Genomic DNA, 112,510 nt, shown 5'->3' with positions numbered 1-112,510 from the left:
GCTCGCGCACCACGGGGATGTTCGAGGCGCTCGAGCCGGTCGCGCAGATCCGTCGGACCACCTGGAGCAGCAAGGAGCGCCAGCGCGTGGAGAAGGGCCTGGACGCGACCATCACCGGCACGGCGGAGACCGTGAGCCGCCGCCTCCAGCAGATCATCGAACGCACCGGGGCTCAGGAGATCCTCTCGAGCGCCTCGACCTATGACCGCGCAGCGCTCGCTGACTCCGACGTGCGCCTCGCCGAGCTGTTGCTGGATTGACGGAGAATAATTCACTCCGAATCCGACGAGGACTCCGGCTCTCGGCTCGATCGGCCTCTCCACGCTGCCTGACCGAGCAGCAGCGTCGGCGTGATCAACAGCGCCGAGATCGCAGTGTTCCGGGTCCGGACCCGTTCGCAGGCGCGATGCAGCCGTTCCTGGTCGCCCCCGCTCCACTCCGTCGGATCGCTGGCGTTGTGGGGCTCCCTGGGGAGGAGATAGGCATCCTCCACCGGCTCTAGGACGGCGAAGCAGGGTTGTCGGTCATACAGGTGGCTGTACGTCACGGTGGGACGCCACAGCAACAGCCACAGGATCGCGATCGCTCCCACGGCCGCCAGGACACCGAAATAGATCGCCTGCTTCCTCATCGTGAACCCTCGAATTCTTCAGAGTGGTCGAAACGCGGTCGATTCGTCACAGCCCCTTGCCGGGATTGAGGATCCCGGTGGGATCGAAGACGTCCTTGAGGCGGCGCTGGAGATCACGGGAGACGTCGGAGAGCTCGAGGTCGAGCCAGCCCTGTTTGGCGGTGCCGATGCCGTGCTCGCCGCTGATCGTCCCGCCCAGGGCGAGGGCGGCCCGCACCATGTCGTCCGCCGCAGCGAGGATCGGGGCCGGCAGCTCCGCGGCCGTGTCATGCTCCCCGCGCGGCAGCGACAGCGCCGGATGCAGGTTCCCGTCGCCCGCGTGGGCGACGGCAGAGGCGCGGATCCCATGGGCGCGACCGATCGCCTCGAGCTCGGCGTAGGCCTCGGCGAGGCGGGACTTGGGCACCGCCACGTCCTCCCCGAGGCGGAACCGGCCGGCGCCGGAACCACGGGCAGTGCGGCGCAGCTGCCACAGCTGCTCGGCCTCGGCCTCGTCGTCGATGGGGGACACCTCGGCTCCGGCGGCGGTGAGGGCGGCCACCAGATCCCGGGTCTGGTCCTCGATCCCGTAGCCGTCGAGCTCGATCAGCAGCACGGCCGTGGCGCCCTGGCTGATCCCGGCGCCGGTGCGCTCGTCGATGTCCTGCAGCGTCCCGGCGTCCATCAGCTCGGTCGCGGCCGGTCGCACCGGGCTCCGCGAGATCGCCCCGACCGCGGCGGCGGCCGCCGTGGTGGAGGGGAACCGTGCGAGCACGGTCCGGCGTGCGACCGGCACCGGATGGATGCGCAGGGTCGCGGCGACCACCACGGCCAAGGTCCCTTCCGAGCCGACCAGCAGCTGCGTGAGGTCCAACCCCGTCACGCCCTTGATCGAGCGGTGGCCGGTGCGCAGGAAGGTGCCGTCGGCCAGCACCACGTCCAGTGCCAGCACGGATTCCCGGGTCACGCCGTACTTGGCGCAGTGCAGACCGCCGGCATTGGTGGCGATGTTGCCGCCGATGCTGGAGAGCGTGGCACTGGCGGGATCGGGAGCGTAGAAGAAGCCGTGGGGCGCCAGCGCTGCCGAGAGGTCCGCGGTGACCACGCCCGGCTCGACCACGGCGACCTCGTCGATCGGATCGATCTCGCGGATCGCGGTCAGTCGTTCCAGGCCCAGGACGATGCAGCCCTCACCCGCGCTCGCTCCGCCGGAGAGTCCCGAGCCCGCTCCGCGGGGCACGACGGCGGTGCCGGTGGCGTGGGCCAGCCGCAAGGTCGCCTGCACGCCCTCGACGTCGTGGGGGAGGGCCAGGATGAAGCCGAGGCCCGGCACGCCGGGGACCGCATAGTCACCGCCGTACCTGGTCTCGGGGTCCTCGAACACGGCGTCCGCGCCCAGGTCGGTGCGCAGGAGTGCGGCGAGATCGTCGAGATCGGTGCCGGATGCCGGGGGACCGGTCATTCGAAGCTCCTCGTCAGGGCTGGAAGGTCGTCGCCCATGGTGGGCTCTTCCTGCCACGGTGGTGTGTGCTCCCCATGGTGGGACACCGTGCGCGGAGGCGCGAACGGTGCTCATCCCGCGCCCGGATCCAGGTCGGTGCCCGGGAAGCCGGGCCCTACCTCGTGCGCACCGCGAGCACGGTCTCCATCGCCTGAGCAGGGCGGGCGCATCCCGTGGACGGCAGGAGCGGGGCACCCGGTCATCACCGGGTGCCCCGCTCCTGCCCTTCGCCGGTATGGTCAGCGCAGCGGCTGAACGTCCCGGTGGGCGATGTGGTCCGGGCGCGGCGCGGAGGCCGCGAACGGTTCCTGGAGCTCGTTCTCGACGCTGTTGAACACCATGAAGATGTTCGAGCGCGGGAACGGAGTGATGTTGTTGCCGGAGCCGTGCATGATGTTCGAGTCGAACCACAGTGCGGAGCCGGCGGGACCGGTGAACTGGTCGATCCCGTGCCGGTGGGCCATGTCGGTGATGACCTCCTGGGAGGGCACGCCGACCGTCTGCTCCTTCAGCGAGGACTTGTGGTTGTCCTCCGGGGTCTCACCCAGGCTCGGCACGAAGGTGCGGTGGGAGCCGGGCATCACCATCAGCCCGCCGTTGTAGGGGAAGTTCGGCGTCAGCGCGATCGAGCAGCTGACGGCGCGGGGCAGCGGCATGCCGTCCTCGGCGTGCCAGGTCTCGAAATCCGAGTGCCAGTAGAACCCGCTGCCCTTGAACCCGGGCATGTAGTTGATCCGGGTCTGGTGCAGGTACACCTCGGAACCCAGCAGCTGACGCGCGCGATCCAGCACCCGCGGGTCGCGGGCGAGCTGGTCGATCAGGTCGCTGAGCTGCTGGACCGCGAAGATCGAGCGGACCTCGCCGGAGGCGCGCTCGGTGATCACCCGCTCGTCCTCGCGCAGCGACTCATCGCCGGTCAGCCGGTTCAGCTCCTGCCGATAGGTCATCACCTCATCGGGGGCGATGAAGTCCTGCAGGATGGTGAAACCCCGCTGCTCGTGCGCCGTCAGCTCCTCGGCGTCGAAGGGGCCGTCGTCCGGGGTTCCCCAGACGGTGGGGTGCTCACGGGCGTAGGGCTCCATCACCTCCGTGAGTCGGGTGCGGTAGTGATCGTCGGTCATGGTCGCCGTGGACATGGTTTCCTTTCCTCGATCGTGCTCGCATCGGCGGCATGCCCCACGCCGATGGCACGACCCGGGACATGCCGATGCCGGGCGGGAAGCCCGGCAGTGTCGGGAGGCTACATGGCAAGGCGCGAGTGTTCTACCTGGTCGTCGCTTCGCCGGCTCAGTTGATGGGGTGGAGATGCCGGCTCGCAGCGGGGGTGGGGACCCTGCGGCGGCATCTGCTGCGCCTGGTGCCGGACGGATGGACGCCTATGCAGTCCCGTGGCCGGTGCCGTCGCTGCCATGCTGCGGCGGGCGGGTCGGATCGTGCTCGTCGTCGTGGATCTGGACGTGGGCCGTGGGGATGTCCTCGTAGGAGGCCGGATCGGAGATCGGCTCGAGGTGGGTGAGCACGGTGAGGTCGGGCAAGCTCTCGCGCAGCTCGTCCTCGAGGCCCTCGATGTAGTCGTGCCCCACTTTGACGGTCCACTCGTCGGGCACCAGCACGTGGACGTTCATGTACTTCTGCTGGCCGGCCTCGCGGGTCTGGAGCCCGTGGAAGGTGACGTTCCCGTCGGTGCGGCGACGCAGGACGTCGGTGATGACGTCGTGGTCCTCCTCGGGCAGGGCCTTGTCCAGCAGCCCGGAGACCGATTCGTTGATCAGGCCGATGCCGGTGACGATGATGTTCACGCCCACGGCGAAGGCGATGATCGGATCCAGACGCTCCCAGCCGGTCAGCGCCACCAGACCGACCCCGATCAGCACGCCGGCGCTGGTGACCACGTCGGTCATGAGGTGCTTGCCGTCGGCCCGCAGGGTGATCGAGCGGTGCGCCTTCCCGGCGCGCAGCAGGACCAGGGCGACGCCGCCGTTGATCAGGGAGGCGAGCACCACGATGATCAGGCCGATGCCGAGGTTCTCCAGCGGGCGCGGGTTCACGAAGCGCTCGACGGCGGTGACCAGGATGACCGCAGCCGCCACGAAGATCATCACGCCCTCGACCGCGGCGGAGAAATACTCGGCCTTCGCCCGGCCGTAGAGATAGCGCTCGGTGGCGGGGCGGGCCGCGACCGTCAGCGCGATCAGGGCCACCACGGCCGCGACCAGGTTCACCGTGGATTCGGCGGCGTCGGAGAGCAGGCCGACGGAGTCCGTCAGCGCCCACGCCCCCGTCTTCAGCGCGATCGTGAGGATCGCGGCGATGATCGAGAGCCACGCGTACCGGCGCAGGTCGACCTTCGTGGGCTCGGCCGCAGCAGGGCTCTGCGGGGGTGGGGGCGTCATGCGGGGGAGTCCTTCGGCGGGGGGTCGGGGGCGAGCGTCCCGTCGGGCGCGATGTGCTCGAAGATCTGCTCGACCAGGGAGAGCACGTGCGGATCGTCGACGGTGTAGTAGCTGTGGCGGCCCTCGCGGCGGGCGGAGACGATGCCGGCCAGGCGCAGCTTGCTCAGATGCTGACTGGTGGTGGGCAGGCTCAGCCCGACCCGCGCAGCCAGGGTGCCGACGTCCAGGTGGCCCGAGCTCATGAGCTGGACGAGGTGGAGACGGGCGGGGCTGGCGAGCATCGCGAAGGTGTCGGCGGCCGCGGCGAGTTGCGGTTCGGTGGGTTCCGCGTGCTGGCGGTGGCTGGCCGCCTCGGCGGCCGGACCGGACGTCATCGGGGTGTGCACGTCGGCGAGTCTGCCGTGGATTGCATGGTTGCGCAAGGAACGAAGTGTCGGCTGTGATCCCGGTGATAGTTCCGGACATGCAGGAGGGGCGGCGCCGTCTCGGCACCGCCCCTCCTGGGTGGTCGATCCTCAGTCCACGTAGCGCGCGGGCTCATCCTCGACGGGCAGTCCCGCCGCCCGGTAGGCGCGGAAGCCGCCGGCCAGGTCCGTGGCGCGGTGGAATCCGAGATCACGCAGGTCGCGGGCGGCGAGCGAGGAGTAGTAGCCCTCGTTGCAGACCACGACGATCTGGTCGTCGTAGCCGGGCCCCTCGTCCATGCGGTCGGCGCTCTGGGGATCGAGTCGCCACTCGAGGACGAGTCGCTCGATCACCGTGGCACCGGGGATGTGCCCCTCGGGTTCGCGCGTGACCGCGGAGCGGATGTCGATCACGTGGACGCCCTGATCCAGGAGCGTCGGCAGCTCGACCGGCTCGACCTGCTCGTGGCCCTGGCGGGCGGCGGCGAGGATCTCGTCGATGCTGTGCCTGGTGGGGGCCTCGGCCCTGCGCCGTCCGGCGCTCGCCTCGGTCATCGGTTCCGACCGGAGGAGTAGGCCGCGAGGCCGGAGCCGCTCGAGCCGCCCTGGCGTCGTGCGCCGGAGCCCGCGGGAGCCGCCTGGCCGCCGCGGCGTCCGCCGCCCTCGCCGCCGCTGCGGCCCTGGCCGCCGGAACGACCACGTCCGCCGCCCTGACCGCGGCCGCCCTGGCCGCCGCGTCCCCCGCCGCGACCGCCCTGGCCACGGCCCTGACCGCCACGTCCGCCACCGGAGCGCTGGGATTCAGCGGCCGGGGCGGGGTCACGGGGCTCGTGCATCTCCGTGCGCTCGCCGGGGGCGAGCACGGTCAGCACGGGGCTGGTGGGGACCACGCTCGCGTGGAAGGTGGGCTTGATGCCCGCCTTGCGCATGAGGTCGTGGACATCGCGCTTCTGGTCCGGGGTCTGCACGGTGATCACGGTACCGCTCTCGCCGGCGCGGGCGGTGCGGCCGGAACGGTGCAGGTAGGCCTTGTGCTCGACGGGCGGGTCGGCGTGGACCACGACGGCCACCTCGTCGACGTGGATGCCGCGGGCGGCGATGTCGGTGCACACCAGCGTGGTGTTCGTCCCGGAGCCGAAGGCCTCGAGGTTCCGGGTGCGGGCGTTCTGCGAGAGGTTGCCGTGCAGGTCGACGGCGTCCACTCCGCGCGCGGCGAGCTTGCGGGCGAGGTTCTTCGCCCCGTACTTGGTGCGCGTGAACATGATCGTGCGGCCCGGCGCCGCGGCGAGGTCGCGCAGCACGTCGAACCGGGTGGCGGCGTCGACCTCGAGCACGTGGTGCTCCATGGTGCCGACGGGGCTCGTGGCAGGGTCCGCCGAGTGCGTCACGGGGGAGGACAGGAACTGCTTGACCAGCTTGTTCACACCGGCGTCGAGGGTGGCGGAGAACAGCATGCGCTGGCCCTGCTTCGGCGTCGCATCCAGGATGCGGCGCACCATGGGCAGGAAGCCCATGTCGGCCATGTGATCGGCCTCGTCGATCACGGTGATCTCGACGGCACTGAGGTCCACGTGGCCCTGTCCCATCAGGTCCAGCAGCCGGCCCGGGCAGGCGACGACCACGTCGACGCCGGCGGCGAGCGCCTTGACCTGGGGATTCTGGCCGACGCCGCCGAACACGACGGCGCTGCGCAGCCCGGCGGCCGCTTCCAGCGGCCGCAGCGACTCGGAGATCTGGGAGGCGAGCTCACGCGTGGGGGCGAGGATGAGCGAGCGGGGCCGGCGCGCGGCGCGGCGGCGGGGCTCGGCGATCAGGCGTGCGACCAGGGGCAGGCCGAAGGCGTAGGTCTTGCCCGAGCCCGTGCGGCCACGGCCGAGGATGTCGCGCCCGGACAGGGAGTCCGGCAGCGTCGCGGCCTGGATGGGGGTGGGCTGGGTGATGCCCTGGGGCGCGAGCGCGTCGACCAGGACGGAGGGCACGCCGAGGCGTGCGAAGTCAGGGGAGGTCACGGGAATCCGTTCTGAAGGTGCAGATCCCGCCCGGTGCGTTGCGCCAGGCGCTGCCATGGCAGCGACTCGAAGCCTGCGCTGTCACCACCATACGAGGTGGGACCTGTGCCGCGGCGGGATGACGGCACGCTCCGACAACACTAGACCCGCCGCTGTCCAGGGAGGACGATCACCGCACCGGATGTGACATACACCTGTTCCGGCATCGGCTGCGAACACGCCGGTATTGTCGCCAGAACAGTTCACGACGGGGAGACGGAGGAGTCCGCGAATGGCGCGCAGGGTGAGCATCAAGGACGTCGCCCAGCGCGCCGGGGTGTCGTGGAAGACGGTCTCCAACGTCGTCAACGACCGCCCCGTGGTCCGGACCGAGACCCGCGCGAAGGTCCTGGAGGCGATCGACGAGCTCGGCTACGTGCCCAACCACGTGGGCCGGGAGCTGCGCGGAGGCCCCACCCGGTCGATCGCGCTGGTCGTCCCCGAGCTGCAGAACCCCTACTTCGCCCGCCTGGCGGAGCGGGCCCAGGCCGCCGCCCGCGAGCGCGGCTACACCGTCAGCGTCGAGGTCTCCCTGCACAGCGCCGAGACCGAGCGCGCCCACGTGCACGGCCGCACCGCCCGCCCCGTCGACGCCGTCATCATCTCGCCCTCCGCCCTGGATCCGGCGGACCTGGCCGGGCGTGAGTCCGGGCCTCCTGTGGTGCTGCTGGGGGAGTCCTTGCCGGCCGCCCCGAACGTGGTGCACGTGGCGATCGACAACGCCGCCTCCGCGGCCGAGGTGGTGCGGCACCTCGCCCGCGGCCGACACCGGCGACTGCTGTTCCTCGGCGCCGAAGGCGCCGAGCGCTCCACCGGCGCGGACCGGCTCGCGGGGTTCCGGGCCGCCAGGGACAGTGCCGGGCTGCCCCGGGACCCCGAGCTCGTCCGCGCTGTCAGCTCATGGACCCGCGAGGCCGGGTACCGCGCGGTGCAGGAGGTCCTGGCCGAGACGATCGACGTCGATGCGGTCGTGGCCGGCAACGACCTGCTGGCCCTCGGCGCCCTGAGCGCCCTGGCCGATCGCGGCGTGGCAGTGCCGGCAGAGGTGGCGGTCGTGGGCTGGGACGACGTGCCCGAGGCCGCGTGGTCGCGGCCGTCGCTGACCACGGTGGCCCCGGATCTCGATGCCCTGATCGCGGCCGCGTTGGACGCAGCCCTGGCGGGCACGGCGCACGAGGACGGGGCCGAGACCGTGATCCCGCACCGCCTGATCGAGCGCGATTCGACGCGGCCGCCGGGCCACCACTGATTCCCACGTTGCAAGCGCGTCGCGGGTGCGCTTGACTGGGTCCTGAACGATCCGTGCCGGTGCCTCGAGAGCGCCGGTGACTCAGCGCCGAGCCCCGCCGATCCCAGGAGCTGTCCGTGAACGCCCAGAACCCCGACCTGCCGGAGCACCTCAGCTCCCTGTTCTCCCGCGCTGATCAACTCGCCGCGCAGCTCGATGCACCGCTGTCCGCCGCCACCGACGTCCCGAAGCCCGAGCACCCCCGGCCTCAGCTGCAACGCCCCGCCTGGCTGAACCTCAACGGCACCTGGCAGTTCGAGATCGACCAGGGCGACACCGGGCGCGAGCGCGGCCTCGTCGAGCGGGAGCTCGCGGGCACGATCACCGTGCCCTTCGCGCCGGAGACCGAGGCCTCCGGCGTCGGCAACCGAGATTTCCTCGAGGCCGTCTGGTACCGCCGTACCGTCACCATTCCCGCCGATTGGCAGGGTCTGCGCCCGATCGTGCGCTTCGAGGCCGTCGACCACGACGCCACCGTGTGGGCGAACGGCGTCGAGGTGGCCCGCCACCGCGGCGGCTTCACCCCCTTCGCCGCCGACCTCTCCGGCGTCCCGGGTGCCGAACCCGGCGCGGAGGTCGAGATCGTGGTGCGCGCCCGCGACCCGCACACGGGCCCCCAGGCGCGCGGCAAGCAGGACAGCAAGTTCCGTCCCACCCACGCCAATTACCACCGCACCACCGGCATCTGGCAGACGGTGTGGCTCGAGGGCGTCCCGGCCGACGAGATCCGCTCGCTGCGGATCCTGCCCTCGCTCGCAGGTCGCTGCTTCGCGATCGACGTGCCGCTGTCGCGCACCACGCCCGGCACGCGCCTCGAGGTCGTCGCCTCGGTGCCCGGCGGCGAGGAGGTCGCCCGGGCGGAGGTGCGCGCCGACCTCGATCTCGCCCCGCACCTGGAGCTGACGATCCCCGAGGACGCTGTGCGGATCTGGGGCCCCGGCGCTCCGGAGCTCTACGCCCTCACCGTGCGACTGCTGGATGCGGACGGCGGCGCACTGGACGAGGTCCGCTCCTACGCGGGCCTTCGCTCGACCTCGCTGCGCGACCATGAGTTCCGCATCAACGGCACGAAGGTCTTCCAGCGCCTGATCCTGGACCAGGGGTACTGGGAGGAATCCTTCATGACGGCGCCGGCGGACGAGGCGCTGACCACGGACATCCGCCTCTCCCTCGAGGCCGGCTTCAACGGAGCGCGCCTGCACCAGAAGGTCTTCGAGCAGCGGATGCTGTTCTGGACCGATCTGCACGGCTACCTCACCTGGGGCGAGTTCGGCGACTGGGGTGTCTCCGGCTACGGCCCGCTCGGCGACAATCAGCAGCCGCCCGCCAATTTCGTCGGGCAGTGGATCGAGGCCGTCCAGCGCGACCTGAACCATCCCTCGATCATCGGCTGGTGCCCGCTGAACGAGACCCACCAGGTCCTGCACGACCGCTTCACCCAGCTCGACGACGTCACCCAGGCGATGTACGACGCGACCAAGCTCGCCGACCCCACGCGGCCGGTGCTGGACGCCTCCGGCTATTCCCACCGCGTGCGCGGCGCCGACATCTACGACTCCCACTCCTACGAGCAGGACCCGGAACGGTTCCGCGTCGAACAGGCCGGCCTGGCCGACGGCAGGCCTCACGTCAACCGGCACGATCTCGGCCCCGACGAGATGCCCTTCGCCGACGGGGCCTTCTCGCTGCCGTACGCCGGCCAGCCCTACTTCGTCTCCGAGTACGGCGGCATCTGGTGGAACGAGCAGGAGGCCCGAGAGGCGGCCGAGGCCGAGAAGGCCGGGAACAATGCGGCCCAGTCCTGGGGCTACGGCGAGCGCATCCGCAGCGAGGAGGAGCTCTACGAGCGCTTCGAGGGACTGACCCGCGTGCTGCTCGAGGATCCGCTGATGTTCGCCTACTGCTACACGCAGATGACCGACGTGTTCCAGGAGAAGAACGGCATCGTCGACTTCGCCCGCGGTCGCAAGCTCGACCTGGCCCGGCTCCGCGCCATCCAGGAGGAGGTCGCAGCGTACGAGGCCACGGAGAACGGGCCGACGCAGGACGAGCCGGACACGTCGGCCGCGGCTCCGGACGGGGCGCGATCCCGCCGCGAGAAGCCCGGCCGGAGGTGGTGGGCCCCGGGCTCCCGGCAGTGATGAGCGCGTGCCGGCGCGAGGGCCGCTGAGGGGAAATGCCCGCGACAGGAGGCCTCGCACCGGCGCACGATGAGTCCATGGTCGATCAATCACGTCTGTGGGACGAGCATGCCGCCGCCGGGTACGACACCCCCGGCGAGGGCATGTTCGCCCCGGACGTGCTCGGGCCGACGGTCGAGATGCTGAGAGACCTCGCCGCGGGCGGGCGCGCCGTCGAGTTCGCCGTCGGCACCGGACGGGTCGCGATCCCGCTGCGCGAGTCGGGCGTCGAGGTCGTCGGGCTCGAGCTCTCGGAGGCGATGATCGCGCGGCTGCGCGAGAAGGCCGACGAGCAGACGATCCCCGTCGTAGCCGGCGACATGACGACAGCGAGCGCGGGGGAGGGCTTCTCTCTCGCCTATCTCGTGTTCAACACGATCTCGAATCTGCTCACCCAGGAGCAGCAGGTCCAGTGCTTCCGCAACGCCGCCCGGCACCTCGCGCCCGGCGGCTGCTTCGTGATCGAGCTCGGCGTGCCGGATCTGCGCTCACTGGCGCCGGGCAAGGACGGCACCCTCGAGGTCTACGAGGCCGGGTACCTGCTGGTCGACACCATCGACCCCCTGACCCAGCAGCTCGTCTCCCACCACGTCCGCTTCGATCCTGCGGTCGACGGCTCCCGCGAGGCCAGTATCGACCGCACCCCGCAGCGCTACATCTGGCCCAGCGAGCTGGATCTGATGGCGCAGCTGGCGGGCTTCTCCCTCGAGTCCCGGTGGGCCGGCTGGGACCGCTCCGAGTTCACCGGTGGCTCCCGTTCGCACGTCTCGGTGTACCGGCTGCCGGCGCGATGACGCCCTGCGGGACCGCTCGCGCGCCCAGCACTCGTAGACTGCGCCGGTGACCTCCCTCGATACTCTCGCCGCTCTGTCCTGGACGCCGCTCACCCTCGAGGACGCCCCCGCCCTGACCGCATTGCTGAACCGGATCGACGCGGCCGAGCAGCGTCAGGAGCCGGCGGAGGAGCCGACCATCCGCGACTGGCTCTCCATGCCCGGGCACGACCTCGGCGCGGACAGCTTCGCCGTGCGCGACGGGGAGCGACTGGTCGCCTTCGGACTGGTCGATGTCGCCTCCGGTCTCGATCGCGACGGCCGGGCCCGATGCGAGCTCAGCGGTGGTGTCGACCCCGAATACCGGCGCCGTGGGCTCGGCACGGCACTGCTCGAGCGCGGCGAGGAGCGTGCGGCCCAGGTGGCCGCCGACCGGCATTCGGGAGCCGACGCGATCGTCCGCGTCTCCGGAGGCCGCGACCCCGAACCGTCGGACGGTGACGGTGACGGTGACGGTGACGGTGACGGTGACGGTGCCGGCGCCGCGGTCGCGGGTGGCGCCGATGTCCGGCCCGTGCTGGACCGCCGCGGGTACCACCGTGCGCGCAGCTGGTTCTCGATGGGGCGCGGCCTGCCCGCCGCCGACATCGAGTCCCGTCAGCTCCCCGGCCTGGATCTGCTCGCGCCGGCGGAGGACCATCTCGAGCTCACCCGCCTCGCCCACGTGGCGGCCTTCGCCGATCACTGGGGCTCGGCCCCGGTCACCCCGGAGCGGTGGCGGGCGCTGTGTACGTCGCACACCGCCCGGCCGGCGCTGTCCACCATCGCGGTCGATGCCGAGGGGACCGTGCTCGGCTATGCCCTCGCCACGGAGGACCGCGCCGGAGTCCTGCACATCGCCCTGGTCGGCACCCGACCGGAGGCCCGTGGCCGGGGCATCGCGCGCGCCGTCATCGCCCGCAGCCTCGACGCCGCATCCCGCGCCGGCTGCACCACCGCCGAGCTCGAGGTCGACACGGAGAGCCTGACGGGCGCGACCCGTCTGTACGAGGCGCTCGGATTCACCCGCCGCCACGTCGAGACCACCTACGAGAAGCCGCTGCGCTGAGCCGTGCTGCTCAGCGGTGCCACTCGGTCAGGCGCTTGGCCAGCCGTTCCTCGCTGTCCTGCTCTGCCTGCTCGTTCGCCTCCGCGGTGCCGCCGTTGCGCAGCCCGCCCACGACCTCGCCGGCGGAGAACACGTGACCGGCGTCGGGGTAGACGTGCACCTCCGCCTCGGGCACCAGCTCACCGATCTCGTACGCGGCGGTGTCCGCAGGCCACATGCGGTCGTCCCCGCCGGCGAACACCAGCAGACCCCCGTCGACGGCTGAAGGGTCGAGGCGCGCGGCGTCCTCGTCCTCCGCGGGGGAGTTCTCGATGATGCTCTCGTCGGTGGAGCGATAGGTCACCGGGTAGTTGAACGCGGCGGCGGACAGCTGGTGGACCAGGTCACCGGCGCTCGCGGAGCGGAACGAGAGGAAGGGGACCTCCTCGCCGGCCAGCGTCCACGAGGAATGGGACTCGCGCCCGACCACGAGGCTCTGATTCACGTGCATGGTGGGAGCGAACAGGACCACGTTGTCGATCTGTTCGTAGTGCTCGGCGAGCAGCAGGGCGAGCTCGGCCCCCTTCGAGGTGCCGATCACGGTCAGCGGCCCGGGGGAGCGAGCAGTCTGCTCGATGCGATCCGTGGCCTCCTCGAAGAACTCGAGCGGCACGCGATCCAGTGCGGGCTGCTGGTTCTCCTGGCCGAAGAAGAACAGCGAGTACACCTCATAGCCCTGCTGGGCTATCCGCACCGCCTGCGCGTACGCCGGGCCGCCGTCCGAGCCGCCGAAGGTCACCACGACGCCCGCAGCCGCGGGACCGTCGGTCGGGAGCAGATGGAATCCGGCCAGGTAGTCGCCGGTGACGTGCTCGATGTCGAGCCCGTCCTGCTCGAGGTCATAGGTGGCGAGGTCCGTCGGATCCGGAGCGTCCCCGTCGTCGAACCTCCAGCCGTTGACGGCCCGCACCGCAAGGACCAGCAGGGCCAGGACGACCAGCGAGGCCACCGCGCGCACGAGGAATCGGCCGAGGCGCTTCATGCGCGGAACCGTCGTCCCGAGGGCACTGGAGGCATGCGACCAGCCTAGAGGTGATCTAAGTCTCATGGCAGCGGAAACGATCCGAACCTGCGGACGGCGAGGGCGGGCCCGGCGAGCGCGGGAGAATGTCCCCATGAGAGCAGTGCGCTACGACGCCTTCCAGCAGCGGCCACGACTTCTCGAGGTGCCCGATCCCGAGTGCCCGCCGCACGGGGCTGTCGTCACCGTGCACGCGACCGGCGTGTGCCGCAGCGACTGGCACGCCTGGCAGGGGCACGACGAGTCCGTCGGCCTCCCGCACATCCCGGGCCACGAGTTCGCCGGAGTCATCGAGCGGGTCGGTGTCGAGGTGACCGGATTCGCTCCCGGGGACCGGGTGACGGCACCGTTCATCCTCTCGTGCGGACGGTGCGAGCAGTGCCTCGCCGGGGCGCCGCAGGTGTGCCCGCACCAGCGTCAGCCCGGATTCGACCTGCCCGGCTCCTGGGCCGAGCAGGTGGTGGTGATCGAGGCCGACCACAACCTGGTGGCCCTGCCCGCGGAGATCGACATGGTGCTCGCCGCGGGGCTGGGATGCCGGGTGGGGACCGCCTACCACGCCGTCCGCGTCCAGGCCGCCGTGGCACCCGGGGAGACGGTCGCCGTGTACGGCTGCGGCGGCCTGGGCCTGGCGTGCGTGATGGTCGCCCGCGCCGCCGGGGCCGACGTGGTCGCCATCGACGTCTCCGAGGGCGCCCTCGCCCGCGCCGCCGAGCTCGGTGCCACCGCGATCCCTGCCGGGGACGACGTCGCCGAGCGCGTCCGGGACGTCACCGGCGGAGGGGCCCACGTCTCGCTGGATGCGCTCGGCTCCGCCGGCACGGCGCGGTCCGCGATCAGCTCGCTGCGGCCGCGTGGCCGTCATGTCCAGGTCGGGCTCCTGCTCGGGGAGGATGCTGATCCGTCCTTGCCGATGGGCCGGGTCATCGGCCAGGAGCTGGCGATCCTCGGCAGCCACGGACTCGCGGTCAGCGAGTACCGCGACCTGCTGGCCGACATCGCGGCGGGACGGCTCGACCTCGAGGGGACCGTCGGCCGGGTGCTGGCGATGGAGGATCTGCCCGAGGCGATGACGGCCATGGATGCCCCGCCGGTCACCTCCGGGATGACCGTCGCCCGGCTGGTCTGAGCGGACCGGCGAGGCACGGCGCACGTCACCGCCGCAGGCGCCCGGACCCGTCCCTGCGCTGTGGAACCATGGCGACCATGACGATCACCGCTGCTGCCGACGGCTCCGCCCTCGGGAATCCAGGCCCCGCCGGGTGGGCCTGGTACATCGACGAGAACACCTGGCGCGCCGGGGGCTGGCCCCACGGCACCAACAACATGGGTGAGCTCAAGGCTGTCCTGGACCTGCTGGAGTCGACCGCGGTGGATGCCGACCAGCACCTGCTGATCCTGTGCGACAGCCAGTACGTCATCAACTCGGTGACCAAGTGGATGCCGGGCTGGAAGCGCAAGGGCTGGCGCAAGAAGGACGGCAAGCCCGTGCTGAACGTCGAGCTGCTCCAGGACATCGACCGCGCCCTGGCAGGTCGCAGCGTGGAGTTCGAATGGGTCAAGGGCCACGCCGGTCACGCCCTGAACGAGGCCGCGGACCAGCGTGCCAACGCCGCCGCGACCGCCTTCTCCAAGCGCCAGGACCCGGTCATCGGCCCCGGTTACCGCGGGGAGGCCGTCTCCCCGGCGGCCGCCGCCCCGACGGCGCCCACACTGACCGCCGAGGCCGCCGCGGCCGACGACCTCTTCAGCCTGTTCGACGAGCACGGCGCAGAGCCGGCTCCTGCCGCTCCCGCGAACGCCGGAACCCGCGCCCCCGGGCCGACCGGTGCACCCGCGTCTGCCGGGCCCGAGCCCACCGGATTCGCCGCCGACGCGCCCGGCGCCACCGACTTCGAGCAGGTCACCGCGCGCGAGCAGGCCCTGCTCAGCGACACCCTGCGTGCCGCGACAGACGAGGCCGCCGAGTTGCTGCACCCCTCGTTCACCGAGATCGGCGCGAGCGGGCGGCACTATGACCGCGACGCGTTCCTCGCCCAGCTCGAGCCTCTGGACAGGGTGGAGGCCGACGCATTCGTCGCCGACGAGATCGCCCCCGGCGTGGTGCTGCTGCAGTACACGACCTCGTCGCCGGAGGGCGCGGTCGCGCGCAGCTCGCTGTGGGTCCGACAGCAGGACCGCTGGCTGCTGCGCCACCATCAGGGCACGCCCCTCGAGCGACCCTGATGACGCTGATCGCGGGCAGCGGCTCGGTCCCTCTGACCCGCCGCGCCGGCGGGCCCGACCTCGCCCGCGGCCTCGCCCTGCTCGGGATCGGCCTGGCCAACACCATCGGCTGGCTGCACGGCTCGCAGTGGACGGTGCTGCTGAAACAGGTCGATGCCACCGTGATCGACCGGATCGCCGACGTGCTGATCGGGCTGCTCGCCGACAACCGCGGCTTCCCCCTGTTCGCGATGCTGTTCGGCTACGGCATCGGGGTCCTGTACCGCCGCTCCCGCGAGCACGGTGAACCGTCCCGGCGCTTCCTGATGCGCATGCTGCGCCGCCACGTGGTGCTGCTGGCGATCGGCATGGCCCACGCTCTGCTGCTGTTCAGCGGCGACATCCTCGTCGCCTACGCGATGGTCGGCATGTTCTGCGTGCTGCTGGTGACCCGGCACCGCATCGCCCTGCCGATCGCGGCCGTCCTCGCGCTGCCGGCGCTCGGGGTGTGGGGATGGACGGACGGCACCATCGGCCTCTCCTCGGCCGACGGGTACGCCGCCGCCTCGGCGCCCGACTATCTCACCGGCCTGCGCCTGCGCGCTGACGCGGCGGTCTACGACATGATCACCGCTGTGCTGTCGGACATCGGACTGCTCTCCCCGATGGCCATCGGGGCCATCGCAGCGCGGATCCGCCTGCTCGAGCTGGTGACGCCGAACCGGGACCTGCTGGTCCCGATCGCCCGGTGGGGCCTCGGGATCGGACTGATCGGTGCCGTGCCGCTGGTGACCGTGCTGGTCGTCGATCCGGCGCACCGACTGCTCGAGGCGGAGCTCCCGCTCGGGATCCTCGGCGTCCTCCACCAGTACACGGGCGTGGTCGGGGCGGCCGGTGCGGCGGCCGCAGCGGCACTGGTCGCCGACCGCGTCACCCGCTCCGAGGGGATCGGCATGGGGCAGGCGCGGCAGCTGGGCCATCTCGCGGTGCGCGGGATCGAAGCGCTGGGGGCCGTGTCCCTGAGCGCCTACGTCGCCCAGTCAGTGGTGTTCATCGCCCTGTTCCCGCCGTACACGCTGGACCTGGGGGCCCGGCTCGGGACCGCGGGCGCCGCGGTGATCGTGGTGGCGGGCTGGCTGGGGATGATCGTGCTCGCCGTCGCTCTGCGGCGCCGGGGCCGACGGGGCCCGCTGGAGTGGGTGCTGCGCCGTCTGGCGGGCTCGACCACGCATCAAGGAGCTCGCGCATGACCGTCTTCGCCGATACCCCCAGGTGGCCCCGCCACGGCACACTGTGGGGCCACCTGATCTCCGACACGTCCCTCGAGGAGCTGCACGCGGTCGCCGCGCGGGCCGAGCTGCCCCCGCGCTCCTTCGACCTCGACCACTACGACTGGCCCGAAGCCGCCCGGCCGCGCCTGGAACGGGCGGGCATCAGCTTCGTCGACAACCGGCAGCTGACGCGGATCCTGCTGGCCTCCGGGCTGCGCATCCCCCTCGTGGACCGGCCCGCCGCCCGTGCTCGACGCAGCGCCGAGCACGCCGCCGCGCTGGGGCTGGAGCCGGTCCCGCGGGATCTCATCGTGGGGCCGATCGGTCATGTCGACCCGTTGCCGCCGGTCGAGGACGCAGGCGCCGGAGCCTACCGTCTGACGCGCGATGCCCCGTCGGCCCCGCCGCGCATCGAGGCGCACGACGCGACGGGACACGCCGCCGCGCACGAGATGCTCGAGCAGCTCGACGTGCTCGCGCGCCGGCGGGGGGACGCGGGGTTCGTCGGGCAGGTCCTGGCCGACGGAGCGTGACCCAGGGCCGGACGTCTTCGTCCGGCGCGGCGTCCGCCTCTATCGTTCGTCGTCCGGTCGCCGACCGGTCGACTCGTCGCTCTCCCCGTCGGCCCCGCCGGCGCTGCTCTCGCCGTCCTCGGGCTCGGTCAGGGCCCGGACCTGATCGGGCTGGGAGCGGTGCTCCGCGTCGATCTCGGCGGCCGGCAGCTCGACCCAGAAGGTGGAGCCGCCGCCCGGGGTCTCGTGCACGCCGATGGTGCCGCCGTGCTGCTGGACGATGGTCGCGGCGATCGACAGGCCCAGGCCCGCACCGCCGCCCTCCGTGGCCGAGCGGACGCGTGAGGGATCCGTGCGGTAGAAGCGCTCGAAGACCCGCTCGCGGTGGTCGGCGTCGATCCCGTGCCCGTGGTCGCGCACCTCGATCATCACCGTCCCGCGCTCGGTGTAGCCCACCGCGATCTCGACCGGGGTGCCCTTGGGCGTGTGCCGGTTCGCGTTGGCCACGAGGTTGAGGATGACCTGGCGCAGTGAGGCCTCGTCGCCGAGGACCCCGATGCACAGGTGCGGCTGGACGGAGACCGGCGTGCCGGACAGCGAGGTCACCATGACCTGCCGTGAGGGGTCCAGGGCGCGCAGATCCTGGGCGGCGTCGAACAGGGCGTCGGTCAGGTCGACGGGCTCCATCGGCAGGTCCGGGTTCTCGTCGAGGCGGGCCAGCCGCAGCAGGTTCTCCACCAGCGACCCCATCCGCCGGGCCTCGTCCTCGATGCGGCGCATCGCCGAGGCGACATCCTCGTCGCTGCGCAGGGCACCCATCCGGTACAGCTCGCCGAATCCGCGGATCGCAGCCAGCGGGGTGCGCAGCTCATGGGAGGCGTCCCCGACGAACCGGCGCATCTTGGCCTCGGAACGGGTGGCGTGCTCCTCGGAGGCCTTCTGTGCGGCGAAGGACTGCTCGATCCGCACCAGCATCTCGTTCAGCGAGACCGCCAGCGCGTGCACCTCCAGGCTGGTGCTCGTGACCGGGACGCGCCGGGAGAGATCGCCGCCGGCGATCTGAGAAGCGGTGGATTCCACGTCCTGGAGCGGTTCCAGCGAACGATGGGTCATGTAGCCGCCGAGCCCCATGCCGACCAGCACCACCAGCGTGCCCACCAGCACGATGATCAGCGCCATCTCGTGCATGGTGCGGTCCACGCCGTCCAGCGGCAGGGCGACGTACACGCTGCCCTTGTCCGGGCCGGTATTGAGCATCGCCACCGCGCGCCACCGGTTCTCGGCGGAGTCGACCACCGTGAACGGCCGGCCGCCGCGCTGGACGATCTGCTCATCGGTCAGGTCCGGGAACGGGATGTCGACGTCACGGTCCTCGTAGTCGATCACGACCTTCTTGACCTGGGTCCCGTTCTCGTCGCGGACCTCCACGGCGTACTGGACCGGGGTGTAGGGGCTGTTCTGGACGGAGACGTCGTTGCCGGCCAGCTCGTGCTCGGCCAGCTCGAGCATCTCGCCCATGCCGTTGTGGAGGTTGTTGTCGACCGACTGGATCAGGGTGCGGTTGAGCAGGAACAGCGAGAGGCTGCCGGTGAGCACGGTGCCGAGGACCAGCAGCAGGGAGATGAGCGCGACGATCCGCGTCCACAGGGACACGGGCCGGTCGGGGCGCGGACTCGGCAGGGCCAACCGTCAGGAACCTTCGGCGGCTCGCAGCACGTAGCCGATCCCGCGCTTGGTGTGGATCATCGGCTCGCCGATCACGTCGATCTTGCGACGCAGATACGAGATGTAGGACTCGACGATGCCCACCTCGCCGGACCAGTCGTAGTCCCACACGTGATCGAGGATCTGCGTCTTGGACACCACGCGGCCGGCGTTGAGCATCAGGTAGCGCAGGAGCTTGAACTCGGTGGGGGAGAGCTCGATGGTGACGTCACCGCGATAGACCTCGTGGGAGTCCTCGTCCAGGCGGAGGTCGCCGACGACCAGCGAGCTGTCGACCGTGGGGTCGGCCCCGCCGTGGGTGCGTCGCAGCACCGCGCGGATGCGCGCGACGACCTCCTCCAGGCTGAACGGCTTGGTGACGTAGTCGTCGCCGCCGACCGTGAGGCCCGCCACCTTGTCCTGGGTCTCGTCCTTGGCGGTGAGGAAGAGGATCGGGTACTGCTCTCCGCGGTCGCGCAGTCGGCGGGTGACGGTGAACCCGTCCATGTCCGGGAGCATCACGTCGAGGACGACGAGATCGGGCTGGTTGTCGGTCGCCTCGCGGATCGCCTCGTTGCCGGTCGCGGCGGTGAACACCTCGAAGCCGGCGAAGCGCAGCGACGTCGCGAGCAGGTCGCGGATATTGGGCTCGTCGTCGACGACGAGCAGTCGTGCCTCGAAATCCTGGTCTGCAGTCGTGGTCATGGCGATACGGTCCTCCCCGGAGTTGGGAGGTGGCTGGACGTCGGCTGGGCGACGTCAGCGGGTCGCACGATGGATCTTCTCCTGTGCCTTGCGCAGGCGGCGGATCGTCCAGCTCATCTGGATCATGCGCACCGATCCGACCAGTGCCATCACCAGCGCGCCGGCGATCGCCGCGAGCAGCATCGCGACGCCGAGCGGCAGGTCGAACTGGGCGTTGAAGTACTCGAAGGCCGCGGTCTCGCTGTTCTGGATGACGAAGATCAGCAGCAGCACCAGCACGATGGCGCCGAGGATCAGCGCGATCCACAGCCCGGCCGTCGTGCCACCACCGGAGGGCACCGTCTCGGCGGGCTCCTGGGACGGCTCCTCCGCGGCGCGCTTGCCGGTGCCGGTCTGCTGGGGAGCGGTGACCCCGGGCCGCGAGCCGGTGCCGTCGTCGCCGACGGGCTCGCCGGCTCGACGCACTGACGAGGGGGTGCCGGCCGGCTGGGACGCGCCGGGGCCGGTGGCAGGCACGCTCTCGCCCGCGGCGGGCCGCACCGGCTCGGAGCCGGCCTCAGGTGCACGGCTGACGGGACGATCCGGGTCCTGGGGTCCTGTGCTCATGGTCGCTCCTCGATATCGGGGCCGGGGGAAGTGCCCTCGGCGGCCTCGTCCTCAAGGCCGCCGCACACCCCACTCTATCGATCCTGGGAACTTCCGGAACATACGTCCTCCGTGTGCGCCGACGGGCCGGTCGGTCGGCCTGCCCTGCGCGAGCAGCCTGCCGCGCTCCGGCCTGCCCTGCGTGAGCAGCCCGCCGAGCTCCGGCCTGCTCGCTCAGCTGGCGTCGGCCGCCCGCTCCAGCTCGTCGGCGTCCACGATCGTGTACGCGTAGCCCTGCTCGGCCAGGAACCGCTGGCGGTGGGCGGCGTAGTCCTGATCCTGGGTGTCGCGCATGACCACGGTGTAGAAGTGCGCGGTGCGCCCGTCGGCCTTGGGGCGCAGCAGGCGTCCCAGGCGCTGAGCCTCCTCCTGGCGGGACCCGAAGGCGCCGCTGACCTGGACCGCGACGGAGGCCTCCGGCAGGTCGATGGAGAAGTTCGCGACCTTGGAGACCACCAGGCGCGTGACCTCCCCGGCGCGGAAGGCATCGAACAGCTCCTGGCGGCGCCTGACCGGCGTCTGCCCCGTGATGAGATCGGCGCCCAGCTGCTCCGCGAGCTCCTCGAGCTGGTCGATGTACTGGCCGATCACCAGCATCGGCTCACCCTCGTGGCGCTGCGCGATCTGCTGGACGACCGGGATCTTCGCCGGATGGGCGGCCCCCAGGCGGGGCCGGTCCTCGGCCTCGGCCATGGCGTAGGCCATCCGATCCTCCGAGGGCATCGCGACGCGCACCTCGGTGCAGTCGGCCGGGGCGATGTACCCCTGGGTCTCGATGTCCTTCCACGGGGCGTCGTACCGCTTGGGGCCGATCAGGGAGAACACCTCGCCCTCACGACCGTCCTCGCGCACCAGCGTCGCCGTCAGCCCGAGCCGCCGGCGAGCCTGCAGATCGGCGGTCATGCGGAAGACGGGAGCGGGCAGCAGATGGACCTCGTCGTAGACGATCAGTCCCCAGTCGCGGGCGCTCATGAGCTCGAGGTGGGGGTGGATGCCCTTCCGCTTCATCGTGAGCACCTGGTACGTCGCGATCGTCACCGGGCGGATCTCCTTCGAGGCACCGGAGTACTCTCCGATCTCGTCCTCGGTCAACGTGGTGCGCCGCAGCAGTTCGGACTTCCACTGCCGGGCGGAGACCGTGGAGGTCACCAGGATCAGCGTGGTGCGCTGCATCGCGGCCATGGCGCCGGCGCCCACCAGGGTCTTCCCGGCACCGCAGGGCAGGACGACCACACCGCTGCCGCCGTGGCGGAACCCGTCGACGGCCTCGGCCTGATACGGGCGCAGCTGCCAGTCGTCCTCGCGCAGCGCGATGGCGTGGGCCTCACCGTCGATGTAGCCGGCCTGGTCCTCCGCGGGCCAGCCGAGCTTGAGCAGCGCCTGCTTGAGGGCGCCGCGCTCCGAGGGGTGGACGATGACTGTGGCCTCGTCCAGGCGGGCACCGAGCATGCCCTGGACCCGCTTCGTCCGCGAGACCTCCTCGAGCACGGTCCGGTCGACCGCGTGCAGCACGAGGCCGTGCGTGGGATGGGACTGCAGCTGCAGCCGGCCGTAGCGGTCCATCGTGTCCGCCACGTCGATCAGCAGGGAGTGGGGGACCGGGTACCGGGAGTTGTCCACCAGCGCGGCGACGACCGATTCGGCGTCGTACCCGGCGGCGCGGGCGTTCCACAGGCCGAGGTCGGTGATGCGGTAGGTGTGGACGTGCTCCGGGGCCCGCTCGAGCTCGGCGAAGGCGGCGATCGAGGCCCGCGCGGCCGGCGCTTGCGGATGGGCGACCTCGAGCAGGAGTGACTTGTCGCTCTGGACGATCAGGGGGCCATCGCTCATCCCCTCAGGCTACGCCGCGACCGGCGACAGCTGGCCGGCCGGGTGAGGCGGGACTCGTCCGCCGCCCGGCCGCGGTGGGAGCGGTACGAGGCGTGCCCCGGTCTCAGGCCGCGGCCCGGACCGGCTCGCGCAGCTCATGCCCCTCGCGCGGGGTCCGGCAGCTCCCGGCCCTTGAGCCGTTCGTACATGCCCAGCTCGAACAGCAGCGAGAAGGGAAGCACGACGAGCAGGGGGATGATCAGGGAACCGGCGACGGAGGCGATCACGCTGAGGATCAGGTAGGTCACGATAGTGGTGGCGAGGTTGCTCCTGGCCAGCTGGAAGCTCTCCTTGACGGCCTCGACCGGGGAGGCGCCGCGAGCTGCGGCGGGCACGGCGAAGACGAGCACGACGGCCGCGACCAGGCCCGGGATGTAGAGCAGCAGGGTCCCGACGAGGGTGATCGCACCGACCAGCAGGGCGGTCAGGAGCACTCGACCGGAGCCGATGAGGGCCTGCCGGATCGTCGGCCGACCGCCTTCGAGGATCACCTCCGCGGCCCGGGCGGAGCCCGACTGCCACAGCAGGGCGAACGGGACGGCCAGCAGCGCGACGGCGAAGAAGCCTGCGTAGAACAGCAGGATCTCGCCCATCGGGACGGTCCCGGCCGGCTCCGTGACCTGCCATTGATGCATCCGCGAGATCATCACCGTTATCCCCGCGGCGATCCCGCCGAAGATCAGGACACCGATGATCACGGAGTAGATGAGTCCGACGACCAGATAGGAGACCGGGTTGCGCAGCAGCGCATTGCCGGCGAACTTCATCGCCGCCCCGAGGTCGGAGGCCAGGTCGGTGCCCGGCAGCGGCCCGCGCACTGCAGCCGGATGCCCGGCCTGGGCCGGCGTGCCGTGAGGCGCCGGCTGTCCGTACCGCCCCGGGGTGCCCTGCGGCGCGGCGCCTGAGCGCGACGACGGATCGGAGCCGGGATGCGGATCGGCCGGCTCGTGCGGCGAGGAGGGAACGGTCATCACGGGGTTCTCTTTCGCAGGGCTCTGGTGCCGCGCCGGACGGCCGGCAGTGACGCGCACGGTGGACGCGCAGCGCTCGGGGATGGCTCTACCGTACGGGGACCGGCGGGCGGCGGACCATCCACGACGGTCTCGGATCCGTGGGGTTATCCGTGGGGTTGACGGCGGCAAGGATCGGCACGCACCGGAGCAACCTGCCCCGCATCCCTAGAATGGACGACGATGGACCGGGACCCGCCCTCGGCCGACGTCGTCGGCCCAGCGGTCCGGCCCGGCTCGACTATCACTCGACATGAGGAGATCCCATGGCAAGCTTCGATCCGTCCCCCGCCGATGTCGCGGACATCGGCGTCACCGGAATGGCGGTGATGGGCTCGAACCTGGCCCGCAACTTCGCCCGCAACGGCTTCAAGGTCGCCATCCACAACCGCAGCGTGGGCAAGACCGAAGCGGTCATCGCCGAGCACGGCGGCGACGGCGAGTTCTACCCCTCCGAGTCCATGGAGGACTTCGTCGCCTCGCTGCAGAAGCCGCGCGTCGCGATCATCATGGTCAAGGCCGGCGGTCCCACCGACGCCGTGATCGATGAGCTCGCCTCCCTGATGGACGAGGGCGACATCATCGTCGACGCCGGCAACGCCCTGTTCACCGACACCCGCCGCCGCGAGGCCGCCCTGCGCGAGCGCGGCCTGCACTTCGTCGGCTCCGGCGTCTCCGGAGGCGAGGAGGGCGCTCTGAACGGCCCCTCGATCATGCCCGGCGGTACGAAGGAGTCCTACGACCGCCTCGGCCCGATGTTCGAGAAGATCTCCGCGCACGTCGACGGCGAGCCCTGCTGCACCTACATCGGGGCCGACGGCGCCGGCCATTTCGTGAAGATGGTGCACAACGGCATCGAGTACGCCGACATGCAGGTCATCTCGGAGGCCTACGACCTCATGTCCAAGGCCCTGGGCATGGGCGCCTCCGAGATCGGCGACCAGTTCGACGAGTGGAACAAGGGGGACCTCGAGTCCTTCCTCATCGAGATCACCGCCGAGGTGCTCCGCCACACCGACGCCACCACCGGCAAGCCGTTCGTCGACATCGTCCGTGACCAGGCCGCTCAGAAGGGCACCGGCGCCTGGACCGTCCAGACCGCACTGGACCTGGGCGTGCCGGTCACCGGCATCGCCGAGGCCACCTTCGCCCGCTCCGTCTCCGGCTCCGTCCCCCAGCGCGAGGCCGCCCGCGGTGTCCTGGCCGGCGAGACCCAGCAGCTCGAGATCGAGGATCGCGCCCAGTTCATCGACGACCTGCAGAAGGCCCTGTACGCCGCGAAGCTCGTCTCCTACTCGCAGGGCTTCGACGAGATCGCCAAGGGCGCCGACGAGTACGGCTGGGACATCACCCTCGGTGACATGGCCAAGATCTGGCGCGGCGGCTGCATCATCCGCGCCCGCTTCCTCAACCGCATCACCGAGGCGTACGAGCGCGATCCGAAGCTGGCTCTGCTGCTGGCCGACGACTACTTCGCCACCGAGATCGCCAAGTGCGTCCCGGCCTGGCGGCGGGTCGTGGCCTTCGCGGCCGCCAGCGGCTACCCGGTCCCGGTGTTCGCCTCCACCCTGTCCTACTACGACGCGGTGCGCGCCGATCGCCTGCCCGCAGCGCTGGTCCAGGCCCAGCGCGACTACTTCGGGGCGCACACCTACCAGCGTGACGACGGCGAGGGCACCTTCCACGTCGAGTGGTCCGAGGACCGCCGGGAGACGCGCCAGGACGGCTGATCGACCCGCTCGATCTCACGCCCCGCTCCGAAAGGCAGCGTTCGCGCGCCGCTGTGCAGGGCACGCGCCATCCAGAGCGCACAGAAAAGCCCCGGACCGCTGTGGTCCGGGGCTTTTCCCCTCGACGATCCCGATCACATCTGCGTGGAGGCACCCACGACGAGGAAGATGATGACGAAGTACGCGATGACCAAGAGGATGGCGAGAGCCCAGGCGATCGCGAAGGCGATCCAGGCCCACTTGGTGAACTTCCTCGCTGTCTCCGGCTCCTCGTCGGCCTTCAGGTAGCCCAGGAGGCCGAGAACGCCGGAGATGACGCCGCCGCAGACGAATCCGACGATGGTCGCGATGAGGGCGTTCTTCTTGATCTGCTCGACGTCGGGGCCGGAGATGGGTGCGGTCATGGGAGAGCTCCTTCTTCCTGATGATCGTGCGCCGGACGCTGTATGCGCGCGGTCCCCAGGTCAGGCGTTTTCGTCGTTCCGTTCCTGGCAGACGGAATGGTATCCGAATGCCTGCGGGCCCGCCCATGGGGACAACTCCCCATGGGCGGGCCCGCAGGCGAAGCGCCTGAGCGCTGTCAGTACGTGGTCGGGGTATTCGCGATCATCGCGCCGATGAAGACGAAGTAGGCGATGATGCCCAGGATCCACAGGACGACGCCGATCGCATAGGCGATCCAGCCCCACTTGTAGTACTTGTTCGCGGTCGCGAGGTCTTTGTCGGCGTTGACCAGGCCGAGGATGGCGAGGATCAGGGTGACGACGTTGCCGAGGCAGACGACGGAGAGCACCAGCTGCACGATCCACTTGGTCTTGCTCACAGGAGCCTGGCCGCCGCCTGCGGCGTAGGTGAAGTTCTGGTCGGTCATGAGGTGGTCCCTTCGTCATTCCTGCGGGGTGGGTTCTGTGCGCGCGGCACTGCATTCGCCACGGGCTCGCTCCGCTCGGAGGCCGAGAGGAATCATAACCAGAGTCAGCGCCATCTCCGCCAGCAGAGAACGCCCCACGACAGGACGGGCGTAAACAATTTTTCAATGACTTGTCGGTATCCTCCGGGCCGGGGGATCACCGGGAGGATCAGCCCAGGGTCACTCGATGCACGAGCACGGTGAATTCCTCTCCGCGCCCGGTCTCCCTCGCGCGAAGACGCCCTCCCTCGAGCGAGACCGGACGAGCCTGCTTGACCACGACGCCGCCGAGCCCGTCGACGATGCCCAGCGCGATCTCGCTGCCCTGGGCGATCGCATCCAGCAGGCGGTCGGTGACGGTCAGATCCGTCGCCCCGTCCTCCGCGGCGCGGATCCGGGCCACCGCCTCGGCGGGCGGCAGGCGGAGCTCGGGGCCGTCGACGGTCACCAGGTCGGGGTCGGGCGGCCCGCCGGCGAGCGAGTGGGCCAGCTCCGATCCGGCAGTGCGGCCGTCCGGGCCGACGGCCTGCGGGGAGAGCCCGGCCTGGCGGGCGACCTGGAGCGCGAATCCCGGATCGGAGAGCGTCACGGCGACGGTGGGTGCGAGCCGGCGCAGAGTCAGGGCGGATGCCTCGGGGGCGACCTGCAGCAGATCCAGCACGTCGGCCTCCGCGGTCAGCACGGTGCTCGCCCGGGCGACCTGGACCCTGCCGTGGCGACGCTGTTCGTCGCGCAGCAGGTAGTCCAGCCCCTGGGGGATGGGGGATCGGGAGGTCTCCTCGAGCAGCGACCGCAGTGCCTCCGCGTCCCGTCCCGCGGCCAGGGCGCGGCGGACGGACGTGGCGGAGAACCGCAGGGTGAGCGCGCCGCCCCGGGAGACGACGTCGGTCCAGTCCAGCAGCGGCAGCAGGCGTTCGGAGGGGCGGCCGGGCACGACGACGGTCAGATCGGCGTCCAGCAGCACCTCGTCGACCGGCGGCGGAGCGGCGTCGCGCAGGGCCCCGGCGAGCCGGGCGTCGGCCTCGGTGACGTCCTCGTCGAGCGCGGGGACGAGCGCCTGGCCGAGAACGCTCAGGGTGCCGCTGTCCAGGACTCCGAGCGCCTCGCCCTCGCTCAGCAGCGCGGCCGTCTCCTCCTCGATCACGTCGGTCGGGACCAGGGGGAATGCCCAGGACAGGGAGTCGACCAGTGAGTCCTTCGTCGCTGCGATCGTGGGGGAGGTGCGCAGGGTGCGCAACAGGCTGCCGCGGCGGGTGCGCACGCCGTCGCGTCGCGTGTGCTCCGACAGCAGCGGGCGCCCGGTCCCCGAGGCGTCCGGCGTGCCGACCACGGCCGCCAGGTGGTGGCCACGCGCCCATGCCAGCACCAGTTCGGCCCAGCGCTGCTCGGCGCTCTGGACGCGGTGGGTGTCCCAGTCGCGGGTGGGGTGCCATTCCTGGCCGTCGTGCCCGATCAGTCCAGCCTGCCAGGCGGATTGCAGCACGGTGGCGTAGGTGACGACGGGCACCCCTGCCCGGTCGGCGAGCCGGCGCAGATCGCGCTGGGGGATGCCGCCGCGCCGCAGCACCCCCGGGGGATCGTCGTCGAAGCTGCGCACCGTGCCCAGCAGGCGCAGGGCCTCGAATGCTCTCTCGACGGCCTGCGCCGCCCGGGAGCCGGGGATGCGTTCGGTGACCTCGGGGCCGTCCGGGGCCGGCCGGTGGGCGACGTAGGTGCGGCGCACCCTGCCCTCGCGCAGGGCCAGGTGGACCGAGCGGGGAATGTACCGGGAGCCGGACTCGTCGGCGACCACGATGCCCGCCTCCTGCAGGGCCGAGGCGAGGCGTCCCTCGCCCTGCACCTCGGCAGGACCCCAGGCCAGGGTCTCGAGGACCTCCGGCATGGTCGTCCGGGCGGCGGCCACCAGGCCGGCGGCCTCGTCGGCGGTGGGGTCCGACGGACGCCCCGGAGCGAGGCCGGCCGGTGTGCGCAGCCCGTCCCGCAGCGGCCGGATCAGATGCAGGTCGTCCTCGCCCCAGATCAGAGCGAGGGTTGTCAGTCGCTCGAGCCCGGGGGAGACGGTCGCCGGATCCGAGGAGACCGCATCGGCCACGGCCTGGGGGGAAGCTCCGTCCTCGAGCACCGCCAGCGCCTCGACCAGATGCAGCTCGGGGAGGGTGAGCGACTCCAGTGCGCGGCGCGCGGAGGTGGCCCCGGCGGCGCGGGCCGCGAGCGGGCCGATGCCGCCCGGCAAGGGCGAGGCGAGGTCCGGTCGAGCGACGAGCAGGGCCTCCAGGCGGTCGTCACCGAACCGGCGCAGGGCGTCCGCGAGGGACCGGATCACAGCGGTCATGATGGGCTCCAGCATAGGGTGAAGCCGTGACGCGGGCCGCCAGGGCGCCGCGGCACGCCCCCATAGCCCAATCGGCAGAGGCGGCCGACTTAAAATCGGCACAGTACGGGTTCGAGTCCCGTTGGGGGTACTGCTCGGGTCGCCTCGAGGAATGCTCCGTCAGAGATGACGCGTCACAATGGAGCACATGACCTCGCCCGCTTCCGCCTCCGACGATGAGTCCTCCTCCGCACCGACAGCTCGGGTCGCCGCCCGACTCGACGAGGTGCTCTCGCGCATCGACGGTGCGGCGGCGCGGGCCGGCCGCGACGGTCGGGAGATCACGCTGTTGCTGGCCACCAAGACGCGCACACCTGAGGAGATCGCCGCCGTGATCGATCTCCTGCGTGCTCGCGATCGGCGGATCGCCGTGGGGGAGAACCGCGCCCAGGAGATCGCCAAGCACGCCGACCCGCTGCTCGCGGACAACGGCGTGCCGCGCCACTTCATCGGCCGCCTGCAGACGAACAAGGCGCGCGACGTGGTCGCCTTCGCCGAGCTCATCCACAGCGTCGACCGGGTGGAGATCGCCGACGCCCTCGAACGCCGGGCCGCGATGGCCGGCCTCGCCCGGGACGTGCTGATCCAGGTCAACACCTCCGGCGAGGAATCCAAGGGTGGCTTCGCGCCCACCACCGAGGCCCTCGGCCCGATCATCCAGCGGCTCCGGGCGAGCGAGACCCTGCGGCCCGTCGGCCTCATGACCATCGGCGCCAACACCACTGATGAGCGCGCGGTGTGGGCTTCGCTCCGCGGTTTGCGGGAACTGCGCGATGACATCCGCCGGCAGCACGACCTCCCGGAGTTCGAGCAGCTCTCGATGGGGATGAGCGGCGACCTCGAGATCGCGGTGGACGAAGGCGCGACCATCGTCCGGGTCGGCTCCGCCGTGTTCGGCCCCCGCGCGCAATGACGTCGGTCGCCGAGCGCGATGTCTTCCACGCTCTCGCGACCGTGCCGTGTTCCGAGAGGTACCGGGGTCGTGGCACTTCTCGGAACGCGGCGGTGACTCGCCGGCACCGGCTCGGAGAGGCTTCCCCGTTCGCCGGGGCTCAGTCGGGGAGGACCAGGGCCTGCGGCAGCCCGTACTCGTGCTCGAGCACCTCGCAGGCCGCCCCGACCGCGATCAGGTCCGTGCCGCGCGTGGAGAGCATCACCTCGACGTGCAGCCACGGCTCAGCCTCGAGGCTCTCGGCCAGTGCGCGCCGGATCGCGTCCATCGACGTCGCGTGGTGCGCGTAGACGGTGCGCCCTCCCAGGACCACGCGATCCACGTCGGCCAGGCGCACCAGGTTCAGCACGACGGTGGCCAGCACGTCGGCGGCGCGGTCCTCGTCGTCCTCGGCGAGGGCGGCCTGGTACTCCGCCTGCGCGCACCCGCGGCGACCGCACGAGCAGAGCACCCCGCCCATCCGGACCACGGTGTGCCCGGCCTCGCCGGCGTGGGAATGGGCGCCGCGCACGATGGCGCCGTCCAGGCACAGGCTCGCCCCCAGCCCGTCCTCGACCAGCACCAGCGCGGCATGATCCAGCAGGCCCGGCTGCGACCACTTCTCGCCGACGAGCGCCGCGAGGGAGTCGTGATCCAGCAGCACCGGCATCCCGAGCTCCTCGAGCAGCAGCTGCCTGATCGGGGCGCCGCTCCACGCGTCGGGCTCGGAGGTCCCGCGGTAGACGCCCTCGGCCCAGTCCACCGGTCCGGGCATCCCGATGCCCACGCCCAGCAGGTCGCCGGGGCCGGTGTCGGCCAGCGCGCGGGTCTCGGCGGCGAGCGTCTCGATGAGCTCCGGCACGGGCTGCAGGCGGCCCGTCTCCAGCTCGCGCCGCTCCAGGATCTCGCCGGCGAGATCCACCACCACGCCATGGACCCGTGAGCGCGTCAGGTGCAGCCCGATCGCCCGTCGGGAGGAGGGGACGATGCTGTACAGGGTGGTCGGCTTGCCCGGCCCCGGGGTGATCGTGCCGACCTCGCCCATCAGCCCGCGGTCCGTCAGGCGGGACAGGATCTTCGAGACGGCCTGGGGAGTGACCTGCATGGCCTCGGCCAGCTCGCCCCGGGAGACGGGCTCGCCCCGTCGGGCGAGGGCGAGCACGGCGGCGTCGTGCGCGCCGGCGACGCGGTCCAAGGGGCTGGTCGGTCTCATTCCGCCCATCTTTGCACGCACGGTGTGACACGAGTCGTCGTCGGGCGGGTCGGTGCCGCCCCACCCTTGACGTAACGCAACAGCGTTGCCTTATTGTGGGTCTCGGGTCGATGGAGCCCTCACCGCACGCACGCTCTCGAAGACCGAGGACCACTCATGACCACCATCGACATCACCCGTTCCGCACCCCCGGGCATCACCCCCGCCCGTCGCCGCCTGGCGCTGTTCGCTCTCGCCCTGGGCGGGTTCGGCATCGGCTCCTCGGAGTTCGTGACCATGGGCCTGCTCCCGGGTATCGCCCACGGCCTGCTGCCCGAACAGATGGCAGGCGATCCCGAGTCGGGGATCGCCCAGGCCGGACTGGCCATCTCCGCCTACGCGCTCGGCGTCGTCGTCGGCGCTCCGGTGCTCGCCCTGCTCTCGGTGCGCTGGAGCCGTTCAGGCATGATCGTCGCCCTCGCCGGCGCCCTGGCAGTGGGCACCGTGCTCTCGGCGATCATGCCCACCTTCGAGCTGACCGTGTTCGCCCGGTTCCTCGCCGGCATCCCGCACGGCGCCTACTTCGGCGTCGCCTCCCTGCTCGCCGCCTCGCTGATGGGGCCGGGGAACCAGGGCAAGGGCGTGGCCCTGGCGCTGTCCGGTCTCACCGTCGCCAACCTCGCCGGCGTGCCCGTGCTGACCGCCGTGGGCCAGGTCGCCGGCTGGCGTGCCGTGTACCTGCTGATCACCCTGATCTTCGTGGCCACCGTCACCGCGCTGCGCCTGACGGTCCCGCGGGAGGAGAAGGTGGCGGGCCGGCGCATGGTCGACGAGGTCATGGCGCTGCGCCGCCTGCAGCTGTGGGTCATCATGGGCATCGCCGCCGTCGGGTTCGCCGGCGCCTTCGCGGTCTTCAGCTACGTCGCCGACATCACCACCAACGTCACCGGTGCCCCCGCGGCCGCCGTCCCCTGGGTGCTGGCAGCGGCCGGTCTGGGCATGACCGTCGGCAACCTCATCGGCGGTGCCACCACGGACCGTTCGCTGAACGGCACCCTGATGATCGGCTTCCCGCTGTACATCGCTTCGCTGGTCGGCCTGTTCCTGGTCGCCCACACGTCGCTGGCCGCGCTGCTGGTCGGGTTCTTCGTGGTCAACGTGACCAACGCGTCGCTGAACCCCGCGATGCAGACCTGGCTGATCCGGGTCGCCCGCCGCTCCGAGGTGCTCGGCGCGTCCCTGAACCACGCCGCGTTCAACGTCGCCAACGCTCTCGGTGCCTCCCTCGGTGGCGCCGTGATCGCAGCCGGGTTCGGCTACGAGGCCCCGATGGTGGTCTCGATCATCCTGTCGGTGCTCGGCTTCTCGCTGGTCGCCGCGACGCTGGTGGCCCTGCGGGTGCGTGCCCGCCGGACCCTGGAGATGCTGCGCCGCCACGAGCCGGCCACCACCGACTCGATCCCCGCGGTGCCGGTGCACGCCTGAGCGGTCCTGCCGGTCACCGCAGGCCGGCGCTGACCGTCGACGGGAGCTCAGTCGAGGTCGCCCTGCACAGAGTAGGGCGACCTCGACTCACGTCCCGGGTGTGGTCACGGGCTGGGCGGTGACATCCCGGGCGTGGTCACGGGCCGGGTGCTCTAGTCCCGTGTGTGGTCACCGGTATCCGTGCGGCGCGGTCGGTCACGACGAGGCCCGGGTTGTGACTCGGACGGGCGACGGCGGCGTCACACTCGGACATCTGGCTCCCGGAGCGGGGGTTGCCGGTGCCTAGAGTGGCCGGGTCCTTCGGGCGCTCTCCCGAGGGCCTGACCGTCCGCCCCGACATCGTCCGGCCGGATCGACGCTCCGCCCAGACCTCGTCGGGTCGGATCGATGCTCCGAGCCGACGTTCCCCGCCCCGACCTACGTGGAGGCCCCGTGCACATCCAGACCGCCGCCGTGCAGACCCTCAGGGACCATGAGCACGGAGCCGTCGTCCCTCCGGTGCACTACGCCTCCACCTTCGAGCTCGACCCCGGGGTCGAGGACGGTGCGTACGCCTACCAGCGCGGCTCCAACCCCACGCGGGCGCAGCTCGAGACGGTTCTGGCCACGCTCGAGGGGGCCGAGCACGGCTTCGCCTTCGCCTCCGGCATGGCTGCCACCGCCGCGTCCCTGTCCACCCTCGAGGTGGGCGACGAGGTGATCCTGCCGGCCAGCGTGTACGGCGGCACCTACCGCTTCGTCGACCTGGTGCTGCCCGGCCGGGGCGTCACCAGCCGCTTCGTGGACGACCTCGGAGAGCTCACCGACGCGGACTTCACCCCCGCCACCAAGGCGATCTTCATGGAGACCCCGGCCAACCCCACGCTGCGGATCACCGACCTGCGTCGCCTGGTCGACCTCGCCCATCGCCACGGCGCACTGGTGATCGTCGACAACACGTTCATGACCCCGGTCCTGCAGCGTCCCCTCGACCTGGGGGCCGACGTCGTGGTCCAGTCCGCCACCAAGTACCTCGCCGGCCACTCGGATCTGCTGGCCGGCACCATCACCACGAACGACGACAATCTCGCCGAGGCCTACGCGCTCGCGCAGAAGGCTCAGGGCGGAGTGCTGTCCCCGGGGGAGTCCTTCCGCCTGATCCAGGACCTCAAGACCCTGCCGCTGCGCCTTCAGCGGCAGCAGGACAACGCTCTCGCGATCGTCGAGGCCCTGCGCGCCCGGGATGACATCGCCCGGGTTCTCTACCCCGGCTCCCACAGCGAGGAGGAGGCCCGCATCCATGCCTCCCAGGCCAGCGGAACCGGGGCGGTCCTCTCCTTCGAGCTCGCCCCGGAGCTGGACCGGGTGGCCTTCCTGCGCGCGCTGCGCTATCCGGCGTACGCGGTGAGCCTCGGCGGCGTGGAGTCGCTCATCTGCCGCCCCGCGGTGATGACCCACGAAGCCATGACGCCGCAGGCACGCGCCAACGCCGGGATCTCCGACGAGCTGCTGCGGCTCTCCGTCGGCATCGAGGACGTCGCCGACCTGATCGAGGATCTGGACCAGGCGCTCGCCGCCGCCCGCTGAGCTCCGGCCCGCTGGGGCCGGGCCTGGGTCCGGGTCTCGCGGAGACCTGCTGGGGCTGGGTTCAGGTCTCGCGGAGAGCGGAGCGCGTGCACAGCGCAGTCACGGGAATCACGGATATCATGGTGGGGTCGGCACGCCAGGGCTCGTCCCTCGTGCTCCCCGACGTCGGCCCACCAGACCCATCCGTGAGGAGCCCCATGGCACGCCACAACATCGTGCTCGGCCGCGACCAGGCCGTGCACCAGGGACAGAACTACAGCGCCCCGCAGTTCGGTCAGCGCGCGCAGGGCGGCCCCGCCCAGGGGACCCAGTGGTCCTCCGGCTTCGATCAGCAGCAGGGCGCCGAGCCGCTCGAGGCGATGTACGCCCGCCCGTCGGCGACCGGTCACGACACCGGCCGCATGACCATGCGCGACGCGCTGAACGCGATCACGGCCACCCTCGGCACGATCGTCGTGATCGGCTTCGTCATCGCGATCACCCCGAAGTCGCTGCAGATCCTCGCGGGCGACGCCGGCCTCCAGCTCGGCCTGCTGATCGCCGGCGCGGCGACCATCATCGGTCTCATCGGCGGCCTGGTCACCGCGATGATCAACATCTTCAAGAAGCAGCCCTCCGTGCTCGCCGTGCTCGCCTACGCCGGCTTCGAGGGTCTGCTCCTCGGCGGCATCAGCGGCACCATGGAGGTGTCCTACCCGGGCATCGCCCTGCAGGCCGTCGTCGGCACGCTGGCCGTGGCCGGGACCGTGCTGGTGATGTTCCGGATGGGCATCCTGCGCACCTCGCCGGTGCTGAACAAGATCTTCATGGTCGCGATGGTCGCGTACCTGATCTTCGGCCTGGTCAACATCGGCTACCTGCTGATGACCGGCCAGAGCCTGCGCGACGGCGTGATGGGGCTGGTCATCGGCGGTCTCGCGGTGGTCATGGCCTCCTACTCGCTGGTGATGGACTTCGAGGACGTCCAGCGCGCCACGCAGGCCGGCGCCCCGCGCAAGTACGCCTGGCGCTGCGCCTTCGGTCTCGCCGTCACCCTGGTCTGGCTGTACATCGAGATCCTGCGCATCATCGCGATCCTCCGCAGCAACTGACCCGACCGCCCGGCCCGTCTCGGCCGGGTGATGACTCCGGGCGGCGACCGGTCGTCGCCCTATCCGCAGCGGCGGGCTCCCGTATCCTCGGGGCCCGCCGCTTCGCACGTCGGGGAGGAGCCCGTTCATGGCCCTGTGGCAGTGGCTGCTCGCCCACTGGCTGGTCGTCGCCACCTACCTGTTCATCGCGGCCGACGTCGCTCTGCGAGTGCTCGGGCTCATCCTGGTCCCGCGCAACCGCCGGCCGGGGTCCGCCTTGGCGTGGCTGCTGGCGATCATGGTGTTCCCGCTGGTCGGGTTCCCGCTCTATCTGCTGCTGGGCAAGGCGCAGCTGCCGCGGAAGCGCCGCGAGAAGCAGAAGGCCGTCAACCGCCTGATGCGCGTGCGCTCGCTGAACATCCCCGACACGGCCCTGGACGACGACGTCCCCAGCTGGCTGCGCTCCGCCGTCCGGCTCAACCGTGAGCTCGGGGCGTTCCCGCTGACCGGCAACAACTCCGCCGACCTGGAGATCGACTACGACACCTCGATAGCCCGCATGGCGGCCGACGTGCGCAGCGCCGAGCGCGAGGTGCACGTGCTCTTCTACACGATGGGTCTCGACCCGGCCACCGAGGACTTCTTCGCGGCCCTCGCCGAGGCCGCCGGTCGCGGCGTGACGGTGCGCGTGCTCTACGACCACTGGGGCTCGCTCAGCCACGGGCCGGTCTACCGGGCGATGCGCCGCCACCTCGACGCGCACGGCATCGAGCACTATCCGATGATGCCGATCAAGCCGTTCCGCGACGGTGCGTTCCAACGGCCGGACCTGCGCAACCACCGCAAGCTGCTGATCGTCGACGGGCAGGTCGGCTGGATGGGCAGCCAGAACCTCATCGCCGCCCACTACGACAAGCGCGCCAACATCCGCCGGGGCCTGCACTGGCAGGAGACCATGGTCCGGTTCCGGGGGCCGATCGTCTCGGGGATGAACCTGCTGTTCGCCACCGACTGGTACTACGAGTCCAGCGAGCAGCTGCCCGAGGCCGCCCTGGTCGCGGCTCCGGAGGACACCTCGGGCACCTACGAGTGCCAGCTGGTGCCCAGCGGCCCGGGATTCGTGCTCGAGAACAACCTGCTGCTGCTGAACCAACTGTTCTACTCGGCGACCCATCGCATCTGCGCCGTCAGCCCCTACTTCGTGCCCGACGAGTCGATGCTCTCGGCGCTGATCACCGCCGCACGCCGGGGAGTGGAGATCGAACTGTTCGTCTCCGAGATCGGGGACCAGTTCCTCGTCTTCCATGCCCAGCGCTCCTACTACACGGCGCTGCTGGAGGCCGGGGTGCGGATCCAGCTCTACCGGGCGCCGACGATCCTGCACGCCAAGCACGTGACCATCGACGACTCGGTGACCGTGATCGGGTCCTCGAACATGGACATCCGCTCGTTCATCCTCGACATGGAGAGCACGATCATGGTCGGCGGCACCGACTTCATGGAGAAGATGCACGAGGTCGAGGACGTCTACCGCTCCCGCAGCCGCGAGCTCACCCTGGAGGAGTGGCGCCGCCGGCCGATGCCCATGATGCTGCTGGACAACCTCTGCCGCCTGGCCTCGGCGGTCGTCTGAGGCCGGGTCTCAGCCGGACAGTCCGGTCAGGGACGAGAAGGCCTCCTCGGCGCCCTCCGCGTGCTCGGTGACGCCGACGGCGATCTCCGAGATGAAGGCGCTCGGTCCCTCGTCGGTATCGACCACGACGACCGTGATCCGGGTGGCGTCCGTTTTCTCGAGCGGGTCGTTCTGCCAGTTGACGGTCGCGGTGGTGCGGTATCCGGGCATTCCGGCGACGGTGACCGGCTCGGTGACCTCGTCGTCGAGGGTGCGGCCCGTCGCGTCCCCCCAGTCGGTCAGTCGGAACATGCAGTCGACGATGCGTTCGGAGGCGGCCTCGTCGCCGGGGTAGTCGACCCCCGGCTGCCACTCGACCTTCCCGACATGGAGCGTGGAGATCCAGGACTCCTCCACGGGGGCCGTGGCGACCTGGGTGTCATTGAGGAAGTAGGGGAAGAGGTTGTCCTGCCGGCCGGTGAAGGTCGACGGGGGGATGAACTCCAGCCCGCCGCCGCGCAGCTTCCCGGAGGGGTTCGAGGACGTCCGCTCGAAGGGCGGCTGCCAGCACAGCTCCTCCTCGACGGCCGTCGGCTCCTCCGTCTCCTCGCTCGTCTCCGGATCCGCGGGGGTCGAGGAGTTCGAGACCGAGGTGGGCGATGCGCCGCCCGACCCCCCGGAGGAGCGCACCACGAGGTACCCGACGGTGATGGCCACGATCAGCAGGAAGACCACGGCGAACGCGATGGCGCCGGTCAGGAGGGCAGTCCCGCGGCCGCCGCCCGGGCCGGGCGTCTGCGGGGTCGGGGTGTACTGCGGTCCGGTAGACACTGTCTGCTCCTTCTGGGCCGGGCTCGCACGCCGGCGTCACTCGACGACGTCGAGGCTGGCGATGATGTTCTCGAGGTCTTCGACATGTTCGGGCTGGTCGGCGGCGACGTCACTGGCCAGGGCGCTGGGACCGTTCGGGCCCTCCACGACGATCGAGGTGACCACGGAGGCGGACGAGCTCTCCAGCACGTCGGGATCCTCGAAGTGGTACGTGGCCTGCACGATCCATGCGGGCTGGCCGTCCACGGTCATGGTCTCGGAGCGGTAGTCCGTGATGTCGGGGTTCTCCCCGAAGTACTCCACGACACCGGAGGTGGTGGCGTAGCACTGGAAGATCGCGACGGCGGCGCCCTCCAGGCCGGGGTACCCGCCGTCGTCCTCCTCGGGCCAGGTGACGCGGCCGACGTTGACCACGCTGTACCAGGGCTGCTCGACCTCTCGCGCCTTGGCCCCGACCTCGCTCATGTAGGGCAGCGGCTGGCTGCCCCAGGGGAAGTCCCACCCGTCGGGCACGGTGTACTCGAGGTCGCCCCCGCGGACGGTGCCGGGATCCGGCGAGGGTGCCTGGGCCCCGCTGTCAGGGATCGAGCACTCCGTGGTGGGTTCCTGGGTGAAGATCGGCGGGGGAGGGGCGATGTCCGGGTCCTCGGGGTCGGGCACGTACTCGGACTGGGCTTCGGCGCTGCGCGTCTCGGGTCCGTCCGCGGTAGGGGCGTCGTCCTCCTCCAGGACCGAGCGGAACACGGTCTGGGACAGCACCAGCGCGACGATGGCCAGCAGCACCACGCCGGATCCCACCACCGACAGCACCACGGCCAGGGTGCGCTTGCGCGCGCGCTCGCTGGGCTCACCGAGGGTGGCCGGGCCCTGAGAGCTCTGATAGTCGGGCAGGGCGCTCGGGTCCTGGTCGGCGAAGTCGGGCAGCCCGGATGACGCGGGCTGCCGATCCTCCCCGCTGGGATCCTGAGTCATTGCCACCTCCCGGCCCTGTGGGGCCCCTGCCGCCCGCTCGGGGCTCTGTCCCCGGGTGATTCTCGCACGCACGGTCACAGCGCGCCGCACCAGGATAGGAACTCCAGAGACGGTTGGTACTCTCCGTCCACACGGCCACCGGAGGCGCCCGCTCCGGTCCGGGACCCCCGAGAGATGGAGACTGCATGCGCCCGCCCCTCGTCCTGACCATCGCCGGTTCCGACTCCGACGGCGCGTCGGGCATCCAGGCGGACCTGAAGACGTTCACCGCCCTGGGTGCCTACGGTGCGAGCGCGGTGAGCATGATCAGCGCCGTGAACACCCACGGGCTCCACGGCATCCACTACCTTCCGGGTGACGTCGTCCGCAGCCAGATCGACGCGGTCGCCGAGGACCTGTGGATCGACGCCACCAAGATCGGCGCCCTGGGCAGCGCCGCCGTGGTCGAGGCCGTCGCGGACGCTGTGCGCGCTCACCGCGACCGGCTGGGCCGGATCATCCTGGATCCGGTGATGGTCGGCAGCGACGGCGCCGCCCTGATCTCCGCCGAGGGTGCCCGCGCGCTGCGCGAGACCCTGGTCCCGCTGGTGGACGTGCTGATCCCGAACATGGCCGAGGCCGCTCAGCTGCTGGGCCGGCCGGTCGCGACCTCCATCGACGAGATGCGCGGGCAGGCGCTGGCGCTGCAGGCGCTGGGCCCCCGGATCGTCCTGATCACCGGTGGACGACTGGTCGATGATGATGCGGTCGACGTGCTGGTCCACCCCGGCGGCACCGACCTGCTGCGGGCCGAGCGGATCCCGGGGCGGAAGGTGCGCGGGGCCGGTTCCACCCTGTCGGCGGCGATCGCGGCGCAGCTCGCCCGCATCGAGGAGTTCGACCGGGCCGGTGAGCTGGGGGAGATCGGGGAGAAGGGGTCGGACGACGACATGGCCACGATCGTCGCCTCGGCGCGCGAGTTCCTCGCCAGCGCCATCGAGAACGCCGAGGAGTGGAAGGTCTCGCGGCGCACCCGCGGGGGCTACGGTCCGCTCAACCACCTCATCACGCTCGACAAGAGCTGACCGGCCCCGCCCCGTTCTCCCCGAGTCGCTCCGCGCCTCACTCCTCGAGCAGGCCCATGCTCTCCTTCAGCGCGAGCACGCGGCCGACGGACTCCCGCAACCTCTCCCGGTGCTCCTCGCTCTCGGCCGCCCACTGCTCGATGGCGTCGACCAGCTCACCGGTCAGGGACGCATCGGCCGTCAGCACCACGTCCCCGCCCGCCTCGAGCGGGCGCGTGGCGCGCTGGGCCACGGGCACGTCGGCGACGGCCTCCGCGGCCCCGATGTCGTCGGTGATCACGACGCCGTCGAAGCCGAGCTGGTCGCGCAGCAGATCCTGCACGGCGGCGCGGGAGAACATCGCCGGCACGTCGGGCTCCAGCCGCGGGTAGATCGCAGAGGACATCATCACCAGTCCCGCCCCGGCCTCGATCCCGGCGGCGAACGAGTCCAGGAACGGATCGTCGGCGCCGGTGACGTCGTCGACGATGCCCTCGGCGGAGAAGTCGGTGTTCTGCTCCACCCGACCCAGCCCCGGGAAGTGCTTGAGCGTCGCGGTGACCCCGCGGTCCGCCAGCGCCTCGGTCGCCGCGGCCACGCATCGGGCGACATGCTCCGGGTCGGTGCCGAAACCGCGATCCAGGCCGCCGACCGGCTCGTTGGCATCTCCCAGGTCGGGGTCGACCACGTCGGCCACCGGCGCGAGCGCGACCCCGATGCCATGGCCGGAGAGGTCCTCGCCGATGCTCGTGTACGCCTCCGTCACGGCGCCCGGTCCCTGCTCCCCGAGCTCCTCGGCCGACGGGGTCCGTCGGGCGGCGTCCCCGCGCAGCATCCTGACCTGCCCGCCCTCCTGGTCGACCGCGACCAGAGGTCCCAGGCCGCCTCGGGAACCGTCCCTGGCCTCGGCCACGATCTCGTCGACGGCGTCGCCGACCTCCCACACCTGGAGCAGGAGGATCCCGCCGGCATGGTGGTCGGAGAGCACCTCGGACGGGATCTGCTGGCCGGCGTGGATCCCGACCAGGACCAGCTGACCGGCCAGTTCGCGCGGGCCGAGCTCCTCGAGCAGCGCCTCCGCCCTCGTCGGCGGCTGCGTGCTCGGTTCGGTGCTGGGCTCCTGAGTCGGCGCCGCGGACTCCTCGGGCCGGGTGCCTTCGGGGTCGCTCGGCGCGGTGGCCTCGGGATCGGCCGAGGTCGGGTCCGTCCGGTTCGTGCAGGCGGCCAGTGCCGCCGTGGGGGCGAGAGCCAGAAGATGACGTCGGCGCATGCCAGAAGTGTTCCACGGCGGAGGCACCAGGGCCCGTGTGGCATGGCCTTCGCGGCGAAGTGACCTGCGTCGCCGCGTGCCCCGTAGGCTGGAACCCATGAGCGCGCCGACACCTTCCGCCCAGGACCACCCGCGGGCCGCCTCGATCGAGTCCGGCACCGGCACACCGCTGGCCACGTGGGTCCAGCGCATCGAGGACGCCGGAGGCCGCGACCTCGATCATGCCGCCATCGCCCGCCTGCTGCCGCAGCGCTGGGACATCACCGAATGGTGGGCACAGGGCGTGACCATCGCCTATGAGCAGCTGATCGGCCGCCGCGTCGTCGGCCAGAGCTGCGACGGGGACTTCGCCGCCTCCGCCTCCCGCACCGTCACCGGGGACCCGGACGCCGTGCGCGAGCTCTGGGACGACTTCATGACCCCGGTGCGCCGTGAGGAGCTCGGGCTCGAGGAGCCGACGCTGACCGACACCGCGACGTGGCGCTACTGGCGTGCCGCCGTCCAGGACGGCACCCGGGTCTCGGTGAACATCACCCGCAAGGACGGCGCGCCCGAGAACCCCCGCTGCACTCTGGGCCTGGAGCACAAGCGCCTCGAGACCGCCGAGGCACGCGACGCCTGGAAAGCCGTCTGGAAGTCCGTCCTCACCGAATTCGCCGCCTTCGAGAAGGAGACCCGATGACCGACGCCGCCGCCCAGCCGGCCCCGAGCCCGCAGCTGCCCGCTGCCGACGGCAGCTCGGACCCGCACCAGTGGCTGGAAGATGTCACCGGCGAGGAGGCGCTGGCCTGGGTCCGCGATCGCAATGCACGCGCCGAGGCCGAGCTCGAGGCCGTGCCCGATCCCCGCGAGCCCGGCGGCGCGCCGCTCGCGGAGACCCTCCACCAGGAGATCCGCGAGATCCTCGATGCGAAGGACAAGATCCCCGGCGTGGTCAAGCGCGGGCGGTACCTCTACAACTTCTGGACCGACGCGGAGCACGAACGCGGGCTGTGGCGGCGCACCACGCTGGAGTCCTACCGCACCGACGAGCCGGAGTGGGAGATCCTGCTGGACGTCGATGCGCTGAACGAGGCCGAGGGCGAGGACTGGGTGTGGCACGGCGCCAGCCTGCTGCGGCCCGCGGGCGCCGCCGACGGCGAGCCCTATCGTCACGCGCTGATCGACCTCTCCCACGGTGGGTCCGACGCCGACGTCACCCGCGAGTTCGACCTCGAGACCCTGCGCTTCGTCCCCGAATCCGAGGGCGGCTTCGTCCGGCCCGAGGCCAAGGGGAGCCTCAGCTGGATCGACGCGGACACCGTCTGGGTCTGCACGGACTTCGGTGAGGGCACCGTGACCAGCTCCGGATACGCCCGCCAGGCTCGGCTCTGGCGGCGCGGCACGCCCCTGGCCGAGGCCGAGCTCGTCCACGAGGTCGCCGAGAACGACATGGCGATCTTCGCCGCCCACGACTCCACGCCCGGCTGGGAGCGCGACTGGATCATCGAGGCCCACGCCTTCTACGACAACACCATCCATGTCGTCGACCGCAGTCAGTCCCCGCCCACCCTGGAGACGATCGAGGTGCCGCGGGACCTGGAGGCCAGCGCGCACCGGGACCTGGGAATCTTCACTCCCCGCAGCGACTGGGAGATCGGGGGCGGCACGTACCCCGCGGGCTCCCTCGTCGTCGGAGACTTCGAGAGCTTCCAGCGCGGCGAGCCCGAGCTGCACATGCTCTTCGAACCCACCGCGACCACGTCGCTGGCGGACATGACCATCACCCGCAGCACGGTGGTGCTCTCGGTCCTCGAGGATGTCATCCACCGTCTCGAGGTCCACACCCGCGACGAGCACGGCCAGTGGGTGCGCCGCGACCTCTACCCGGAGCTGAGCGGCTCCCTCGGGGTCTCCGCCGTCGACCCCGACGAGAACGATGAGATCTGGGTGAGCGTCACCGGCTTCATCGAACCCACCACCCTGCGCCTCGGCGACCTCTCCGAGGTGCCCGCCGGCGGTGAGCCCGGTGACCTCCAGCTGGTCAAGTCCACCCCCGCCCGCTTCGACGCCGACGGTCTCGAGGTCAGCCAGCACTTCGCCACCAGCGATGACGGCACCCGCGTGCCGTACTTCGAGATCTCCCGACCGGCGAGTGCGGAGGCCGCCGAGCCGGCGCCGACGCTGATGTTCGGCTACGGCGGGTTCGAGATCTCCCTGACGCCGTCCTACCTGGGAGCCATCGGCAAGGCGTGGCTCGAACGCGGCGGCACCTATGTGCTGGCCAACATCCGCGGCGGCGGGGAGTACGGGCCCACCTGGCACCAGGCAGCTCTGCGCGAGAACCGTCACCGCGCCTACGAGGACTTCGCCTCCGTGGCCCGGGACCTCCTCGAGCGCGGCGTGACCGATCGTGAGCACCTCGCCGTGCGCGGCGGCTCCAACGGCGGCCTGCTCACCGGGAACATGCTGGTCCAGTACCCCGACCTGTTCGGTGCCGTGATCATCCAGGTCCCGCTGCTGGACATGAAGCGGTACAACCAGCTGCTGGCCGGTTACTCCTGGATGGCCGAGTACGGCGACCCGGACACCGAGGACTGGGAGTTCCTGCGCACGTTCAGCCCGTACCATCTGCTGGCCGAGGAGCGCGCGGCGGACTACCCGCCCACGTTCCTGCTCACCTCCACCCGCGATGACCGGGTCCATCCGGGGCACGCCCGGAAGTTCACCGCCGCCCTGGAATCTCTCGGGGTCGACGTGCGCTCGTGGGAGAACACCGAGGGAGGCCACGGCGGTGCCGCCACCAACGAGCAGGCCGCACGCATGAATGCCCTGCTGTACACGTTCCTGTGGAAGACCATCGGCACCGACGACGGGGCGGCATCATGAGCCCCAGCCACCGCGGCGAGCCCGTGGAGCCGGCCGGGACCCCGTCGGCCCCGATGGCGCCGGAGCCCTCGGTTCCGGACGCGTCCGTCGGGCCCGTCACGGACGACCCCGACGGCTCCGCACCCGCCCCGCCGGACTCCGACGAGCTCGACGTCCTGGTCGACCGGCTCGCCGCCGAGCAGGCCCTCAGCGCGGACGAGGAGGCTCCCGCTGCGGTCGCCGAGGGCGAGCGACCGGAGCCGCCGCTGATCGCCGGGGAGGTCGAGACCTTGGCCGGGTTCCTCGATTTCCTGCGCGCGACGATCGTGTGGAAGGTGGAGGGCCTCAGCGACGAGCAGGCCTCGGCCCGTCTGGTCGGCTCGGACACCACCGTCACCGGGATGATCCGGCACCTGGCCGACACCGAGCGCTCGTGGTTCCGCGAGGTGCTCGGCGGTGTGCCCGCCGACGAGGCGGGATATGCGTGGTCCCGCGGCCACGACGCCGAGCAGGAGTGGTCGCTCGAGGACGGCGCCTCGCTGGAGGAGGCGCTGGCGGACTATCGTGCCGCCACGGAGGCCTCGCGCGCGCAGCTCGCCGGCCGCGAACCGGACGAGGAGCTGCGCGGGACGCGGGAGGCCCGCACGGTCCGCTGGGTGCTCGCCCACATGGTCGAGGAGACCGCGCGCCATGCCGGCCAGCTCGACATCCTGACCGAACTCCTGGACGGCCGTACCGGCGAGTGAAACTGCCCTTCGTGAAGACGGCCGACCTCTTCGAGCGCTCCGCGCAGGACGAGCTGCTGCAGATCCGCAACGACCTGATGACGGTCTACCGCGAGGTCTCCGCGGATGAGGATCGCCTGTTCCCGCTGCGCTTCGCCCGCACCACGCCGCGCCGGCTGCGGCGCGGGCGCACCGGGCAGGCGGTGCGGTCGCGGCTGCCGGAGAGCGGTCACTGGGATCCCTCAGTCGGCGTGGCCGAACCGCAGGTGCCCGTGCTGCTCATCCCCGACGGGCCCGCCCGCGCCTCCGTGCTGCCCTACGACGCGCTGCGCCGCAACCTCGCGGGCCACGGGCTGGACGTGCTCATGATGGAGCACCGGGGAGTGGGGCTCTCCCGCCTGGACGCGACGGGGGAGGACCTGCCGGCCCATGCCATGACGCTGCGGGAGGTGATCCGGGATCTGCTGGCGGTGCTGGACCGGGCCCGCGCGCAGCAGGTCGCCGTCTACGGCACCGGATACGGCGCCTATCTGGCGCAGGCACTGGCCGTGCTCCACCCCGAGCGGGTGCACTCGCTGGTGCTGGACTCGCCCCTGACCAGCGCCGAGGACGAAGCCGTCGCCCAGGCCGCGCTGCGGGACATGTACTGGAACGGCACCGAGCCGGCGACGTCGAGCACGGCGGCGGTCCTGCGGCGACTGGCCGAGGCCGAGACCGTCGACATCCACCGGGCCGGTCCCGTCGTCCTCGCCGTGCACGAGCACGGCGGGCCGTCGGCGGTGCGGGAGCTCGTCGACCTGCTCTCGGTGGGGCGTGGCCGGCTGACCTGGAACAGCGTGCGCCAGGTGCTCAACCAGGGATGGCTGCAGTCCACGCCCTACGTGATGGAGCACGATCTGACCTCGCGGATCTCGCACACCGAGCTGGGCCGCGGATCCCACGCCGACGGAGGTCCTCTGGACGCGCTGATCGTGGACGGGGAGCAGGCCCGAGCCGTGCCGCCGTTCCACGGTGAGGTGCTGGACCTGCATGCTCTGGCCCCCGCGATCACGGCACCCACGCTCGTGATCACGGGAACCCAGGACCTGGTGGCCCCGCCCCGCATCGCCCGGGAGCTGGCGGAGCGGATTCCCGGTGCCGAACTGCTGGAAGTGCGCGGCGCCGGCAACTCGATGCTCGATTCCCGCAGTCAGATCACGCAGATCGCCGCTCGCTGGAGCGCCTGCGGCACGGCGCATCGGCTGCCGGAGTGGGCGGACGAGCTCGCGGCGCTGCCGGCCACGCCGACGGACCAGGCGCTCTCCCGAGGCCTGCAGATCGCGCTGGCCGCCGAGCGGTACTCGCCGTGGCGCCTGCGCGTGGAGTCCGTCCGAGCAAAGCGGGAACAGGCCCACGTCGATCCTCGCGCACGCCGCACGCGCCACGTGAAGATCGACTGATCACCGGCGTTCCGTACCGCATTCCCCCGAATTGTGACCCTCGCGATCAGCAGTCGCCGTTTCTCCGGCGCGACATCAGGCATATCCTTTCCTCACGGAGAACAGCGGGCTCGGCGAATACAGCGACGCGGAAAGCTCCGTCGTGATCAGGAGGGGATCCATGCGAAAGCGAGCCAGGGGCATCCGCAGCGAGGTGCCGCTGCGTACCCGGCCGTGGGCAAGCATCCTCATGGCCACCGGGAGCGTCGCCGCGGTGGGCACGGCGGCAGGTTTCGGCATCGTGGGAATCGGCCCGCTGGCCGCACTCGCCGGCGATACCGAGCAGGTCACCGAGTCCCGCCAGAGCGAGTCCGCGCCGTCCGACGGGGGAGGCGACGTGCCCGTTCCCGCGAGCGTGCCCGCGCCTCCGGAGCCCTCCGCGACGACGACGGAGCCGGCGGAACCGAGCGAGACCCCCGAACCGACCGAGACCGCTGAACAGACCGAGGTCCCCGAGCCCACCGTCGAGGAGACCACCGAGGCGGAGGACGCGCCCACACCGGACCAGCCGGCGGAATCGCCCCGCGAGCAGACTCCGGGAAGCGGAAGCGGCGGCGGAAACGGCGGTGGAAGCGGTGGTGGAAGCGGCGGCGGTGGTGGAGCGCCGAGGCCAGCTCCGCACCCGGAGCCGGCCCCTGACCCCACGCCGAACCCGCCCCCGGCTCAGAGCCCGGATCCGGAGGAGGAGCAGGACCCGCCGAGCGAGGGCCAGGACCCGCCGACCGACGGTGAGGACCTGCCGGGTGACGGTGAGGACCCGCCCGGCGAGGGCGGGGACCAGCCGGACGGTGGCCAGAGTTCTCCGCCGGACGGCGAGGATCCGTCGGACGAGGTATCTACCCCGCCGCAGGACGGGGAGGGCCGGCCGGGCGGAACCGGCTCACCGGTGCCGACCCCCACCTCCACGTCGGCCTCGCCCTCGCGAACCACGGACGCGTAGGGCGCGGACGGCGAGGCACACCTGCCGACTCTCCGATCGCCGACCTACGGCCGGCAGACGACCGTGAAGCCCCCGTCCTCGTATGTCGTCTCGTACTCCGTGCCCCAGCGCTGCTGCGCCCACAGCGCGACGTCCTCGGGCGGGCGACCGTCCCAGGAGAAGGCGTACCGATCACTCAGCACGCAATCGGGAACGCGCTGATTGGGCCCGTGGGTCCACTGCACGTCATGATCCGGGACCGCGTGAGCCATCAGCGTGATGTCGACCGCGAGCACCGCGCCGTCGGGCACTGCCTCGAGCGCTTCGGCGGCCGGTGCGGCGCGCCAAGTGGGCTCCCACTTCTGGGGCCGGAAGATGTCCAGGACCGGCATCGCCCCGGCCAGCACCAGCGTCACCGCGGCCGAGGCGGCGACCGCCGTGATCCGTATACGGCGCACGGGGATCGGTGCATCCTCACGCAGCCAGGCCGTGGCCCGTCCCGTGCGCCTGTCCCCGAGCGCATCCAGCATCGCTGCCAGCGCGATCGGCATCAGGATCGCGTTGTAGTGCCAGTACCAATCCCAGTAGAACTCCACCGTCCCGGTGAACCGCCACGCCAGAGTCGGCAGCATCAGCGCGATCAGCGGGGAGCGAGCCCCGATCAGCCCCGCGGCCAGCAGCAGCATGAGCACCGTCAGCCATTTCATCGGCGGCCAGAACACCTCGAACGGAGAGCCGAGGTTATCGGTGTAGTCGTACTGCCCTGCCGGGTTCAGCAGCGGCAGGATCACGAACGTCGCCATGATGAACCAGCCGGCGCCCCAGCAGACGAGGCCGAGTCCTTCGGTGCGGTGCTCGCGGTGACGCAGGGCGATGATCCCGCCCAGCAGCGCGACGGTCAGCCCCAGATCCTCCTTGACGAAGACCAGCGGCGCGGCCCAGAGGATCGCACCCAGCATCCGTTCGCGCAGCAGTGCGGTCAGCGACAGGGCGAGCAGCGGCACCGCGACGGCGATCTCGTGGAACTGCACCGCGGCCGCCGACTGCAGGCCGAAGGAGAAGACGTACGCCGCGCCCGCGAGCGCACCGAGCGGCGCGCCGAGCCGATCAATGGCCAGGCGCGTCAGAGGGATGGCGGAGAGACCGAACAGCAGGGCCTGGGCCCACAGCAGCGCCTCCCCGGAGGGCCACGCCCACCACACCGGGGCCAGCAGCGCCAGGATCGGATGGAAGTGATCGCCGAGGAGATTCACGTCGTCGCCCTTGATGGGGACGATGGGCGCGCGCAGCTCGCCGTACGCGCGCGCGAGCTGGGTGAAGATCCCCAGATCCCAGGAGCGCGCCACGAGATGGTGGAACTGCTGCGAACCGAGCAGCCCGTAGGCGAGCGTCGCGAGCACGGCCAGCAGCGGCGGGACCAAGCGGCGCGTCCGCTGGTGACCGCGACCGGGGCGCGGCGTGCCCCGCTCCGGCCGGGAGGCGTGGGCGGCGAGGTTCACGGGGGCGAGGGTATACGGCCGGTCCGCGCTCCGCGGATTCCTGGCTGCCACGTCGCCGCCCGCGCGCCCGGAGCGGAGCTCGAGCGCAGGATTCGCTCGGACGGAGACTCTAGTATTCGGTCATGACCACGCTCTCCGGGGGCCGACTGCTCCGCATCTCCGCTGCGGCCGGGGCCGTCGGGGCTCTCGGCCTCATCGAGCATCGCCGCCTGGGGCCGTGGACCCACGCGGCCTATCGCCTCGGGTACGCGGCGACGACCGGCATGATCGTGGCCGATGCCGCCCGCCGGGACCAGCCCCTGTTGGACCCGGTCCGGGACGGCATCGTCACTGGTGGCGTCACCTTGGGGATGATGGGCGCGTTCGAACGGGTCGATGCGGCGATCATCGAGGGGATGCGGGGCGCGGGAGTCCGTCGGGCCCGTCCGCTGCTGGCGGCGCTCGGTGCGGTCGCCACGGTGGCGCTGTACGGGATGTCGAGCGTGGAGGGCCAGAGCCATCGCTGGGGCTCGATCGACGAGATCTTCGACGAGCCGGAACTGGCCGATCTTCCCGGCGAGGCCAGGGCACTCGCGGCGGCGCTGCTGGAGACCCCCGACGACGGGCCGATGCTTCCCGGTGCCCGGACGCTGCGCGACCAGCTCGCCACCGCTCGGAGTGTCGACCCGGGCTATCTCAGCAGCGACATGCAGATCGTGGTCGAGCAGCCCGAGCGGCTCGCCGTGCCCCGGAATCAGACCTGGCCGGTGACCGGGGAGTTCACGCGTGCCGGCATCCGCTTCCTGGTGCGGCTGCAGATCAGCGACGGCATGCTGAGCCTGCTCAGTGTCACCGTGCCGGACGGGGAGCGGCGCGTTCAGCAGGCGCTCGAGCACCTCGCCTCGCCCGGATTCGTCCTGCCCAGCCCCGACGAGCTCACGCTGCGCGTCGAATCCGACCGGCCGGACTGACCTCGCCGGCGACTGCCACGCCGGTCACGCCAGTGAGCAGGCGACGCCGTTGAACCCGTGATTGCAATAGGCACCGGGATTCTTCGCGAGGAACTGCTGATGCTCCGGCTCGGCCGTGTAGTACGTGCCGTCCCCGGCCTCCGCCAGCGGCTTCAGCTCAGTGGTGATGCTCCCGCGGCCGGCGCCGTGGAGCGCCTCCTGGTAGCGCTCCGCGGAGTCGCGCACGAGCTCGCCCTGGGCCTCGGACGTCCAGTACACGGCGCTGCGGTACTCGGTGCCGACGTCGTTGCCCTGGCGGTTCGCCGTGGTCGGGTCGTGCTGCTGCCAGAACTCCGTCAGCAGGGCGCGCAGGGTCTCGTCGCCCCCGGTGTAGATGACGCGGACCGCCTCGGCGTGACCGGTGCGAGCCGAGAAGACCTCCTCGTAGGTGGGGTGGGGCGTGTAGCCGCCGGCGTACCCCGCCGAGGTGGTGTGCACGCCCGGGATCTGCCACGCGATGCGCTCGATGCCCCAGAAGCAGCCGCCGGCCAGGATGATCTCCTCGCTGCCCGCCGGCCACGGGCGCGGGTCCGCGGGGGCATCGGGGCCGAGCATGTCGGTGCCCAGCACGAGATGCTCGCGCTCGAGCCGGTACGGATACGCATCGCGACCCGGGAGAGCATCCTCCGGCGCGACCATGTCCTTCTTGTGCGCATACAGGAGATCCATCATCTGCCACATGCCGTTCACGGTAGCCCTGCGCGGCCGCGCGCGGGAGAGGCCAGGGACGCTTCTCACGGGGAGGGCCGGGCGCGGAAGGATCACCGTGTGCGGGGCAGCACCGTCGCCAGCAGGGCGAGCACGGCCAGGACGCCGGCGACCAGCATCCACGGACCGAACTGGAGCCCGGAGAGCGCCAGCACCACGACTCCGCCCACGACGCTGACAGCGAGGACCGCCGCGAATCCGCGCCCGCCGAGAGACCAGGCCGAGCGCTCGAACACGCCATGCGCGGGCAGCGTGGCAGCCAGCGCGAACGCCGAGTGCGACACCAGCAGAGCGACCCCCACGCCGGCGGCGCGCACCAGCGTCAGCTCGTCCTGGCCCACGAGGGCGAGGATGATGACCAGGGGCGCCAGCAGGCCGATGTCACTGTCCGGATTGACCACCTGGACCAGCACCGACAGGCCGACGCCCAGCGTGACCAGCACCGTGCCGATATGCACGAACAGCCCTCCCGGGAGCGTGAGGACCACAGCGATCGCCATGGCGATCAGCCCGGTCGCCCGGAGGGCCCACTGGCTGCCGCTGACGGTCCACAGCCCCAGCAGCAGGGTGGCCACCGGATCCAGCATTCTGCCCAGGCGCATCATGACCTCCTCATCCGTGGCGCCGAGCGCGCGGCGGACAACGACAGCAGCACCGGCGCGAGCGAGGAGGGGCCCTCCCAGGCCGTCACCGGAACCCCGGCCTCGCGCAGCTCGCGCACCGTCTTCTGTCGCAGCATCCGCCGCAGGGCCCACGCCTCGGGCCAGAAGCGATCGGAGATCCTGCCGTCCGTGCGCATCGGCTTGCCCCGCAGCACCGAGACGTCCCCGATGCTGGGCGGGAGGGTGTCCACGACGATCACGTCGGCCCCGTGCGCGACGAGCGTGCCGATCTGCGTCACGGCATCGGGGCTCAGCAGCGGCGAGCAGACGACCGTGAGCGTTCCGGGGCGCACTGTGTGCAGGCGGCGCGAGGGACGGGTGCGGCCGTCGGCCCGTCCGGCGCGCGAGAGGGCGTCGGTCAGCACGCGCAGCTGGCGCGGCCCCGTCCCGGCACGGACCGGCCCGATGAGATGGCCGATGTCGAACACGGCGACGCGGTCACCGGTGGTGAGGTAGTGGCGCGCGATCGCCGAGGTGGCGCGCACGGTCATGTCCAGGCTGGTGGGCGCCTCCTCGCCGGCCCATGGGGCGGGCGGGATGTCGGCGATGGTGTCGGTGACGATGAGGACGTCGGTGTCCTGCTCGGTGAACGTGGCATTGGTATGCAGCTGCCCGGTGCGGCTGGTGACGCGCCAGTTGATCCGGTGCAGACGGTCCCCGGGCCGGAACGCCCGCACCTCGGCGAGGGCGGTGCCATCGCCGCGCCGGCGGGAGAGGTGCATGCCGCTGATCCCGATGGGCGTGGCGACCTCCGTCGGCGCGTCGAGCACCGTCGAGGACGGCACCACCTGCACCTCCAGCGGCGGCAGCTGCTGCTGGGCGCGGAAGGCGCCGAACGCATCGGTGGCCAGCACGTGTATCGGGCCCACGCGGACGCGTCCCCAGCGCTGCGCGCTGACCCGCAGGCGCAGGGATCCGTCGCCGGCCACGGAGCCGTGCCGTGGTCCGTACACGACGTGGGGCTGCATCGGGACGGTCGCCGCGGTGAGCACGCCGGGAGCGGTCGTCATCGACACCGCGGCGGTTCCGCCCTCCTCGAGCGAGCGACGGTTCGCCGACGCCTCGGGGGCTGCGACTCCGTGCTCCTCGCCCCGGGCGATGCGCCGCGCGAGGGCCACCAGCGCCCACGCCAGCAGCGGCAGCCCGGCGAGGATCAGCAGCGGCCGGCCGATCAGCACCGCCAGGCCCACCGCGGTGCAGCCGACCACGGCGGCCCGCACCAGGGCGGCCGTCGGCCGGGTGCGGACCAGCGGGAGCCGGGGTTCGTGGTTCTCCGCCGGCTGATCTCGCCGGACACCCCTGCGCCCCGTGCCGGTCCCGGCGCTCACGTCGGCCTGCCGACGGGGTCGACGGCCGCGGGGACCGGCACCTGGCCGAGCACGGCCTCGACCACGCCGGCACCGGTCGCGTTCTGCAGCCACAGCTCGGGCTTGACCGTCACGCGGTGATCCAGCGCGGGATGGGCGAGGGCCTTGATGTCCTCGGGCACCACGAAGGTCCGCCCGCGGATCACCGCGAGTGCGCGGGCGCAGGTGATCAGGGCGAGCGTGCCGCGGGGCGAGGCCCCGACCAGGGCATGCTGATGGGTGCGGGTGGCGGCGACCAGCTCGACCGCGTAGTGGCCCACCGAGTCCTCGACGTGGACGTTCTCGACCGCTGCCTGCACGCCCAGCAGCCCGGCGCCGTCGAGCACCTCGGCGACCGTCTGCTCCTCCCGCCGCCGGTCCAACCGGCGGGAGACGACGTCCCATTCCTGCTCAGCGGTCGGATATCCGAAGGACAGCCGCAGCAGAAACCGGTCCAGCTGCGCCTCCGGCAGCGGATAGGTGCCCTCGTGCTCGATCGGGTTGGCGGTGGCCAGCACGTGGAAGGGCTGTGGCAGGGGGCGGGTGGTGCCCTCGACGGAGACCTGGCGCTCCTGCATCGCCTCCAGCAGCGCCGACTGCGTCTTCGGGGGCGTGCGGTTGATCTCGTCGGCCAGCAGCAGGCCGGTGAACACCGGTCCGGGGCGGAACACGAACTCTCCGGTGCGCTGGTCGAACACCTCCGCGCCGGTGAGGTCGGCCGGCAGCAGGTCGGGGGTGAACTGGGCGCGGGTGAAGGGCAGCCCCAGTGCCTGGGCGAAGGAGCGTGCCGCGAGGGTCTTGCCGAGGCCGGGCAGGTCCTCGAGCAGCACGTGGCCACCGGCGAGGATGCCGGTCAGCACCAGTTCGAGGGATTCGCGCTTGCCGACCACCGCGGTGGCGACGGCGTCAAGCACGGCCTGGGCGGCGGCCGTGGCCTCGGAGGCGTTCATGGGGGTGGGGTCGGTCATCGGTCCCTCTCCTCGCCGTCGGCGAGCTCTCGGAGATAGCGGTGCAGGGCGCGCCGGTCGATGGGGCCGACGGGGTGGCTCTGCGGGTCGGGGTGGCGGGCGTCGGCGATCAGCCGGCGCAGGCCGGAGCTCAGCGGCGGGGCATCCGGGTCGCGGACGCGCTCGTCGGCGATGTCCCCGAGCACGCGGGCCAGGCCGCGGGAGGTCATGCGGCGATTCGGCTGGGCGCCGTGGATGAGGTCCTCGAGGCGGCGCACTCGCATGTCCTGGGCGTCGGGGAGGATGTAGCCGGTCTCGAGATCCAGCTCGGGGGTGTACAGCGGCTCCGCGCGGGCGATCCCGACGTGGAAGAGCCACCACAGGACGCCGGCGGCCAGGCCCAGGGCGATCGGGATCGGCACGGGGATGAGGAGCCCGGCCAGGGCGCAGAGCCCGAGGGCCGCGAACGTCCCCAGGAGGGCGACGGCGACCCGCCAGAGCAGCGGCAGCAGCGGACGGATCGCGGCGATCATGGCGATCGCCTCTCGGTCGGCGCGTCGAGATCGGCGGTGAGGCGGTCCAGGAGGGTCAGGGCCTCGTCGCGGTCGCTCTCGACCAGCGGTGTGGGGTCGAACAATGCCCGCCGGTACAGCTGGGAGAGGCGGTCCAGGGATGAGCGGTCCAGCTCCAGCGTGCCCAGCACTGCGACGACGAACTCGAGCGTGGTCTGGGAGGGACTGCGGCGCACGCCCGCCTCGGCGATCGCCCGTTCCAGCGCGAGCCAGGCGGCGATCACGGCATCGTGGGCGTCGACGACCGTGGACAGCTGGGCTCGCGCATCCTCGAATGCCGCCTGCGCCTGCGCGGCGGTCAGCTCGTCCTCGTCGGCGTCGGCGGCGACGGCCGGGGTGGGACGCGCCAGCTTCCGCATCCGCAGCAGCAGCCACACCGCCAGCGCGGCCACGAGAGCGCCGAGCACCCAGAGGGCGATCGCGATCCCGGTGGGGCTCCCGTCGGACTGCGGCGGCGCGGCCGGCTCGCTCAGGCTGGGCAGGTCGGGCTGCGAGGGCTCCCTCTCGCGCAGAGGCGGCTCGAACTCCGGCTGGGTGCGACCGACGAACGTGGGGCCGGAGCCGCGGTCCGCGGCAGCCCCGAGGGTCGCCAGACCCACCCCGCCCAGCGCGGCGACCAGCAGCAGGAGCGCCACGACCCGTCGGCTCACGGCAGCGGATCCGGTGACGGCGGGGACGGCGAGCCGTGCGGAGAGGCGATCACGATAGCCTGCTCACCGGCGATGCGGGTGAGGATCAGGGTCGCGGATTCGTTGCCGAAGCGGCGGGGGCGCAGCTTGCGGCGCAGCTCGTCGGGCTCCACGGCAGTGCCGCGCTTCTTGATCTCCAGGACGCCGAGATGGTGCTCGCGCAGGTAGGAGATGAGGCGTTTGAGGCCGAACGGCATCACGTCCCGCACCGAGTAGCCGCGGGCGAAGGGGGTGTCGATCCGGCGGTCACCGGTGAGGTAGGCGATGGTCGGATCCACGGTGTGGGCGTCCAGGTCGGCCGCGAGACGCCCGATGAGCCCGGCACGGATGACGGCGCCGTCGGGCTCGTAGAGATGATCGCCGAGCGGGCCGGAGCCCGGGTCCGCGGTGGCGTCGGGTCCGTGATCGAGCCGGTGCGCCCCGTCCCGGTCGATCAGCACGGCCGACGAGGTGACGCCGGGGCGCGCCAGCGGACCGAACCAGGCGGTGGCCTCGAGGACCTGGCCGTGGAAGGAGAGCCACTGCACCTCGGTCTCGGCTGGCAGGTCGTCGCGATCGATGCCGGGGCCGAGCTTCGCCCCCAGGGGTCCGAACTCGTCGCCGCGACCGAGCCGGCGGGCGAGGTCGATCACCGTCGACAGCGGCGGCTCGTACTCCTCGGGATCGTGCAGACGGCGGGTGCCTCCGCGGGCCGGGGCACGGCGGCCCGGGTCCAGCCAGATGGCCTCGGTGTCGGTCGGGTCGTGGCCCTCGGCGCGGCCGAGGTTCACGGTGGCGGTGGGAAAGGGGCGCAGGTTCATGGTGGCCACGGCGACCGCGAGCGGGTCGCGGTCCACGGCGCGGACCTCGAGGCCGAGACCGGCGAGGACCATCGCGTCGCCTCCGATGCCGCAGCCGAGATCGGCGACGGAGGAGATCCCGGCGCGCTGGAAGCGCTCGGCGTGCATGGCCGCGACCGGCAGTCGGGTGGCCTGTTCGAGGCCGTGCGGGGTGAACAGCATCGAGGAGGCGAACTCCCCGAACTTGTCGACCGCCTTGGCGCGCAGCCGCGCCTGGGTCATCACGGCCGAGACGAGCTCCGCGGAGTACCCGGCCTCGCGAAGGCGTGCGCCCTGGCGGAGGGCATCCTGCTCCCGGTACGGCGGCAGAGAGTTCAGCAGTGCCCATCCGGCGGGCTGGAGGACAGGCTCGAGCGCCTGGACCGCGGCGTCAGCGTCGTCGGGGGAGGGCGGAACCATGCCGACCAGGCTACCTGGTGGGCATGTGTCCCGGGTCACCGGGCCGGCGGTCGAGGATCCCTCGCCCTGCCGGGCACCCCGCGGAACAGCCTCAGGCCGACGTGTCGAGCACGAGCTTGCCGCGGGTGTGGCCGTCCTCGAGGAGGCGATGGGCCTCGGCGATCTCACTCAGCGGCAGCACCTGGGAGACCTCGAGCGGATAGTTGCCGGCGCGGATGCCCTGGACCAGGCGGTCCAGCCGGTCGCGGCCGGTCTTGATCTGCGGCACCCGTGCTTCCACACCCTTCTCGTGCGCGGGGGTGAGGTCGGCCAGGGTGGGCAGAGCGACCGCGAGCCCGCCCTCGGCCAGGTGGTCCAGGCTGGGCTCGAACGTCGAGTGGTAGTGCGTATCGAGGACGACGTCGACCCCGCGGCCGCCGGTCTCCTGACGGATCTGGGCCTCCCAGTCCTCGGCGTCGTAGGCGATGGGCGTCGCGCCCAGCTCGCGGATCCGCTCGGCGTTCGCCGCCCGTCCGGTGGCCCAGACCCGCTCGGCGCCGGCCTCCAGCACCATCGGTATCAGCAGCTGGCCGACGCCGCCGCTGCCACCGTGGACGAGCACCGTCTGGCCCGGCTGGATCTGCGCGGTGTCGTGGACGGAGGCGATGGCCGTCAGGCCGGCCAGAGCGAGGCCGGCCCAGCGGGGCAGGTCCTCGTCGGGGACCTCGTCCGGGATGGGGGCGAGCTCGTCGGCGCCGATCGCGATGACCTCGGCGGCCACTCCCCGGAGGTCGCCGGGTGCACGCATCCCGAACACGCGGGTGCCGGGGGAGAGGCCCCGGGACCCGAGTTCGGCATCATCGAGGCCCGAACCCGCGAGCATCACCGTGCCGGCCATCTCGCGACCGGTGCCCGCCGGCAGCTCCAGCTCCTTCGCCTTGCCGGAGGAGCCGTCGCGCAGCTTGTAGTCCAGCGGGTTCAGCCCCACGTAGGCCACGCGCACGAGCACCTCGTCGGGCCCGGGCTGGGGGCTCGGGGCGTCCGTGTGCAGGGTCAGGACCTCGGGGCCGCCGAAGCGGTCGAATCGGATCTCGCGCATGGATCCATCATGCACCCACGGGCGGGCCGGTGGCAGGATGCGGCGCCGGGCTGTGGACGGCCTCGGGGCCCCGAAGCCGGGGACCGTGGGATGATCGCGGGCGAGCACTGCCAGCAGGCCGCGATGCCGGCCCCGATCCGATCTCGGCCTGACTGCGTGTCCCGGCCCGGTCACGTCCCACCCGAGCGGGGGACCCCGAGCACGAGACGGAGCACCCCGAGGAGAACCATGTCCGCTGACCGCATCGACCCGTGGCGGTGGCGCGCCTCGCTGATCGAAGCAGCGGCCGGGCGCCTGCGGCCGGTGCGCACCGGTGAGCCGATCCCGCTTGCCGAATCCAGCGGGCGCCGACTCGCGGAACCGGTCCGGGCGCCGGAGGATCTCCCGGCGGTCGCCGAATCGGCGATGGACGGTTTCGCCGTGCACGCGAGCGATCTGGCCGACGGAGAGGCCGTCCAGCTGCCCGTGATCGCCGATCTGCCGGCCACCGCGACGCGGCCGGGGGCGGCGGAGCCCCACGTGCCGACCGGTACCGCCGCCCGGATCATGACCGGCGCGCCCATCCCGGCGGGAGCCGATTCCGTCGTCGAGATCGAACGGACCGACGCGGAACCCGCCGGCCAGGCTCCGACCACCGTTCGCATTGCTCCGCCGGACGAAATGCGCCCGGGTCGCCATGTGCGCGGACCGGGCGAGGAGGTCGCCCGCGATTGCGTGCTGGCCGAAGCCGGCGACGTCGTCGGCCCCGGTCTCGTCGGTCTCGCCGCGACTCTGGGCCTCGCGACCCTGACGGTGCAGCCGCGGTTGCGGGTGGGCGTGCTGGTCACCGGTGACGAGGTCGTCGACGGCCGGCACGGCGTGCCGGAACCCGGTGGGATCCGCGACTCCAACGGTCTGATGCTCGCCGCCGCGGTCGCTGAGCTCGGCCACACAGCGCGCACACTCCGCAGCGGTGACGCTCGAGCGCAGTTCCAGCGCGCGCTGGAGCGGGCCGCGGAGGATTCGGACCTGGTGATCACGACAGGTGGCATCGGCTACGGCGCCTATGACGTGGTCAAGGCGACGCTGGGACCGGGTGGTCGAGGCACCTCACACTTCGCCCACCTCGCCCTGCGCCCCGGCGGACCGCAGGGGTTCGGCACCGGTCCTGGAGGCGTGCCTGTGATCCACCTGCCCGGCACCCCGGTCGGAGCCCTCGTCGGATTCCACCTGTTCGCGCGGCCTCTGCTGGCCGGGGAGGCCGGCATCGCCCGAGCCCGTCTCGCCGCCGCAGCGGAGGGAGCACGGCCACGCACGTCAGGGAAGGGGTCGAACCGCGTGGCGCGGGCCGAGCCGACAGCCAGGACGTTGCATGCGTTGCCGGGACGCCTGAGCCAGAAGGACGGTGAGGCCTGGGTCGAACTCTTACCGGGGCGTCGACTGCTGCCCTTCGCGCGTGCCGACGCTCTGGTGCTGCTGGAGCTCGCCGCCGGAGCGGAGCTGCCGGAGGGCGACCACGTTCGTGTCATGCGCCTCGCGGCCGGCTCACCGGCCGCGTTCGCTTGACACCTCGAGCTGGCGGTCGCGCGCGTCAGCCTGTTGCCGGGACATCTCGCGGCGCGATCGACGGCGATCGACGAAGGTCCGTGTCCAGGAGGCGATCATGACCACGCCGGAGCCGAGCGCCAGTCCGAGTGTCAGGGCGGCCAGCCATGCGCTGTAGAGCCATCCGGCCACCGGGACGAGGGCGAGGGCGAGCAGCCCGATAGGCCACGGGCCGATGCTCTTCCTGCCGAGGAGGTCGGCCCCGGCGACGGCGGCGAGGACGCCCAGTGCCAGGGTGAGGAGGTGCAGGAAGGTCACGATTCGAGCATAACCGGCTGTCAATTGGTGCCTGGCGGCCCGGTTGAGGCACTTTTGCCGGGTCCCGGGGCGCTATCGTGTCCGGGGTGCGAACCGGGTGAGACCCGGAGCACATCGACAGGCCCAGGGTGGGGAACCCTCACCGAGCCACACAGATGTGGTCGGCGTCCCGTGATGATCCCGGGTCGTAGCGGGCCCGCCTCGACGCGGACTCCCGGTCACGAAGTACTGCAGGACGCGACCCTGCAGGTACGGAGAGGAAGACAGAGGATATGCCGGACAGCTTGCCCAGGAGACAGCGTGATTAGGTTCGTCTCGATCCGGGTGCTCACGTACGCGATCCTCGCTTTCGTCGCCACCAGCTTCGCCTACCTGCTGGCCGCCTCCCTCATGCATCCGGAGGAAGTGCTGTACCCGCCGGCGGCGACCGAACCGGTCCCGTACGAGAGTGCTCAGCTCTATCTCAACGCGCGCAACGTCAATCCCGACACCCCTCTGTTCGAGCGCTACGCCACCTGGCTCGGGGGATTGGTCCGTGGTGATCTCGGCGTGACCACCGGGACCAACAAGGCCATGGTTCCGGTGGTCGACGAACTGGCCAACAGGATCCCGATCAGCCTCCGGCTCGTGCTGCTCGGCACCATCATCGGGACCGTCGTCGGCGTCGTGCTCGGCATGATTGCCGCGGTCCGTCGCGACTCCCTCGACGACCGCGCCTCCACTCTGCTGGCCTTCTTCGTCCTGTCCCTGCCCACCCCCGTGATCATCCTGATCGTGCAACAGGCCAACCAGGCGATCATGGACAGCACCGGCTGGGGCCTGCCGGCGATCAACCCGGTCAACCCGCTGCTCGAGCCCGGGTCCTGGGAGTCGATCCGCTACCAGGTCAAAGCACTGGTGATGCCGACGATCGTCCTGGCCGTGACCGCTGCCGCCTCGTACTCGCGATACATGAAGGTCACCACGTTGGACGTCCTCGGCAGCGACTACCTCCGCACCGCCCGGGCAAAGGGGCTCACCCGCGGGCGTGCGATGACCCGGCACGGGCTGCGCATGGCGCTGATCCCGATGGGGCAGTACTTCGCCTTCGCCGTGGGGGCCGCGTTCTCGGGGTCCCTGTTCGTCGAGCTGATGTTCAACTGGCAGGGCATCGGCCGCTTCGCGATCTCCTCCATCGGGATGGCCGACGTCAACGGCACGGCCGGGGTCGTGCTCTACACGGCCATCCTGACGCTGCTCTCCGCGACGCTCGCTGACATCCTGCAGGGCGCGCTCGACCCGAGGATCCGGTGAGACCATGACGAACTCCCACGACATCCGCTCGAGCGACGACGCCGCGCAGCTTCGAGAAAGCACCGAGCCCGACGCCAACCTGGTCCTCGAGTCGGGATCGCAGGACGCCGCTGCGCCCGCGGACCAGCCGACCGCGGACCCGTTCGAGTCGATGAGCCGCGGGGTGCTCCTGCGCCGCCGCTTCCTGCGCAGTCCCAGTGCCTGGATCGGGATGATCTCGTTCGCGCTGCTGGTGCTGCTCGCGATCTTCGGCCCGATGCTCTATCAGTACGGGCCGTTCGAGCGCGACCTCCGCAACGCCCTGACGGGTCCGAGCGCCTACCACTGGTTCGGCGTCAACGAGAACGGCCTGGACATCTTCGCGCGCACCCTCCAGGGCCTGCGCCTCTCGCTCGTGATCGGAATCGGCACCGCCCTGCTGACCTCCCTGCTCGCGCTCGTCGTCGGCGTCGTCGCCGGCTACGTCAGCAGCAAGTCCACATGGGGCGCACTCGCCGACGGCGGGCTCGTCAACCTGATCAACCTGTTCCTGGTGATCCCCTCCCTGCTGCTGCTCATGCTGTTCAGCCCCGTGCTCCAGCAGGCGACCTGGTTGTGGATGATCCCGCTCCTGGCCGGCTTCGCCTGGATGCTCACCGCCCGCGTCCTGCGCGCGATGACCCAGCAGCTGGTGCGCACCGAGTATGTCCAGGCGTCGCGCTTCATGGGCGTCAACCCGATCATCACGATGACACGGCACATCATTCCCAACATCGCCAGCTGGATCATCATCGACACCACGCTCGGCGTGAGCGCCGCGATCCTCGGGGAGACCGGGCTGTCGTTCATCGGCTTCGGCATCCAGTACCCGCAGGTCTCGCTGGGCACGGTGCTGCAGGACTACAACATCTCCGCGCCCTACACCTGGATGCCGCCGGCGGCGATCCTCGCGGTGCTCGTCATCTCCATCAACCTCATGGGTGAAGCTCTCCGCGACGCCCTCGACCCGACCAGCGGCTCCAGCCGACTCTGAGGGGAAGCCGAATGACCGAACCCATCCTGTCCGTGCAAGACCTCAGCGTCTCCTTCCCCTCCGAGTACGGGACGGTGCGCGCCGTCCAGGAGCTCAGCTATGAGGTCCGTCCGGGCGAGGCGCTCGCCATCGTCGGCGAGTCCGGTTCCGGCAAGTCCGTGAGCTCGCTGGCGGTGATGGGCCTGCTGCCGCGCACGGCGAGCGTGAGCGGTGAGATCGACCTGCTGGGCCGCAAGGTATTCACCATGGACGATCGTGAGCTCTCCGCGCTGCGGGGCAACACGATCTCCATGGTGTTCCAGGACCCGCTGTCGGCCCTGACCCCGGTGTATCAGGTCGGACGCCAGATCGCCGAGGTCGTACGCATCCATCACCCCGAACGCTCGAAGGCGCAGGCGGATCGACGTGCGGTCGAGCTTCTCCACGCCGTGGGCATTCCGGAGCCGGAACGGCGCGCACAGCAGTACCCGCACGAGTTCTCCGGAGGGATGAGACAGCGGGCGATGATCGCCATGGCGATCGCCAACGAGCCCGAACTGATCATCGCCGATGAACCGACCACGGCTCTGGACGTCACCATCCAGGCACAGGTGCTGGACCTGCTCAAGTCTGCCCAGGAGCTCCTCGGCGCCGCGACCGTGCTGATCACCCATGACATGGGCGTGGTCGCTGGATTCGCCGATCGGGTCCTGGTCATGAAGGAATCGAAAATGGTCGAGACCGGCCCGGTCGACGACATCTTCTACCGGCCGCAGGAGGAGTACACGCGCAGCCTGCTCGCGGCGGTGCCCCGGGCCGATCTGGCCGAGTCCGAAGGCACCAAGAGCGTCGCGGGGTCAGCGCTGCGCCAGGTCGCCGAGCGCGCCGCGAGCTCCGAGGACCGCGGGCCGCGCGAGGCGCGACCGGCCGTGCTCGAGGTCGAGGAGCTGCAGCGGATCTACCCGATCACCAAGGGGGCACTGGTCCGCCGGAAGGTGGGCGAACAGCGCGCCGTCGACGGCATCTCCTTCGATATCCGTGAGGGCGAGTGCCTCGCCCTGGTGGGTGAGTCAGGGTGCGGCAAGACGACCACCCTCATGGAGATCATGCAACTGAGAACTCCGCAGCAGGGCGTCATACGCATCGGGGGCAAGGAGACCGGCGCCCTGACCCGCAAGGAGCGCGCTGCGCTGCGTTCCGAGGTCACGATCGTCTTTCAGGACCCGATGGCAGCACTGGACCCGCGCATGCCGATCAGCGACATCCTCAAGGAGCCGATGCGGGTCCAGGGATACAGCAAACAGCGCATGGACGAGCGGGTGGACTGGCTGCTGAAGATGGTCGGCCTGCTTCCCGAGCACGCGGCGCGATTCCCCACGGAGTTCTCCGGGGGCCAGCGCCAGCGGGTCGGCGTGGCACGAGCCCTGGCCTGCGATCCGAAACTGATCGTGCTCGATGAGCCCACGTCCGCCCTCGATGTCACGGTGCAGGCCGGCGTGCTCGCCATGCTCGCCGATCTCAAAGCGCGCCTCGGGGTGAGCTTCTTGTTCGTCTCCCACGATCTCTCCGTTGTACGCCACATCTCCGATCGCGTCGCGGTCATGCAGAAAGGGAAGATCGTTGAACTCGGGGACACCGAGGACGTCTTTACCGATCCCCAGCACGAGTACAGTCGAGAACTTCTCGCGGCGGTTCCGATTCCGGACCCGGAGATCGCGCGCGCTCGGCGTCGGGACGTGATAGATCATTCCATCTTCGGTGGCGACAAAGGAGTCTCCTCGGGGGTCGGTACGGCCCCCTGACCAGCACAGAAGGAAACCGGAGCAGACGGCACCAGAGGGTGCCGTCCCCTTTTCCTGCCTGCGCAGAAATGCGTGTGGAGCATGCCCGGATACCGTGTGTTGCGAATGAGTAACAGCGTCAACGATCGGCCGTGTCGTAGATCGCATCGGACATAGGGTGAACCCACCGCAGGCGGGGAAGTGACCAAGGAGGTCGCAATCCCATATCGCGTGCAGGTCACATACGTGGAGCGGGCCCGACGAGCGGATCCGCGAGTGAAGGAGAAGCACATGCGTTTGACGCGGCGTTCCATGCTGGGGGCGACGGCTCTGACCGTCTCGATGACAGCCCTGGCGGCATGCAGCCAGGATCCCGGGAACAGTGGCGACGGAGCGTCCGACGGCGGTGGGGACCAGATCGCTGCCGACCAGAACGACATCAATGCGATGGAGCGGGACGAACTCGGCGAGGGAGGCGTGCTGCGCCTGGCGAACAACGCCTTCCCGGCGAACTGGAATCCGTTCCACACCGATGGCAACGAGGTCAATACGACCGATATGGTGCGCGCGATCGCTCCGGCCATGGGGACGGACGGCCTGTACCTCTACACGGCGGCAGGTGACGTCGTGCCCGATGAGCGTTTCGTGAAGCGCATCGAACTGACCTCCGAGGATCCGCAGGTCATGGAGATCGAGCTCAACGAAGGTATGACGTGGTCGGATGGCACCCCGATCGACTACACGTCGATCGAGAATGTCTTCACGGTCATGGACGGATCGAAGCCGGCCTACGGCATCGCCTCGTCGGAGGGCTACGACAAGGTCGAGAAGATCGAGCAGGGCGAGAATGACCTGACCGCCGTCGTCACCTTCGCCGAGAAGTACGCCGACTGGATCGGGCTCGCGGCGATCATGCCGGATGCGCTGGCCGAGTCCGCGGATGCCTTTAACACTGGCTGGCTGGAAGAGCCCAAGGTGACCGCCGGGCCGTACAAGATCGGGAAGATCGACGCCGCGAACAAGACCGTGCTGCTGGAGCCGGACGAGAACTGGTGGGGCGACAAGGCGCTTCTCGACCAGGTCCTGTTCACGACGATCGAGGATCCGGCAGCGACCGCCACCAGTTTCCAGAACGGCCAGCTCGACGTCATCGAGACCGACGTGCCGGCGACGTACTCGGTGGTCGAGCCGATGATCGGCAGCGGCGCCACGCTGCGGAAGGCCGCCGGACCGAACTGGACCCACATCACTCTCAACGGTGCGGAGGGTCGTCCCCTTGCTGACCAGGCCGTGCGCCAGGCGGTCCACCGCGCGATCGATCGCGAAGAGGTGTTCCTCGCCGTCAACGCGACGATGCCGTACCCGGAGAACACCGAGCCTCTGAACAACCACCTGCTGATGACGAATCAGGAGGGGTACCAGGACAACGCCGGCGATCTCGGGACCTATGACCCCGACGCGGCCAAGAAGCTTCTGGAGGATGCGGGCTACACCTTCGAGAACGATCTCGCCACGAAGGACGGCGAGCCGATCGAGATCACCTACGTCTACAACGACGGCTCGAAGACCAATGAGGCGGTCGTGCCGGTCGTGCAGGAGCAGCTCGCCGCGATCGGCATCACGATGAAGGTGCAGAAGGTTCCGCCGACGGACCTGTTCGCCAAGTACGTCATCCCGGGCGATTTCGACCTGACCCTGTTCGGCTGGGCCGGAAATCCGTTCCTGTCCTCCGGGGACGCGATCTGGAAATCGGACGGGGAGCAGAACTTCGGGAAGATCGGCGACCCGGAGACCGATGACCTCGTCGACCAGGCCGCCGCCGAAACCGATCCGGCGACGCGCCTGGACCTGATCAACCAGATCGATGCGCACCTGTGGGAGCTCGCAGGCACCATCCCGCTGTGGCAGTCCTACGACTTCTTCGTTCAGCATGACGATCTTGCGAACTATGGAGCCAGGGGTTTCCAGAGCCCCGACTGGACCAAGATCGGCTACGTCGCGGGATCGGACAAGCTCAGTTCCTGACCGCGTCCCCGCGCTGGCGCAGCCGCACCATCTTCCAGGAGAGCCCCGGTCCCCACGGACCGGGGCTCTCGCGTCTGCGCCGGGGCCACGCTCCGGGCGGCCGTCTTGGGCCCGCTGATCCACCGGAGAGCGTTCTGAGAGAGACTGCGTCCATGGTCACCGAGCGTCACGAGTCCCACGTCGGCGGTCCGCCGGAACGCCGGGGGTCTGCGGGCCGGCCGGACATCGCGGAGCGCGCTCTGCCAGCGCAGCGACTGCGCCCGCCGGGCGCAGACGCACCAGGCGAGCGCTACACCCGCCAGATGCGCCTGCCCCAGCTGGGCGAGCTCGGGCAGCGCAGGCTGGCCGCCTCCCGGGTCGCGGTCATCGGCGCCGGCGGCCTCGGTGCCCCTGTGCTCTCCTATCTCGCCGCCGCGGGCGTCGGCTCCCTCACGGTGTTCGACCCTGATGTCGTCGACGCCACCAATCTGCACCGGCAAGTGCTGTTCACCGCCGCGGACGTCGGCCGTTCCAAGGCCGTGGCGGCGGGCGAGCACCTGCGGGCGCAGAATCCCGGCGTCTCGGTCACGTCCGTGGTCGAGGCGGTCACGCCCACCACCGCGCTGGAGCAGCTGAACGGCCACGACCTGGTGCTCGACGGGACCGACAACTTCCCCACCCGGTACCTGGTCTCCGACGCCTGCGAGCTGCTCGACGTGCCGCTGGTGTGGGGTTCGATCCTCGCCTTCGCCGGGCAGGTCAGCGTGTTCTGGGGCGCTGGCGGCCGCGGCGTCACCTACCGCGACGTCCACCCCGTGCCGCCGCGCCCGGGGGAGGTGCCCAGCTGCGCCGAGGCCGGCGTGCTGGGGATGCTGTGCGGCGTGATCGGATCGACCATGGCGATGGAGGCCATCAAGGTCATCGCCGGTATGGGTGATGTGCTCTACGGCCGCCTCGCGCTCTACGACGCGCTGAGCGCCCGCTGGGACGAGCTGCCGATCGCCCGTGATCCGCAGCGCCCGCCCGTCGCCCGGATCGACGACATCGCCGTGACCTGCGGACTGCCCGGGCCGACGGCGCCGGGGACCGACGAGGTCGAGCCCGACGAGCTGCCGGCACTGCTGGCGGCCGGGACGCGGGTGCTCGACATCCGCGAGAGCTCGGAGCTGGCCGACGGGATGGTCCGCGGCGCCGAGCACGTGCCGATGGGCAGACTGCTGGATCCGGCGGAGGCGGATGATCCGGAGCTCGCACCGCAGGGACTCGACGGCGCGGTGCTCTACTGCGCGGCGGGGACCCGGTCGGCCAGCACCCAGCGGGTCCTCTCGGAGCGGGGGATCCGGGTGCGCTCCCTGCGCGGAGGCTTCGCGGCCGCCCAGAGCAGCGGGATCGAGCTCGTGCCCGTGCAGAGCAGCGAGGCCGATCGCCCGGATCAGCACCGCAGCGACGCCTCGTCCTGACGGCGCTGACCGCGCGCCGCTGAGCGGCCCTCGCCCTGACTGATCCCCGCCAGCAGCGCGACGCCCGTTCGCGCGGATCAGCCGCCCGCGAAGGGCGGCAGCACGTCGAGGCGATCCCCGTCGGTGAGCGGTCGGCTGCGATCCGTGCAGGCCACGGCGTTGACGAGGAAGCTCGAGCGCCCGATCACCCGTGCCGCCTGCGGGGTGGCGGTGCTCAGCAGGTCATCGATCGCGTCCTGCACGCTCGAGCCGTGCGCGCTCGCGGTGTCGGCCCCGTACTCGGCGGCGGCGCCGGCGAACAGGCGCACGGTGATGGTGGGGAGTGCGGTGCGGTTGCCGGCACCGCTCGCGCCGGCGCCAGCATCAGAGAGGTCGGGCGTGCTCACGTCGTCTCCTGGTGGGTCATCCGCCGATGGCGCTCATGGGTCGTTCGGGCTGGACGAAGTCCGCTCTGTCCATGCCGTGGCCTGCCTTCTTGCCCCACTGGGCGGCCCGCCAGATCTCGGCGATCGCTTCGTCGTCGGCCTCGGAGCGCAGGGTGCCGCGCAGGTCCGTCTCCTCCCGGGAGAACAGGCAGGTGCGCACCCGGCCCTCGGCGGTCAGGCGGGTGCGTCGGCAGTCCGCGCAGAACGGTTCGGTGACCGAGGCGATGATGCCGACCCGGCCGCGGTGGCGCCCGGTGAGACGATCGGTGACCTCGAACAGCTCGGCCGGAGCGCCGTTGCGGTCCTCGGCCACCGGCGTGAGCTCGTAGGAGGGGCGCAGCATCGCGTGGACGTCGGCGGCGGTGATCATGGAGGTGCGGTCCCAGATGTGGTCCGCATCCAGCGGCATCTGCTCGATCACCCGCAACTGCAGATCGCGGCTCAGACACCAGTCCAGCAGCTCCGGCAGCTCGTGGTCATTGACCCCGGGCAGCAGCACGGCGTTGATCTTGATCGGGTCCAGGCCGGCCTGCTGCGCGCCGTCGATCCCGGCCAGCACGCGGTGGAGGAGGGGGCGCCGGCTGAGCCGCTCGAAGGTCTCGGAGACGACGGAATCCAGGGAGACGTTGATGCGGTCCAGCCCCGCCTCGCGCAGTCGCGATGCCCGATGGTCGAGCCCGATCGCGTTGGTGGTCAGCGAGATATCGGGACGAGGGGTCAGCGCCGCGACGCCGGCGATGATCTCCTCGAGGTCGGGCCGGGTCAGCGGCTCGCCGCCGGTGAAGCGCACCTGCTCGATGCCCAGGCGCTCCACCCCGATCCGCACCAGGCGCACGACCTCCTCGGGAGAGAGCATCTGGTCCTTGTTCAGGAAGGTGAGCCCGGAGGCGGGCATGCAGTAGGTGCAGCGGAGGTTGCAGAAGTCCGTCAGCGACATCCGCAGGTCGGTGGCGGCGCGTCCGAACCGGTCGGCAAGGGCCGGCGTCGTCGGGCGGTCCGAGGTGTCGGGCAGCTCGGGCGCGGCGTCGTCGGTCGTGCGCGGCTTGGGGATCCCCAGTCCGATGCGGCGGGAACTCATGGCGCGGCCCTCCCTTCGCGGTGGCCCGGTCTGCACGGTGTCCGGTCTGCGCAGTGTCCGGTCTGCAGGGTGTCCGATCAGGATAGGCCTCGTGGGCCGGCCGGGGGCATCCGGGGCGGCGATGAGGGCACCCGGCGAGTGATCACGGCCGAGGCGCCACGGTGGTGCGGGGCCATACTGGGACCTCCGGGAGGGCACGTGAGATGACGGCCCGACGTCCGTACGCGAAGGAGGCCACCACGATGACCGGTGCCCAGCGCATCCCGCTGGCCGAGCACGTGGCAGACGCCGTCGCCCTGCTCGCCGCCTCGCGCCGGGGAGAGGTGGTCGCGCTCGACGGGCAGGCCGTGGGGCGGGTGGCTGCCGGCCAGCAGCGGGCGCTGGTCGACGTCCCCGGTCACGACAACTCCCAGATGGACGGATATGCCGTCGCCAGTGCGGATCTTCCCTCAGCGGCCGGGGTCCCGGTGACGCTGCCGCTGGGTGGGACGATCGCCGCGGGCGACGGCCCGGGACGCCTCGCCTCCGGCACGGCCCGGCCCATCATGACCGGTGCCGCGATCCCAGAGGGAGCCGACCATGTGGTTCCCGTCGAGGAGAGCGGGGCGGGCAGCTTCCATCCGGCCATCGGTGCCGGCACCGGCGCCGACACCGGTGCCGCGCCCGATACGGTCACTCTGACGCCGCAGTCCACCGCCGCGGGGCGCTTCGTGCGGGCCCGGGGCTCGGACACCCATCACGGCGACACCATCCTGCGCAGCGGCCAGGTGCTCACGCCGGCCCGGATCGCCCACCTCGCCGCCTGCGGCCTCTCCGACGTCGAGGTCGAGGCGCCGCTGCGGGTGATCGTGCTGTCCACCGGCAGCGAGGTCGCGGCCGACGGGGCAGAGCGCGAGGGGGCCGGTCTCCCGGACGGGGCCGTGTACGACGCCAACGGCCCCGGACTGGCGGCCGCCCTGACCGCTGCCGGCGCCGAGGTGGTCCACCGCGGCGCCGTGCCCGATGACGCGACAGCACTGGTCACCCGCCTGCGGGCCCAGGTCGCCGAGCACGACGCCGACCTCATCGTCACCAGCGGTGGCGTCAGCGCCGGAGCCTTCGAGGTGGTCCGCCACGCGGCCGCCGGCGACGGCGTCACCATGGCGTTCCCCTCGGTCGCGATGCAGCCGGGCGGACCGCAGGGCATCGGCACCCTCCACCTGCCCGACCGCCGCGTGCCCTGGCTCGCCTTCCCCGGCAACCCCGTCTCCGCGCTGCTGAGCTGTGAACTCATCGCCCGTCCCGCACTCGGCGCCCCGCCTCGGCGACGACTGCACCTGCCCGTCCAGCTGGAGGGAGAGGAGTCCTCCCCGCCGCAGCTCGCGCAGTACCGTCGGGCCCGCGTGCTGCCCTCGGGGCGCGTGCGCCTGGTCGCCGGAGCCTCCTCGCACCTGATCGGCGGGCTCGCCGCGGCCGACGCCCTCGCGATCATCCCCGTCGGCACCGAGGTGGTGCGCGACGGGGACATCCTCGAGACCCTGCTGATTCCCGGAGGAGAGAGATGAACGACCTCTCGCACGTGCGGGCCGACGGCTCCGCCCACATGGTCGACGTGACCGCCAAGAACATCACCGCACGCGAGGCCAGCGCCCGCGCCGTGCTGCGCACCCGGCCCGACGTCGTCGAGCGGATCGCCGCCGGGGACCTGCCCAAGGGGGAGGCCCTGGCCACCGCCCGCATCGCAGGGATCATGGGCGCCAAACGCACCAGCGACCTGATCCCGCTGTGCCACCCGCTGCCGCTGTCCGGCGTCGAGCTGGACCTCGCGCCCCGAGAGGACCGCGTCGAGATCACCGCGCGTGTGCGCACCAAGGGCGTCACCGGCGTGGAGATGGAGGCGCTGACGGCAGCCACCGTGGCCGCCCTGACGATCTACGACATGATCAAGGCCGTCGATCACCTAGCCCGCATCGAGGACGTCGCCGTGCTCGCGAAGTCCGGAGGCAAGAGCGGCGACTGGAGCCGCGAGAGCGAGCGCGACGGCGACAGGGCGACGGAGGAGGAGACCCCATGAAGCAGATGCCCGCCCAGCGCAGCGACGCCGACTGCTCCGCACGCACCGACCCCGAGGACGCCCCGGCCCTGAGCGGCACCGCCCGGATCATCATCGCCTCGACCCGCGCGGCCGACGGCACCTACGAGGATCGCACCGGACCCCTGCTCGTCCAGTGGCTCGAGGACCGCGGACTGGACCAGGTCGAGCGGCACGTCGTGCCCGACGGGCCGGACGTCGGCACCGCCCTCTCCGCAGCGATCGAGGCCGGCATCGACATCATCGTCACCTCCGGCGGCACCGGCATCAGTCCCACCGATGTCACCCCCGAGCAGACCGCCCCGCTGCTGCAGCGCGAGATGCCCGGCGTGCTCGAGGCCGTCCGCCGCCTCGGTGCCGAGAAGTCCCCGACCGCGCTGCTCAGCCGGGGCGTCGCCGGCATGGCGGGACGCAGCTTCGTGGTGAACCTGCCCGGGTCGCGCGGGGGAGTGCGTGACGGGATCGCCGTGCTCGATCCGATCCTCGACCACCTGCTCGAACAGCGCGACGGTGGAGACCACGCATGAGCGGCGGTGATCGCCTCAGCGCGACCGGGAACCAGGTGCCGGACCCGACCCGTGGCGCGGCCCCGTTCGCGGGGGAGCCCGCCGCAGATCCGCACCGGCTGCGCGTCCCCGGAGGACCGCCGATGGGCGAGCCCGGCCAGCGGGTGCGCCTGGCCGAGATACGGGAGAGCGCGATCTCCGTGGCCCAGATGGCCGACGCCGTCAGTGATCCTCGCTGCGGCGCCGTCGTCACCTTCGACGGGGTGGTGCGCGATCACGATGGAGGTCGCGGAGTCCAACGCCTCGAATACACCGCACATCCGAGCGCCGGCGAGGTGATCGCCGAGGTCGCCCGGGAGATCGCCGAGCGCTACCCGGACGCCATGATCGCCGTCGCCCACCGCCACGGCCCGTTGGGCATCGGCGACTCGGCACTGACCTGCGCGGTCTCCGCCCCGCACCGCAAACAGGCCTTCGTCGCCTGCGACGACCTGGTCGACACCGTCAAGCAGCGCGTGCCGATCTGGAAGCATCAGATCTTCGAGGACGGCGGCACCGAATGGGTCGGAGCCCTCGGCTGACCCGTCGCCGTGCCGTTCACGACCACTCGCCATCGCCAGGAGGCCACCACGTGTCCCAGCCATCCGCGCCCGGGAGCAACCGGCGTCGTGACAACGAAAGTCCCCCGCACGAGCCTGTGCAGGAGGTGCTGCTGGCCCTCGGCGTCCGCCCGGAGACGGTGAGCCGGCTGCCCGAGCTGGACGCCCTGTGGCAGGAGATCCGGCGCGTCGGGCGGCAGTACCCGGATCTCTCGCTCGAGGAGGAGCCGCCGCCCGCCGCCGAGCGGCCGGGCGTCGGGACCTCCGCCGCGACGCCACCGGAGGTGCGGGCGCGTTTCGAGAACGACCTCGACCGCGCCTACCGGCTCGGCATGCCCCTCGCGCGCGAGACCCTCGCCGCGCTCGATGAGCACGAGATCCGCCCCGAGCTCGCCGGATACGACCGCGCCGCCCTCCAGGCCGGCCTCACCGATCTCGAGGACCTGTACGAATCCGGATCCTGGCGCGGCGCCGACGGAGCCACACTGCGCGGCTACGTCGACTGGGTGCAGGAGCGCCATCCCTGGCGCACCGCCGTGGCCCCGCCCCGCCGCGGCGAGGTCCCGCGCATCGTGGACGTGCTGCGCCGCGTGCCGCCGGCGACGCTGCGCCCGGTGACCAAGACCCGCAACCGGTTCGTGCTGGGAATCCTGGTCCGCATCGGGCTGTACATGATCCGCCGCAACCCCGGGCTCACCGACGTGACTGGCACCGCCGACAGCACCGGAACCCGCGGCTGATCCCGACCGGCCGCGCGAACCGGGCCGGCAGGCGGGCCGGGCCGGCTCAGGATTGGAGCCAGCATGTGCACAGCTGGCCCCTATATAGCGCTATCGGTGCACATGGTGGCTCCAATTCGCCCGCACCTGAGGTCGCCCCGCCCGACCGGCCGCTCCGTCCGCCCCTCTTCACCTGCCCGTCACCCGCGGTGGCTACCGTGCCTCCATGCGCATCCTCCACCTCAGCGACACCCACCTCTACGGCGACCCGGCCGCTCGCCACTACGACCGCATCGACACCACCGCCGCCCTGCACGGACTGCTCTCCCGCTGCCAGGGGCTGACCGGCATCGACGCAGTCGTCCACACCGGAGACGCCTCCGAGGACGGCACCCCGGCCAGCTACCGACTGCTGCACGAGATCCTCGATCCCTTCGCCGCCGCCCTGGGCGCTCCCCTCGTCGTGGCCATGGGCAACCACGACGTCTCCGTCGCGTACGGCGAGACCATCGCCCCTGGTGACCGGGGCGCGACCAGCCAGGATCGCGTCGTCCGCCCGGAGAACGGGGCCCGCATCGTGGTGCTGGATTCCAGCATCCCCGGCGCGGGGTACGGGCATCTGGAGGACGAGCAGCTCCAGTGGCTGCGCGGCGTCCTCGCCGAGCCCGCGCAGGGCGGCACCGTGCTCGCGATCCACCATCCGCCGCTGGTCGCCGCCACCACGCTGCTGCTGGGCCTGGACCTCGACGGCCTCGACCAGCTGGCGAGCGTGCTGGCGGGCTCCGACGTGCGGATCGTGCTCTCGGGCCACTACCACCACGAGATGACCGCTGCGATCGCGGGGATCCCCGTGCACGTGGTCCCGGGCATCACCAACGTGGTCGACCCGGTCACCGCCGGGGATCACGAGCAGTCGCTGGCGCAGTCGGGGATGAGCATCGTCGAGCTGGGGGAGGCCCCGACGGACGCGCCGCGGGTGGTCACCTCCGTGTTCCCCAATGCCGGAGACACGCTGGCCGACATGAGCGTGCCGGTCTACGACATGGGGCCGGAACAGGTCGCGGCGATCCTGGAGGCCGCCGGCCGGTGAGCCCGTCCGCGAGGCCCCTCCGGTGTCGCCCCGGAGAACCCGTCGGCGAGGCACCCGCCGTGCCCGGGACGGCCCCGGTTTAGCACTCGCCTTGCACGAGTGCCAGCTCGGTCCTAGAGTTGGCGTCGTTGGCAGTCGAAGGCCGAGAGTGCCAGAGACTGTCAGTCAGGAATCTTCCCCGGTCGGCACCGCGACGACGACCGGGATCGAGGTCCCTGGAACCCCGAACTCACAGAGTCATCTCTTCATGAAGGAGTGAGCCGCCATGTCGGTCTCCATCAAGCCCCTCGAGGATCGCGTCGTCGTCAAGCCGCTCGAAGCCGAGCAGACCACCGCTTCCGGTCTGGTCATTCCGGACACCGCGAAGGAGAAGCCCCAGGAGGGCGAGGTCGTCGCCGTCGGCGCCGGTCGTTTCAACGACAAGGGCGAGCGCGTGCCCATGGACGTCAAGGAGGGCGACAAGGTCGTCTTCTCGAAGTACGGCGGCACGGAGCTGAAGTACGGCAACGAGGAGTACCTGGTCCTCGGCGCCCGTGACATCCTCGCCATCATCGACAACTGAGTGAACTGAGGCCTGGAAACTCATGGCAAAAGAGATCATCTACGACGAGGAAGCGCGTCGCGCCCTCGAGCGCGGTGTCGACAAGCTCGCCAACACCGTCAAGGTCACGCTCGGCCCCAAGGGCCGCAACGTGGTTCTGGACAAGAAGTGGGGCGCGCCCACCATCACCAATGACGGCGTGACCATCGCCCGTGAGATCGAGCTCGAGGATCCCTACGAGAACCTCGGCGCTCAGCTCACCAAGGAGGTCGCGACCAAGACCAACGACGTGGCCGGTGACGGCACCACCACCGCCACGGTCCTGGCCCAGGCGCTCGTGCACGAGGGCCTGCGCAACGTCGCCTCCGGCGCGGCTCCGGCCGCCCTGAAGCGCGGCATCGAGAAGGCCGCCGAGGCGCTCTCCGAGAAGCTCGGCGACATCGCCATCGAGGTCGAGGGCAAGGAGCAGATCGCGAACGTCGCCTCGGTCTCCAGCCAGGACCGCGAGATCGGCGAGCTGCTCGCCGAGGCGTTCGACAAGGTCGGCAAGGACGGCGTCATCACGGTCGAGGAGTCCTCGACCACCGCGATGGAGCTGGACTTCACCGAGGGCATGCAGTTCGACAAGGGCTACATCTCCCCGCACTTCGTCACCGACGCGGATCGCCAGGAGACCGTCCTCGAGGATGCCCACGTCCTGCTCGTCCAGAGCAAGATCTCGGCGGTGGCGGATCTGCTGCCGCTGCTGGAGAAGATCGTCGAGGGCGGCAAGCCGCTGTTCATCATCGCGGAGGACGTCGACGGCGAGGCCCTGTCCACGCTGGTCGTCAACAAGATCCGCGGCACCTTCAAGGGTGCGGCCGTCAAGGCTCCCGCGTTCGGCGATCGCCGCAAGGCGATGCTGCAGGACATCGCGGTGCTCACCGGCGCCCAGGTGGTCACCTCCGACCTCGGCCTGGACCTCAAGACCGTCGGCACCGAGGTGCTCGGTCAGGCCGGTCGCGTGGTCGTCACCAAGGACTCCACCACGATCGTGGGCGGCGCCGGTGACGAGCAGGCCGTGGCCGATCGTGTCGGGCAGATTCGCTCCGAGATCGAGAACACCGACTCCGACTGGGATCGCGAGAAGCTCCAGGAGCGCCTCGCGAAGCTCGCCGGTGGCGTGTCCGTGATCAAGGTCGGCGCTCACACCGAGGTCGAGCTCAAGGAGAAGAAGATGCGCATCGAGGACGCGGTCTCCGCGACGCGTGCGGCCATCGAGCAGGGCATCGTGGCCGGTGGCGGCAGCGCCATCGTCCAGGCCGCCGCGGCTCTCGAGAGCGACCTCGGCCTGACCGGCGACGAGGCTGTCGGCGCGCGCGCCGTCACCCGCGCGGTGGTCGAGCCGCTGCGCTGGATCGCCGAGAACGCCGGCTTCGAGGGCTACGTCGTCGTCGAGCGGGTCAAGGAGGCTCAGGTCGGACACGGCCTGAACGCCGCGACCGGCGAGTACGTCGACCTCGTGGCCGCGGGCATCATCGACCCGGTCAAGGTCACCCGCTCGGCGCTACGCAACGCGGCGTCCATCGCGGGCATGGTCCTGACCACCGAGACGCTCGTCATCGAGAAGCAGGACGACGAGGACGAGTGATCCAGGACTGACCTGACGGTCATCCACTCGGCCGACGGGCGGGCAGAACGGGGACACCCCGGGCTGCCCGCCCGTTCTCGTCCCCCGGGCAGCATCCTCGACCCAACGGGTCCGGATCAGCAGGCCGGACCAGCACCGATACGTGCTCCGAAGCGGCTCCGGCAGGCCTAAGATGAGCGAGCCACAGACGACCCGCCCCCGGAGGAGAAGTGATGACCCGCAGCTCCGAGGACGTCGCGCGGGCGACGGACGACGACCGCCCGACCCGCACCTACGGGCCTCCGGCCGCCGTCGTGATCGGCACGCTGGTGGCGGGCTTCGTGTTCGTCGTGGTCCTCGAGTTCCTCGTGATCATCAGCTTCGTCGGCCAGCGGCTGTGGAACGACCCCCAGATGATGCGCGATCCGGTGTTCACCGCGCCCTTGCTGCTGTGGGTGCTGATCGCGGCCACGGCGGCCGTCGGCTGCCTGCGCGTGCTGACCGCCTGGCTGCAGATCGATGCCGAGGGGTTCCAGCTGCGCGGCCTGGGTCGCCGCACCCGGCAGGCCCGGTGGGACGAGGTGGGCCAGGTGATCGCGGTGCGCGACATCGAGCGCGGACTCGGGCCCACCGAGATGCTGGACGCCTCCGAGACCGCCTACGACGGCGTGTACGTCCTGGACCCCGAGGGCCGGCGGATCCTCGCCGTCTCCAGCCGCTTCTTCGGCCCCCGAGCCCAGGAGATGACGCTGCGCCGCGCCCAGGAGGCGGGCGCCCACGTCGACCACATCGAGGCGATCACCACCGCTGAGCTGCGCCGGCAGGTGCCGCAGGCCATGCGATTCAGCGACCGTCACCCCAACCTGATCCTGGTTCTGCTGATGCTCATCTACGTCTTCCACAACGTGCTGACCTTCGCCGTGTGGGGACTGTGAGCGGCGGGTCGGCCGCCGACGGTGCGAGGGCCGACGTGACGGGACGAGACGACGGCGGCCGGGGTCGGCAGCTGCTGCACCGGCCAGACCAGCCGGGGCGCGCCGCTCGGCGACGCGCCCGTGCCAGGCCGGCGCCCCTGCCTCAGCGGGACGGACTGGACGCCGTGCGGTGGCAGGTACCGCGGGATGCGGTCGAGACTCCCGCGCTGGAGGCCCTGCGGGAGCGGTACCCGGCACTGACCGATGAGGAGGCGACGCCTCTGGCGGAGCGATTCGCACGGGGCGACATCGTCGACGCCGACGGACGTCCCTGGGTCGCCGCGGATCTTGTCGGCCCCGGGGACGAGCTGTGGTTCCACCGTGAGCTGCGCACCGAGGACGTGCCCGAGATCGAACTCGACATCCTCCATCGCGACGAACATCTACTGGTGCTGGACAAGCCCCACGGTATGGCGACCATGCCGCGGGGCACCCACATCCTCGCCAGCGCGCTCGTGCGGCTGCGCCGTCTCACCGGGCTGACCACGCTGACGCCGCTGCACCGCCTGGACCGGCCCACGGCCGGGGTCCTTGCCTTCGGGATCCGGCCCGAGGAGCGGTCCGCGTACCAGCAGCTGTTCGCACGCGGCGAGGCGGACAAGGAATACCTGGCGCGCGTGCGCATCTCCCGCTCGGGCCCGCCCGGCGAGCGAATCGCTGAGCTGACCGGTCCGGCTGGTCCGGCTGGTCCGGCTGGTCCGGCTGGTCCGGCCGGTGAGGGTGCCGCCCGCCCGGGGCATCGAGCGATCCTCCGCGACCGGCTGGAGAAGCCGCGGGGAGAGCTGCGCGCCCGGACGGTCGACGGGGTGCCGAACGCGGAGACCGAGCTCGAGGTCATCGCCGTCGAACCCGACGACGTCCTCCTGCTGCGACTCCGGCCGCGCACCGGGCGCACCCACCAGCTGCGGGCCCAGCTCGCCGCGCGCGGCGCCCCGATCCTCGGCGACACCCTCTACAGCACGAACCCCGACGGCGGGGACGCTCCGGCGCGGAATCACCATGTCGAGGAGCCGACCCGGCAGCCGCTGCAGCTGCTCGCCCGCACGCTGGCCTTCACCGACCCGGTCACGGGCGAGGACCGGAGCTGGACGAGCCGGCAGGAGCTCGGCGGTCCCGGGTGAGCTCGACTCGCCGTGCCACCGCCTACGCTGGGGCGGTGCAACCCCCCAGCCCCCGGCGCACCCGCGGCGGTGCCGTCCTCGTCGGCCCCAGCCTGCGTGCCCGCTACGTGCCGGGCGCGCTGATCGGGCTGCCGCTGGTCTCCGTGCTGCTGGCACCGTTCGCCGGGGCCGCGCTGCAGCAGTGGCGTCGCGCGCAGCTCACCGATGGTCATGACTCGGCGCTGGCGGATCTCCTGGCACCTGCGTGGGTCCAGTTGCTGCTCGGCGCCGTGCTGCTGTGGGCGCTGTTCGCGCTGTGGGCGCTGGTGCCGATGCTGCTGACCCACCGGGTCGTGCATCTGGACGAGCGCGCGGGCACCCTCCTTCTGCGCCGCGGTCTGCGCACCATCGATCGAGCCGACCTGAGGGACGTCGACCATGCCGTCGGCGAGGCCGAGCGGGGCAGCATCGCCGTGATCGGAATCAGGGGCGCCGGGACGCGGGGGAGCGGCCCGGTGCGCACCCAGGGTGCGGCACGAGCCCAGGGCGCGGTGCGAACCCAGGGCGCCGTCCGCGACCGCGAGACGGCCGACGGCGAGACTCCGGTGCGCCAGTGGATCGTCCCCGAGATCGGCTGGGACAGCGCCTCCTTCGACGGGCTGCGTGCGCTGCAGGCCGCCGCGGGACTCCGCCCCGCCCCGTCCCGCGCCGAGCTCGTGGCGGAGAATCGTCGCGTGCGCAGAGCGGCTGCCCACCGGGAGCTCGCCGATCGACTCGGCATGCCGTGGAAGGACGAGTACGCGCATGACGAGGCCGCGTTCCAGGAGGAGTTCGACCGCGTCCGCCGCGTGCTCGGGGGCAAAGAGCCGCCGCGCGAGGGCGACCCCCGGCCGTAGCGATCCTCGGGCCGGGCGAGGTCCGGCGCGCGAGGCTCTTCCGGGGTGATGCGACACTCATCCGCGCAGCTGCCGCGGCCGTTTCCCGCCCTGCCCAGGGCAATGTTCTCGCCCTGCGCGGGGTGATGGTGGCCACCCATGGCGTTCTCGCAGGTCAGGAGGCGGCCTGTGAGGGCAGGTGTGGCGAGCAGGACTGCACGGGCCGGGCCCGCGCGGCTACGATCGGGCCATGACGAGCGCGGATCCCTTCGGTTTCATCGGCCTGACCTACGACGACGTCCTGCTGCTGCCGGGGGAGACCGATGTGATCCCCTCCGAGGCAGACACCTCAAGTCGGCTGACCCGGGAGATCACCCTGCGGGTGCCGCTGGCCAGCGCCGCGATGGACACCGTCACCGAGTCCCGGATGGCGATCGCCATGGCTCGCCACGGCGGCATCGGCATCCTGCACCGCAACCTCTCCATCGAGGACCAGGCCCACCAGGTCGATCTGGTCAAGCGTACCCAGACCGGTCGCATCACCAACCCGGTGACCATCGGCCCCGAAGCCACCCTGGAGGACTTCGACGCGGTCTGCGGCCAGTACCGCGTCTCCGGCCTGCCCGTGGTCGACGAGACCGAGCACCTGCTGGGCATCTGCACCAACCGCGACCTGCGCTTCATCCCCGTCGCCGAGTGGGCCCGCACCAAGGTCCGCGACGTCATGACTACCGAGCTGTTCACCGCGCCCGAGGACGTCACCCCCGAGCAGGCCACCGCCCTGCTGCGCAAGAACAAGCGAGAGCGACTGCCGCTGGTCGACGCCGACGGCGTGCTGCGCGGGCTGATCACCGTGAAGGACTTCGTGAAGTCCGAGCAGTTCCCCGACGCCTCCAAGGATTCCCAGGGGCGCCTCCTGGTCGGCGCGGGCGTCGGCTTCTTCGGTGACTCCCTCGAGCGCGCCGGCGCGCTGCGCGATGCGGGGGCCGACGTGCTGGTCGTCGACACCGCCAACGGCCACGCCCGTCTCGCCCTGGACATGATCCGGCGCATCAAGAACGACCCCGCCTTCGCCGGCGTCCAGGTCATCGGCGGCAACGTCGCCACCCGCGCCGGCGCGCAGGCCCTCGTCGATGCCGGGGCCGACGCGGTCAAGGTCGGCGTCGGACCCGGTTCCATCTGCACCACGCGCGTGGTCGCCGGCGTCGGCGTCCCCCAGATCACCGCCATCCACGAAGCTTCCAAGGCCTGCGGGCCCGCGGGCGTGCCGCTGATCGGCGACGGCGGCCTGCAGTACTCCGGTGACATCGCCAAGGCCCTGGTCGCCGGGGCCGACACCGTCATGGTCGGCTCGCTGCTGGCCGGAACCGAGGAGTCCCCGGGCGAGGTCGTCCTCGTCGGCGGCAAGCAGTACAAGTCCTACCGCGGCATGGGCTCGCTCGGGGCCATGGCCTCCCGCGGCAAGCAGTCCTTCTCCAAGGACCGCTACTTCCAGGCCGACGTCTCCAGCGACGACAACATCGTTCCCGAGGGCATCGAGGGCCGCGTCGCCTATCGCGGCCAGCTCGGCACGGTCATCCATCAGCTCGTCGGCGGGCTGCACCAGTCGATGTTCTACGTCGGCGCGAACACCGTGGCCGAGCTCAAGGAGAACGGCCAGTTCGTGCGCATCACCTCGGCCGGTCTGAAGGAATCCCACCCGCACGACATGGCCGCGATCATGGAAGCTCCCAACTACACGTCGCACTGAGGCCGCGCGTCGCTCTGTGAGCACACGTGCCGCTGGGCCCGCACCTGTCTGACTCCGCACGTCCCGCTGATCCCGCACACGCCATCGAGCGCACGGCACGGGTCCTCCCCAACACGCCCTCGTCCACTGCCGCCCGCGCAGGGACCGGCCGTCAGCCGCGGCCGATAGCCTGAGTGCATGCCCTCCACCTGGATCGACCTCCCCCTGCTCGGATTCGACACCGAGACCACCGGCACGAACGTGACCTCCGACCGGATCGTCACCGTGGCGCTGGTGCACTCGGTCGGCCCCGGCCGGGAGAACGAGACCATCGCGACCTGGCTCATCGACCCCGAGATGGACATCCCCGAACCCGCGCAGCGCGTCCACGGCATCAGCACCGAGCACGCCCGCGCGCACGGCATGGCCGCCGCCGCGGCACTGGACGAAGTGGCCACGATGATCGCGGAGGCCCTCGGCAAGGACGTGCCCCTGGTCGCCTTCAACGGCAGCTTCGACCTGGCCATCCTCGAGAACGAACTGACCCGGCTCGGCCTGCCCACGCTCGCCGCCCGCCTCGGCCACGACATCGCCCCGGTGCTGGACCCCCTGGTGGTGGACCGGGGAGTGGACCGGTACCGCAAGGGCAAGCGCACCCTGACCGACCTGCTCGCCCACTACGGCATCGAGCAGGACGGGCAGCTGCACACGGCCGACGTCGACGTCTCCGCCACCCTGGACGTGCTGCGCGCCCTCGTCACGGCCCACCGGCAGCTGGCCGCATCGACCCTGGCCGATCTCCACCGCGAACAGATCGCCTGGCACCGTTCGTGGGCGGAGAACTTCAACCAGTTTCTCCAGAAGAAGGGCCGCACGCCCGACGTCAGCCTCACCTGGCCGCTGTGAGCCGAGCGCGCCTGCGCCGGGTGACGCTGCGAGAAGAGCGCACTGACCTGCCTTGACCCGTCAGAGCCCGTCGGCGGAGTCCTTCCACATCGCCGTGGTGCGCCACGATGCCGCCCGTGCCAGCCCGGCCACCACGGCACCGAGCACCAGCAGCGGCCACCCGGGCTCGAGGCCGGAGGGCCTGCCATCCAGCGCGGACCACAGACCCAGTACGCCCATGAGGGCGACGGATGCGCCGACGCCGATGACCCACACCGCATGCATGGCGTGCGCATCGGTCAGCTGCCATGGCACCTCCGGGAGACCACGGGCGGCTCTGCCGGCGGCCGCGGAGTTCGCGGTTCCACGTCGGGAGGCGGCGAACCTCATCAGCTGCAGCAGCCGGGTCAGCGAGAACCCTCCCAGTGCCAGCGCGCTGGCCAGGACCAGTCCGCTCATCGGCCGGGCGTCCCCGGCGGCCGGCTCCGTCTGGACGAGTCGAATGACCTCGAGAGCCATCAGCGCCACGCCCACGCCGGTGACCGCCCAGGGCCACAGCAGGGAAGGTCCCCGCTCGCGGCGTCCGTCCTCCGAGGTCATCGGACCACGGTATCCCGGGGAGGTGTCGGGGTGCGCCGCCCGTAGAGCGCCTCTAGGGTGAGTGCCATGGAACCCCGCGATGCATTCCACGGCGGTGACGCCGCACCTGCCGAGGGGGCCGGGCCGGGTGCAGCCGTCTCCGCCGAAGCGGCCGGGGCCTCGCGGCGGCCCTCGTCCGTGCTCACCACCAGCACGATCATCACGGGGATCGCCGCCGGACTTCTCGGCCTGCTGCACGGCGGCGACATGGTTCAGCGGCTGTTGGGCACCGGCAGGTTCACGGTCAACGACCTTGCCGGCGCCACCATCGTCCTGCGCCGGTCGCTGGCATCGCCGCCGGCGATCGCCATCGACGTGGCGCAGACTGCTGCCTGGATGGCACTGAGCGTACTGGCGATCGTGGGCGGCGCGATGGCGCTGGGACTCTCCCGCGGCCGCGCCCGGGTGGGCGGCGCCGCGGCGATCATCGCGGTGGTGGCACCGCTGGTGCTCACCATCCCCGCGGCGGTTCTCAGCCGGTACGCCTCGATGACTTTCGACAACAGTTTCTTCGCCATGGTGGCAGGGGTGCTGGTCCTGGCCTCCGGAACCGGCCTGGTGGCCGGCCTGCTCTCCTGCGTGCTGCTGCTGACTGCGCCCCGCCGTGCCCCGACCGTCCGCGCGTCCGTCGCCTCCGGGGTCGTCGCGATCACGGGCGCGCTGGTTCTGCTGGGCGAATCCGCCGTCGCCCTGGTGCGGGTGCTGATGTCGGGGGTGAGCTGGTGGAGCTACGGATGGGCGGGGCTGTTCTTCACGGGGTGGCCCGCTACCGCCACCGTGACCATCGTGGCACTGCTCGGCATGGTCCTCGCCGGCATCGGCGGCGGCATGGCACTGGGGTCGCCCTCGCGCCTCGCCCGCGCGGGTGGTGGCTTCCTGCTCGGCGCGCTGCTGATCAGGGTGCTCGTCCAGGAGATCTTCGGCGGGATGTTCGTCTGGTTCCAGTCGCGGCTGTCCCTGTACGCGGACCTGGGTGCGGTCCGTGCGTTCGAGTCGGTGAACACCTTCCTCGTCCCGACCCTGACCGGGATCGGCCTGCTCCTGGTGGTGGCCGGCCTCATCGCGGCAGCCGCCTCCACGAGAAGGCCGGACGGGACATAGCTCGTCGCCGGTAGACTCCCTGCGTGATGAGCGAGATCGAGATCGGCCGCAACAAGCGGGGACGGCGCAGCTACAGCTTCGACGACGTGGCGGTGGTCCCCTCCCGACGCACCCGGGACCCGGAGGACGTCTCCACGGCGTGGCAGGTCGACGCCTACCACTTCGACATCCCGATCTTCGCCGCCCCGATGGACTCGCTGATGTCCCCGGAGACTGCGATCCAGCTCGGCCGGCTCGGCGGGCTCGGCGTGCTCGACCTCGAGGGCCTGTGGACCCGCTACGAGGATCCCTCGGCGCAGTTCGCGCAGGTCGCTGCCGCCTCGGGCGACGAGGTGGTGAACGTGATGCGCTCGATCTACCAGGAGCCGGTCAAGCCCGAGCTGATCCGTGACCGCATCCAGCAGCTGCGCGACGCGGGCGTCACCGCCGCCGGGGCACTGTCCCCGCAGCGCACGCAGGAGCACTGGAAGACAGTGGTCGATGCCGGGGTGGACCTGTTCTTCATCCGCGGCACCACCGTCTCGGCCGAGCACGTCTCGACCGGGCGCGAACCCCTGAACCTCAAGCGCTTCATCTACGAGCTCGACGTGCCCGTCATCGTCGGCGGCTGCGCGACCTACACCGCCGCGCTGCACCTGATGCGCACCGGCGCGGCAGGAGTCCTCGTCGGCTTCGGCGGCGGCGCCTCCCAGACCACCGAGGAGACCCTCGGCATCTCCGTCCCGCTCGCCAGTGCGGTGGCCGACGTCGCCGCCGCCCGCCGCGACTACATGGACGAATCCGGTGGCCGCTACGTGCATGTCATCGCCGACGGCGGCCTGGGCCGCTCCGGTGACCTGATCAAGGCGATCGCCTGCGGCTCCGACGGCCTCATGGTCGGTGCGGCGCTCGCTCGCGCCGAGGAGGCCCCCGGCGGCGGTCACCACTGGGGCTCGGAGGCCCACCACCCGACCCTGACCCGCGGTCACCGCGTCGAGGTCGGCACCGCCGGGTCCCTCGAGCAGATCCTGTTCGGGCCCTCCAACGGAGCCGATGGCACCACCAACCTCGTCGGCGCTCTGCGCCACGCGATGGCCACCACCGGCTACCTCGACCTCAAGGAGTTCCAGCGCGTCGAGGTCGTCACCACGGCCTGAGGCGCTCGGACCCCGCCGCGCCGGCCCGAGCCCCCAGCGCGCGCCGCACCACGGCGAGGCCCCAGCGCGCGCCGCACCACGGCGAGGCCCCAGCGCGCCGCGGGCGTCCTGGCGCGGGATCTGCGAAAGCAGGGGAACTCGGCAGTCATACCCACCGGGTCACGGATCTCGCGGGCCGGTGTGTCCCGGCCCGTGGATCAGGAGCGTACGCGGGCGACGATGCCCCAGATCAGCAGGATGAGCGCCGCGATGCCCAGCACGACCGGCAGCAGCAGCCCGATGCCGATGCTCACGAAGACCCCGGTCAGCCCCATCTCGGAGTAGGCCGCCGAGCTCGCACCCTGGCAGTCCACGGTGACGTCCTGCCCGCCGAAGGTGTTGATCTGGTAGATCGACTGGTACTCGACGCCGTCGACCGTCGTGGTGAGGTCGGTGTCCGCCTGGGGCTCGACGTTGACCTCCTCGCCGTCCGAGCCGGTGAAGTCGCAGGTGACCTGGTCGACCTCGTCGACCGGCACTGCGATCATGTAGGCGTTCATCGACGAGGTGCTGATGGTCCCGCCGTTCGGGTCGAGCGGCTCCGACTCCAGCAGCCCCATCCCGGCGATCACCGCTGCGACGAATCCTGCGATGATCGGCATCACCACCAGACCGATGAGGTTCGCGACGATCCCCAGGATCCCGAACACGATCCGCTTCATGCCGCGCTTCTTCGGCGGCGGCACGTATCCGTACGAGGACTGGTACGGGGCGCCGTAGGGGCTCTGGTAGGCCATGGTTCTCCTGGGACGGGAGGCGACGGGCGTGCCCAGCCTACGGTGGCCCGGCCGCCTCTCGGCGCCCGTCCACAAAGGGGGTCGAGCTCGCCGGAACCCCGCCGGAGGTTCAGCCCTTGCGCGAGCGGGCCAGCTCCAGGGACTGCTGGGCGATGGCGAGCTCCTCGTCGGTCGGTACCACGAGCACCCGCACCGCGGAGTCGTCGGCGGAGATGACGCGCGCGTCCTTCGAGCGCTCGGCGTTGCGCCGGGTATTGAGCACGATCCCGAAGCCCTCGAGGCCGGCCAGGGCGCGCTCGCGCACCTGGGGCACGTTCTCGCCGATCCCGGCGGTGAAGGTGATCGCGTCCAGGCCGCCGAGGGCGAACGCGTAGGAGCCGATGTACTTGCGCAGCCGGTGGACGTAGACCTGCATGGCCAGTTCCGCGTCCTGGTCGCCGTTGTCGATGGCGGCGGTGATGTCCCGGAAGTCGCTCATGCCGCTGAGGCCCTGCATGCCGGATTGCTTGTTGAGCACCGTGTCGATCTCATCGACGCTCATGCCGGCGCTGCGGTGCAGGTGGGCGTACACGCTGGGGTCGATATCGCCCGTGCGGGTACCCATCACCAGGCCCTCCAGCGGCGTCAGCCCCATGGAGGTGTCGATCGGGCGCCCGCCGCGGACTGCGGAGGCGGAGGCGCCGTTGCCCAGGTGCAGCACGATCTGGCGCAGCTGTGAGGTGTCCGCGCCCTCGGCGGCGAGCATCGAGGCCACCTGCTGGGAGACGTACCGGTGGCTGGTGCCGTGGGCGCCGTAGCGGCGGATCCGGTACTCGGCGGCGATGGACTTGTTCAGCGCGTAGGTGCGCGAGGCCTCCGGCAGCTGGGTGAAGAATGCAGTGTCGAACACCGCCACGTGGGGGATGTCCGGCAGCAGGGCGCGCGCCGCGTCGATGCCGTCCACGGCCGCCGGATTGTGCAGCGGCGCGAGCTTGCCGAGATCGGCGATCTGGTCGCGGACCCACGAGTCGATCAGCGTGGGCTCGGAGAACCGCGCACCGCCCTGGACCACCCGGTGGCCGACGGCGACCACGTGGGCATCGGCCAGGGACAGCCCGGCGTCCTCGAACAGTCGGCTGACCAGTTTCATCGCCGCGACGTGGTCGGAGACCTCCCCGTTGTACGGGGCGTAGGCGTCGCCGACGCTCAGGCGGGCGCTGGCATCGTCCTGGCCGATCCGCTCGACCAGGCCGGAGGCGAACACCGTCTCGCTGACCGGGTCCAGCAGCTGGAACTTCAGCGAGGACGATCCGGAGTTCACGACCAGCACGGTCGAGGTGTCCGCCGCGGGCAGCGGCGTGGACGCCTCGGCCGCGTCGGAGGCTCCGGCGCCGGAGGTGGCTCCGGGCCCGGAGGCGTCGGCACCCGAGGTGGCGTCGGTCCCGGAGGTGCCGTCGGCGGGGGAGGGCTGCGAGCTCATGCGTCGTCCTTCGAGATGCTCGGAGTGGAGGCGGCCTCGGCGTCGGCCGCCTGGGCCTGGATGGCGGTGATGACGACGGTATTGATGATGTCGTCGACCAGCGCGCCGCGGGAGAGGTCGTTGACCGGCTTGTTCAGCCCCTGCAGCACCGGGCCGATGGCGATCGCCCCCGCCGAGCGCTGGACGGCCTTGTACGTGTTGTTGCCGGTGTTGAGGTCCGGGAAGACGAACACCGTCGCCCGCCCCGCGACCGAGGAGTCCGGCAGCTTCGTCTTGGCGACGGAGGCATCGACCGCGGCGTCGTACTGGATCGGGCCCTCGACATCCAGCTGCGGGTTCGCGCTGCGGACCAGCTCGGTCGCCTCGCGCACCTTGTCGACGTCGGCCCCGGAACCGGAGGTCCCGGTGGAGTAGGACAGCATCGCCACGCGCGGGGCGATGCCGAACTGCTCCGCGGTGGCGGCCGACTGCGCCGCGATGTCGGCCAGCTGCTCGGCCGTCGGGTCCGGGTTCACGGCGCAGTCGCCGTAGACGAGCACCCGGTCCTCCAGCGCCATGAGGAACACGGAGGAGACGATCTGGGCGCCGGGCTTGGTCTTGATGATCTCGAACGACGGGCGGATCGTGTGGGCGGTGGAGTGCACCGCGCCGGAGACCATCCCGTCGGCCTCCCCGAGCTGGACCATCATGGTGCCGAAGTAGGAGACGTCCTGGATCTTCTCCCGGGCCTGCTCGAGGGTGACGCCCTTCTTCGCGCGCAGCCGGGCGTACTCGGCGGCGTAGCGCTGGAGATGGTCCTCGTCCTGCGGGGAGACGATCCGGGCCTCGGAGATGTCGTGACCGAGCTGGGAGGCCTTCGCCCGGATCTGGTTCTCCTCGCCCAGCAGGATCAGGTCCGCCACGCCGCGGGCGAGGATCGACTCGGCGGCGGCGATGATGCGCGGTTCGTCGCCCTCGGGCAGCACGATCGTCTTCTTCCGGCCGCGGGCGCGGGCCAGCAGCTCGAACTCGAACATCATCGGGGTGATGACCTCGCTGCGGTTGACCTCGAGCGCGGCCAGCAGCTGTGAGGTGGGCAGGTGCTCGGCGACGGCGCGGCGGGCGGCGTCGACCTTCTGGGCGCTGCCGGCCGAGAGCCGGCCCCGGGTCCGCGCCACCCGGACGGCGGTGTCGAAGGTCGAGAGGTCCGTGGCGATGATCGGCAGGTCCTGCCGGACCCCGGAGATCAGCCGCTGGACCTCCTCGGGCACGTCGTAGCCGCCGGTCAGGACGATGGAGGACAGGGACGGGAAGGTGCCGGACTGCTGGGCCATCACCAGTCCCGGCAGCAGGTCGAACCGGTCTCCGGGGGCGATCACGGTGCAGTTCTCGCTGAGGCGGCTGAGCACGTTGGGCAGGCTCATCGCAGCGACCACGGTGCCGATCGCGACCCGGTCCAGCCACTCGCTGCTGCCCTGCAGGAGCGTCCCGCTCACGGCGTCCTTGACCTGCTGGACCGTCGGCGCCATGATCACCGGGCTCTCGGGGATCACGGCGACCAGGGCGCCGTCGACCTTGGCGCTCACCGCGGCCTGGACGGCGTCCAGCGAGTCCGCCTCGGCGCGGTTGACGACCACGGCGATCGGGGCGGCGTGGTGGCCGGAGAACTCGCCGACGGAGACCGCGGCCAATGCGGCGATCTGGTCCGGGCTGCGGTCCAGGCCCGAGACGACGACCACCACCGGGGCACCCATGTTCGCCGCGACCTCGGCGTTGAAGGCGAGCTCGGTGGGGTTGGCGAGGTCGTCGTAGTCCGAGCCGAGGACGACCAGCATGGAGTAGCGCTCGGCGAGCTCGCGGTACCGGCCCAGGATCCGCTCGTGGGCGGCGTCCGGGTCCGACAGCAGCAGCTGGTGGTCGACGCCGACAGCATCCTCGTAGGCCTGGTCGACGGCGGGATGGCTGGTCAGCAGGTCGACCGCGTAGTCGCGGCTGTGGTCGGCCTTGACGACGGGGCGGTAGACCCCGACGCGGTCGGAACGGGAGGCGAGGGTCTCGAGCAGACCGAAAGCCACCATCGACTTGCCGGTCATTCCCTCCGGGCTGGCGATATACACACTGTGCGGCACGCCCACAGCGTACGGCGGCCAGGCCGCGGCCGGGGAGGCGCTCGGTCCCGCCGGCCACCGCGGGCTGCACAGGTGTGAGGACCAGCACCCGTCCCAGCGGTGCTCCCAGTCGCCGCTCCTACCATGGGCCCATGCTCCGCACCGCCCTTCGACCCCGCTACCTCGGGCTGCTCGCCCTGATGGTGGTGGCCACGCTCGTGTGCGGACTGCTCGCCTCCTGGCAGTGGGACAGGGCGCACCGCGCGATCACGGACCGGGCGGACGGCCCCGCGGAGCTGGGTCAGATCCAGGATGTGCTCGGCGTGGGCGACGCGGTCACCAACGAGATCGTCGGCGACTTCGTCACCGCCACCGGCCAGTACGCCCCTGACGAGCAGGTGCTGGTGCCCGACCGCCGGATCGACGGGACGGACGCCGTGATCGTCGTCGCCGCCCTGCACGTCCGGCTCGACGACGGCACCGAGGCCCGTCTGCCGGTGGCCCGCGGCTGGATCGAGTCCGACGCGGTCACCGGGACGGACGGCGAGCCGGACCCCGCGCTCGCCCCGCCCGTGCCGACCGGCGAGGTCACCGTCCGCGGGCGCCTGGAGGCCAGCGAACCCGCGGCCGACGGCGTCTCCGGCGGTCTCACCGACGCGATCGCGACCCCGCTGCTGGTCAACGAGTGGGGATCCCCGATGTACTCGGGCTACCTCGCCCAGGTCTCCGAGGCCGACGCGCTGCACCCGATGCCGGCGGCCGAATCCGCCTTCAGCCGTGGCCTGGACTGGCAGAACCTCGGCTACGCCGCGCAGTGGATACTGTTCGGCGGTTTCTTCCTCTACCTCTGGTGGCGCTCGGTGCGCACCGCCTACCTCGACGAGCTCGCGGAGCGGCGCGAGGCGATGCAGGACCGGCTGGCCCGCGCCCCCGGCGAGACGGCTCCCGACGCATCCTCACCCGAACCGGCCACCGCCGCCTCTGCCTCCTCACCGACTGCCACCGCGCAGACCAGCCCGACCCCCGACAAGGACGTGTGACCCGTGCCCACCCCCCGGCCTCTCGACGAAGTCGCCATCAGGACCTCCTTCGCCCGCTTCCGCGTGGCCTCCATCGTGGAGGGCGTCGCCCTGCTCGTGCTGGTGGGCATCATGACGATGCGCTACGTCGTCTTCGGCGGGGAGACCTGGTTCTCCTCCACCTCGGCCACCTGGGACCAGATCTCCGAGGTGTGGTCCCCGATCCACGGCCTGATCTACATGGTCTACGTGATCCTCGGCTTCGACCTGTGGCTGAAGATGCGATGGGCACTGCCGCGCATGCTGCTGCTGATGTTCTTCGGGGTCGTCCCCGTGCTGTCCTTCTTCGGGGAGCGCTGGACCCACCAGGCCGTGGAGACCGACCTCGCCCAGCGGCCGACGCTGCAGGACGAGGACGGCGCCGGCCGCGGTGGCCGGTCCAGCACGGCCTGAGCCACCGTGGCTGCAGGTGGAGAACGCTCCGCCCGCAGCCGCCGATCCAGCCCTGGCCGCCTTTGCGTGCCACGCCTTGCCAGCGTGACGAGCATTGCGCCGCCCGCACCCGGACGGAGCACCCTGACGGCGCGGCGCGCCCGTAGACTCGGAGGGTGACCGACACCGATCAGCGCCCCGTCCTCGTCGTCGACTTCGGCGCCCAGTACGCCCAGCTCATCGCCCGCCGAGTCCGCGAGGCCCGCATCTACTCCGAGGTCGTCCCGCATACGACGCCGGCCGCGGAGATCCTCGCCAGGCAGCCGCGCGCGATCATCCTCTCCGGCGGGCCCAGCTCCGTCTACGAGGAGGGCGCCCCGCGCCTGGATCCCGAGCTGCTGACCGCGGGCGTGCCCGTGCTCGGGCTCTGCTACGGCTTCCAGTCGATGGCAGCGGCCCTGGAGGGCACCGTCGCTCCGACGGGTGTGCGCGAGTACGGCGCGACCCGTCTGGAGGCCGTCGATTCTGCCTCGCAGCTGCTGTCCGACCAGGATGTCGATCAGAACATCTGGATGAGCCACGGCGACTCCGTGACTGCGGCTCCCGAGGGCTTCCGCGTCATCGCGACCTCCGCAGGCAGCCCGGTCGCCGCCTTCGAGCACCCCGAGAAGTGCCTGTACGGCGTGCAGTGGCACCCCGAGGTCGGCCACTCCGACCGCGGCCAGGAGGTGCTGGAGAACTTCCTGTACCGCGGGGCGGGCCTCGAGCCGACCTGGACCACCGGCAACGTCATCGACGAGCAGGTCGAGCGGGTCCGTGAGCAGGTCGGGGAGGGCACCGCCATTTGCGCGCTCTCGGGCGGTGTCGACTCCGCCGTCGCCGCCGCGCTGGTCCAGCGCGCCATCGGCGACCGCCTCACCTGCGTCTACGTCGACCACGGCCTGATGCGGCAGGACGAATCCGCGCAGATCGAGAAGACCTTCGGCGAGTCCACCGGCGGCGCGAAGCTCGTCGTCGTCGACGCCGAGGAGCAGTTCCTCACCGCACTCGCCGGGGTCGATGACCCCGAGCAGAAGCGCAAGATCATCGGCCGCGAGTTCATCCGCACCTTCGAGCAGGCCCAGGCGGACATCCTCCGCGAGCGCGGCGTCATCGAGGACGAGGGCGGCGAGGCGCACGCCGAGGCGAAGGCCTTCCTGGTCCAGGGCACGCTGTACCCCGACGTCGTCGAGTCCGGCGGCGGGGAGGGCGCCGCGAACATCAAGAGCCACCACAACGTCGGCGGCCTGCCGGAGGATCTCAACTTCGAGCTGGTCGAGCCGCTGCGCACCCTGTTCAAGGACGAGGTGCGCGCCGTCGGCTCCCAGCTGGGCCTGCCCGACGAGATCGTCTGGCGCCAGCCGTTCCCCGGGCCGGGCCTGGGCATCCGCATCATCGGCGAGGTCACCAAGGAGCGCCTGGACGTGCTGCGCAGGGCCGACGCGATCGCCCGCGCCGAGCTCACCGCCGCCGGCCTGGACCGCGACATCTGGCAGTGCCCCGTGGTGCTGCTGGCCGACGTGCGCTCCGTCGGCGTCCAGGGTGACGGCCGCACCTACGGCCACCCGGTGGTGCTGCGCCCGGTCACCAGCGACGACGCCATGACCGCGGACTGGGCCAAGGTGCCCTACGAGGTCCTCGGCCGCATCTCCACCCGCATCACCAACGAGGTCGCCGAGGTCACCCGAGTGGCGCTGGACATCACCAGCAAGCCGCCGGGGACCATCGAGTGGGAGTGAGCCTCCCGGCCAGTAGAGCCACGTATGTCTAATATCGCGCGGGCGCGCCAAATCCCGTCTTGATGCCATTGGCAGATCTTTGTGAGTAGGCATGTTCATGAGGTTGGGTTCGATGGGGGCGCGGCATCACCGGTTGTCTCTTAGGTTTCGCCCTAGAGTGACTTTTCCTCGCGTCGCTGGCTCTGGCAGCGGTTCGGTCCTCGACAGCGGGTTGGAAACCACGGAAATCGTGGGCGGCATTCGATCTTATTCGATCGGAAGGTTCCTGGCGCTGGAAAGGTCCGCTTCGATCCGAGGAAAGCTGGTCGCCGTCACTCAGAAGGCGAGACCGCCCAGTCGACCTCAAGGAATCTGACCGAGGTGATCTCTACGTCAGGTGGCCCGTCGATTAGGACCCAGCCTCGGTAGCACTCATTCGCGGCTGGCATTGCGCTGTAGAGGTCGAGCAGCGGCTGAACGATGTCATCCGAATGAGAAGACGGAAAATCGAGCACGTACCCTTCCTCGGTTCGCATGATCCAGTCCATCGTGAAGCTCTGGAAGGCGTACGCATCGGGCACGGTGTCGCTCAGGCAGTAGGACACATCGACGGCATGCCAGGCGCCGCCACCGTCGGACTCCCAGTCGTAGGGGATGTTGAGTCGGACTTCGTGCGCGGTGATCTCGCTTCCGAGATCGGTGGTGAAGGTGTCGCCGAGCTCGAGCTCGACCAGGCCGCTATCGGCTGGCTGGGTGGTGGGTTCTTCGCTGTGCCCTGCAGCCTCAGGGTTCTCGGTCGGACTGGCTGAAGCCTCTGTGGTGGTCTCAGGTGCGGCAGACTCATCGTCGGCGGGTGGAGAGCTGCAGGAAGCCAGGGCGAGCACCAGGCCGGCCATCACGGCCGCGCAGCGGGACGACGGCAGGATAGTGCGGCGCATGCGGGAGCTCCTCGAAGGTGTGGCGATGCCTTGAGGGTAAGGGACTCGAATGCCTTTCCGGGCGGGCGTGATGGGACCGTGATGATGCGGGACTGCGGCCATCGCCTGACCGTTGATGAGCTCTCATGCCTTAGCGCGATGGGCTCGTCTGGGAGATGTGTTGTCGCTGGCTGGGACCTCATAGAGCTGGCTGACCCCCGCCAGTTCGAGCAGCAGGCAGAAAATTGCGACCGGCGAGGCGACGAGCCACGCCCACCAGGTCGATGCCCAAAGGGCAAGTCCCACAGAGCCTCCGCCGACGAGCGCCACGAACACGACTGTCGCGGCAGTCGTGCCGCTGAGCTTCCGAACTCGCAGGTAATGGTACTCCGCGCGGAGGTCCGAGACGTATTCACTGATCTCGGCCTCAAGCGGTCCGTGGTGGCAGTCCGAGACTTTCGGGATCAGTTCAGCGAGTTCATTGCATCGCTCCCTCAACTTTTCGGCAGGGGACTTGCGCCCCCGAAGAAATCCAAGCACCGTGAGGAGAGCGGTGATGAGGGGAGCGATGAGAGGTGTTGCCTGGCGGAGGAAATCGAGAACGGCCATGCGGGGGATCGTAAATGAAGGTTGCCTGGCCCGGGGCGCGCGATGTGCCCGGGTCGAGCGTGGCGCGCGCTCAGGCCTCCGGCGGCTCGAGCAGCCGGGAGGGGTGCGCCTCGGCGCCGGCGTGCCAGGACTGGGTGCGCTCGAAGGTCTCCCATCCCATCGCCGCGTAGAGCCCGTCGGCGCCGGTGGGGGAGTCTGCGTCGACCTCGAGATCGACGTGGGTGCGGCCGCGCTCTGCGGCATCGGCGATGGCCACGCGCAGCAGCGCCTTCGCGATGCCCAGGCCCCGCGCGGAGCGGTGCACGCCGAGGTACTCGAGGTAGGTGCCCTCTCCGCGGGCCACGGGATCGGTGAGCTCCGGGCGCGCTCGCAGCTTGGCGGTGACCAGCCCTCCGGCGGGCAGCCAGCGTCCCTCGCGCTCCACCTCGGCGATCCACCAGTGGTCCCAGTCCGCCTCGTCGGGCCCCTCGATCAGGCGCTGAGCGAACTCGACGAAGGACTCCCGGTACGAGCTGAAGTGATCGGCGAAGGACTCCTCGAGCATCCGGTGCACGGTGCGCACGTCCTGTGCGACCGGAAGACCCGAGGTGTGGCAGTGCACGCGGCGCACGCGGGTACCGGGCCGCGTGGCCGGCGGTGGCCCGGTCTCCTCGAGCGTGACGGGGCGGCGCATGTGCAGCCAGGTGCGCATCATCGTGTAGCCCGCGGCGGTGAGCAGCCGAGCGCGGTCGGTGTCGGCCTCGTGCGCGCTCACGTCGAGCTGGGTGGTCTTCACGCCGCGATGGCGGGCGAAGGACCCGGCCGCCTCCTCCGCCCAGTCCAGCAGCGCCGCCGCCAGCTGGTCCCGCTCGGGCACCTCGCGGCCGAGGACGAACTGCACGTCCGAACGTCCCGCGGCCCGGTCCTCGACGGCCACCCAGGCCACCGGTGGCTGATCCAGGGTCGGGGAGCCGTCGGGCGCGGAAGGGACCACGACGACCTGTCGCCGGGCCCACGACCTCAGCCCCACGAGCCGGGAGCGGAGCCCGTCGACATCCTCGACGCCATCCGGCGTGTGGGAGCGGATGTCTCGGGTGACCAGCTCGGCGAGCGATTCGACGTCGGTCTCCACCGGCAGCCGGGTGGTGAGGGAGCCGGTGAGCGCGGCGGGCATCGTGGGCGGGAAGTGATCAGTCAGAAGCACCCGTTCATGGTCCCACGCCGCCGGTGGACGCGGCAGAGAGAGAACGGGCCGGCGGCACCGTGGTGGTGCCGCCGACCCGTTCTCTCTCTATCCTCGTCCGGGGAACCTCAGCGTTCGGTGTGCTGGTCCTCGTCGGATCCGGATCCGGTCGCGCCGGAGAGCCCGGTGGCGCCGGAGCGCGCGTACCCCTCGGTGCCGCTGGTCTCGAGGCCGTCGCCGGAGCCGGTCACCGATTCGGTGGCCCCGACCGCGGCGATCGCCCCGGTGCTGGTGCTGAGCAGCTCCTCCTCGCCGAACTCCTCCGCGGCGGGGCCGGCGCCGGCGGGTGCGCTCGCAGCGGCGTCGTCGGCGGAGTGCAGGGTGTTGTGCAGCGGGACCTGCTTGACGAACAGCGAGAGCAGCAGGGCCGCGGCGACGAACGGCACCGCGGTCAGGAACACGGCGTGCATCGCCTCGCCCATGCCCATGCGGATCGGCTCCACCAGGAAGCCGGGCAGCTGGGAGAGCGCGTCGGGATCGAGCACGGCGGACTCCAGCTGCGAAGCGTCCATCTGGGTGCCGGACTGCTGCAGCGCGGCCTGCTGCTCGGCCGGCAGGGCCTGCATCTGCTCGCGGATGGAGCTGCCCATCTGCGCAGTCATCACGGTGCCCAGCACCGCGGTGCCGATGGTCGAGCCGACGTTGCGGAAGAACTGGACGGCGGCGGTGGCCACCCCGAGCTCCCGCTGAGGCACGGCGTTCTGCACGACCAGCGTGTACACCTGCATGCACAGCCCCAGCCCGAGGCCGATGACGATCATCGCCAGGGTCAGGTGCCACTGCGAGTCGCCGTACTGCAGGCGCGTCAGCAGCCAGTAGCCCGTCACCAGCACGATGCCGCCGAGGACGAGGAACACCTTGTAGCTGCCCAGGCGCGTGATGAGCAGGCCCACCACGATCGAGGTCAGGATCATCGCCACCGACAGCGGGATGAGGATCGCCCCGGAGTTGGTGGCCGAGACGCCCAGGACGCCCTGCGCGTAGACCGGGATGTAGATGATCGCGCCGAACATGGCGACGGCGATCGCGAACGACGCGGCCACCGACAGCGCCACGATGGGGCGGGTCAGCAGATGCATCGGCAGCAGCGGCTCGGCGACGCGGTTCTCGATCAGCACGAAGGCGATCAGGAACAGCGCCGCGACGGCGTACATGCCGATGATGATCGAGGAGCCCCAGCCGTAGGACGTGCCGCCGAGGCTGGTGGCCAGCAGGGCGATCACGAGGCCGGGGGTGAGGGTGGAGATGCCCCACAGGTCGACCTTGCCGTGCTGGGCCGCGCGCTCGAGGTGGAGGAACTTCCAGATGAACACGAAGGCGACCACGCCGACGGGCAGCGTGAGGTAGAACAGCCAGCGCCAGCCCAGGTTGTCGGTGACGGTGCCGCCGATGAGCGGGCCGATCACACTGGTCACGCCGAAGACGGCGCCCATGATGCCCTGGTACTTGCCGCGCTGGCGCGGGGGGATGATGTCGCCGATGATCGTCTGGGACAGCGGCAGGATGGTACCCATGCCGGCGCCCTGGACGGCGCGGGCGAAGACCAGGAACCAGAAGCCCTGGGACATCCCGGCCAGGATCGAGCCGATCATGAACACGGCGACGCCGCCGAGGTAGAACCAGCGGCGCCCGTAGAGGTCCGAGAGCTTGCCGACGATCGGCACGGCCACGGCGGAGACCAGCATCGCGGCGGTGGCGATCCAGTTGTAGTGCTCCACGCCGCCGAGCTCGGCGACGATGCGCGGCATGGCGGGGCCGACGATGGTCTGGGACAGGGATGCGACGAACATCCCCAGCATCAGGCCGGCGAAGACGAGTTTGCCCGTGCGGTCCAGGCCGGTGAAGGCGGTGGGGGCGGTGCCGTCGGGCGCCGCCGGGGTCGTTGCAGTGCTCACTGAGCTCCTCGGGGAGAGTCGAAGGGACGAAGCTTAAGGATCCGGACGTGGCTGGACGCGTCCGGGGGTCGCAGCACATCGGTGGGCCTCGACCGCTCCACTCTAACCAAGTGTTGCATTCACTGCACTATTTCACTCAGTGCAACTTCTGTGACATCGCGGACTACGATGGGCACGTGAACGACGACGAGACATCTGATGAGGCCTCCATGGGCCTGCGAGAGCGCAAGAAGCGCCTGACCAGGGTCGCCATGCACCGCGCCGCGCTCGAGCTGGTGCTCGAGGAGGGGCTGTCGAACGTGACGGCCGACATGATCGCCGCGCGCGCCGGCGTCTCGACCCGCACCTTCTTCAACCACTGGAGCACCAAGGAGTCCGCGATCCTCGGCATCCTCTCCGGGGAGGGGGAGAGGCTGGTCGAGAGCCTGCACGAGCGGATCGTGCGCTCCGGCACGCGGGACGCGCTGCGTTCGGTGCTGCGGGAAGCGCTGGGGTCGACACCGGCCGATCCCAGCCTGCGAGAGCTGAAGAAGCAGGTCATGGCGAGGGAGCCGAAACTGCACTCGATCTCCTCGGGCAACCTGATCTCGGTCCAGACGGAGATGGTCGACGCCATGGCCGAGGCCTTCGACGGGCCCGATGCGCACGAGCGCGCGGTGATCACCGTCCAGCTGGGCTTCGCCCTGACCCGCAGTGCATTCGCCGTCTCCATGGCGCGCGGGATCGACCTGGTCACGGCGTTCGACGAGGTCGTGGCCCTGCACGATGCGGGGCGAGTGCCCTTCTAGAGCGCGGGATCGTGGCGCTGCCGAGCCAGCGCAGAGGTCAGCGCACCAGGGCGCCGGTTCCGCTGTCCCAACCGCGGCCGTCGGCCAGCCGCTCGGCGACCGCGCGCTCGAGCCGGGTGGAGCGCGGCAGCGTGGCCGGATCGTAGGGCGGGCGAACACCGAAGACGAAGAACGCAGCTCCGTCGGCCCCCGGCGCGGTGTCGATGATCTCCCAGCGGCTGACGAACGCGCCGATGTTCGACTCCGCGCCGAGCTCCTCGACGAGCACAGGGTTCATCAGCCACGACTCGCAGCGGAACTCGTGGCCGAAGCGAGGGGCATCGGCGGGGCGAGCGGTGTCGAGGTCGCCGAAGTGCTCGGTGAAGAACGCGGTGGCGCGGGCGAAGGAGTCCTCGACGGCGTCGGGATCCAGCGGGCCGTCGGCAGGGATGTGTGTACCCAGCACCCAGCGTTCCCGCCCGGTGCCCTCGTCGATGCGGTGCAGGTCGAACTGCAGCCGCCCCAGATGGAACAGCCGCCCGGCCCAGTTCAACGCCGTCCACCCCACCTGGTGCAGCCCCAGGCGCCCGCTGCTGCGACGGTGGACCCGCATCTGCTGGCCGAGGTCGGCCAGGACCAGCCACGACTGCTGCGCGGTGAGGCCGCGCGCCGCGTGCCACTCGCGCACCGTGCTGGTGCTGACCAGGTGCGCCAGGATCGCGATCAGGCCCTCGCCGGGCGCCAGTCGCTCCTGCAGGGCATTCTGCGCCTGCGCGAACGACTCGAGGCCGACGGTCGGCGTCGTGAGCCCGGCGCCGGCCCGCAGCAGGTTCGCCGTCCGCGTGACCTCCGCGAGGATCTCCGCGTCCTCCGCAGCACGCGGCAGCAGGGGAGCGAGCTCCTCGGCGTCCTGACCCGTGATGCCCAGTTTCTCCATCAGGGCGGGGGCCGACGGGGCGGTCAGCATCTGGGCGATCGCGTCGGCCGGGAGCTCGTCGTCGCGGCGGACGGCGGTGGGCGGATCGCCGAGGATCTCGGGGCGCGCATCGAGGCGTTCGGTCATGAGCTCACCGTATCCCGGGACAGCCTGCCCTCTGTGATCTGCGCCGCTACGATCACAGAGTCGACACCACGCGCCCGTCGGCCCGGCCGACGCAGGAGGAGCACGAGCATGAACACCGAGAAGACAGCCCCGGCCTCCCCGGACCAGACCGCTGCGGCCCCGGGCCCGCCCGGCGGGGGAGCCGAGCTGAGCCCGTCGGCCGCCGCCGTGAGGGACGCCTACGCCTTCGAGGGCGGCCGTATCCACCTCGGCGCGATGCTGGAGGACGGCGAGCCGAACCCCGCCGCGGCGGTGAACCTGGCCGTGGGAATGCTGAACCGGCACGGGCTGATCGCCGGCGCGACCGGCACCGGCAAGACGCGCACCCTGCAGGTGATCGCGGAGCAGGCCGCCCACGCCGGCGCATCCGTGTTCGTCGCGGACATGAAGGGCGACCTCTCGGGTATCGCCGTGCCCGGCGAGGAGTCCGAGAAGCTCTCGGCCCGGGCCGCCGCGCGCGGCCAGGAGTGGGTCTCCCGCGCAGCGCCCACGGAGTTCTTCACCCTCGGCGGGCAGGGCGAGGGAGTGCCGATCCGCACCACCGTCAGCGATTTCGGCCCGGTGCTGATGTCCAAGGTGCTGGAGTTGAACGAGACCCAGGAGAGCTCGCTGGGACTGATCTTCCACTACGCTGACAGTCAGGGCCTGGGACTGCTCGACCTCAAGGACCTGCGGGCCCTGATCCAATTCCTCACCTCCGACGAGGGCAAGGACGAGCTCAAGGGCATCGGCGGGATCTCCACCGCCACCGCCGGGGTCATCCTGCGCTCGCTGACCGCCTTCGAGGCCTCCGGGGCGGACGTGTTCTTCGGCGAGCCGGCCTTCGACGCGCAGGAGCTGCTGCGCCATGCCGAGGACGGCTCGGGGATCATCTCCTGCCTCGAGCTGCCCGGGGTCGCCACGCGGCCGGCGCTGTTCTCGACCTTCATGATGTGGATGCTCGCCGAGCTGTACGAGGACCTCCCCGAGGTCGGCGACCTCGAGGTGCCCAAGCTGGTGTTCTTCCTGGACGAGGCGCATCTGCTGTTCAAGGACGCCTCCGAGGCGTTCCTGGATCAGGTGGTCCAGACCGTGCGCCTGATCCGCTCCAAGGGGGTCGGCATCTTCTTCATCACCCAGACCCCCAAGGACATCCCCGGTGACGTGCTCGCCCAGCTCGGCAACCGGGTCCAGCACGCTCTGCGTGCCTTCACCCCGGACGATGCCAAGGCACTGAAGGCCACCGCGTCCACGTTCCCCACCAGTGAGCACGATCTGGTCGAGGTGATCCCGGCGCTGGGCACCGGTGAGGCCATCGTGACCGTGATGAGCGAGACGGGAGCCCCCACGCCGGTGGCGATCACGGCGGTGCGCGCCCCGGAGTCCTCCATGGAGCCCGCGGGGGAGAAGGCCATCTCCGACTGCGTGGCGGCCTCCGAACTCACGGAGAAGTACGGCGAGGTGGTCGACCGCGAGTCCGCCTACGAGGTTCTCGCCGCCCGTGCGGAGAAGCAGGCCGATGCGCAGGAGAAGGCGTCCCGCACCGAGGAGAGTGCACCGGCGGACGAGGACGAGTCCTCCACCCGGGCAGGCTCGGAGAAGTCCTCCCCGCGCGGCAGATCCTCCCGTTCCTCGTCGAAGGACACGGGCCTGTTCGACAATCCCGCCGTGAGGTCGTTCCTGCGCTCGGCCGGGACCGCGCTGGGGCGCGAGGTCACCCGCGGACTGTTCGGCACCAAGCGTCGCCGCTGACCACCGGCCCGGGCGTCGCCGCTGATCGCCGGGTCGAGCCAGCCTGATGAGCCGGTCAGCACGGGAGGATCAGCGGCGGACGCCGGGAATCGGGGTCACCAGAAGTAGCCGCGCCCCGCGCAGTAGCCCGCGACCTGCTGCGGGGTCAGCCAATGGTGGGCAGGCAGGCCGGAGACGAGCGTGGCCCCGGCGGGATCGGCCACACGCAGCGTCCGGTACTCGGTGTCGTAGCCGTCGATCGTCACGAAGTGGAAGATGTCGCTGGCGTTGCCGCCCCAGCTCGGGTACTGCCCGGCCAGGACCCACCAGTTGCACACGGTCGCGTAGCCCGCGTCGACGTTGGTGACCGCCCGGTCCCACAGCAGGCTCGCATCGGCCTCGCTCGCTCCGGTCCCGGCCATCCACTGGTCACGGTAGACGGCGCCCGGCAGGCGATTGGTCAGCACGGGGGAGATGGCGCCGAAGTTCGTGCCAGCCGACGTGGTGCCGAGCTCCGCGGCCAGCGTGTCCAGGCTCGGCGGCTGCACCTTCGCGCTCAGCGCGATCCACACCGCGGTGGGACCGCAGTAGAAGAAGTTGGGCTGCTGGAGGTAGGTCGTCGGCAGCAGCGACTCGCCCGCAGCGGAGGCCGACGGGGCCAGCGTCGTGGCGCCGAGGCCGGCCAGCGCGGTAACGCCGAGGGTCCGGAAGAACGTTCTGCGGTCGGGAGCGATCATCGTCATGGCATTCCCTTTCCAGGGGGTGTCGGAGGACGTGCCGTACCGGAGCCGGCCGGCCTGATCACGCTACGGGGACGACGAACGCCCCCGGGGCGGAACCCGGGGGCGTTCACCATGTCGTCGCCGTGCGTTCCGACGCGAGCCGACGGACGCTGCGACGCAGTCAGCGGCCGACGGTCACTTCTTGCCCTGGTTGGCGACGGCCTCGGCGGCGGCCTTCGCGGCGACCGGGTCGAGGTAGCGCCCGCCCTTGGCGACGGGCTCGAAGTTCTCGTCGAGCTCGTAGACCAGCGGCTGGCCGGTGGGGATGTTCAGGCCGGGAATCTCCTCGTCGGAGATGCCGTCGAGGTACTTCACCAGCGCGCGCAGCGAGTTGCCGTGGGCCGCGATCAGGACCACCTTGCCGTCGGTCAGGTCGGGCTTGATGCCCTCCTCCCAGTACGGCAGGAAGCGCTCGACCACGTCCTTGAGGCACTCCGACTTGGGCAGCTGATCACCGAGGTCCGCGTACTGCGGATCCTGGTCCTGGCTGAACTCGCTGCCGAACTCGATCTCCGGCGGGGGAGTGTCGTAGGAGCGGCGCCAGGCCATGAACTGCTCCTCGCCGTACTTCTCGCGGATCTCCGACTTGTCCAGGCCCTGCAGAGCGCCGTAGTGGCGCTCGTTCAGGCGCCAGTCGCGCTTGACGGGGATCCAGTGCCGGTCGGCCTCGTCCAGGGCGAGGTTCGCGGTCATGATGGCGCGGCGCTGGAGGGAGGTGTGGACGACGTCCGGGAGGATGCCGGCCTCCTTCATGAGGGTGCCGCCGGCGATGGCCTCCTTCTCGCCCTTCTCGGTCAGGGCCACGTCGACCCATCCGGTGAACAGGTTCTTCGCATTCCAGTCGCTCTCGCCGTGGCGGAGCAGCACGAGTGTGTAGGTCATGGTCCCCAGGGTACGGGAGAGCCTCGAGGTCGTCGGGCGTGGTCCATTCACGCCTCGACGAGGATGGTCACCGGTCCATCGCCCGTGAGGCCGACGCGCATGTGCGCGCCGAAGCGCCCGGTCGCGACGCTCACCCCGCGCTGCCGGATCGCCTCGACGACCTGCTCCACCAGCGGCTCGGCGACCGCAGCGGGGGCCGCCCCGTTCCAGGACGGCCGCCGCCCTTTGCGCACGTCCGCGTAGAGCGTGAACTGCGAGATGACCAGCACCTGAGCGCCGGCATCGAGCACGGAGCGCTCGCCGGTGAGGAGGCGCAGCTCGCAGATCTTGCGCGCGATGGTCGCGACCTGCTCGGGACCGTCCTCGTGCGTGACGCCGACCAGAGCGACCAGTCCCTCGCCCTCGACCGCGCCGATCACCTCTCCGTCGACCTCGACCTGGGCACCATCGACTCGCTGGATCACTGCACGCATGGGCCGATCGTGGCACAGGTGCCGAACCACGTGCAGTCAGCCGGGGAGGACCGCCCTCATCCGGGCAGGATCGACCCGATCCGACGCTCCTGCGTGGGGGAGTCGTCACCGCTGTCGACGGTGTCACCGGCGTCCGGCCGATCACGCAGCGGGATGGGCTGCGTGGTCGCCTGCCCGGCTGCGGCAGCCGGGGGTTGCTGCTGCGTGGTCGCCTGGCCGGCCGCGGCAGCCGGGGACTGCGGCGGGTGCTGCTGCGCGGCCGCCGGCGGCTGCGGGGGAGCGGGACGCCTCGCGGGTGCTGCGCCGTTCGGTGCCTGGTATCCGGGCGGCACGTTCTGCTGCTGGGGCTGCGACGGCGCGGCAGTCCCGTGGGAGGGAGGCGGCTGAGCCGGGGGAGCCGGTCGCTGGCCGGTCGCCGCGGAGGGGGCGGGCCGCGCGGGCTGCGCTGCGGGCGGCTGCTGCGGCGCCGGCGGGACGCCGGTGGCGCCCCGGGGCGGGGGGCCGCTGGGGACGCTCGTGGCCGACGGGCGGGGTGGGCCGGCGTACGGTGCGGGAGAGGGCGGGGGAGCGTCCCCGGCGGCGGCCGCCATGCGGCGGGACTCCGCGGCGCGCGCCCGCTCGACCCATTCCTCGGCCACCCGCACGATCGCCTCGGTGGCCGCTTCCCACGCCGCCTCCTGCTGGCGATGGGGCCCGGTGGCCAGGGACAGCACCACGCCTGCGCAGCGCAGCGCCAGCTCGGTGGGATCCACGCGCTCGGCGAACGTCTCGTGCCAGGTGGCGATGGCCTCCTCGACGCGCTCCTGCATCGCGCGATCGATGCGCCCGGCGTTGCCGTAGTCGGCCAGGACGCTGAGATGGGCGAGCAGGCAGGCCAGGTCGTCGGCGCGGCGGCCCGGACCGACCGTGTCGATATCGAGCAGACCCACCACCTTGCCGTTCTGCACGAAGACCTGTGCCTCGTAGAAGTCGCCGTGGACCACGTCGTGGGGGCGCATGTCCATCCGCTGTTCCAGCGCCGCCAGCCCGTCGCGGATCGAGCGCACGAGCGCATCCAGCCGCGGCCCGAGGGCGGGCACCGAGGAGCCGACGATCCCGGCGTAGAACTCGACCGAGTCCGTCCACGGCGGGCGCAGCGGCAGCGGATACATCGAGGCCGGCAGCCGATCCAGCAGGGCGACCAGATCCTGGGCGGTGCACGATTCGACGCCCTCGTCGATGACGACGCGGGCCAGCGGCCGTCCGGGCAGCTCCTCGAGCACGACGAGACCGTCGTGGTGGGCGCGCACCTCGGGGACCGGGACGCCGGCGGCGAGCAGCCGCTGATGCCGGTCGACGATCTCGCCGCTGCGATGAGGCTGCATGACCTTCAGGAACACGGCCCGGTCCCCCTGACTGGCGCGCAGCACCGCGCGCCGGCCGGGACGGTAGGAGACGACGTCGATCGCGATCGGGACGTCGGGGTCGCTGCCGATCGCCACCCCGAGGTCATGGAGGGTGCGGCCGACGACGTCGGGGTAGCAGACCTGCGGGAGCATCGGCAGCCACGGGTCGTGGGGATAGCGCCAGACGCGGACGTTGATGTCGCCATCGGTCATCACCAGGGTCTGCTCGGCGACGTAGAGGTTCTTCTCACGCTCGCCGATGTGGGCGCTCGCCCCGAACAGCTCTTCCCGGGCGGGGGCCTGCGGTCCGTCCAGCTCGGGCCACGAGACCATCGTGCGGTAGAGCGCCTTCGTGCTGCGGCCGGGACGATGATCGACGTGGTCCAGCTGCCAACTGTGCAGCACACCGCCGGAGTTGCCCACGGCCGAGCGGAGCAGTCCTCCGGCTCCGGGTCCGGTGAGCAGCTCCGAGCCGTCCTGCGTGTGTGACATGGGTGTTTCTATCTGGTCCGGGTGGTCATCAGGCGCCAGCGCCTACGATGCTTGCATGGCTGATCGTACCGATAACCTCACCAGCGGTAATCTCCTCGGCATTCCGGAGACCCGTCTGCCCGACGACTTCATCGATGTCCAGGACACCGACGAGCTCGCGGAGCACGGGGAGCCGCGGGAGATCGCCGCCCGTCACCCCGAATCCCCGATGGTCTGGGCCGTCCTCGCTCAGGACGCGCTGACCGACGGCGACGAGGTCACCGCCTACGCCTTCGCCCGGACCGGCTATCACCGTGGCCTCGACGCCCTGCGCAAGGCCGGCTGGCGCGGCCAGGGTCCTGTCCCCGCCTCCCACGCGCCCAACCGCGGTTTCCTGCGGGCCCTGGCGATGCTGGGGGAGACCTCTCGCCGCATCGGCGACCAGGCCGAGGCGGACCGGGTCACCGAGTTCCTGCGCGAGGCCGATCCCAGCCTGCTGGGCTGAGCCGGCCGTCCGAGCCGAGCCGGCCTGCCGACCCAGTCGCGCCTGCCGGGCCGGTCGCGCCTGCCGGGCCGGTCGCGCCTGCCGGGCCGGTCGCGCCTGCCGGGCCGGTCGCGCCTGCCGGGCCGGTCGCGCCTGCCGGGCCGGGCCCACAGGCCCGGTCCGACGCGGCTGCGGGCCCCGTCGGGATCACGTGGGCCCCGTCGGGATCAAGGCTGTGCTTGGTACGATCCACGCGCACTTCCTTCCCGTCCTCACGGCCCACGGTGCGTCACCGCCCGTGGGCGATGTGCCGCTGTCCGTCCGTCACCACCCGTCTCCGCCCGTCTAGGAGTTGCCATGCCCGCCGTCGTGATCGTCGGAGCCCAGTGGGGTGATGAGGGGAAGGGCAAGGCCACCGATCTCCTCGGAGACAGGGTCGACTACGTCGTCAAACCCAACGGCGGCAACAACGCCGGTCACACCGTCGTCGTGGACGGCGAGAAGTTCGAGCTGAAGCTCCTGCCCGCAGGGATCCTCTCCCCGGATGTCACTCCGGTGATCGGAAACGGCGTGGTCATCAACCTCGAGGCGCTGTTCGAGGAGGTCGAGATGCTCTCCGCGCGCGGCGTGGACACGTCGCGGCTGCGCATCAGCGCCAACGCGCACATCGTCGCGCCGTACCACCAGACCCTCGACAAGGTCACCGAGCGCTTCCTGGGCAAGCGCGCGATCGGCACCACCGGGCGCGGCATCGGCCCCGCCTACATGGACAAGGTCGGTCGCCTCGGCATCCGCGTCCAGGACCTCTACGACGAGTCGATCCTGCGCCAGAAGGTCGAGGGAGCGCTGCGCCAGAAGAACGAGCTGCTGGTCAAGCTGTACAACCGTCGGTCGGTGGACATCGAGGAGGTCACGGCCTCCCTGCTGTCCTACGCCGAGCGCCTGCGCCCGATGGTCGTCGACACCACCGAGATGCTGAACTCCGCGCTGGACCGCGAGGAGGTGGTGCTGATGGAGGGCGGTCAGGCCACCTACCTCGACGTCGACCACGGCACCTACCCCTTCGTCACCAGCTCCAACCCCACCGCGGGCGGCGCCTGCACGGGCACCGGCGTCGGCCCCACCCGCATCGACCGGGTCGTCGGGATCGTCAAGGCGTACACCACCCGCGTGGGCGCCGGGCCGTTCCCCACCGAGCTCGAGGACAAGTGGGGCGAGTACCTCCAGACCACCGGCGGCGAGGTCGGCGTCAACACCGGGCGCCCGCGCCGCTGCGGCTGGTACGACGCGCTGATGATCCGTCACGCCGTGCGCATCAACGGCTTCACCGACATCGTCCTGACCAAGCTCGACGTGCTCACCGGCCTCGACGAGGTCCCGATCTGCACGGGCTACGACGTCGACGGGGTCATCCACCGCGAGATGCCGATGACCCAGACCGAGTTCCACCACGCGGTCCCCGTCTACGAGACGCTGCCCGGCTGGACCGAGGACCTCTCGCAGTGCTCCACCTTCGAGGAGCTGCCCGAGAACGCCCGCGCCTACGTCAGCCGGCTCGAGGAGCTCGCCGGGTGCCGCATCAGCACCATCGGCGTCGGCCCGGACCGCTCGGACACGATCGTCGTCCACGACCTGCTGCCGCGGGCGACGCACTGACGTGGTGACCCGCCGCACCGATCCCGACGCGGGGCGCGCGGCCCTCGCCGCCTGGGCCATGGACCCCGCCACCACCGCCCGCTCCGTGCTGGCCCCCGCCGTCCGCCACACCCTGGAACTGTTCGCCGAGGAGTTCCCCGGCGGCGCCGTCGAACTGCGCGTGCCCCCGCACGCGGCGGTCCAGGCGATCGCCGGGACGAGGCACACCCGCGGCACCCCGCCCGCCGTGGTCGAGACCGACGCCGCCACCTGGCTGGCTCTCGTCAGCGGCGAGACGACCTGGGCCGACGCCGTGGCCGACGGCCGCGTCCGCGCCAGCGGTGAACGCAGCGACCTCGCCGAGCTGCTGCCGCTGCCCGGACCCCGCCGCACCGTGCGCACCGCCCGCCAGAAGGAGACTCCATGAGCATCGCCGTCGAGATCGCCGTGCAGGACCTCGCCGGGCTCGAGGTGGCCGCGCTCGCCGGGGCCGACCGCGTCGAACTGTGCGTGGACCTCGCCAGCGGGGGCACGACGCCTCCGCCCGAACTGGTCGAGCAGTGCACCCGGCGGGCGTCCGAGCTGGTGGCCGCCGCCGACGCGAAGCCGCACTTCGACGTGCACGTCCTGATCCGTTCACGCGCGGGCCGAGTGGACTTCCTCGGCAGACCCGAAGAGTTCGTGGTCGACGCCGACGAGGTCGACCTGATGGCCGCCCAGGCCGGGGAGTCCGTCGCCGCCGGAGCCGCCGGTGTCGTGCTCGGTGCGCTGACCACCGAGGGAGCGCTCGACGTCCCCGCGATCGAGACGATCCGTGACGGTGCCCTGCGCTCCGCCCAGGCAGCTGTGCGCGGGGTGTCGCTGACCTGCCATCGCGCCGTCGACGCGATGAGCTCGCGCGAGGAGCGCGCCGAGGCCGTCACCACCCTGCTCGGCCTCGGCTTCCACCGGGTCCTCAGCTCCGGCGGCGCCGAACGTGCACTGGAGGGGGCCGACGACCTCGCCGCCATGGTCGATGCGGCGGAGGACCTGCTGGCGATCTGCGCCGGGGGAGGAGTCCGCCCGGCCGATATCGGTGACCTCGTGCGCCGCAGCGGCGTCACCGACGTGCACCTCTCCGCCCGCCGCCGCCCCGGCGCCGCGCGCGAGGACGGCGCACCCGACACCGAGACCGACCCGGCCATCGTCGCCGCCGCGGTCGAGACCGCAGGAGAGCTGTGAACACCTCCGAGATGCCCGAGAACCGCGAGATGCCCGAGAGCGCCGGGAACCACGAGAGCGCCGGGAACCACGAGGCACCCGAGAGCGCCGCGAACCCCGAGGGCGCTGAACGCCCCGCCGCCCCGGACCCGGAGGCGACGACGCTGTATGTGCGCCGCCGCCGCACACCCACGCTGGGCTTCTGGGTCGCACTCGCCCTGGCGGTGCCCGCCGTGGTCGCGCTGGTCGCCGCGCCCCTGCTGCCCCTGGAGGACGCGGGGTCCGCCCTGAACCTGGTGCTCCTGGCCGTGGTCTTCATCGGCCTGCCCCTGGCGGCCATCGCCGCTCTGGTCGATGCGATCAGGCACCGCCGGCACGGGCGACGGGACCGCTGACACACACTGCACATCCCGCCGAGGGGCCGCTGACAGCCACTGCGGATCTCGCCGAGGGGCCGCTGACCTGCCGGCCCACGAGCGCCCCGTCGGCTCGCCGAGCGACGCCGCGAGCACAGCTGCCGGGGTGTGCCATCATGGACCAGTGGCACGCGGCGACGGCAATCTCTCCCATGACCTGCTCCCCGGGGAGAAGGGCCCGCAGGATTCCTGCGGGGTCTTCGGCGTGTTCGCCCCAGGGGAGGACATCGCGAAGCTGACCTACTACGGTCTGTACGCCCTCCAGCACCGCGGCCAGGAGTCGGCAGGCATCGCCACCTCCGACGGATCCCAGATCCTGGTCTACAAGGACATGGGCCTGGTCTCGCAGGTGTTCGACGAAGCCTCCCTGGAGACGCTGCAGGGGCACATCGGGATCGGGCACACCCGCTACTCCACGACCGGCGGCTCCGTCTGGTCCAATGCCCAGCCCACGCTCGGCCCTCGGCCCGACGGCACGGTCGCCCTCGCCCACAACGGCAACATCATCAACACCGACGAGCTGCTGGCGCTGGTCGAGGAGCGCCACGGCAGGCCCCGCACCGGTGAGCTGGCGCGTGGCAACACGACCGACACCGCCCTGGTCTCCGCGCTGCTGAACACCGAGGGCACGCTCGAGAGCGCGCTGCGCGATCTCATGCCGCGACTGCACGGCGCCTACTGCTTCACCCTGCTCAGCGAGACCGCCCTGTACGCGGCACGCGACCCGCAGGGCATCCGCCCGCTGGTCCTCGGCCGCCTCGAGCGCGGCTGGGTGGTGGCCTCCGAGACCGCCGCCCTGGACATCTGCGGGGCCAGCTTCGTGCGCGAGGTCGCTCCCGGCGAGATGATCGTCATCGACGAGCAGGGGCTGCGCAGCGAACAGGTCATGGACTCGCGGCCCAAGGGCTGCGTGTTCGAGTACGCCTATCTCGCCCGTCCCGACACCCACATCGCCGGCCGTTCGGTGAACGAGGCCCGCACCGAGATGGGTCGCCGCCTCGCCCGCGAGCACCCCGTCGAAGCGGACCTCGTGATCCCCACCCCGGAATCCGGCACCCCCGCGGCCATCGGCTACGCGCAGGAGTCGGGCATCCCGTACGGCCAGGGCATGGTCAAGAACGCCTACGTCGGCCGCACGTTCATCCAGCCCAGCCAGACCATCCGGCAGCTGGGCATCCGGCTGAAGCTGAATCCGCTGCGCGAGGTCATCGAGGGCAAGCGGCTCGTGGTCGTCGACGACTCCATCGTGCGGGGCAACACCCAGCGCGCCGTGGTGCGGATGCTGCGGGAGGCCGGCGCGGCGGAGGTCCACGTCCGGATCTCCTCTCCGCCGGTGCGCTGGCCCTGCTTCTTCGGCATCGACTTCGCCTCCCGTGCCGAGCTCATCGCCAACGGGCTGGACCTCGAGGAGATCGCCCGCTCGCTCGGGGCGGACTCGCTGGGCTACATCTCCGAGGAGGGCATGGTCGCCGCCACCGAGCAGCCCGCCGATTCGCTGTGCACCGCCTGCTTCTCCGGCAAGTACCCGATGTCGCTTCCCGAGCCCGTCGCCAGGACGCAGGGGATCCTCGCTCAGCCTGATCCTGAGCTCGCCGTCGCCGGGAAGGACGCATGAACACCACCAGCGCCAGCACCAGCAGAGATGCGGATCCCGCCATCACCTATGCGGGGTCCGGGGTCGACACCGCCGCCGGCGACCGCGCGGTGGAACTGATGAAGGAAGCCGTGGCCGCCACCCACGGCCCCGAGGTGCTCGGCGGGATCGGCGCCTTCGCCGGACTCGTCGACGTCAGCGCCCTGAAGGACTACCGGCGGCCGCTGCTGGCCTCGTCGACGGACGGGGTCGGCACCAAGATCGCGATCGCCCGTGAGCTCGACGTGCACGACACCATCGGCCGCGACCTCGTCGGCATGGTCGTCGACGACATCGTGGTGGTCGGCGCCGCCCCGCTGGCCATGACCGACTACATCGCCTGCGGCAAGGTGGTTCCCGAGCGGATCGCCGACGTGGTGCGCGGGATCGCCGAGGGCTGCCGGCTCGCCGGCTGCGCGCTCGTCGGCGGCGAGACGGCCGAGCATCCGGGCCTGATGGCGCCCGAGGACTACGACGTCGCAGGCGCCGCGGTCGGTGTGGTCGAGGCCGATTCCCTGCTGGGTCCGGACCGCGTGCGCCGCGGCGATGTGGTGATCGGGATGGACGCCTCCGGTCTGCACTCGAACGGGTACTCGCTGGTGCGCGCCGTGATAGCCGCCCAGGGCCTCGGACTGCAGACGCATATCGAAGACTTCTCGCGCACGCTGGGCGAGGAGATCCTCGAACCCACCCGCATCTACGCCGCCGACGTGCTGGCAGTGCTGGCCGATCCCCGCTCCGCCGGGGCGGTCCACGCCCTCAGCCACGTCACCGGTGGCGGACTGGCCGCCAACCTCGCCCGAGTCATGCCCGCCGGGCTCGCCGCGCGCCTGGACCGCTCCACCTGGGAGCCGGGCGCGGTGTTCGCCCGGATCGCCCGGTGGGGGTCGGTGCCGCAGACAGACCTCGAAGGCACGCTGAACATGGGCATCGGGATGGTCGCCGTGGTCGACGCCGAGCAGGTGGAGGCGACCCTCGCCGTGCTCTCCGCCCGCGGCTTGGGCGCACGCGTGATCGGAGAGATCGTCGGGGAGGACTCCCTGCCGGAGCCCGGCTCACCGCTGGAGCAGGTCGTCGCCGGCGCCAAGGGAGTCGAGGGCGGATCCGTCATGCTCGCCGGTCAGCATCCCGGCTGGACCTGAGGGGCCCTGAGGAAAATGGCCGGATACGACTCGAGGGCCGACCCGGTGGGTCGACCCTCGATCATCGTCACGGTGGTGGCCAGTCCTCAGCGACGGCGTGCGGACTGCGCATCCTCATCGGCCCAGTCGTCACTGCCCTCGGCCAGGTCGTCGCCGTCAGCGCCCTCGCTCCGCTCGGACTGCAGCTCTCGCTGCAGCGCGGTGAGGTCCGTGGGCGGGCTGTAGTACTTGAGGTCCCGTGCCACCTTGGTGTGCTTGGCTTTCTGTCGGCCGCGACCCATGGAACTGACCCCCTGTGCGTCGGCTGCCGGGCCTCGTGTCAGCCCGGAAGATGGCATTGATTCGGAATCCAAGAGTACATGCATGCCCTCGCATCCCGCGAACCCCGCACCGGGAGACGTGCCCAACATCCCTTCTCCGGCCCCGTGCGCGGGGACGCGGCACAGGGCCCGTGGAGGCCGGAGCATCCACGATCTTTGGCCGGAACCGGGGCAAATGTTTGCCCGACACCGTAAGTCTGACGTCTAGGCTGACTGACCCGAGTGCCCGGCCGTAGACCGTGGCTCGTCCAGCCGGCCCCGGGGTCCTGGGCGTGCCCGAACGGTGGCCGACGCCTCCTGTGTACGAAGTCCCGCTGGAAAGGTCGCACGCCCGATGAACGGATCCACGGATCTCTCGCCTGAGAGCGAAGACCCGACGGCAGAACTGTTGACGCCGGCTCAGGTCGCCAAGATGTTCCATGTCGATCCCAAGACCGTCACCCGCTGGGCACAGTCCGGCAAACTGACCTACATGCGCACCCTCGGCGGACACCGCCGGTACCGACGGGACGAGGTCCTCGAGCTGCTGCGGGCGAGCACCGGAGCCCTATGAGCGCTGACCCGGTGCTGGGAGAGGGATATACGGCCCGGCGGATCGAGCTGGGAAGTGACTCCGAGGGCCCGGTCATCGCCACCCTGATCCATCGTGAGCCGGGCACCGGCGATGCTGAGCCGCCCACGGGCCGCCAGGTGGCTCCGGTGCTGGTCCTGCACGGCTGGTCCGACTACGTCTTCGACCGGGGTCTGCTCGAGCACCTCGGTGGCCTCGGCCACGACGTCTGGGGACTGGACCTGCGCAAGCACGGCCGCAGCCTGCTGGACGGGCAGACTCCCACGGCGATCGATCACCTCAGCCGCTACGACGAGGAGATCGGGGCAGCGCTGCGCATCATCGGCCGTGATCGGCCGCCCGTCCTGCTGGCCCACTCCACCGGCGGCCTCATCGCCGCCCTGTGGGCCCAGCGCCACCCCGGCACCCTCCGCGCGCTCGCGCTGAACTCCCCATGGCTCGAGAGTCACCTGGGCTCGGCGCCCCGCCTGCTGTTGGCGCCCGTCGTGCAGGCCGCCGCGCAGCGGCTCCAGAACAAGCCCATCCTGCCGCCGGGCACCTCCCACTTCGCACGCACCGTCCACACCCGGTACGGCGGACCGTTCGACTACGACCTCGCCCTCAAACCCGAGCGCGGGCACCGTTTCCCCGCCTCCACGCTGGCCGCCGTGCTGGACGGGCAGGCCCGGCTGGCAGCGGCGGGACCCCTCGCGATCCCCGTCCTGGTCCTGCACGCGGCCCGCTCCGCGATCGGTGTGCGCTTCCGCGAGGACATGCGCCGGGCGGACACGGTGCTCGACGTCCGCTCGATCGCCGCAGCAGCCCGACGGCTCGGACCCGACGTCCGCATCGAGGCGATCGACGGGGCCCGCCACGACGTGTTCCTCTCCGAGGACGACGCCCGCGCACGAGCCCTCGAGGTCTTGGACGACTGGCTGGAGACTGTGGCCGGCCGACCGCCTACGATGAAGGCACCCGACGGTGCCGACCCCCGCAGCAGCCCGGGCACCGGGAGCGGCGGGAAGGAGAAGCCCGATGAGCTCGGACCCGCGTGAGCTCCGCGCGCAGGCCGGCGCGCTGCGACGTGCCGCAGACCGGCTCACCCTCGTCCGGCTGCGACTGGCCAACACGATCGGTGACGTCGCCCGATCCGGGAGCGAGCCCACCCGCCGGCTCGGCGAAGATCTGCATGAGCGCTGGACCAGCGAGGTCTACCCGGAGCTCGGCCGGATCGTGAGCGGTCTGCGCAGCAGCGCCACCCAGCTCGACGAGGTCGCCACTGTGCACGAGCGCTCCAGCGGACGGCGACTGGGCGGCTACGCAGGGGCGGGCTTCCTGGGCCGCGGGGAGGAAGCGCACCGGCACGTCGGCGACGTCGCGCACTTCGTCGGCACCCAGCACGGTGCGAGCATCGGCGGCTACCCGCTGGCTCCGTCCGCACCACGTCCGTTCCTGCCGGACGTCTCCCACTCCTTGGGCACCCAGACCCCGGACTTCGACGAGGACGACGACCGGGAGTGAGGGACGCGAGAAGAAGGTGAGAGCGGGCGGAGGACTGAGGTCGGCCCCAGCGCCTGCGGCTCTCAGCGCTTGCGGTTCTTGCGGCTCTCAGTGCTTGCGGCGCTCAGCGCCTGCGGGCCGGAGCCCGCGTCATGGCCATCGCCGCCGCGACCCCGCCCGCCAGGCATGGCACTACGAACGTCGCCACCGCCAGGAGCAGCATGGCGGTCGCCGCCGCATCGCCGGCCGTCCCGAGCGCGACCAGCGCCGCCGCACCGACGGTCTCGGCGATCCCGGTCCCGCCCGGGGTGAGCGGAACCAGCGCCAGCACGCGTCCCAGGGCGAAGATCGCGAGCGTCACCAGCAGCGGGACCTCGATGCCGAGCGCCCGGATCGCCACCAGCAGCGCCAGCCACTGCACCGCCCGGGCGAGGACCGTCGGCCCGAGCAGGCCCGCGGCGCGCGTGCGCAGCAGGGCCACGAGCGCATCGCGCTGGCGCAGGATCGCTTCCGGGTCGGCCACCGGGAGCACCTGGGATACCTGCGCGACCACGGAGGCCAGAACGCTGCGGCGCATGAGCAGGGAGGCCAGGCCCAGCGTGACCAGCCCGCCCGCGACAGCAGCGAGTGCGGCCCACAGCCCACCAGGCAGGTCCGGGGCCTCTGGGCCGACCAGGGGCGTGAGGGCATAGGCCACCAGGCCGAGCAGCGGGATCCCCGCCGACGTCAGGGCCATGTCGACCAGCGACGCCGCGATCACGCCGGTGATGATCGCCTGCATGCCCAGACCGGAACGCCGCATCAGGTAGCCCAGCAGGACGGTGCCGATCATCGACCCGCCCGGCACGGCCATCCCCACCGCCTGGGAGGCGGCATGGCCCTGCACGGCGTCGCGGTACCGGGAACCACGGAAGGCGGTGCGCACCGTGGCGGACTCCAGAGCCAGGGCCACCGCCCCGAGCACCACCATCAGCGGCACCGACCAGATGGGCATCTCGGCGAAACGTCGCCCGATCTGCGCCCAGCCGGCCCCGGTCACCAGCGGCAGGCCCCAGCCCAGCAGTGCCAGGACCAGCAGCAGCGATGCGAACGCCGCAGCGATCCGCCGGCCACCCAGGCGCGGCGGGTGCTCGAGATCCAGATCTCCGGAGAGCCAGGCGGCCGGGCCGCCGGTCGTCTCGGGATCCCCGGTGAGCTCGGGGTCGCCGGCGCGCCCCCGGCCCGGGGCGGCCCCATCGCCGGGATCACCGGGGGACGGTTCACCGCGAGGGGTGGAGCCAGGGGTGATCATGCGGTGATTCTCGCATGTGGCCTGGAGGAACCGGTGAGGAAGCCGACGTATCGTGGCACCATGTCCGTCCTGATCTCTCTGCTCGTCGTCCTCCACATGATCTGCTGGGCCGTGGCCCTGGGGACCTGGGTCGCCGCCGCCCGCACCCGCGTCCCCAATCCCGGCATGTCCCATGCCGCC

106 protein-coding genes and 1 tRNA gene (2 of these 107 cut by a window edge) are annotated in these 112,510 nt (G+C 71.3%); 60 read left to right on the top strand and 47 right to left on the bottom strand.

The genetic code is table 11. The features are described 5' to 3' along the window. Positions 1-260: the 3' portion of an MsnO8 family LLM class oxidoreductase gene (locus ACFQRD_RS02605; RefSeq protein WP_377016155.1), read on the top strand. Its footprint begins 712 nt before the window's first position; the window shows 260 of its 972 coding nt (coding positions 713-972); the start codon falls outside the window, past its left edge; its stop codon occupies positions 258-260. A gap of 11 nt (positions 261-271) precedes the next feature. Here the strand turns inward: ACFQRD_RS02605 and ACFQRD_RS02600 are convergent, their stop codons facing one another. The 7 genes from ACFQRD_RS02600 to ACFQRD_RS02570 form a co-directional block, all read right to left on the bottom strand. Continuing rightward, a complete protein-coding gene (locus ACFQRD_RS02600) occupies positions 272-631 on the bottom strand; it encodes a hypothetical protein (RefSeq protein ID WP_377016157.1) in 360 nt (119 codons plus the stop codon). Positions 632-677: 46 nt separating this feature from the next. Then, complete coding sequence (locus ACFQRD_RS02595) at positions 678-2,072, bottom strand: FAD-binding oxidoreductase (protein WP_377803457.1); 1,395 nt, start codon at positions 2,070-2,072, stop codon at positions 678-680. 278 nt (positions 2,073-2,350) lie between these two features. Then, positions 2,351-3,247: an ectoine hydroxylase gene (gene thpD / locus ACFQRD_RS02590; protein ID WP_377016161.1), complete on the bottom strand. Its 897-nt coding sequence runs from the start codon at positions 3,245-3,247 to the stop codon at positions 2,351-2,353. A gap of 240 nt (positions 3,248-3,487) precedes the next feature. Next, positions 3,488-4,504, bottom strand: coding sequence for a cation diffusion facilitator family transporter (locus tag ACFQRD_RS02585; protein WP_377016163.1), 1,017 nt, complete (start codon positions 4,502-4,504; stop codon positions 3,488-3,490). Continuing rightward, positions 4,501-4,878, bottom strand: a complete 378-nt coding sequence (locus ACFQRD_RS02580) for an ArsR/SmtB family transcription factor (RefSeq protein ID WP_377016379.1) — start codon at positions 4,876-4,878, stop codon at positions 4,501-4,503. The genes ACFQRD_RS02585 and ACFQRD_RS02580 overlap by 4 nt, the downstream gene beginning before the upstream one ends. A gap of 141 nt (positions 4,879-5,019) precedes the next feature. Further along, on the bottom strand, positions 5,020-5,463 hold the full coding sequence (locus tag ACFQRD_RS02575) for a rhodanese-like domain-containing protein (RefSeq protein WP_377016165.1): 444 nt from the start codon (positions 5,461-5,463) through the stop codon (positions 5,020-5,022). Continuing rightward, positions 5,460-6,917, bottom strand: coding sequence for a DEAD/DEAH box helicase (locus ACFQRD_RS02570; protein ID WP_377803456.1), 1,458 nt, complete (start codon positions 6,915-6,917; stop codon positions 5,460-5,462). The genes ACFQRD_RS02575 and ACFQRD_RS02570 overlap by 4 nt, the downstream gene beginning before the upstream one ends. Before the next feature lie 271 nt (positions 6,918-7,188). Here ACFQRD_RS02570 and ACFQRD_RS02565 point away from each other — a divergent pair, with 271 nt between their 5' ends. The 4 genes from ACFQRD_RS02565 (at position 7,189) to ACFQRD_RS02550 (ending at position 12,305) form a co-directional block, all read left to right on the top strand. Continuing rightward, positions 7,189-8,205 (top strand): LacI family DNA-binding transcriptional regulator, encoded by a 1,017-nt coding sequence (locus ACFQRD_RS02565; protein ID WP_377016169.1) that lies wholly within the window; start codon positions 7,189-7,191, stop codon positions 8,203-8,205. 116 nt (positions 8,206-8,321) lie between these two features. Further along, entirely contained in the window at positions 8,322-10,385 is a 2,064-nt protein-coding gene (locus ACFQRD_RS02560; RefSeq protein ID WP_377016171.1) for a glycoside hydrolase family 2 protein, read from the top strand. A 77-nt stretch (positions 10,386-10,462) separates the two neighbouring features. After that, positions 10,463-11,218, top strand: coding sequence for a class I SAM-dependent methyltransferase (locus ACFQRD_RS02555; protein ID WP_377016173.1), 756 nt, complete (start codon positions 10,463-10,465; stop codon positions 11,216-11,218). A gap of 46 nt (positions 11,219-11,264) precedes the next feature. After that, the gene (locus ACFQRD_RS02550) at positions 11,265-12,305 is read left to right on the top strand and encodes a GNAT family N-acetyltransferase (protein ID WP_377016175.1); all 1,041 of its coding nucleotides are present in this window, start codon (positions 11,265-11,267) and stop codon (positions 12,303-12,305) included. 10 nt (positions 12,306-12,315) lie between these two features. Here ACFQRD_RS02550 and ACFQRD_RS02545 read toward each other — a convergent pair whose 3' ends face one another. Further along, a complete protein-coding gene (locus ACFQRD_RS02545; RefSeq protein WP_377016177.1) occupies positions 12,316-13,326 on the bottom strand; it encodes an alpha/beta fold hydrolase in 1,011 nt (336 codons plus the stop codon). Positions 13,327-13,459: 133 nt separating this feature from the next. On the opposite strand from ACFQRD_RS02545, the gene ACFQRD_RS02540 reads away from it, so the two are divergent. The 4 genes from ACFQRD_RS02540 (at position 13,460) to ACFQRD_RS02525 (ending at position 17,374) form a co-directional block, all read left to right on the top strand. After that, complete coding sequence (locus ACFQRD_RS02540; RefSeq protein WP_377016179.1) at positions 13,460-14,494, top strand: zinc-dependent alcohol dehydrogenase family protein; 1,035 nt, start codon at positions 13,460-13,462, stop codon at positions 14,492-14,494. A 77-nt stretch (positions 14,495-14,571) separates the two neighbouring features. Beyond that, positions 14,572-15,591, top strand: coding sequence for an RNase H family protein (locus tag ACFQRD_RS02535; RefSeq protein WP_377016181.1), 1,020 nt, complete (start codon positions 14,572-14,574; stop codon positions 15,589-15,591). Then, positions 15,591-16,820, top strand: a complete 1,230-nt coding sequence (locus ACFQRD_RS02530) for a DUF418 domain-containing protein (protein WP_377016183.1) — start codon at positions 15,591-15,593, stop codon at positions 16,818-16,820. Before ACFQRD_RS02535 ends, ACFQRD_RS02530 begins: the two co-directional genes overlap by 1 nt. Continuing rightward, complete coding sequence (locus ACFQRD_RS02525) at positions 16,817-17,374, top strand: DUF4031 domain-containing protein (RefSeq protein WP_377016185.1); 558 nt, start codon at positions 16,817-16,819, stop codon at positions 17,372-17,374. Before ACFQRD_RS02530 ends, ACFQRD_RS02525 begins: the two co-directional genes overlap by 4 nt. Positions 17,375-17,413: 39 nt before the next feature. Here ACFQRD_RS02525 and ACFQRD_RS02520 read toward each other — a convergent pair whose 3' ends face one another. The 5 genes from ACFQRD_RS02520 to ACFQRD_RS02500 all read right to left on the bottom strand — a co-directional run bounded on the left by ACFQRD_RS02520 (position 17,414) and on the right by ACFQRD_RS02500 (position 23,247). Then, complete coding sequence (locus ACFQRD_RS02520; RefSeq protein ID WP_377016187.1) at positions 17,414-19,039, bottom strand: ATP-binding protein; 1,626 nt, start codon at positions 19,037-19,039, stop codon at positions 17,414-17,416. Positions 19,040-19,042: 3 nt separating this feature from the next. Next, entirely contained in the window at positions 19,043-19,762 is a 720-nt protein-coding gene (locus tag ACFQRD_RS02515; protein WP_377016189.1) for a response regulator transcription factor, read from the bottom strand. Positions 19,763-19,816: 54 nt separating this feature from the next. Then, a complete protein-coding gene (locus ACFQRD_RS02510) occupies positions 19,817-20,368 on the bottom strand; it encodes a lipopolysaccharide assembly LapA domain-containing protein (RefSeq protein ID WP_377803455.1) in 552 nt (183 codons plus the stop codon). Between the two features lie 213 nt (positions 20,369-20,581). Then, a complete protein-coding gene (locus ACFQRD_RS02505; RefSeq protein WP_377803454.1) occupies positions 20,582-22,237 on the bottom strand; it encodes a DNA repair helicase XPB in 1,656 nt (551 codons plus the stop codon). Between the two features lie 134 nt (positions 22,238-22,371). After that, a complete protein-coding gene (locus tag ACFQRD_RS02500) occupies positions 22,372-23,247 on the bottom strand; it encodes a hypothetical protein (RefSeq protein ID WP_377803453.1) in 876 nt (291 codons plus the stop codon). A gap of 305 nt (positions 23,248-23,552) precedes the next feature. On the opposite strand from ACFQRD_RS02500, the gene gndA reads away from it, so the two are divergent. Next, a complete protein-coding gene (gene gndA / locus ACFQRD_RS02495; RefSeq protein ID WP_377016197.1) occupies positions 23,553-25,016 on the top strand; it encodes an NADP-dependent phosphogluconate dehydrogenase in 1,464 nt (487 codons plus the stop codon). A 134-nt stretch (positions 25,017-25,150) separates the two neighbouring features. Here the strand turns inward: gndA and ACFQRD_RS02490 are convergent, their stop codons facing one another. The 3 genes from ACFQRD_RS02490 to ACFQRD_RS02480 form a co-directional block, all read right to left on the bottom strand. Next, a complete protein-coding gene (locus ACFQRD_RS02490; protein WP_377016199.1) occupies positions 25,151-25,420 on the bottom strand; it encodes a hypothetical protein in 270 nt (89 codons plus the stop codon). 176 nt (positions 25,421-25,596) lie between these two features. Then, positions 25,597-25,887, bottom strand: coding sequence for a hypothetical protein (locus ACFQRD_RS02485; RefSeq protein WP_377016201.1), 291 nt, complete (start codon positions 25,885-25,887; stop codon positions 25,597-25,599). 208 nt (positions 25,888-26,095) lie between these two features. Beyond that, a complete protein-coding gene (locus ACFQRD_RS02480; RefSeq protein WP_377803452.1) occupies positions 26,096-28,258 on the bottom strand; it encodes a helicase-associated domain-containing protein in 2,163 nt (720 codons plus the stop codon). Positions 28,259-28,314: 56 nt separating this feature from the next. Between ACFQRD_RS02480 and ACFQRD_RS02475 the strand changes: the two genes are divergently transcribed. Beyond that, a tRNA-Leu gene (locus ACFQRD_RS02475) sits at positions 28,315-28,388 on the top strand. A 57-nt stretch (positions 28,389-28,445) separates the two neighbouring features. Further along, positions 28,446-29,210 (top strand): YggS family pyridoxal phosphate-dependent enzyme, encoded by a 765-nt coding sequence (locus ACFQRD_RS02470; protein WP_377803451.1) that lies wholly within the window; start codon positions 28,446-28,448, stop codon positions 29,208-29,210. Between the two features lie 139 nt (positions 29,211-29,349). Here ACFQRD_RS02470 and ACFQRD_RS02465 read toward each other — a convergent pair whose 3' ends face one another. Then, entirely contained in the window at positions 29,350-30,441 is a 1,092-nt protein-coding gene (locus tag ACFQRD_RS02465; RefSeq protein WP_377803450.1) for an ROK family protein, read from the bottom strand. A 156-nt stretch (positions 30,442-30,597) separates the two neighbouring features. Between ACFQRD_RS02465 and ACFQRD_RS02460 the strand changes: the two genes are divergently transcribed. The 4 genes from ACFQRD_RS02460 (at position 30,598) to cls (ending at position 36,174) form a co-directional block, all read left to right on the top strand. Continuing rightward, entirely contained in the window at positions 30,598-31,905 is a 1,308-nt protein-coding gene (locus ACFQRD_RS02460; protein WP_377016209.1) for an MFS transporter, read from the top strand. A 432-nt stretch (positions 31,906-32,337) separates the two neighbouring features. Beyond that, positions 32,338-33,471: a trans-sulfuration enzyme family protein gene (locus tag ACFQRD_RS02455; RefSeq protein WP_377016211.1), complete on the top strand. Its 1,134-nt coding sequence runs from the start codon at positions 32,338-32,340 to the stop codon at positions 33,469-33,471. Positions 33,472-33,668: 197 nt separating this feature from the next. Next, positions 33,669-34,562, top strand: a complete 894-nt coding sequence (locus ACFQRD_RS02450) for a Bax inhibitor-1/YccA family protein (RefSeq protein ID WP_377793388.1) — start codon at positions 33,669-33,671, stop codon at positions 34,560-34,562. A 127-nt stretch (positions 34,563-34,689) separates the two neighbouring features. Then, complete coding sequence (cls, locus tag ACFQRD_RS02445) at positions 34,690-36,174, top strand: cardiolipin synthase (RefSeq protein ID WP_377793387.1); 1,485 nt, start codon at positions 34,690-34,692, stop codon at positions 36,172-36,174. A 9-nt stretch (positions 36,175-36,183) separates the two neighbouring features. Here the strand turns inward: cls and ACFQRD_RS02440 are convergent, their stop codons facing one another. Together ACFQRD_RS02440 and ACFQRD_RS02435 are read right to left on the bottom strand one after the other, a co-directional pair. Beyond that, complete coding sequence (locus ACFQRD_RS02440; RefSeq protein WP_377803449.1) at positions 36,184-36,984, bottom strand: hypothetical protein; 801 nt, start codon at positions 36,982-36,984, stop codon at positions 36,184-36,186. A gap of 36 nt (positions 36,985-37,020) precedes the next feature. After that, entirely contained in the window at positions 37,021-37,956 is a 936-nt protein-coding gene (locus tag ACFQRD_RS02435) for a hypothetical protein (RefSeq protein ID WP_377803448.1), read from the bottom strand. A 185-nt stretch (positions 37,957-38,141) separates the two neighbouring features. On the opposite strand from ACFQRD_RS02435, the gene thiD reads away from it, so the two are divergent. Then, the gene (thiD, locus tag ACFQRD_RS02430; protein WP_377803447.1) at positions 38,142-39,020 is read left to right on the top strand and encodes a bifunctional hydroxymethylpyrimidine kinase/phosphomethylpyrimidine kinase; all 879 of its coding nucleotides are present in this window, start codon (positions 38,142-38,144) and stop codon (positions 39,018-39,020) included. A 37-nt stretch (positions 39,021-39,057) separates the two neighbouring features. Here thiD and ACFQRD_RS02425 read toward each other — a convergent pair whose 3' ends face one another. Next, positions 39,058-40,269: a glycoside hydrolase family 3 N-terminal domain-containing protein gene (locus ACFQRD_RS02425; RefSeq protein WP_377803446.1), complete on the bottom strand. Its 1,212-nt coding sequence runs from the start codon at positions 40,267-40,269 to the stop codon at positions 39,058-39,060. A 97-nt stretch (positions 40,270-40,366) separates the two neighbouring features. Here ACFQRD_RS02425 and ACFQRD_RS02420 point away from each other — a divergent pair, with 97 nt between their 5' ends. From ACFQRD_RS02420 to ACFQRD_RS02400, 5 genes are all read left to right on the top strand, one after another. After that, positions 40,367-40,951, top strand: coding sequence for a hypothetical protein (locus ACFQRD_RS02420; RefSeq protein ID WP_377016225.1), 585 nt, complete (start codon positions 40,367-40,369; stop codon positions 40,949-40,951). Further along, complete coding sequence (locus ACFQRD_RS02415) at positions 40,948-43,137, top strand: prolyl oligopeptidase family protein (RefSeq protein ID WP_377803445.1); 2,190 nt, start codon at positions 40,948-40,950, stop codon at positions 43,135-43,137. Before ACFQRD_RS02420 ends, ACFQRD_RS02415 begins: the two co-directional genes overlap by 4 nt. Continuing rightward, on the top strand, positions 43,134-43,862 hold the full coding sequence (locus ACFQRD_RS02410) for a DinB family protein (protein WP_377793382.1): 729 nt from the start codon (positions 43,134-43,136) through the stop codon (positions 43,860-43,862). Before ACFQRD_RS02415 ends, ACFQRD_RS02410 begins: the two co-directional genes overlap by 4 nt. A gap of 11 nt (positions 43,863-43,873) precedes the next feature. Next, on the top strand, positions 43,874-45,280 hold the full coding sequence (locus tag ACFQRD_RS02405) for an alpha/beta fold hydrolase (protein WP_377803444.1): 1,407 nt from the start codon (positions 43,874-43,876) through the stop codon (positions 45,278-45,280). 160 nt (positions 45,281-45,440) lie between these two features. Then, the gene (locus tag ACFQRD_RS02400) at positions 45,441-46,259 is read left to right on the top strand and encodes a hypothetical protein (protein WP_377803443.1); all 819 of its coding nucleotides are present in this window, start codon (positions 45,441-45,443) and stop codon (positions 46,257-46,259) included. Between the two features lie 44 nt (positions 46,260-46,303). On the opposite strand, the gene ACFQRD_RS02395 is transcribed toward ACFQRD_RS02400, so the two are convergent. Continuing rightward, the gene (locus ACFQRD_RS02395) at positions 46,304-47,737 is read right to left on the bottom strand and encodes a DUF2079 domain-containing protein (protein WP_377803442.1); all 1,434 of its coding nucleotides are present in this window, start codon (positions 47,735-47,737) and stop codon (positions 46,304-46,306) included. 122 nt (positions 47,738-47,859) lie between these two features. Between ACFQRD_RS02395 and ACFQRD_RS02390 the strand changes: the two genes are divergently transcribed. Then, the gene (locus ACFQRD_RS02390; RefSeq protein ID WP_377803441.1) at positions 47,860-48,687 is read left to right on the top strand and encodes a hypothetical protein; all 828 of its coding nucleotides are present in this window, start codon (positions 47,860-47,862) and stop codon (positions 48,685-48,687) included. A 24-nt stretch (positions 48,688-48,711) separates the two neighbouring features. On the opposite strand, the gene msrA is transcribed toward ACFQRD_RS02390, so the two are convergent. From msrA to ACFQRD_RS02350, 8 genes are all read right to left on the bottom strand, one after another. Beyond that, positions 48,712-49,407, bottom strand: a complete 696-nt coding sequence (msrA, locus tag ACFQRD_RS02385) for a peptide-methionine (S)-S-oxide reductase MsrA (protein ID WP_377803440.1) — start codon at positions 49,405-49,407, stop codon at positions 48,712-48,714. Positions 49,408-49,487: 80 nt separating this feature from the next. Further along, positions 49,488-50,036 (bottom strand): hypothetical protein, encoded by a 549-nt coding sequence (locus ACFQRD_RS02380; RefSeq protein ID WP_377016241.1) that lies wholly within the window; start codon positions 50,034-50,036, stop codon positions 49,488-49,490. Next, on the bottom strand, positions 50,036-51,424 hold the full coding sequence (locus tag ACFQRD_RS02375) for a DUF58 domain-containing protein (protein WP_377803439.1): 1,389 nt from the start codon (positions 51,422-51,424) through the stop codon (positions 50,036-50,038). The genes ACFQRD_RS02380 and ACFQRD_RS02375 overlap by 1 nt, the downstream gene beginning before the upstream one ends. Further along, on the bottom strand, positions 51,421-52,410 hold the full coding sequence (locus tag ACFQRD_RS02370; RefSeq protein ID WP_377803438.1) for an AAA family ATPase: 990 nt from the start codon (positions 52,408-52,410) through the stop codon (positions 51,421-51,423). Before ACFQRD_RS02370 ends, ACFQRD_RS02375 begins: the two co-directional genes overlap by 4 nt. After that, positions 52,407-52,922: a hypothetical protein gene (locus ACFQRD_RS02365; RefSeq protein ID WP_377803437.1), complete on the bottom strand. Its 516-nt coding sequence runs from the start codon at positions 52,920-52,922 to the stop codon at positions 52,407-52,409. The genes ACFQRD_RS02370 and ACFQRD_RS02365 overlap by 4 nt, the downstream gene beginning before the upstream one ends. Then, the gene (locus ACFQRD_RS02360) at positions 52,919-53,611 is read right to left on the bottom strand and encodes a DUF4129 domain-containing protein (protein ID WP_377803436.1); all 693 of its coding nucleotides are present in this window, start codon (positions 53,609-53,611) and stop codon (positions 52,919-52,921) included. Before ACFQRD_RS02360 ends, ACFQRD_RS02365 begins: the two co-directional genes overlap by 4 nt. After that, positions 53,608-54,888: an SAM-dependent methyltransferase gene (locus ACFQRD_RS02355; protein ID WP_377803435.1), complete on the bottom strand. Its 1,281-nt coding sequence runs from the start codon at positions 54,886-54,888 to the stop codon at positions 53,608-53,610. Before ACFQRD_RS02355 ends, ACFQRD_RS02360 begins: the two co-directional genes overlap by 4 nt. Before the next feature lie 91 nt (positions 54,889-54,979). After that, entirely contained in the window at positions 54,980-55,966 is a 987-nt protein-coding gene (locus ACFQRD_RS02350) for an NADP-dependent oxidoreductase (protein WP_377803434.1), read from the bottom strand. Positions 55,967-56,194: 228 nt separating this feature from the next. On the opposite strand from ACFQRD_RS02350, the gene glp (ACFQRD_RS02345) reads away from it, so the two are divergent. Then, positions 56,195-57,511: a gephyrin-like molybdotransferase Glp gene (gene glp / locus ACFQRD_RS02345; protein ID WP_377803433.1), complete on the top strand. Its 1,317-nt coding sequence runs from the start codon at positions 56,195-56,197 to the stop codon at positions 57,509-57,511. Here the strand turns inward: glp (ACFQRD_RS02345) and ACFQRD_RS02340 are convergent. Next, positions 57,491-57,808 (bottom strand): hypothetical protein, encoded by a 318-nt coding sequence (locus ACFQRD_RS02340; protein ID WP_377803432.1) that lies wholly within the window; start codon positions 57,806-57,808, stop codon positions 57,491-57,493. The genes glp (ACFQRD_RS02345) and ACFQRD_RS02340 overlap by 21 nt on opposite strands. A gap of 300 nt (positions 57,809-58,108) precedes the next feature. On the opposite strand from ACFQRD_RS02340, the gene ACFQRD_RS02335 reads away from it, so the two are divergent. From ACFQRD_RS02335 to ACFQRD_RS02315, 5 genes are all read left to right on the top strand, one after another. Continuing rightward, positions 58,109-59,101 (top strand): ABC transporter permease, encoded by a 993-nt coding sequence (locus tag ACFQRD_RS02335; protein ID WP_377803431.1) that lies wholly within the window; start codon positions 58,109-58,111, stop codon positions 59,099-59,101. 4 nt (positions 59,102-59,105) lie between these two features. Next, positions 59,106-60,113, top strand: a complete 1,008-nt coding sequence (locus tag ACFQRD_RS02330) for an ABC transporter permease (RefSeq protein WP_377803430.1) — start codon at positions 59,106-59,108, stop codon at positions 60,111-60,113. Positions 60,114-60,124: 11 nt separating this feature from the next. Continuing rightward, the gene (locus tag ACFQRD_RS02325; RefSeq protein ID WP_377803429.1) at positions 60,125-61,894 is read left to right on the top strand and encodes an ABC transporter ATP-binding protein; all 1,770 of its coding nucleotides are present in this window, start codon (positions 60,125-60,127) and stop codon (positions 61,892-61,894) included. Between the two features lie 270 nt (positions 61,895-62,164). Continuing rightward, entirely contained in the window at positions 62,165-63,898 is a 1,734-nt protein-coding gene (locus ACFQRD_RS02320) for an ABC transporter family substrate-binding protein (protein ID WP_377803428.1), read from the top strand. Positions 63,899-64,050: 152 nt separating this feature from the next. Continuing rightward, positions 64,051-65,337, top strand: coding sequence for a ThiF family adenylyltransferase (locus ACFQRD_RS02315; RefSeq protein ID WP_377803427.1), 1,287 nt, complete (start codon positions 64,051-64,053; stop codon positions 65,335-65,337). 77 nt (positions 65,338-65,414) lie between these two features. Here the strand turns inward: ACFQRD_RS02315 and ACFQRD_RS02310 are convergent, their stop codons facing one another. Then, the gene (locus ACFQRD_RS02310) at positions 65,415-65,723 is read right to left on the bottom strand and encodes a MoaD/ThiS family protein (RefSeq protein ID WP_377793367.1); all 309 of its coding nucleotides are present in this window, start codon (positions 65,721-65,723) and stop codon (positions 65,415-65,417) included. A gap of 16 nt (positions 65,724-65,739) precedes the next feature. Continuing rightward, on the bottom strand, positions 65,740-66,840 hold the full coding sequence (moaA, locus tag ACFQRD_RS02305; protein ID WP_377803426.1) for a GTP 3',8-cyclase MoaA: 1,101 nt from the start codon (positions 66,838-66,840) through the stop codon (positions 65,740-65,742). A gap of 203 nt (positions 66,841-67,043) precedes the next feature. On the opposite strand from moaA, the gene glp (ACFQRD_RS02300) reads away from it, so the two are divergent. The 13 genes from glp (ACFQRD_RS02300) (at position 67,044) to ACFQRD_RS02240 (ending at position 79,559) form a co-directional block, all read left to right on the top strand. Further along, entirely contained in the window at positions 67,044-68,384 is a 1,341-nt protein-coding gene (glp, locus tag ACFQRD_RS02300; RefSeq protein ID WP_377803425.1) for a gephyrin-like molybdotransferase Glp, read from the top strand. Then, positions 68,381-68,893 (top strand): cyclic pyranopterin monophosphate synthase MoaC, encoded by a 513-nt coding sequence (gene moaC / locus ACFQRD_RS02295; protein ID WP_377793364.1) that lies wholly within the window; start codon positions 68,381-68,383, stop codon positions 68,891-68,893. Before glp (ACFQRD_RS02300) ends, moaC begins: the two co-directional genes overlap by 4 nt. Then, positions 68,890-69,438, top strand: a complete 549-nt coding sequence (locus ACFQRD_RS02290) for a molybdenum cofactor biosynthesis protein B (protein ID WP_377793363.1) — start codon at positions 68,890-68,892, stop codon at positions 69,436-69,438. Before moaC ends, ACFQRD_RS02290 begins: the two co-directional genes overlap by 4 nt. Next, the gene (locus ACFQRD_RS02285) at positions 69,435-69,998 is read left to right on the top strand and encodes a molybdenum cofactor biosynthesis protein MoaE (protein ID WP_377793361.1); all 564 of its coding nucleotides are present in this window, start codon (positions 69,435-69,437) and stop codon (positions 69,996-69,998) included. Before ACFQRD_RS02290 ends, ACFQRD_RS02285 begins: the two co-directional genes overlap by 4 nt. Positions 69,999-70,048: 50 nt before the next feature. Next, on the top strand, positions 70,049-70,756 hold the full coding sequence (locus ACFQRD_RS02280) for a hypothetical protein (RefSeq protein WP_377803424.1): 708 nt from the start codon (positions 70,049-70,051) through the stop codon (positions 70,754-70,756). A gap of 205 nt (positions 70,757-70,961) precedes the next feature. Continuing rightward, positions 70,962-71,825, top strand: coding sequence for a metallophosphoesterase family protein (locus ACFQRD_RS02275; protein ID WP_377803423.1), 864 nt, complete (start codon positions 70,962-70,964; stop codon positions 71,823-71,825). A gap of 265 nt (positions 71,826-72,090) precedes the next feature. After that, the gene (gene groES, locus ACFQRD_RS02270; protein WP_377016285.1) at positions 72,091-72,387 is read left to right on the top strand and encodes a co-chaperone GroES; all 297 of its coding nucleotides are present in this window, start codon (positions 72,091-72,093) and stop codon (positions 72,385-72,387) included. A 22-nt stretch (positions 72,388-72,409) separates the two neighbouring features. Then, the gene (groL, locus tag ACFQRD_RS02265; protein ID WP_377016287.1) at positions 72,410-73,996 is read left to right on the top strand and encodes a chaperonin GroEL; all 1,587 of its coding nucleotides are present in this window, start codon (positions 72,410-72,412) and stop codon (positions 73,994-73,996) included. 212 nt (positions 73,997-74,208) lie between these two features. Then, positions 74,209-74,910, top strand: coding sequence for a hypothetical protein (locus ACFQRD_RS02260; protein ID WP_377803422.1), 702 nt, complete (start codon positions 74,209-74,211; stop codon positions 74,908-74,910). 164 nt (positions 74,911-75,074) lie between these two features. After that, positions 75,075-76,070: a pseudouridine synthase gene (locus tag ACFQRD_RS02255; protein ID WP_377803421.1), complete on the top strand. Its 996-nt coding sequence runs from the start codon at positions 75,075-75,077 to the stop codon at positions 76,068-76,070. Between the two features lie 35 nt (positions 76,071-76,105). Next, complete coding sequence (locus ACFQRD_RS02250; protein WP_377793356.1) at positions 76,106-76,945, top strand: hypothetical protein; 840 nt, start codon at positions 76,106-76,108, stop codon at positions 76,943-76,945. A 229-nt stretch (positions 76,946-77,174) separates the two neighbouring features. Further along, positions 77,175-78,674: an IMP dehydrogenase gene (guaB, locus tag ACFQRD_RS02245; protein ID WP_377016295.1), complete on the top strand. Its 1,500-nt coding sequence runs from the start codon at positions 77,175-77,177 to the stop codon at positions 78,672-78,674. A gap of 177 nt (positions 78,675-78,851) precedes the next feature. Beyond that, positions 78,852-79,559 (top strand): exonuclease domain-containing protein, encoded by a 708-nt coding sequence (locus tag ACFQRD_RS02240; RefSeq protein ID WP_377793355.1) that lies wholly within the window; start codon positions 78,852-78,854, stop codon positions 79,557-79,559. A 60-nt stretch (positions 79,560-79,619) separates the two neighbouring features. Here ACFQRD_RS02240 and ACFQRD_RS02235 read toward each other — a convergent pair whose 3' ends face one another. Then, positions 79,620-80,138 carry a hypothetical protein gene (locus tag ACFQRD_RS02235; RefSeq protein ID WP_377803420.1) on the bottom strand — a complete coding sequence of 173 codons (519 nt, stop codon included), beginning with the start codon at positions 80,136-80,138 and terminating at the stop codon, positions 79,620-79,622. A gap of 66 nt (positions 80,139-80,204) precedes the next feature. Between ACFQRD_RS02235 and ACFQRD_RS02230 the strand changes: the two genes are divergently transcribed. Beyond that, positions 80,205-81,278: a hypothetical protein gene (locus ACFQRD_RS02230; protein ID WP_377803419.1), complete on the top strand. Its 1,074-nt coding sequence runs from the start codon at positions 80,205-80,207 to the stop codon at positions 81,276-81,278. A gap of 26 nt (positions 81,279-81,304) precedes the next feature. Further along, positions 81,305-82,414, top strand: a complete 1,110-nt coding sequence (locus tag ACFQRD_RS02225; RefSeq protein WP_377016305.1) for a GuaB3 family IMP dehydrogenase-related protein — start codon at positions 81,305-81,307, stop codon at positions 82,412-82,414. 197 nt (positions 82,415-82,611) lie between these two features. On the opposite strand, the gene ACFQRD_RS02220 is transcribed toward ACFQRD_RS02225, so the two are convergent. From ACFQRD_RS02220 to pta, 3 genes are all read right to left on the bottom strand, one after another. After that, positions 82,612-83,190, bottom strand: coding sequence for a hypothetical protein (locus tag ACFQRD_RS02220; protein WP_377803418.1), 579 nt, complete (start codon positions 83,188-83,190; stop codon positions 82,612-82,614). A gap of 109 nt (positions 83,191-83,299) precedes the next feature. Then, entirely contained in the window at positions 83,300-84,649 is a 1,350-nt protein-coding gene (locus ACFQRD_RS02215) for an acetate kinase (protein ID WP_377803417.1), read from the bottom strand. Then, positions 84,646-86,757 carry a phosphate acetyltransferase gene (gene pta / locus ACFQRD_RS02210; protein ID WP_377803416.1) on the bottom strand — a complete coding sequence of 704 codons (2,112 nt, stop codon included), beginning with the start codon at positions 86,755-86,757 and terminating at the stop codon, positions 84,646-84,648. The genes ACFQRD_RS02215 and pta overlap by 4 nt, the downstream gene beginning before the upstream one ends. A gap of 131 nt (positions 86,758-86,888) precedes the next feature. On the opposite strand from pta, the gene ACFQRD_RS02205 reads away from it, so the two are divergent. The 3 genes from ACFQRD_RS02205 (at position 86,889) to guaA (ending at position 89,965) form a co-directional block, all read left to right on the top strand. After that, positions 86,889-87,776: an SURF1 family protein gene (locus ACFQRD_RS02205; RefSeq protein WP_377803415.1), complete on the top strand. Its 888-nt coding sequence runs from the start codon at positions 86,889-86,891 to the stop codon at positions 87,774-87,776. A gap of 3 nt (positions 87,777-87,779) precedes the next feature. Continuing rightward, positions 87,780-88,208 carry a DUF3817 domain-containing protein gene (locus ACFQRD_RS02200; protein ID WP_377016314.1) on the top strand — a complete coding sequence of 143 codons (429 nt, stop codon included), beginning with the start codon at positions 87,780-87,782 and terminating at the stop codon, positions 88,206-88,208. A gap of 155 nt (positions 88,209-88,363) precedes the next feature. Further along, entirely contained in the window at positions 88,364-89,965 is a 1,602-nt protein-coding gene (gene guaA / locus ACFQRD_RS02195) for a glutamine-hydrolyzing GMP synthase (RefSeq protein ID WP_377803414.1), read from the top strand. 311 nt (positions 89,966-90,276) lie between these two features. On the opposite strand, the gene ACFQRD_RS02190 is transcribed toward guaA, so the two are convergent. From ACFQRD_RS02190 to ACFQRD_RS02175, 4 genes are all read right to left on the bottom strand, one after another. Further along, positions 90,277-90,882, bottom strand: coding sequence for a hypothetical protein (locus ACFQRD_RS02190; protein ID WP_377803413.1), 606 nt, complete (start codon positions 90,880-90,882; stop codon positions 90,277-90,279). A gap of 123 nt (positions 90,883-91,005) precedes the next feature. After that, positions 91,006-91,470 (bottom strand): hypothetical protein, encoded by a 465-nt coding sequence (locus tag ACFQRD_RS02185; RefSeq protein ID WP_377803412.1) that lies wholly within the window; start codon positions 91,468-91,470, stop codon positions 91,006-91,008. A gap of 70 nt (positions 91,471-91,540) precedes the next feature. Continuing rightward, entirely contained in the window at positions 91,541-92,653 is a 1,113-nt protein-coding gene (locus tag ACFQRD_RS02180; protein ID WP_377803411.1) for a GNAT family N-acetyltransferase, read from the bottom strand. Between the two features lie 107 nt (positions 92,654-92,760). Further along, entirely contained in the window at positions 92,761-94,587 is a 1,827-nt protein-coding gene (locus ACFQRD_RS02175; protein WP_377803410.1) for an MDR family MFS transporter, read from the bottom strand. A 176-nt stretch (positions 94,588-94,763) separates the two neighbouring features. Between ACFQRD_RS02175 and ACFQRD_RS02170 the strand changes: the two genes are divergently transcribed. Continuing rightward, positions 94,764-95,375 carry a TetR/AcrR family transcriptional regulator gene (locus ACFQRD_RS02170; protein ID WP_377803409.1) on the top strand — a complete coding sequence of 204 codons (612 nt, stop codon included), beginning with the start codon at positions 94,764-94,766 and terminating at the stop codon, positions 95,373-95,375. Between the two features lie 37 nt (positions 95,376-95,412). Here ACFQRD_RS02170 and ACFQRD_RS02165 read toward each other — a convergent pair whose 3' ends face one another. Beyond that, the gene (locus ACFQRD_RS02165) at positions 95,413-96,417 is read right to left on the bottom strand and encodes an acyltransferase domain-containing protein (protein WP_377803408.1); all 1,005 of its coding nucleotides are present in this window, start codon (positions 96,415-96,417) and stop codon (positions 95,413-95,415) included. Between the two features lie 108 nt (positions 96,418-96,525). On the opposite strand from ACFQRD_RS02165, the gene ACFQRD_RS02160 reads away from it, so the two are divergent. Further along, positions 96,526-98,187 carry a helicase HerA-like domain-containing protein gene (locus ACFQRD_RS02160; protein ID WP_377803407.1) on the top strand — a complete coding sequence of 554 codons (1,662 nt, stop codon included), beginning with the start codon at positions 96,526-96,528 and terminating at the stop codon, positions 98,185-98,187. Positions 98,188-98,282: 95 nt separating this feature from the next. On the opposite strand, the gene ACFQRD_RS02155 is transcribed toward ACFQRD_RS02160, so the two are convergent. The 4 genes from ACFQRD_RS02155 to ACFQRD_RS02140 all read right to left on the bottom strand — a co-directional run bounded on the left by ACFQRD_RS02155 (position 98,283) and on the right by ACFQRD_RS02140 (position 102,180). Beyond that, the gene (locus ACFQRD_RS02155; RefSeq protein ID WP_377803406.1) at positions 98,283-98,909 is read right to left on the bottom strand and encodes a C39 family peptidase; all 627 of its coding nucleotides are present in this window, start codon (positions 98,907-98,909) and stop codon (positions 98,283-98,285) included. A 174-nt stretch (positions 98,910-99,083) separates the two neighbouring features. Further along, entirely contained in the window at positions 99,084-99,830 is a 747-nt protein-coding gene (locus tag ACFQRD_RS02150; RefSeq protein ID WP_377016330.1) for a phosphoglyceromutase, read from the bottom strand. A 47-nt stretch (positions 99,831-99,877) separates the two neighbouring features. Continuing rightward, entirely contained in the window at positions 99,878-100,303 is a 426-nt protein-coding gene (dtd, locus tag ACFQRD_RS02145; RefSeq protein WP_377803405.1) for a D-aminoacyl-tRNA deacylase, read from the bottom strand. Between the two features lie 56 nt (positions 100,304-100,359). Beyond that, positions 100,360-102,180 (bottom strand): phosphotransferase, encoded by a 1,821-nt coding sequence (locus tag ACFQRD_RS02140; protein WP_377803404.1) that lies wholly within the window; start codon positions 102,178-102,180, stop codon positions 100,360-100,362. Between the two features lie 55 nt (positions 102,181-102,235). On the opposite strand from ACFQRD_RS02140, the gene ACFQRD_RS02135 reads away from it, so the two are divergent. The 7 genes from ACFQRD_RS02135 (at position 102,236) to purM (ending at position 108,669) form a co-directional block, all read left to right on the top strand. After that, positions 102,236-102,664, top strand: coding sequence for a DUF3151 domain-containing protein (locus ACFQRD_RS02135; RefSeq protein ID WP_377803403.1), 429 nt, complete (start codon positions 102,236-102,238; stop codon positions 102,662-102,664). A gap of 336 nt (positions 102,665-103,000) precedes the next feature. After that, a complete protein-coding gene (locus ACFQRD_RS02130) occupies positions 103,001-104,299 on the top strand; it encodes an adenylosuccinate synthase (protein WP_377016338.1) in 1,299 nt (432 codons plus the stop codon). 1 nt (position 104,300) lies between these two features. After that, on the top strand, positions 104,301-104,705 hold the full coding sequence (locus ACFQRD_RS02125; RefSeq protein WP_377793340.1) for a sterol carrier family protein: 405 nt from the start codon (positions 104,301-104,303) through the stop codon (positions 104,703-104,705). Beyond that, on the top strand, positions 104,702-105,499 hold the full coding sequence (locus ACFQRD_RS02120; RefSeq protein ID WP_377793339.1) for a copper homeostasis protein CutC: 798 nt from the start codon (positions 104,702-104,704) through the stop codon (positions 105,497-105,499). The genes ACFQRD_RS02125 and ACFQRD_RS02120 overlap by 4 nt, the downstream gene beginning before the upstream one ends. Then, positions 105,496-105,873, top strand: a complete 378-nt coding sequence (locus tag ACFQRD_RS02115) for a hypothetical protein (RefSeq protein WP_377803402.1) — start codon at positions 105,496-105,498, stop codon at positions 105,871-105,873. The genes ACFQRD_RS02120 and ACFQRD_RS02115 overlap by 4 nt, the downstream gene beginning before the upstream one ends. Positions 105,874-106,018: 145 nt before the next feature. Continuing rightward, entirely contained in the window at positions 106,019-107,509 is a 1,491-nt protein-coding gene (gene purF, locus ACFQRD_RS02110) for an amidophosphoribosyltransferase (RefSeq protein ID WP_377016346.1), read from the top strand. Next, complete coding sequence (purM, locus tag ACFQRD_RS02105; protein ID WP_377793336.1) at positions 107,506-108,669, top strand: phosphoribosylformylglycinamidine cyclo-ligase; 1,164 nt, start codon at positions 107,506-107,508, stop codon at positions 108,667-108,669. The genes purF and purM overlap by 4 nt, the downstream gene beginning before the upstream one ends. Positions 108,670-108,755: 86 nt before the next feature. Here purM and ACFQRD_RS02100 read toward each other — a convergent pair whose 3' ends face one another. Further along, positions 108,756-108,950, bottom strand: coding sequence for a DUF3073 domain-containing protein (locus ACFQRD_RS02100; protein WP_377016350.1), 195 nt, complete (start codon positions 108,948-108,950; stop codon positions 108,756-108,758). Between the two features lie 373 nt (positions 108,951-109,323). Between ACFQRD_RS02100 and ACFQRD_RS02095 the strand changes: the two genes are divergently transcribed. The 3 genes from ACFQRD_RS02095 to ACFQRD_RS02085 are packed head-to-tail and all read left to right on the top strand — an operon-like array spanning position 109,324 to position 111,060. Continuing rightward, positions 109,324-109,542, top strand: a complete 219-nt coding sequence (locus ACFQRD_RS02095; protein ID WP_377016352.1) for a BldC family transcriptional regulator — start codon at positions 109,324-109,326, stop codon at positions 109,540-109,542. Beyond that, positions 109,539-110,594, top strand: a complete 1,056-nt coding sequence (locus ACFQRD_RS02090) for an alpha/beta hydrolase (protein ID WP_377803401.1) — start codon at positions 109,539-109,541, stop codon at positions 110,592-110,594. The genes ACFQRD_RS02095 and ACFQRD_RS02090 overlap by 4 nt, the downstream gene beginning before the upstream one ends. Beyond that, on the top strand, positions 110,575-111,060 hold the full coding sequence (locus ACFQRD_RS02085) for a hypothetical protein (protein ID WP_377016356.1): 486 nt from the start codon (positions 110,575-110,577) through the stop codon (positions 111,058-111,060). Before ACFQRD_RS02090 ends, ACFQRD_RS02085 begins: the two co-directional genes overlap by 20 nt. Positions 111,061-111,163: 103 nt before the next feature. Here ACFQRD_RS02085 and ACFQRD_RS02080 read toward each other — a convergent pair whose 3' ends face one another. Continuing rightward, positions 111,164-112,330, bottom strand: coding sequence for a YbhN family protein (locus ACFQRD_RS02080; protein WP_377803400.1), 1,167 nt, complete (start codon positions 112,328-112,330; stop codon positions 111,164-111,166). Between the two features lie 60 nt (positions 112,331-112,390). On the opposite strand from ACFQRD_RS02080, the gene ACFQRD_RS02075 reads away from it, so the two are divergent. Then, positions 112,391-112,510 carry the beginning of a hypothetical protein gene (locus ACFQRD_RS02075; protein WP_377803399.1) on the top strand. 216 nt of this gene lie beyond the right edge of the window, so only the first 120 of its 336 coding nucleotides appear in the window; the start codon lies at positions 112,391-112,393; the stop codon falls past the right edge of the window.

Origin of the sequence: Brachybacterium sp. GCM10030268, assembly GCF_042666305.1 — a bacterium.
In the GTDB taxonomy this organism is placed as follows: domain Bacteria; phylum Actinomycetota; class Actinomycetes; order Actinomycetales; family Dermabacteraceae; genus Brachybacterium.
This window is presented reverse-complemented; position numbering and strand designations above follow the sequence as displayed.

Excerpts from the sequence above, each read along its gene's own strand:
- ACFQRD_RS02085 (WP_377016356.1), top strand. The coding sequence starts at position 110,575 with ATGAGCTCGGACCCGCGTGAGCTCCGCGCGCAGGCCGGCGCGCTGCGA.
- ACFQRD_RS02080 (WP_377803400.1), bottom strand. The coding sequence starts at position 112,330 with ATGATCACCCCTGGCTCCACCCCTCGCGGTGAACCGTCCCCCGGTGAT.
- moaA (WP_377803426.1), bottom strand. The coding sequence starts at position 66,840 with ATGAGTTCCCGCCGCATCGGACTGGGGATCCCCAAGCCGCGCACGACC.
- gndA (WP_377016197.1), top strand. The coding sequence starts at position 23,553 with ATGGCAAGCTTCGATCCGTCCCCCGCCGATGTCGCGGACATCGGCGTC.
- ACFQRD_RS02555 (WP_377016173.1), top strand. The coding sequence starts at position 10,463 with ATGGTCGATCAATCACGTCTGTGGGACGAGCATGCCGCCGCCGGGTAC.
- ACFQRD_RS02390 (WP_377803441.1), top strand. The coding sequence starts at position 47,860 with ATGACCACGCTCTCCGGGGGCCGACTGCTCCGCATCTCCGCTGCGGCC.
- groES (WP_377016285.1), top strand. The coding sequence starts at position 72,091 with ATGTCGGTCTCCATCAAGCCCCTCGAGGATCGCGTCGTCGTCAAGCCG.
- ACFQRD_RS02465 (WP_377803450.1), bottom strand. The coding sequence starts at position 30,441 with ATGAGACCGACCAGCCCCTTGGACCGCGTCGCCGGCGCGCACGACGCC.
- ACFQRD_RS02290 (WP_377793363.1), top strand. The coding sequence starts at position 68,890 with ATGAAGCAGATGCCCGCCCAGCGCAGCGACGCCGACTGCTCCGCACGC.
- ACFQRD_RS02485 (WP_377016201.1), bottom strand. The coding sequence starts at position 25,887 with ATGACCGACCAGAACTTCACCTACGCCGCAGGCGGCGGCCAGGCTCCT.
- guaB (WP_377016295.1), top strand. The coding sequence starts at position 77,175 with ATGACGAGCGCGGATCCCTTCGGTTTCATCGGCCTGACCTACGACGAC.
- ACFQRD_RS02435 (WP_377803448.1), bottom strand. The coding sequence starts at position 37,956 with ATGACTCAGGATCCCAGCGGGGAGGATCGGCAGCCCGCGTCATCCGGG.
- ACFQRD_RS02575 (WP_377016165.1), bottom strand. The coding sequence starts at position 5,463 with ATGACCGAGGCGAGCGCCGGACGGCGCAGGGCCGAGGCCCCCACCAGG.
- ACFQRD_RS02275 (WP_377803423.1), top strand. The coding sequence starts at position 70,962 with ATGCGCATCCTCCACCTCAGCGACACCCACCTCTACGGCGACCCGGCC.
- ACFQRD_RS02580 (WP_377016379.1), bottom strand. The coding sequence starts at position 4,878 with ATGACGTCCGGTCCGGCCGCCGAGGCGGCCAGCCACCGCCAGCACGCG.
- ACFQRD_RS02315 (WP_377803427.1), top strand. The coding sequence starts at position 64,051 with ATGGTCACCGAGCGTCACGAGTCCCACGTCGGCGGTCCGCCGGAACGC.
- ACFQRD_RS02565 (WP_377016169.1), top strand. The coding sequence starts at position 7,189 with ATGGCGCGCAGGGTGAGCATCAAGGACGTCGCCCAGCGCGCCGGGGTG.
- ACFQRD_RS02160 (WP_377803407.1), top strand. The coding sequence starts at position 96,526 with ATGAACACCGAGAAGACAGCCCCGGCCTCCCCGGACCAGACCGCTGCG.
- ACFQRD_RS02410 (WP_377793382.1), top strand. The coding sequence starts at position 43,134 with ATGAGCCCCAGCCACCGCGGCGAGCCCGTGGAGCCGGCCGGGACCCCG.
- thiD (WP_377803447.1), top strand. The coding sequence starts at position 38,142 with ATGCGCCCGCCCCTCGTCCTGACCATCGCCGGTTCCGACTCCGACGGC.
- ACFQRD_RS02500 (WP_377803453.1), bottom strand. The coding sequence starts at position 23,247 with ATGACCGTTCCCTCCTCGCCGCACGAGCCGGCCGATCCGCATCCCGGC.
- purM (WP_377793336.1), top strand. The coding sequence starts at position 107,506 with ATGAACACCACCAGCGCCAGCACCAGCAGAGATGCGGATCCCGCCATC.
- ACFQRD_RS02220 (WP_377803418.1), bottom strand. The coding sequence starts at position 83,190 with ATGGCCTACCAGAGCCCCTACGGCGCCCCGTACCAGTCCTCGTACGGA.
- ACFQRD_RS02400 (WP_377803443.1), top strand. The coding sequence starts at position 45,441 with ATGCGAAAGCGAGCCAGGGGCATCCGCAGCGAGGTGCCGCTGCGTACC.
- ACFQRD_RS02155 (WP_377803406.1), bottom strand. The coding sequence starts at position 98,909 with ATGACGATGATCGCTCCCGACCGCAGAACGTTCTTCCGGACCCTCGGC.
- ACFQRD_RS02470 (WP_377803451.1), top strand. The coding sequence starts at position 28,446 with ATGACCTCGCCCGCTTCCGCCTCCGACGATGAGTCCTCCTCCGCACCG.
- ACFQRD_RS02355 (WP_377803435.1), bottom strand. The coding sequence starts at position 54,888 with ATGGTTCCGCCCTCCCCCGACGACGCTGACGCCGCGGTCCAGGCGCTC.
- ACFQRD_RS02450 (WP_377793388.1), top strand. The coding sequence starts at position 33,669 with ATGGCACGCCACAACATCGTGCTCGGCCGCGACCAGGCCGTGCACCAG.
- ACFQRD_RS02325 (WP_377803429.1), top strand. The coding sequence starts at position 60,125 with ATGACCGAACCCATCCTGTCCGTGCAAGACCTCAGCGTCTCCTTCCCC.
- ACFQRD_RS02120 (WP_377793339.1), top strand. The coding sequence starts at position 104,702 with ATGAGCATCGCCGTCGAGATCGCCGTGCAGGACCTCGCCGGGCTCGAG.
- ACFQRD_RS02230 (WP_377803419.1), top strand. The coding sequence starts at position 80,205 with ATGGAACCCCGCGATGCATTCCACGGCGGTGACGCCGCACCTGCCGAG.
- dtd (WP_377803405.1), bottom strand. The coding sequence starts at position 100,303 with ATGCGTGCAGTGATCCAGCGAGTCGATGGTGCCCAGGTCGAGGTCGAC.
- ACFQRD_RS02545 (WP_377016177.1), bottom strand. The coding sequence starts at position 13,326 with ATGAAGCGCCTCGGCCGATTCCTCGTGCGCGCGGTGGCCTCGCTGGTC.
- ACFQRD_RS02285 (WP_377793361.1), top strand. The coding sequence starts at position 69,435 with ATGAGCGGCGGTGATCGCCTCAGCGCGACCGGGAACCAGGTGCCGGAC.
- ACFQRD_RS02215 (WP_377803417.1), bottom strand. The coding sequence starts at position 84,649 with ATGAGCTCGCAGCCCTCCCCCGCCGACGGCACCTCCGGGACCGACGCC.
- ACFQRD_RS02415 (WP_377803445.1), top strand. The coding sequence starts at position 40,948 with ATGACCGACGCCGCCGCCCAGCCGGCCCCGAGCCCGCAGCTGCCCGCT.
- ACFQRD_RS02535 (WP_377016181.1), top strand. The coding sequence starts at position 14,572 with ATGACGATCACCGCTGCTGCCGACGGCTCCGCCCTCGGGAATCCAGGC.
- ACFQRD_RS02190 (WP_377803413.1), bottom strand. The coding sequence starts at position 90,882 with ATGCGCCGCACTATCCTGCCGTCGTCCCGCTGCGCGGCCGTGATGGCC.
- ACFQRD_RS02135 (WP_377803403.1), top strand. The coding sequence starts at position 102,236 with ATGGCTGATCGTACCGATAACCTCACCAGCGGTAATCTCCTCGGCATT.
- ACFQRD_RS02540 (WP_377016179.1), top strand. The coding sequence starts at position 13,460 with ATGAGAGCAGTGCGCTACGACGCCTTCCAGCAGCGGCCACGACTTCTC.
- ACFQRD_RS02530 (WP_377016183.1), top strand. The coding sequence starts at position 15,591 with ATGACGCTGATCGCGGGCAGCGGCTCGGTCCCTCTGACCCGCCGCGCC.
- ACFQRD_RS02425 (WP_377803446.1), bottom strand. The coding sequence starts at position 40,269 with ATGCGCCGACGTCATCTTCTGGCTCTCGCCCCCACGGCGGCACTGGCC.
- ACFQRD_RS02225 (WP_377016305.1), top strand. The coding sequence starts at position 81,305 with ATGAGCGAGATCGAGATCGGCCGCAACAAGCGGGGACGGCGCAGCTAC.
- ACFQRD_RS02490 (WP_377016199.1), bottom strand. The coding sequence starts at position 25,420 with ATGACCGCACCCATCTCCGGCCCCGACGTCGAGCAGATCAAGAAGAAC.
- moaC (WP_377793364.1), top strand. The coding sequence starts at position 68,381 with ATGAACGACCTCTCGCACGTGCGGGCCGACGGCTCCGCCCACATGGTC.
- msrA (WP_377803440.1), bottom strand. The coding sequence starts at position 49,407 with ATGTGGCAGATGATGGATCTCCTGTATGCGCACAAGAAGGACATGGTC.
- ACFQRD_RS02525 (WP_377016185.1), top strand. The coding sequence starts at position 16,817 with ATGACCGTCTTCGCCGATACCCCCAGGTGGCCCCGCCACGGCACACTG.
- ACFQRD_RS02165 (WP_377803408.1), bottom strand. The coding sequence starts at position 96,417 with ATGACCGAACGCCTCGATGCGCGCCCCGAGATCCTCGGCGATCCGCCC.
- ACFQRD_RS02100 (WP_377016350.1), bottom strand. The coding sequence starts at position 108,950 with ATGGGTCGCGGCCGACAGAAAGCCAAGCACACCAAGGTGGCACGGGAC.
- ACFQRD_RS02240 (WP_377793355.1), top strand. The coding sequence starts at position 78,852 with ATGCCCTCCACCTGGATCGACCTCCCCCTGCTCGGATTCGACACCGAG.
- ACFQRD_RS02600 (WP_377016157.1), bottom strand. The coding sequence starts at position 631 with ATGAGGAAGCAGGCGATCTATTTCGGTGTCCTGGCGGCCGTGGGAGCG.
- ACFQRD_RS02350 (WP_377803434.1), bottom strand. The coding sequence starts at position 55,966 with ATGCGCGAGATCCGATTCGACCGCTTCGGCGGCCCCGAGGTCCTGACC.
- ACFQRD_RS02095 (WP_377016352.1), top strand. The coding sequence starts at position 109,324 with ATGAACGGATCCACGGATCTCTCGCCTGAGAGCGAAGACCCGACGGCA.
- ACFQRD_RS02235 (WP_377803420.1), bottom strand. The coding sequence starts at position 80,138 with ATGACCTCGGAGGACGGACGCCGCGAGCGGGGACCTTCCCTGCTGTGG.
- ACFQRD_RS02130 (WP_377016338.1), top strand. The coding sequence starts at position 103,001 with ATGCCCGCCGTCGTGATCGTCGGAGCCCAGTGGGGTGATGAGGGGAAG.
- ACFQRD_RS02090 (WP_377803401.1), top strand. The coding sequence starts at position 109,539 with ATGAGCGCTGACCCGGTGCTGGGAGAGGGATATACGGCCCGGCGGATC.
- ACFQRD_RS02370 (WP_377803438.1), bottom strand. The coding sequence starts at position 52,410 with ATGACCGACCCCACCCCCATGAACGCCTCCGAGGCCACGGCCGCCGCC.
- ACFQRD_RS02515 (WP_377016189.1), bottom strand. The coding sequence starts at position 19,762 with ATGACCACGACTGCAGACCAGGATTTCGAGGCACGACTGCTCGTCGTC.
- ACFQRD_RS02420 (WP_377016225.1), top strand. The coding sequence starts at position 40,367 with ATGAGCGCGCCGACACCTTCCGCCCAGGACCACCCGCGGGCCGCCTCG.
- ACFQRD_RS02260 (WP_377803422.1), top strand. The coding sequence starts at position 74,209 with ATGACCCGCAGCTCCGAGGACGTCGCGCGGGCGACGGACGACGACCGC.
- cls (WP_377793387.1), top strand. The coding sequence starts at position 34,690 with ATGGCCCTGTGGCAGTGGCTGCTCGCCCACTGGCTGGTCGTCGCCACC.
- ACFQRD_RS02150 (WP_377016330.1), bottom strand. The coding sequence starts at position 99,830 with ATGACCTACACACTCGTGCTGCTCCGCCACGGCGAGAGCGACTGGAAT.
- ACFQRD_RS02380 (WP_377016241.1), bottom strand. The coding sequence starts at position 50,036 with ATGCGCCTGGGCAGAATGCTGGATCCGGTGGCCACCCTGCTGCTGGGG.
- ACFQRD_RS02205 (WP_377803415.1), top strand. The coding sequence starts at position 86,889 with ATGCTCCGCACCGCCCTTCGACCCCGCTACCTCGGGCTGCTCGCCCTG.
- ACFQRD_RS02510 (WP_377803455.1), bottom strand. The coding sequence starts at position 20,368 with ATGAGCACAGGACCCCAGGACCCGGATCGTCCCGTCAGCCGTGCACCT.
- ACFQRD_RS02595 (WP_377803457.1), bottom strand. The coding sequence starts at position 2,072 with ATGACCGGTCCCCCGGCATCCGGCACCGATCTCGACGATCTCGCCGCA.
- ACFQRD_RS02585 (WP_377016163.1), bottom strand. The coding sequence starts at position 4,504 with ATGACGCCCCCACCCCCGCAGAGCCCTGCTGCGGCCGAGCCCACGAAG.
- ACFQRD_RS02505 (WP_377803454.1), bottom strand. The coding sequence starts at position 22,237 with ATGAGCGATGGCCCCCTGATCGTCCAGAGCGACAAGTCACTCCTGCTC.
- glp (WP_377803433.1), top strand. The coding sequence starts at position 56,195 with ATGTCCGCTGACCGCATCGACCCGTGGCGGTGGCGCGCCTCGCTGATC.
- ACFQRD_RS02365 (WP_377803437.1), bottom strand. The coding sequence starts at position 52,922 with ATGATCGCCGCGATCCGTCCGCTGCTGCCGCTGCTCTGGCGGGTCGCC.
- thpD (WP_377016161.1), bottom strand. The coding sequence starts at position 3,247 with ATGTCCACGGCGACCATGACCGACGATCACTACCGCACCCGACTCACG.
- ACFQRD_RS02480 (WP_377803452.1), bottom strand. The coding sequence starts at position 28,258 with ATGACCGCTGTGATCCGGTCCCTCGCGGACGCCCTGCGCCGGTTCGGT.
- ACFQRD_RS02330 (WP_377803430.1), top strand. The coding sequence starts at position 59,106 with ATGACGAACTCCCACGACATCCGCTCGAGCGACGACGCCGCGCAGCTT.
- ACFQRD_RS02460 (WP_377016209.1), top strand. The coding sequence starts at position 30,598 with ATGACCACCATCGACATCACCCGTTCCGCACCCCCGGGCATCACCCCC.
- ACFQRD_RS02185 (WP_377803412.1), bottom strand. The coding sequence starts at position 91,470 with ATGGCCGTTCTCGATTTCCTCCGCCAGGCAACACCTCTCATCGCTCCC.
- groL (WP_377016287.1), top strand. The coding sequence starts at position 72,410 with ATGGCAAAAGAGATCATCTACGACGAGGAAGCGCGTCGCGCCCTCGAG.
- glp (WP_377803425.1), top strand. The coding sequence starts at position 67,044 with ATGACGGCCCGACGTCCGTACGCGAAGGAGGCCACCACGATGACCGGT.
- ACFQRD_RS02320 (WP_377803428.1), top strand. The coding sequence starts at position 62,165 with ATGCGTTTGACGCGGCGTTCCATGCTGGGGGCGACGGCTCTGACCGTC.
- ACFQRD_RS02140 (WP_377803404.1), bottom strand. The coding sequence starts at position 102,180 with ATGTCACACACGCAGGACGGCTCGGAGCTGCTCACCGGACCCGGAGCC.